Genomic DNA, 113,555 nt, shown 5'->3' on the forward strand with positions numbered 1-113,555 from the left:
CGCTTCGACGTCGGCTTCGCCGGCGTCGACGACGAGTGGCTCCATTGCGTGGCGGTACCAGCGCCATCGGTTTATACTGTCGGGCACTCGCACCTGAGTTGTCAACTCCTTTATAGGAGCGTGTGTCACACGGGCGCACGACCGGCGAACAGTTATGGTCGCCGGTCGCTCCACCTATCTAACCGTTCCCCGTCGGTGTGTCGGTGCCACGCTGGCGAGGTACCGCTATTTCCCAGAGTTGGGTAGCCCGGCATACGATGCACGACAGACGCACGGTCCTCGCGGGGACGTTCGGGACGCTGGCGGCGCTCGCCGGCTGTCAGGGCCTCGGCGGGACGGAGACGACGCCTACGGACGCGGCGACGGACGCCTCGACGCGAACGCCCACCGGGACATCGACCGAGACCAGTAGCGGTAGCGACGTCGACTACGGCGGTTGGTTCTCCGACACCGACAACTTCGACGGGACGACCGACCTGCGCGGCGAGTCGTCGGTGACCGTCGCCGTCGGCGCGGAGGGCAACGGCGGGGACTTCGCGTTCGACCCGCCGGCCATCCACGTCGACCCCGGAACGACGGTCGTCTGGGAGTGGACCGGCAACGGCGGGAGCCACAACGTCGTCGCCGAGGACGGGTCCTTCGAGAGCGGCGACCCGGTCGGGGAGGCCGGTGCGGCGTACGAGCGCTCGTTCGACAGCGAGGGCATCCACCTGTACTTCTGTACTCCCCACCGCTCGCTCGGGATGAAAGGCGCCGTCGTCGTCGGCGACCCCTCGGGCGGTGGCGGTGGCCAGACCGCGGCCTACGACTTCGCGGCGGCGACGTTCGACGCCTACTGGTACTCGCTGTACAACATGAGCACGAACATCGCGATGAGCGCCAACGGCGTCCCCTTCCCGCTGAACGAGCAGATGGAACAGATGCGGGACCAGCGCCTTCCTGCGATGCTCGAACGGGCCGCAGTCGAGCGCCCGCCGATTACGGATCCCAATCTCTCGTTTGCGGCGTTTACCGAGGGCGACCCACACTTCACGCAGCGGCCGGTACTGGAGGACGATACCGGCCGACCGGACGCGAAGACGCTCGCGTGGGACAAGAGCGAGTCCTCCGGCGTCGTCAGCCCATCGTCGCTGGCGTGGACACACCTCAAGGGCGTCACCTGGGCGAAGAACTTCCAGAAGCACTTCGATCTGCTGCCGACGGAGATGGCCCCACGGTTCCGGGCCCAGTTGCTCTCGACGCTGGGACAGATAGGTATCAACGCCGCGATTCTCGTCGGCGGGTCCCGCGGGAACGGGGCGTTGACCCACGGCGATAGCTGGGAGTTCCTCTCGGAGTACCGGCCGGCAGAGGGCCGTATCGAGGACGAGACGCGCCGACCCCATCACCACGCCGCGATGACGTGGTTCCTCTCGGACATGAGTAGCCTCGCACAGAACGGCTGGTTCGGGTACGTCAACCCCCGGCCGCTGCTCCCCAGCGAGGCCGGTGCGGACGCCGTCTTCGAGACGGACGTCGGTATACAGGAGATTACCGACGGGGTCGCCCGGACGACGATGGACCTGTTCAGCCCCGAGGACGTGGCCCAACAGGAGTCGACCCGCTCGGTCGGACTGATGCTCGGTGCGGTCGGGTACTACGGGCCGCAGGCTGGCACCGAGGACGACCTGAATGCCGCCGCCGACTACGCGAATGGCCTCGCGAGCGTCGTCCAGTCGAACCTCGCGGGCAACGGGAAAGTCGAGAACGGCGCGGCCAATCAAGCGGCCACGCAGGGCATGGTGGCACAGGGCCTGCTGTGGGCCTCCCAGATGGACGGCGTCGACCACACCGACACCGCGGGCGACGTGGTCGGCTACATGGTCGACGAACTGTGGGACGACGACGCCGGCACCTTCGCCTCCGGGACGGGCGATTCGACGTACGCCATCACCGCGCGGGACGCCGGGGACATCACCGGCGGTCTCAACGCCGCCGACGCCGTGTTGGGGAACTCGGACGTGCGACCGCTGTTCGCGCGCTTCTTCGACAGCACGTTCAACACCGGCCGACTCCAGCGTGCCCAGCGCCCGCCGTCGGTGAGCCAGTCGAAGGGGAACGAACCGCCGCTCCCGCCGAAGGCCGGCGGCGAGTTCGGGCAGGCCAGCGTCTACAACGGGGAAGTCGCGTACGACACCGAGGCCGGCGAGTGGTCGGTCACCGACGACCGGTTCTACACCGCCGACGCCCTCTATCTCGCCAATCAGGACATCTGGGTCGGTAACTGGGGCGGCGAGTTCTATCAGGGCCGTGGTGTGCCCGGACAGAGCGACGACCCGCCGAACTGACGGTTCGGGTGCTAACTGTTCCCAAACGTATCGAAAAGGGTACCGTTTCGACTGGAACCGGACGATTCAGGTACGACCGAAACTGTGCCGACAGGTCACGAACGTATCGAAAAGGGCACCGTTTCGACTGGAACCGGGCGATTCAGGCACGGCCGAAACTGTGTCAACAGGTCACGAACGTATCGAAAAGGGTAGCGTTTCGGGTGGAGCCAAGCAGTCTATCGGCGACGACGTGGGCGTCACCGTCGTCAACCCGACGGAAATCCGCTCGACGTTCGGCAGCGAGGGGGACAAACTGTTCGTCCACTTATGCAACCCATAACAGTACATATGTGGTATTTTCCCCAATTAGCCAAAAAATCTAGCCACAGTTTACCACAGAATGTTTAATACCTAGTTCTGCTAGTCAGCAGACGTTGGAGAATGTCATCCAAGTCCTTCACGACGGCGCTGACACTGTACCGTAGCAGGACGTACACGCTGGAGCAGGCGGCCGGGTTCAGCGGGCTTTCGACCGGCGAGATGGCGTCCGCACTCCGGTCGCGCGGCATCGACGTACGTGAAGCCGACGAGCAGTCGCTCCCGGAGAGCGTCGGCAGATAGACACAGTCGGGCCGCGTCACCCTCTCGTTCAGACTGATGGCGCGAAAAACGCGGGAACGAGGCCGCTCACACCCGCTGGTCGGTCACGGGATCTAGTCAGTCACTCCGACAGTCCGATTTGGGTATGAAGACAGTGCCGGGGAGGAAAATAGCATTATGCGGCAATATTTGTTAGTCTATGATCAGGATACACAGGACTGAAATGAAATATATGAAAGATCTTAGATTCATTCCATTATAGTTGGCTATTGGTAATATCCCAACTAATTGAGACATGATTGCGACAAAGACAGCTGAGAAGACGAAGAGTGATGAAAGACCGGATAAAAGCATGCCCATTGCGAAAATCGTCAGCGAGAACAATATGAGTACGTCACTTCTCGATATAGAATACCGGCTTAAGACTGATCGGTAGATGGGGAGACCTGTCTTCATCGTCGGCATTGATTCTACATTTCTCTCGAATGGGCATGTTACTTTTGCTCTGTGTATTATATAAACATCAAATGTATAGGTCGTGAATAGATCGTGCCGATTTTTCGAGGCTACGCCGTCTCGGCCAGCCACGCAAGCAGCCCTTTCTGAGCGTGCAGGCGGTTCTCCGCCTGGTCCCAGACGACGGCGTTGTCCGACTCGATGACCTCGTCGGTGACCTCCTCGCCGCGGTGGGCGGGCAGGCAGTGCATGAGCGTGCGGTCGCCCAGCAGATCCGTGGTAATCTGGAAGCCGTCGAAGTCGTCCAGTTTCTCGTGGCGGCGGTCTTCCTGTCCCATACTGACGAAGACGTCCGTGTAGACGACGTCGGCCCCGTCGACGGCCGCCTCGGGGTCGTTCGTGGTCTCGGGGACGTTCCCGAACTCGGCGGCCCGGTCCAGTACCTCGTCGGACACCTCGTAGCCCGCAGGCGTGGCGACGGTGAGGTCGAGACCCGTCATCGCCGCGCCCAGCACGAACGACTGGCAGACGTTGTTGCCGTCGCCGACCCACGCCACGTCCACGTCGAAGCCGCCGAACTCCTCACGAATCGTGAGCAGATCGGCGAGCGTCTGGCAGGGGTGGGCGTCGTCGGTCAACGCGTTGATGACCGGTACGTCGCTGTATGCGGCCAGTTCCTCGGCGTCCTCGTGGTCGAAGACGCGGGCCATCACGAAGTCGACGTAACGGGCCAGCGCTCGCGACGTGTCCTTGACCGGTTCGCCGTGGCCCAGATGGATGTCGTCGGGGCCGAGAAAGAGGGCGTGGCCGCCCAGTTGGGTCATCCCCGTCTCGAAGGACACGCGGGTTCGCGTCGAGGGCTTCTCGAATATCATCCCCAGCGTCTGCTGGTCCAGCAGGTCCTCGTAGTCGCCGGGGTCGGCTTTGATTTCGGCCGCGCGAGCGAGCACGGCGGACAGTTCGTCGGTCGTGAGGTCGTCGACGTCGAGCAGGTGCATAGTTACAGGAGGCGTTCGGTGACGTCCGTGAGGACGCCGACCGCGCGGTCGTACTCCGCGAGGTGGATGTGTTCGTTCGGCGCGTGGTCGAGGTCGGAGTCGCCGGGGCCGTAGGTCGCCATCGGGCAGTCCCACGCCTTCGCGAAGACGTTCATGTCGCTGGTGCCGGTCTTGCGGAGCAGCGTCGGGTCGCCGCCGTGCTGGCGGATGGCGGCCCGGAACGCCCGCGCGACCGGGGTCCGCGGACTCTGCATGACGGGTTCGACCTTGTCGTCCCAGTGGACCGTGCCGTTGGTGAGGTGACCGTCGGCGATTTCGCGAATCTCGTCGGTGGTGTACTCCGGAGGGACCCGTAGCTGTACGTCCATCGTCGCCTCGACTGAGAGGCCGTCCTCGGAGATGCCGCCGTCGATGTCGACGGGCTTACAGGTGACCCGCTCGAAGACGGGCACCCACTCGTCGGGGTCGAACTCGTCCTCGACGGCGGCCCACCAGTCGATGGCGTCCTGGATGGCGTTGTTCTCCGGGCGCGAGGAGTGGCCGGACTCGCTGGTGGCGACGTAGGTCCCACCGAGCAGTCCTCGGTACCCCAGCGTGATGCCCTCCCAGCCGGAGGGCTCGCCGTTGACGACGGCGTCCGGTTCGGCGTCGCGGTCAGAGACGAGGTACCGAGCGCCGCGGGAGTCGACCTCCTCGCCGACGACGCCGACGAAGGAGGCCCCGGTGCGGACGGCGGCGACGGCCATCGAACACAGCGGTCCCTTGGCGTCGACGCTGCCGCGGCCCCACAGTACGTCGCCCTCGTCGGTCTCCTCGATACGGACCGGAATGTCCCCCGGCACGGTGTCGACGTGGGAGGTCAGGAGGACGCCGTCGTCGGCCGGCGCGCGCACGTTGCCGATGTCGTCTATCCACACCTCGCGGTCGTGGGCCTCGAAGAACTCGACGAGACGTTCGGCGGCCTCGCGTTCCTCGGGGGTGACCGAGGGGATGCGCACGACGTCTTCGAGCAGTTCGCGGGCCTCGGTGTCGGCCTCCTCGACGGCCGCTTCGCTCATCCCACCACCTCTGCCATGGCCTCGACCACCTCGTCGGCGTGGGCCTCGTCGATGGTCAGCGGCGGGAGCAGACGCACGACGGTTCGACCCGCCGGCAGCGCGAGGATGCCGTGGTTCAGCGCGAGTTGCTTCAATGCCTTGTTCGCGCCGCGGCCGACTTCGACGCCGATCATCAGTCCTTCGCCGCGGATGTCCCGCACCTCGTCGCCGATGGCCGCCGCCAGTTCCGTCTGGAGGTACTCGCCCATGGCGGCGGCGTTCTCGGGGACGTCGTCCTCGGCGATGGTCGAGACTGTCGCCCCGGCGGCCGCCGAGATGACCGGGCCACCGGAGAACGTCGAGGCGTGTGAGCCGTAGTTCTCGGCGATCCAGTCGCGACACAGCGTCGCACCGACGGGGAAGCCGTTGCCCAACCCCTTCGCCGACGTGATCATGTCGGGCGTGACGTTCGCCCGCTGAGAGTTCCACAGCGCGCCGGTTCGGCCCATGCCGGTCTGGACCTCGTCGAAGACGAGCGCCGCGCCAGCGTCCTCGGTAATCTCTCGGGCCGCGTCGAGGTACCCCGCCGACGCGGGGTTGATACCGCCCTCGCCCTGTACGGGTTCGACGATGAACGCGGCGGTGTCCTCGTCGACCGCTTCGTCCAGCGCTTCGGCGTCGTCGTAGGGGACGAACTCCACGTCGCCGATGAGCGGTTCGTAGGGCTTCTTGTACTTGTTCTTCCACGTGGTCGCGAGCGCCCCCATCGTGCGGCCGTGAAAGCCCTGCATCGTCGCGACGATTTTGGAGTTCCCGGTCGCAGAGCGCGCGAACTTCAGCGCCGCCTCGTTGGCCTCTGTCCCGGAGTTACAGAGCCACGTCTTGTCGATGGGGTCCGGTGCGGTGTCGGCGAGCAGTTCGTACAGGGCCGTCCGCTGGGCGTTGGGGTAGGAAGCCTGTACGTAGGTCAGTTTCTCGAACTGCTCGGTGACCGCGTCCTGTACCGCGGGGTGGCCGTGTCCGAGGGGGACGCAGGCGTAGGACGCACCCATGTCGAGGTACTCCGTACCGTTGTCGCCGTAGACGTAGGCACCGTCGCCGCGTTCTATCTGGATGGGTTTCTCGTTGAAGACGAAGCCGCTCATTGGTCTGCCTCCTGAACTGCGCTCGCTTGCACGTGCGTCCCGTCGCCGTCAAGCGCCGACAGGATGGGGGTATCGGCGTTGGCGTCCGCGACTACCACTTCGGGCGCGCCGCCGGAGAGTGCCTCCTCGGCGGCCATTATCTTCCGGCCCATGAACCCCTCGGCGGCGGCTTCGAGGGCGGCCCACTCCTCGCTCGTCTCGACCGACTCGATGAGCGTCGCGGGGTCGTCTGGGTCCTCGTAGACGCCCTCGACGTCGGTCAGGAGGACGAGCGTCGCGTCGAGTTCGCCGGCGATAGCCGCCGCCGAGCGGTCGGCGTCGGTGTTGACAGGGATGACCTGTTCTCGCGGCTCGTCGCCGCTCGAACCTTCCGAGGCGCTTCGCGCCTCGCTACCCGCCATAGGCGGGGCCGCAACAGGCGTGTACCCGTCTGAAAGCAGCGACTCCAGCAGGTCACCGTTGACCTGCTTGATGGTGCCGGAGTGGTCGCCGCGCTTGATCTTCTTCTTGCCGTCCTCGACGACGCGGACGGCGGACTTGCGGGGGCCGTAGAGCAACTTGCCGTCCACGCCGTTCAGGCCGACGGCGTCGACGCCCTCGCTCTGGAGGCCGGCGACCAGTCGGGTGTTGAGGTGGCCGAAGGCCATCTCGAACACTTCCATCGTCGTCTCGTCGGTGAAGCGGCCGACGACGCCACTCGGCGTCTCGACGTACTCCGGGTCGATGCCGAGTCGTTCGAGCGTCTCGTCGACTTTGGTCGAGCCGCCGTGAACCACGACGACCTGTTCGCCCTGTTCGACGAGTGATGCCACATCCGCGAGCGCCCCCGCTGGGTCAACAGCACGAGCGCCACCGACTTTGATAACTACTGTCATAGAAAGCTTCGTCAGGGATTACGGTGCGCCGACGGGGTGGAGTCCCTGGAACTCCAGACCCGCCGTCTCCTCGAGGCCGAGGGCGACGTTGGCGGCGTGGACCGCCTGCCCGGCCGACCCCTTCATCATGTTGTCGATGGCCGAGAACACGACCAGCCGCTTGTTGGCGGGGTCGAGTTCGAAGCCGACTTCCGCCTTGTTCGTCCCCGCGACGGCCTTCGGTTCGGGGTAGCGGTAGACGCCGCCACCGCCGGCGACCAGCTCGACGAACGGTTCGTCCTCGTACTGGCCGCGGTAGGCTCCCCAGAGGTCGCCCTTCGAGACGGGACCGTCGGGGAAGACGTGACAGGTCGCGCTGGCGCCACGGACCATGTCCACCGCGTGGACGGTAAAGGAGACGTCGACGCCGAGGAACTGCTGAATCTCGGCCTCGTGACGGTGGCCCGTCGGGGCGTAGGGGCGGACGACGCCCGAGCGCTCGGGGTGGCTGGACGCCTCGCCGCCGCCGGCCCCGCCCTCGCTGGATCCGACCTTCACGTCGACGACGATCTGCTCGTCGCCGCCGAGAACGCCGTGTTCGAACAGCGGGAGCAGGCCCAGAATCGTCGCCGTGGCGTTACAGCCGCCGGAAGCGATGAGGTCCGCGCCCGCGAGGTTGTCGCGGTTGAGTTCCGGCAGTGCGTACTCGCTCTGTTCGAGCAGTTCGGGACGCGTGTGCCCGTCGTACCACTCGTCGTACTGTGCTTCGGTGTCCAGACGGAAGTCAGCCGAGAGGTCGACGACCGTACCAGCGGCGTCCTGAAACTGGTCTATCTGCTCCATGGAGACGCCGTGGGGCGTCGCGGCGAACAGCACGTCAACCGATTCGAGGTCCTCGGGCGAGGAAAAGCGCAGGTCCGAGTGCCGGAGGTTCGGGTGCTGGTGGCCGACGGTCTTGTTCTCCTTCGACCGACTCGTGGCCTGTGCGAGTTCGAACTCGGGGTGGCCGTCGAGGATGCGGAGGAGTTCCCCGCCGGTGAACCCGGAGCCACCGACGACGCTGGCGGAGTACGTCATGCGGTGACCTCCGCGTCGCTCTCGCTTGCCGCCTTCGATTCGAGCCAGTCGACGACCGCTGCGGGCACGTCCACGTCGGTGACCTCGTTGAGCGCCTTGAACTCGACGGTGTGGTTGACCTCGTGGACCGTGTAGTCCTCCGCTCGCGGCTCGTCGCCGCTCGCGTTCCGGGTGTCGCTTTGCGACACCCCGACCTCCATCAAGTCGATACCCAACAGGCCGCCGCCGACGGCGGCCGACGCCTTCTCGACCAGTTCGAGCGCACGGTCGTCCAGTTCGAACTCGTTCGTCTCGGCACCCTTCGCGGCGTTGGTGAGCCAGTGGTCCGAGGAGCGGACCATCGCCGCGATGGGGTCGCCGTCGACGGCCAGCACGCGGATGTCCCGACCGGGTTTGTCGACGAACTCCTGGACGTAGAATATCTTGTGCTCGTAGTGGCCCAGCGTCTCCTTGTGTTCGAGGATGGCCTCGGCGGCCGAGCGGGAGTCGATTTTGGCCATCAGGCGACCCCACGACCCGACGACGGGCTTCAGCACGCACGGGTAGCCGAAGTCCTCGATGGATTCCAGCGCGGCGTCTTTCGTGAACGCCACGTCGGTGTTAGGCGTCGGGACGCCCGCCTCGACCAGCGCGAGGCTGTTTTTGACCTTGTCCGAACAGACCTCCGCGACGTCGGGGCCGTTGACGACCGGCACGTCGTAGGCCGCGGCGAACTTCGTCGCGTAGACGCTACGAGACGTCGCCAGACAGCGGTCGACGACGACGTCGAGACCCTCGAACTTCGCGGGAGGCTCGCTGATGTTGAACTGCTGTTTGCGGACGTCTATCTTCTCTATCTCGTGGTCACGGTCGCGCAGTTCCGAGAGCAGGAGCTTCTCGTCCCGGCGGATGCGCGAGTAGAGCATTCCGACTTTCATGCTGTGTCCTCCGTGTGTTCGCGGGTCGCGGCGTCACGGGTCACAGTCGTATGCGACGCAACGCGCCGCGCCACCGCGAACACCTCACTCACCCCAGTCCTCTTCGAGCTCGGGTGCGGTGTCGAGCTCGACGGGGTCAGTGCCGACGACTTCGAGTTCGGCACCACAGGTCGCACAGTCGACGATCTCTCCGACTTCGAGGTTGTCGTGCAGGGAGACTTCCGCCCCGCACTCGATGCAGTCTGCCATTGTACCGTTCTCTCGCGCCCGCACCCACTTAAAATCTTCGAACCTATCAGTACCGATTAGTAACCCATACTGCCATCTAATGGCGTCTAAAAGCAAATTACCGCGTGTTCCCGAACACTGTATCAGATTTATGGTACAATCACCCCTCGCGGGGCTCGTCGCTCACACATAGCGGTCGACCTCCGATAGACGGCGGTCGTGTGCGCGCTCTACGGCGTCGGCGGCCGTCTGGACAGTTTCCCGGTGGCCAGCGAGCACTTCTTCGGCGACCGACAGTTGGTCGGCCACGGCCTCGGGTGCGGGGCCGCCGCGGGAGTCGCGCATGGCGACGCTCTCGGTGGGGTCGAGGGCGGCCTCGACGGCCTCCCGGTCGACGAACTGCGAGAGCGGGTCGCCGAGGACGTCCTCCGCGACGGCCGAGATAGCCTCGTAGTCCGGGGCGTCCTCCTCTGGGCCGAGGCCCGCGGCGACCTCGGCCACCACTTCGTGGGCCGTGCGGAACGGGACGCCGGCCATCGCCAGCAAGTCCGCCACGCCCGTCGCGGTGGCGAACCCCTCGGTGGCCGCGGCCGCCAGCGTCTCGGCGGGCCACTCGGCCGTCGCGACCGCACCGGCCGCGACCTCGACGCTCTCGGTGACGCTGTCGATGGCGTCCCACGCGTGCCGGCCCGCGCGTTGCAGGTCGCGGTTGTACGCGCGCGGTTGCCCCTTCAGGTTCGTCAGCAGGCCGTTCAGCCCCGCCGTCGCGTCGCCGGTGCGACCACGGACGAGTTCCAGCGTGTCGGGGTTCTTCTTCTGGGGCATGATGGAACTCGTGGAGGCGTAGTCGTCGTCGAGTTCGACGTGGCCCTTGCTGGCCATCACGACGACATCCTCGGCCAGACCGGAGAGCGTCGTCGCGAGCGTCGCGACGGCGCTCGTGACCTCCACGAGGAAGTCCCGCGTCGCCGAGGCGTCCATCGAGTTCTCGACCACCGAGTCGAACCCGAGCAGTTCGGCGGTGCGCTCGCGGTCCACGTCGAAGGGCGTGCCGGCGAAGGCGGCCGACCCGAGCGGGTTCTGGTTGACGCGCTCGTAGGCGTCGAGCAGGCGCGCGGTGTCGCGCTGGAGCGCCTGTTCGTAGGACAGCACCCAGTGGGCCACCGTCGTCGGTTGTGCTGGCTGAAGGTGGGTGTAGCCGGGCATCACCGTCTCCGCTTCCTCACGGGCCACGTCCAGCAACCGCTCGCGGGCGCCGACGACCGTCTCGACCAGTTCGAGGATATCTTCACGCAGGCGGTAGCGGATGCAGGCGGCCACCTCGTCGTTGCGCGAGCGGGCGGTGTGCATCTTCCCGCCCTCCGGGCCGACGCGGTCGATGACCGCGCTCTCGATGGCCTCGTGGACGTCCTCGCCGTCGGGCAGTTCGCCGTGCCCGGCCTCCTCGACGTCGTCCAGCGCCGCCAGTATCTCGCCGACCGTCTCGCGGTCGACGACGTCCTGCTCTTCGAGCATGACGACGTGGGCGCGGTCGACGGCGAGGTCGGCCGCGAAGATGCGCTCGTCGTCGGCGAGCGAGGAGAGGAACGAGCGTGCCGGCCCGCCCGCGAAGCGGTCGCGGCGGACCACCGTCTCGTCGTCCGGTTCGTGTCCGGCGTCGTCCTCTCCGTCGCCCATGGGATTACTCCTCCGAGGACTCGCCGCTCACGGCGTTGCCGTTCGCGTGGTCCGAGGCCTCCCCGTGGTCGTCCTCGCCACCGTCGGGAACGGCCGTGCCCTTCTTCGCGTTCTCTAAGATGCCGTTGGCGAGACGGGACTGGAAGCCGTGGTACTTCGCGACGCCGGTGGCGTCCTGCTGGGTGATGCCGCCGGTGACGTCCTCCTCGTCGAAGGAGGCCGCAGACTCGCTGTAGACGGCGTAGTCGGACTCGCGGGAGACCGGGCGGCAGTGCCCGCCTTCGAGCTTCACGGTGACGGACCCGGTGACGCGCTCGTTCGTGTCGTCGATGAACGCTTCGAGTGCGGAGACGAGCGGCGCGTCCACGAGGCCCTCGTAGGCCTTCTGGGACCACTGCTGGTCGACCTGCTGTTTGAACGCGCGCTCTTCCTGCGTGAGGACGAGGCCTTCGAGCGCCTCGTGCGCGGTGAGCAGTACCGTCGCCGCGGGGTGCTCGTAGTTCTCGCGGACCTTCAGACCGAGCATGCGGTCCTCCATCATGTCCGTGCGGCCGATGCCGTGGGCGCCGGCCTGCTCGTTGAGTTGCTCGATGAGTTCGACCGTCCCCAGTTCCTCGCCGTCGACGGCGACGGCCTCGCCGTCTTCGAACTCGATATCGACGAGTTCGGCGTCCTTGCCGGAGGGGTTCTCGGTCCACTTGTAGATGTCGTCCTCGGGAATCGTCGAGGGGTCTTCGAGTTCAGAGCCCTCGATGGACCGGCTCCAGAGGTTCGTGTCGATGGAGTAGCGGCCGCCGTCGCCGCCCTCGACGGGGAGGCCCTTCTCTTGGGCGTACTCGTTCTCCCACTCGCGGGTGAGGCCGAGTTCGCGCACGGGGGCGATGACCTCCATGTCGGAGTCGCGCCAGATGGCCTCGAAACGCAGTTGGTCGTTGCCCTTGCCGGTACAGCCGTGGGCGATGCCGTTACACCCCTCCTCTTCGGCCACCGAGAGGATGGCCTTCGCGATGACCGGGCGGGCGAGCGCGGTGCCCAGCGGGTAGCCCTGATAGTCGGCGTTGGCCTTCACGGCCTTGAGACAGAGGTCGGCGAACTCCTCTTTCGCGTCGACGACGTACTGCTCGACGCCGAGTGCTTCGGCCGTCTCCTCGGCCTCCTCGAACTCGTAGTCGGGCTGGCCGACGTCGACGGTGACGCCGATGACCTCGTCGTAGCCGTACTCCTCTTTCAGCAGCGATACGCAGACTGTCGTGTCGAGCCCACCGGAGAAGGCGAGCGCGACGGTTCCGTTTCCGTCTGACATAGTTGTGTACTCTGTGGGTTCCGTGGTGTGACTGTCGGTTTGGACTGACACGCCGGACAGCCGACCGGCGGTACTCGGAGTCGAAACGAACCGTGAAACGAAGTGAGGAGAGTAGTGGGCCTAGCAGAGGGCCCGTCGTCGTCGTCGGCTCGGGGAGAAGCGGACGGACCGCTCGTCGGCGGCGGCGAGCGCGTCGGCGACGGTGGTCCGCGTCATGTACTTGCGACTACCGTAGGTCCCGTACTAATAGCTTCCGTGTTCGAGAAGGCGTGGTTATCAGTCACACGGGGACTGCTGACAGAGTGTCGTCAGTACCCGCCGTCGGGGGCCGGGACTGTCTCGTTGGTGGTCGTGTTCGCGTCGGGCAGGTCGCCGGTCTCGGCCTCGACGGTCGTGTCGGCCGTCGTGTTCACGGTCGTGTCGGTGTCGTTCGTCTCCGCATCCACCGTCACGGTCGCCTCGGCGTCGGCACCCGTCTCGTTGCGCTCGCCGCGGTTCTCTCGTGCCTCGGAGCCGCGGTCGGCTGCCGGGCCGACGCCTTCGCCGACGTCGTTACCGGCGATACTGCGTGCGATTTCGGCCACTTCGGGGCCGGTCAGTTCCTCGGAGCGGTCGGCCAGCGAGCGGACCGCCGCCATATCGACGCCCTCTGCTTCGAGCGCCTCGGCGGGCAGCGTACTCGCCGTCTCGTTGGTCTGGGTGGCCAGTCGCTCGACGGTTCGGGTCTCGGCGTGGAGTTGGGCCGTCCGGGCGCGGTACTCGCCCTCGCTCATCGACCCGTTCTCGCGGGCCTGCTGGAGGGCCGCCTTGCGCTGTCGGAGTGCTTCGAGGCGCACCTCTAGCTCGCCGGTCTCCTCGGCGACGACGGCCGCGCGGGCGTTGTCGGTGTTGGCCTTCGCGACGCTGATACCGTACGCGCGGGCCTCGACCTCACCGCCGAGTTCGGCGCCCTGCACGCCGACCGCGCCGGCGAGCTGTGCCCCGGGGGCGACGGTCGCGTTCTCACTGCGCTGTTCGGTCTGGGTCGACGTCTCCTGTGCCATCGTGGCCGCTGGCACCGCGGCCAGTGCGCTCGTCACGAGCAGGAGGGCCAGCAGTGCCGGAGTGGCTCGTCTCATCGTGTCCACTGCTTGGCCCCCTATCCACGTATAAACCCCTCACCGTCAGCCCGGTTCGTCGCCGATTAAACCGGATTAAACCGCAGGACAGCGACCGCACGCGGGGAAACGGAGTGATGAAACGCCGGAACAGTTATAGGAACAATTGAAACGATTCACACACCGACCGCACCGCCGTCGTGCGGTCGGGTGTGCATTGATTTTCAATGGCTACGATATTACTCGCCGTTCTCGTCGTCGGTCGTCTCGGTCACGTCCGTATCGGGGAGGGTGACGACGTTCTCGCGACCGATCCGGAACGTCTCCAGTTCGTCGTCCTCGCGGAGGCCGCCGATGACCTGACTCGTCTTCGCGTCGGTCCAGTCGAGTCGGCTCGCGACCTCCTGCTGTTTGATACGGCCGCCGTTCTCGTTCAGCAGTTTCAGCACCTGTTCCTCGTTGCTGAGCAGCTCCGCCGGGGGTGCGGACGCGCCGTTGCCGGCTGCCCCGGCGGCCGCCGCGCTGTCGGTGTCTGTCGTCGTGTCCCCGTCCCCGCCTTCGGACGCCGCCGTCGGTTGCTGGACTGGCTCGTCGCCCTCGTCGCCGCCACCGAACAGGCCCGACCGGCGCGCCCAGTATGCGCCCCCCACGAGAGCGAGGACCACCAGTACCGCCCCGCCGACGAGCGCCGTGTCGAGGCCGCCGTCACCGCCCCCGCCGCCCGTCTGCGCGAGGACGACCCGTGGCTCGTCGGTGCCGAACTGCTGTTGGCCACGCCACGTCGCCGACGTGTTCGAGCGGTCGTCGGGGGCGGGCGCGACCGTCTGGGCGCTGTAGCCCGCGGGCCACGACATCGTCAACGACGTCTCGCTATCGAGGAACAGCCCCGATAGCGCGTCGCCGGCCGTGAGACGGCCGTCCTCGGTGGCGGCGAAGTTCGTCCACCGGAAGCGGTAGGTGACGACGCCGTACGTCTGCCCGAACGACTCCTGTCTGGCCGTGACGCTGACGTTCTCGATGGCCATCTCCCGGCCGGTCGCGTTCTCGGCGGCGCGGGCCGTGCCGGCCATCCGGTCGCCGAACCGGTCGGTGTAGGCCGTCTCGTTGGCGCGGATGTCGGCCTGTAACTCCTCGAAGGCCTGCGTGTCGTTGTCGGTCGCCAGTCGAATCCGGTAGGCGACGGCCCACTGCGCGTCGCCGTCGGCCTGTACGTCGGCGGTCATCACGACAACGTCGGGGTCCACCGACTGCTGGGAGAGGCCGCCGAACGCGGCGCCTGCCGCCGTCGCGGGCAGCAGCGCGGTCACGAGCAACAGAGCCACCAGTAAGCTACCGATTCGTCGCATTCTGTAGGCAGTTTACGCTCGGCGACAATATGGTTTGTTGCCAACGGCTGGCCACAACTGGTTTGAGCCGTCGAGCGGAACCGACACCTATGGATCGCGGGAAAGTCGACGTAGACACGCTGCTGAAAGTACTGCTCCTCCTCGCCGTCGTCTGGATAGCGCTGGAAGTGGTCGAAGGCGTCCTCGGTATCCTCGGGTGGCTCCTCGGCCCGCTCCAGCCACTCCTCGGCATCGCGCTCATCGCGCTCATCGTCCTCTACCTGACCGACCGCCTGTAACCGGCGGACCGCGTCCCTTTTGCCGCCTGCCCGACTCAGTAGCGGCGTGTACAGCCTCAACGTGTCCCTCCCGTCGTCGGTGACCGCGCTGGCGGGACGCCTCGCCCGTGACCTCCCGCGAGCGCAGGCCCGCCCCCGCGGCGAGCACACGATGGTCGCCAAACGACTGGGGAGCGGCGACCACGCCGCCTACGCCCGCATCGAAGCGCGCGCCCGGGACGCCCTCCGCGGGACGGCCCCCTTCACCGTCCGAATCGCCGGGGTCGAACAGTTCGAGACGGCCGTGACCGGGCCCTCCCCCGTCGTCTACCTCGCCGTCGAGAGCCCCGGCCTGCGGGCGCTGCACGAACGCCTCTGTGCCGAGTTCGACCCCGTCGACGGGATGGAAGGCGACGCCTACGTCCCGCACGTCACCGTCGCACGGGGCGGAAACCCCGCGGCGGCCGAGCGACTGGTCGACCGGGAGATAGACCCCGTGGAGTGGACCGTCGAGGACCTCGTCTTTCACGACGCCGAGCGCGGCCAGCACGCCTCCCGGGTGTCGCTGCCGGCGTAGGGCGTCGCGGGTCAGGGCGGTACGTTTTTGCCGTCGCCTACCGTCCAGTGTCAGTATGGATTATCGGGAGGTCGACACCGCCTCGGAGTACGTCTGCCGACTGGACCACGGCGCCGACTGGCGAGCGCAGATAGAGTCGTTCGCCGCCGACGAGGACGTCGACGCGGCCTTCTTCTACGGGCTCGGCGCGGTGCAGGACGCCGAGATATGGTTCTACGACCAAGAGCGCACCGAGTACGACGCCGTCACCTTCGACGAGCCCCTGGAGGTAGCCGCGTGTATGGGCAACGTCTCGTGGTTAGAGGGGGAGCGCTTTGCCCACACCCACGCCGTCCTCTCGCGACCGGACGGCGAGGCCATCGCCGGCCACCTGAACGCCGGCACCGTCTGGGCGGGGGAACTGTACGTCCGTGAATTCGACACGACACTCGAACGCGAACACGACGAACCGACGGACCTCGACCTCTGGGACCTCTGAGATGCGCGAGGCCGACGAACAGTACTTCGAAACGCTCGAGACGGAACTCGAATCGGCGATGGACGTCGCCCAGCGGGCCCGCCAGCGCGGCGGCGACCCCAAACCCGAGGTCGAGATCCCGACCGCGCGGGACATGGCAGACAGGGTCGAGAACATCCTCGGCATCGACGGCGTCGCCGAGCGAGTCCGAGAACTGGAGGGGCAGATGTCCCGCGAGGAAGCCGCCCTCGAACTCGTCGACGACTTCGTGGAGGGCACCGTCGGTGACTACGACACCCGCGAGGGGAAAGTCGAAGGCGCGGTTCGGACGGCCGTCGCCCTGCTGACCGAAGGCGTGGTCGCCGCGCCCATCGAGGGCATCGACCGCGTGGAACTGTTGGAAAACGACGACGGGACCGAATTCATCAACGTCTACTACGCCGGCCCGATTCGCTCCGCCGGCGGGACCGCACAGGCCCTCTCCGTCCTCGTCGCCGACTACGCCCGGGCGCTGCTGGGCATCGACCAGTACAAGGCCCGCGAGGAGGAGATCGGTCGCTACGCCGAGGAGATAGACCTCTACGACAAGGACACCGGCCTCCAGTACTCGCCGAAGGAGAAGGAGACGAAGTTCATCGCCGAACACATGCCCATCATGCTCGACGGCGAGGCCACCGGCGACGAGGAGGTGTCGGGCTATCGGGACCTCGAACGGGTTGACTCGAACTCCGCCCGCGGCGGGATGTGTCTCGTCCTCGCGGAGGGCATCGCGCTGAAGGCCCCGAAGATCCAGCGTTACACCCGGAATCTGGACGAGGTCGACTGGCCCTGGTTGCAGGACCTCATCGACGGTACCATCGGGAAAGACGGCGAGGCCGATTCGAAAGACGACGGAGACCAGAGCGACGACGCGAGCGAGGACGCCGACGGTGACGACGGCGGCGACGAGGACAGCGCGGAACAGGCCGGCCCGCCCCGCGTCGACCCCGCGAAGAAGTACCTGCGGGACCTCATCGCCGGCCGCCCCGTCTTCTCACACCCCTCCAAATCGGGCGGTTTCCGCCTGCGCTACGGCCGGGCGCGCAACCACGGGTTCGCGACGGCGGGGGTCCACCCGGCGACGATGCATCTGGTCGACGACTTCCTCGCGACCGGGACCCAGATAAAGACCGAACGGCCCGGGAAGGCGGCGGGCGTCGTCCCCGTCGACACCATCGAGGGGCCGACGGTCCGACTCGCCAACGGCGACGTCCGGCGTATCGACGACGCCGAGGAGGCGCTCGAGGTCAGGAACGGCGTCGAGAAGATACTCGATTTGGGCGAGTACCTCGTCAACTACGGCGAGTTCGTCGAGAACAACCACCCGCTGGCCCCGGCCTCCTACACCGTCGAGTGGTGGGAGCAGGACTTCGCGGCCGCGGGCGCGGACGTGCAGGCGATGCGGGACAGTCCGACCGTCGACCTCGCGGACCCCAGCGCCGAGGAAGCGCTGGAGTGGGCCAGCGAGTACGACGCGCCGCTCCACCCGAAGTACACCTACCTCTGGCACGACGTGACCGTCGACCAGATGGGGGCGCTGGCCGACGCCATCGACGAGGGGCAGGTCGCACAGACCGACGGTGCCCGCGAGACGCGTCCGCCGGACGCGTCTCGGAACGGCGAGCGGGGAGCGAGCGGGGCGTCTCGCCGCGGAAGCGACCCGCGAGCGGCCGACGGCGACCTCGTCCTCCCGCGGACCGACGACGCACAGGCCGCCCTCGAACGCCTGCTGGTCGAACACGTACAGGACGAGGACCGCCTCGTCGTCCCCGACTGGCTACCGCTGGTCCGGACGCTCGGCTTCGACCGCTCGCTGGAGCGAGAGTGGACCATCGAGGACCTCTCCGACCGCGCGAAGACCTACGGCGAACAGGAGGCGGCCGACGCCATCGGCTACGTCGACGACGAACTGGGCGACGAGGCGGGTCGGAACGCCGTCCTCGCGGTCAACGAGGTGTCGCCCTTCGAAATCCGCGAGCGCGCTCCGACCCGCATCGGCAACCGGATGGGCCGGCCCGAGAAGTCAGAACGCCGGGACCTCTCGCCGGCCGTCCACACGCTCTTTCCCATCGGCGAGGCCGGCGGGGCACAGCGCAGCGTCGCCGACGCGACCAAACACGCCGACTCGATGAGCGAGACGCCGGGCCGCGTCGACGTGGAGGTCGCTCGCCGGCGCTGTCCCGACTGCGGCACGGAGACCCACGAGGCCCGCTGTCCGGAGTGTGACGCCGTCGCCGAGACGGTGTACGTCTGTCCCGACTGCGAGATGGAGGTCGAACCCGACGAGTCCGGCCGCGCGGAGTGTGGCCGCTGTGAGACGCTGGCCTCTCCCACCCAGTACACGGAACTGGACGTCCGGGAGATATACCGCGACGCCCTCCAGAGCGTGGGCGAACGCGAGACGGCGTTCGACACGCTGAAAGCAGTCAAGGGGCTCACCTCCGAGGAGAAACTGCCCGAACCGATGGAGAAGGGGATTCTCCGGGCGAAACACGACGTCTCGGCGTTCAAGGACGGCACCGTCCGCTACGACATGACCGACCTGCCGGTGACGGCGGTCCGACCGGCCGAACTCGACGTCGACCCCGATCGCCTGCGCCATCTGGGCTACGAGACGGACATCCACGGCGACCCGCTGACCCACGCCGACCAACTGGTCGAACTGAAAGTGCAGGACATCGTCCTCTCGGACGGCGCGGCCGAACACATGCTCCAGACCGCGGCGTTCGTCGACGACCTCCTAGAGCAGTACTACGGCCTCGAACCGTACTACGAGTTCGACGACCGCGAGGAACTCGTGGGCGAACTCGTCTTCGGGATGGCCCCACACACCTCCGCCGCGACGGTCGGCCGGGTCGTCGGCTTTACCTCGGCGGCCGTCGGCTACGCCCACCCGTACTTCCACGCGGCGAAACGGCGGAACTGCTTCCACCCGGAGACGAAAGTGTGGTACGAGGACGAAGCCGACGACTGGCACTACGGGACCATCGAAGAACTGGTGGAGTCGCGACTCGACGACCCCGAGACGGACGACTTCGGGACGCTCGTCGAGGAACTGGACGGCGACCTCGCGGTGCCGTCGCTGGGTGACGACGGCCCCTGCCGCAGACCAGTCGAGGCCGTCTCGAGACACCGCGCGCCGGACCACCTCGTCCGCATCGAGGTCGGCGACCGGACGCTGCGGGTCACCCCGGACCACACGATGCTCCGGGCGGGCGAGAGCGGCGTCAAGGAAGTCCGCGCCAGCGAAATCGAGCGTGGCGACGCCCTCCCGGCCTACGACGGCGGCGAGACGACGATGACCGGCGCGGGTGCGACGGTGCCGGTGGCCGACGGCGCTGGCGTCCCGACGGACGCCGTGACCGCCGTCGAGTACGTCGAGAGCGACGTGGAGTTCGTCTACTGTCTCACCGTCGCCGACACTCATCGGGTCGCCGTCGAGGGAACCTACGTCGGCCAGTGCGACGGCGACGAGGACTGCGTGATGCTCCTGATGGACGGCCTGCTCAACTTCTCGAAGTCCTACCTCCCGAACAAGCGCGGCGGACAGATGGACGCCCCACTCGTCATGTCCTCGCGCATCGACCCGAGCGAGATCGACGACGAGGCCCACAACATGGACATCATGGACCGCTACCCGCGGGAATTCTACGAGGCCACGCGGGAGTTGGCTGACCCCGCGGAGGTCGAGGACATCATGACGATAGCGGAGGAGACGCTGGGCACCGACCGCGAGTACACCGACTTCCGGCACACCCACGACACCACCGACCTCGCGGCCGGGCCGGACCTCTCGGCGTACAAGACGCTCGGGTCGATGGAGGAGAAGATGGACGCCCAGTTGTCGCTCTCGCGGAAACTCCGGGCCGTCGTCGAGTCCGACGTGGCCGAGCGCATCATCGAGTACCACTTCCTGCCGGACCTCATCGGCAACCTCCGGGCGTTCTCCAGACAGGAGGTGCGGTGTCTGGACTGCGGGGAGTCGTTCCGCCGGATGCCGCTGACCGGCGACTGCCGGGAGTGTGGCGGCCGCGTGAACCTCACCGTCCACGAGGGATCGGTGACGAAGTACATCGACACGGCCATCCGCGTCGCCGACGAGTTCGGCGCTCGCGACTACACGAAACAGCGGCTGAAGATTCTCGAAACCAAAATCGAGTCGGTGTTCGAGAACGACCACAACAAGCAGTCCGGCATCGCGGACTTCATGTAGGTCGGCCTGCGCTCTCAGGCCGCCGACGGCCGCATGACGGGCGTGTGACGGCCGTCCGATGGGTGCTTTTGCCGCTCGACGCCAATCGTGGTATGTGACCACACGACCCACCCAAGTGGCGACGCCCGAGTCCGGGTCGGACGTCGACCGCACTTCCACCGGTGCCACCCCGACGAGCATCGCGCAGTTCGAACTGACCGTCCTGCACTGTCGCATCGCCGCGCTGGAGACGGCGCTCGAATGCGAACGCGAACGCCGGAAGGCGGTCGTCGAGCGGTACGAGCGACTGCTCGACGAGCGCTAATCAGCGGACGGTACCGTCGCTGACCTCGAACCGAGCGCCGCCGGCGTCGCTCTCGGTGACCGCCACCGACCACCCGTGTGCCTCCGCGATGGTTTTCACGATGTAGAGCCCGTATCCCGTGCCGTCTTCGCTGTCGGTGTACCCCATCTCGAACACCTTCTCGCGTTCGCTTTCGGCGATACCGGGGCCGTCGTCGGCGACGTAGAATCCCTCGCCGTCCGGGAGCATCCCGACCGTGACGGTGACTGCCTCGTCGTCTGCGGTCCCGTGTTCGGCGTCGTCGTCGGACGCTGGTCGACCGTGGGAGGAGCCATGCTCCACGGCGTTCCGGAAGAGGTTCTCCAGCAGTTCGACCAGTCTGGAGGTGTCGGCCTCGACGGTCCCGCAGTCGGCGGTCCGAACCGTGAGACGGTCGGCGCCGACGGAGGCGCGGGCCTCGTCGACCGCGTCCTGCAACCGGACGGCCGTCGTCTCGCCGACGGCCTGTCCTTTCTTCGCGAGGGTCAGCAGTTCCTCGGTCAACTGCGCCATCCGGTCTAAGGCGCCCTCGATTTTGTCGAAGTGTCTCGGTTGTGGGTCCTCTCTGGCGAGTTCGGCGTAGGCGTCGGCGACGGTAAGTGGGTTCCGCAGGTCGTGGCTGACGATGCTGGCGAACTCCTCTAACCGTTCGTTCTGGCGTTCGAGTTCGCGTTCGCGTTCGGCCCGGTCGAGTGCGGCCTCGACGTTGGCCGCGAGGATGTTCGCGAGGTCAAGCGTGAACTCGTCGACGGTCCCCTCGCCGGTGGTGACGCCGAAGACGCCGTGGTCGCCGACTGGGATGAGGGCGGCGGCGGGTTCGTCGGCGGCCGTCCACTCGGCCACCGCGTCGGCCCCGTCGGCGGTGACAAACAGCGTCTCGCCGCGGTCGAACGCGCGGTCGTACCACTCGGCGTACCGGTCGTAGACGCGCCGTTGGTCGTCGGGGTCGACCGGTCGAAGGGTCCCGCCGTCAGCGTCGACGAGTGCGACCTGCACTCGGGGAAGCGCCGGGATGTCCTTCGCGATGGCGACGGTCACCTCGCCGATTTCGGTCCGGTCGCCCGCCCGCACGAGGTCACGGCTGGCCTCGTGGACCGCCCGGACCATGTGTTCCTGTCGCTTCTCGTCGGTGACGTCGCGGGTGCTCCCGACGATGCCGATGGGGTCGCCGTCGGCGTCGAACCGGGGCGCTTTCGCCGTGTTGACCCAGCGACTGCGGCCCTCGATGTCGACGTAGTGTTCGACCTTGTTCAGCATCGGTTCGCCGGCGGCCATGATGCGCTGTTCCTCTTCGTAGAGTTCGTCGGCGAGGTCGTGTGGGAGGAGTTCGTAGTCGGTCAATCCGACCAGTTCGTCCCGGTCGAAGTCGTACTCGCTGGCCGTGTGCGCGCTGGTTTCGACGAACCGGCCGACGTCGTCCTTGACGAACAGCTGGTGGGGAAACGAGTCCAGCAGCGAGTCCAGCAGTTCGGAGTCGGACTGGAAGTGCGTCTCGCGACCGGCGGCCTGCTTGACCCGGCGGACGATGAGTTCGGGTCGGTTGCCGCCCATCGTTATCGCGGCGTCGACGCCCTCGTCCACCGCCCGGTGGGTGAACGCCCGCGTCGTGGTCGTCATCGACCCGATGTCGTGGCCGTAGAGTGCGACCGACATTTCGGGGTGGGCGTCGGTGAGCGCGTCCAGTTGGGCGAATCCGTCGACTGCCGAGTGCGACACGGTCTCCGGGGCGTGCAACAGGACACAGCACGCCGCCGTCGCGGAGACGTCGTCGACGGTCTCGACGACCGCCACCGCCACGTCGTCGGCCGTCCGGAGTGCAGTGACGACAGGGCCGAGTCGACCGTCCGGGTCGACGCAGGTGACGGGAAGCGGATCGGCCTCGCTCATCGGCACCCACCACCCGGCGTCGGTGTCATCGTGCCTCCAGTCCGGTAATCTCGAACCGGACGTGATCGTCGTCGGTGTCGGCCGGTCTCACGTCCCAGTCGTACGCTTCCGCGATGGCGGAGACGTTGGACCGGCCGTACTGCGTCCAATCGGCCGTGTCGAGCGGGCGCGTCGACAGAGGGGCTGCGTCGCCGGCCGCCGCCGTCCAGTTCGGGGGTCGTCGTCTCGTCGTGTGCGACGACGAGGTCGTAGACGCCAGTCTCGCCGCGTTCGAGGGCGGTGAACAGGGTCCGGACCTGTCGGCTGTCGGCTGTCTCCATCCCACTAGCTCGTTACTCGACAAGACTAGCGCGACAGATAACGGTTCCCCCGGAGACTCGGCTCGGAAAAACGCGGCGTGGCTTACTCGTCGCCGAGTGCGACGTAGGTCGTCTCGATGATGCGGCTGTCCTCGGCCAGTCGGTCGAAGACCTCGGCCGTCGGCGATTCGTCGAGGTTGTAGACGGACATGGCCTCCCCGCCGATGGTCTCGCGGCCGTTGAACATCCCCGCGATGTTGATGTTCGCTTCGCCCAGCACGGTCCCGATGAAGCCGATGGTGCCGGGTTCGTCCTTGTTGCGCACCACGAGCATGTGACCGTGCGGGACGGCCTCGATGCGGTGGTCGTCGATGCGGACGATGCGGGACTCCTCGCCGCCGAACTGGGTTCCACAGACCGAGACGGACTCCGCACCGTCGGAGACGGTGACGGTGATGAGGCTCTGGTAGTCCTCGGCGGAACTCGTCTTCGACTCGGTCACGTCGATGCCACGTTCTTCGGCGATCTGCGGAGCGTTGACGGCGTTGACCTGAATGTCCGAGGGTGCGAAGACGCCTTCCAGCGCGCTGGCGGTGACGTACTCGACGTCCTCGTCGGCGATGTCGCCCGCGTAGGTGACCGACACGGAACTCATGTGGCCGTCGAACAGCTGGACGGCGATGCGGCCGGCGGTGCTCGCGAGTTCGAGGTACGGTTCGACCTGCTCGAAAGTGGCGCGGTCGAGAGACGGCGCGTTCAGGGCGTTCGCCACGGGTTCCTGATTGAACGCGGCGATAATCTGGTCGGCCGTCGAGGTGGCGACGTTCTCTTGGGCGGCCTCCGTCGACGCGCCCAGATGCGGTGTGACGATGATGTCCTCGACGTCGAGCAGCGGGCTGTCCTCGGGGAGCGGTTCCTCGCCGAAGACGTCGAGCGCCGCGCCCTTGAGGACGCCGTCCTCGACGGCCTCCGCGAGGGCGGGTTCGTCGATGATGCCGCCGCGGGCGCAGTTGACGACGTACCCGCCTTCGAGTTGGGCGAGTTCCTCCTCGCCGATCATGTTCTCGGTCTCGGGGGTCAGCGGCGTGTGGATAGTGACGAAGTCGGCCTTCTCGAGACACTCGTCGAGTTCGTCGACGAGTTCGGCGCCGAACTGTTTGGCGCGTTCCTCGCTGATGTAGGGGTCGAACGTGACGATGTCCATGCCGAGGTTGCCCAGTCGTTTCGCGACCTCTTGGCCGACGCGGCCGAAGCCGACCACACCGAGGGTCTTCTTGTTGACCTCGGTGCCGAGGAACGCCCCTTTCGCCCACTCGCCGCCCTTCAGACGGTCGTGGGCCTGCGGGATGGAGCGGGCGGTGGCGAACGCCATCGCGACGCTGTGTTCGGCGGCGGCCCGGACGTTGCCTTCGGGGGCGTTGGCGACGATGACGCCGTGTTCGGTGGCGGCGTCGATGTCGATGTTGTCGACGCCGATGCCGGCGCGCCCGACGATGACCAGTTCGGGCGCGGCCGAGAGTACCTCGTCGGTGACTTCGGTGCCCGAGCGGACGATGAGCGCGTTCGCATCGGATACTGCATCGAGCAGCGCGTCGCCCTCGACGTCGTAGGCTGTCTCCACCTCGTGGCCCGCCTCGCGGAGCCGGGCGAGGCCGGCGTCGGCGATGGGGTCCGTGACGAGTACCTTCATACCGGACCGAACTTACCGGGACGGCATAACGCTTGTTTTCTCAACGCGTGCGTGCGGTGCCGGCGAGCCGTGACCGACGGCTCGGAACCCACGGCCACGGACGGTGGGGCGTCCGGCGACACCGGTCCTGCCGCCGCTGACGCACCGCAGGCCGCCGACGGCGAACTGGCGCCGATACCGCTGCTCGATTTCGAGCGCGGTACCTGATCGGTTCGAGGACGGCCGAACGCCGCGACGGCGTCGGCAGTCGCTACGAGTCCCGAGCGTCGAAAATGTAAAACCACGGGTCGAGCCGCAGTGACCCGGACCGCGCGTTACCGCCATTCCGGCAGCGAGGCGGCGTCTACCAGCGGGAGTGTCATATACGCCTCGTCGGTCGAGACGTCTGCGATGACGAGCGTATCAGTCGTACCTTCCTCGACGGAAGCCATAACCTCCGCGTCCTCAGCAACCTCCGCTGGGGCAACCGTGTCCGGCTCCATGCATGACAATATGTAACACCCACATATAAACGTAGCGAAATCCCCGGACGGAGTCGGACCAGTGTCAGACATCTGTCTGACCGGGGGTGCGCTACTTCCACGACGGGACGACCGAGACTCCCCGCGGCATCCGCGCGCAGTGTCGCGGTTCGTCCGAGATTCAGTCGAGCGGCGAGTGGTACGGCCGGCCTACTCTCGGTGTTAGGTAACGGATGTGAACGTACCCGTTCGCGAGGATTTCGAGCGGGGTTTTCGGCGTCGTCGCGGCCTGCACAGCACGGTTTCGGCTGTCAGTTCGGACGGGCGTGGACCCACGCGGCTCGGACCGAGCGCCGAGAGAAAACGGTGGATGTTAAGGACTTAGTAGGTGCAGGCAGGAAGTTTTGGCAGTATGAACGTCGCAGACGCCATGACGCCGCGCTCGGAGGTAGTCACGGTCGAGATTCCGGGCACCCGTGACGACGTGCTGGAGTACCTCCAAGAGCGGGCGTTCTCGTCCGTCCCCGTCATCAAAGACACCGACGACGGCGAGGAGTTCCGCGGACTCATCTCACGGGACGCCCTCATCGACCGACCCGACGAGGACCAGCTCGCGCTGCTCGTCGAGGAAGTCCCGACCATCACCGCCGAGGCCAGCATCCAGGAGGCCGCACGCCTGATGGTCGCGGAGAACGAGCGCCGCATCCCCGTCGTCGACGGGCGCCTCGAAGGCATCATCACCGTCACCGACGTCGTCCACGCTATCGCGAACGGCGACGTCGACGGCGACACCGAAGTCGGGAATCTCGCCCGCAGGGATATCAACTGCATCTACGTCGAGACGCCACTGACCGTCGCCGAGCGGGAACTGTCCCACGCCGAAGTTCCCTACGGCGTCGTCCTCGACGCCGAGGGCGAGATGACCGGGATGCTCACCGAAGTCGACATCATCGAAGTGGCCCGGGTCGTCGAGGGCGAAGACGACACCGGCGAGTCCATCGCCAACGAGGACGACGAGTGGGCCTGGGAGGGCATCAAGGCCGTCGGCGGCCGCTACATGCCCACCCGAAACGTCGAGATTCCGGCCGAACCCGTAAGCGAGTTCATGACCGCCGACGTCGTGACCGTGAGCAAACGCCTCACCGCCGGGGAGGCGGCCCGATTGATGATCGAACACGACATCGAACAGATTCCACTCGTCGCGGGCGACGAACTCGACGGTATCGTCCGCGACGTCGACCTACTGGAGGGCCTATGAGCGAGGGCGAGCGACTGACCGAACTGGCCAAGCGCCGGGGCTTTTATTTCCCCGCCGCCGGCGCCTACGGCGGCGCGGCCGGGTTCTGGACCTACGGCCCGCAGGGCGCGGCCCTGAAGTCGAACGTCGAAGACGCGTGGCGTGACCGCTTCGTCCTGCAAGAGGGCCATCAGGAGATTTCGGCCCCCGACGTGATGCCCGAAGCCGTCTTCGAGGCGTCGGGCCACCTCGATGGCTTCGACGACATGATCATCGAGTGCGGCGAGTGCGGCGCGACCCACCGCGCCGACCATATCGTCGAGGACAACACCGACATCGAGGAGGCCGAGTCCCTGCCCAACGAGGACGTCATGGACATCATCGCCGACCACGACATCGCCTGTCCGTCCTGCAACGCCTCGCTGGCCGGCGAACCCGTCGACAACTTCAACCTGATGTTCGCGACGAACATCGGCCCGGGCACCTCCTCGCCGGGCTACCTTCGGCCGGAGACGGCACAGGGCATCTTCGTCGAGTTCCCGCAGCTCTCGGAGTACGCGCGTAACCAGCTCCCCTTCGGCGTCGCACAGATCGGGAAGGCCTACCGCAACGAGATCTCCCCCCGGAAGTCCCTCGTGCGCGTGCGTGAGTTCACGCAGGCCGAACTCGAACACTTCGTCGACCCCGAGGAGGACGAACCGCCGCTCGCCGACGTAGAGGACGTGACGCTCCCGCTGTACTCCGGCGAGAGCCAGCAGGCAGCGGACGGCGGCGTCGAACAGCTGACCGTCGGCGAAGCCGTCGACGAGGGCGTCGTCACCAGCGACTGGGTGGCGTACTATCTGGGCGTCGCCCGCGACTGGTACGAGCGCATCGGTATCGACATGGACCGGTTCCGGTTCCGCCAGCACCTCCCGGGCGAACTCGCCCACTACGCCGCTGACTGCTGGGACGCCGAAGCCGAAATCGACGGCGACTGGATAGAGATTACGGGCTTTGCCTATCGGGGCGACTACGACCTGCAGAAGCACGCCGAACACTCCGGCGAGGACTACACCGTCTTCAAGCAGTACGACGAACCCGTCACCGTCGAACGACCGACCGTCGACCCGGACATGAGCTACCTCGGGCCCGAGTTCGGCGGCGACGCCCAGTCGGTGGCCGACGCACTCGAAGCGCTGGCCGAACGGGACCCCGAGGCCTTCGAGGGTGAGGACGTGACCGTCGAGGTAGACGGCGAGGCCTACACCGTCCCCGTCGAGGAGACGGACTTCAGCGTCGAGACGGTCACGGAGAACGGCGAACACGTCCGCCCGCACGTCGTCGAACCCTCCTTCGGGGTCGGTCGCCTCATCTACACGATGCTGGCCCACGCCTACACCGAGGACGAGGTAGACGGTGAGGAACGCACCTACCTCGACCTCCCGCCAGAACAGGCCCCGACCACCGTCGGCGTCTTCCCGCTGATGGACAAGGACGGCATGGCCGAGTACGCCCGCGAGATAGCGAGCGCCCTCCGCGAGGCCGGGCACTCGGTCACCTACGACGACTCCGGTGCCATCGGCCGGCGCTACCGCCGACAGGACGAGATCGGGACGCCCTACTGCGTTACCGTCGACTACGAGTCCGTAGAGGAGGACACGGTCACCGTTCGGGAACGGGACAGCACAGAGCAGAAACGCGTCTCCATCGACGGCCTCGCGGAGACGATAGCGCGCCTCACCGAGGGCGAGACGACCTTCGACGACCTGTAAGATGGCTGACGAGGTCGCCCGTCGACTCGTCCACGCCACCGGGTCGGCGGTCCCGCTCTCGTACCTCCTCGCCCCGGACCTCGTCACCTGGCGGGTCGTCCAGACGTTTCTGGCAGTGTGTCTGGTTACCGTCGTCTTTCTGGAGTTCGTTCGTCTCTCGATCGGTCTCGACTGGGCCATCTACGACCGTCTCACCCGCGAGTACGAACAGGACAATCCGGCGGGCTACGCGCTGTACATCGTCGGGATGGCCGTCGTCGCCGGGGCCGTCGCCGTCGGACTACCCACCACCGTGGCCGTACCGGCGATGTTCATGCTGGCCATCGGCGATCCGATAAGCGGCCTGCTGGGCTCTGCAGAGGCCAGCAACGTCAAGCAGGCGTGGGTGTTGCTCGTGATGTTCGGCGTGTGTACGCTGCTCGCGTCCCCGTTCGTCTCGCCGGCCGCGGCAGTGCTGGGCGGCGTCGCCGCGACGTTCGCCGACGGGGTCAAACCCACCATCGCGGGTTACGTCGTCGACGACAACTTCGCCATCCCGGTACTCGCGGCCGCCGCGATGTGGACCGGACTGGTCTTGGTCCCGTTCTAGACGGCGAGGGCGACCAGTCCGAGCAGGAGGTACTCGCCGTCTTTGGCCAGACAGAGCGTATCCATCGCGTTCGTCCGGTCCAGAACCCACGTGAGCGAGAGCGAATAGCTCACGACCGGGAGGGCAAACACCGCGGGCAGGGCCGCGTGCGCGACGGGCGTGAGCGCGACCAGCACCGCGAGCGAACAGCCATCGAGCAGCGCGAGTACCTGCCGCGTCCGACCGACACCGAGGACGACGGGGAGCGTCTCGACGCCCGTGGCCCTGTCACCGACGACGTCTCGGACGTTGAACACCTCGACCGAGACGAACGACCGCAGGAAGAAGAACAGACAGACCGCCACCGCGACCGGGCCGATGGGACGACCCGCTACGGCAAGTGGGAGCAGGGTCACGGTCGACGCCCACGCCAGTGCCACCAGCCCCGTGTTCACGACGAACACGTCCTTCAGTCGCCGCCACCCGGGTGCGAGCGGGACGCTGTAGAGGACGCACGCGACGACCGGAATCAGGGCGACGACGAGTGCGTCCGGCCCGCCCGCCCACAGCGCGATGCCCGCCCCCAGTAGCAGGCCACCGACGGCGAGGCCGGCGACCACCACCGGGTGGTCTGTGACGAATGACGACCGCTCGGGGCAGTTGATTGCGTCCTCCTCGATGTCGGCGAGGTCGTTGGCCGTGTAGACGGCAAAGGAGACGAGGCCGACGACGACCGGTGCGGCCGGCGCCGTGACTCCGAGTAACACCGCCGCGAACGCCGCCTTTGCGGCCGCGACCACCCCTTGCAAGACGCTGAGTTGCTGTGCCCACCAGAGCGAGTGGGTCAGTGTCTGCCAGACCTGTGCGGGAGTCGAGCGGCTGTGGTACGCCATGGTAGTTCAAGCTACACATCGGAGTGAATTGATGGCTTTCCCCGTCTACAGCGACCAGCGCGGTCACTCGTCTATCGTGACAATTGAAACGATTCACACACCGACCGCACCGCCGTCGTGCGGTCGGGTGTGCATTGATCTTCAATGGCTACGATAGCTCGGGCAGAGCCCGGTCCAGCGAGAAGGACACTTCGCTCCCGCCCTCCGGGCGCAACTCGAACGTGAGGTCGTGTCCCGACTGCTCGACGAAACAGTAGACGAGCCACAGGCCGACGCCGGAACTGTGCTGGAGCGGCGTCTCACCTTCTTCGAGGATACGACGCTCCGTGTCGGGGATGCCCGGGCCCTCGTCGGTGACGGTGACGTGGACCGTGTCCGCATCGACGGTGACGGTGATAGTCACCGACGGCGATGGATCCGGGTCGTGTTCGATGCCGTTCTCGACGAGGTTCTCGAGGGCGGCCTGTAGCCCGACGGTCGATCGGACGAACACCTCGTCGGGACACGACGCCGTCACCGTCGCCGCCGGGTATTTCGCCGAGTACCGGGCGACGATGGCCTCGACAGTGGTCGAGATGTTGGTTCGCTCTCTGGCTCGCTCGCTCGTGACGATACGCTGTATCGTCCGGAGTTTCGCGCTCGTCTCCATGATGGAACCGGCGCTGTCGTCGATAGCCTGCAGATGGGGCCGACCACGTTCGTCGACGTACTCCTCTAACACCTCCGCGTGACCCATGATGGTGTTGATGCGGTTGGCCATGTTGTGTCGCAGGACGCGCGAGACGAGGTGGAGGTGACGCTGTCGTCGCTGTTGGTCGGTGATGTCCGAGAGGACGACGGTCCAGCCGAGGTGGTGCGGGCCGTCGGTTATCGCGGACGTCTGGACCGAGAGATACCGGTCCTCGTCGGTCTGGGGAGCGAACTCGGTACGGCCGCCGTCGCCGTCCTCGAACCACTCGTCGGCGTTCTCGACGATTCGTTCGATGGACTCGTTCTGGTGGCTCGCAAGCGACGGGAGGAGCTCTGATGCCGTGGGGTTGAAATCGCGGATGCGGCGCTCGGCGTCGAGGATGACCATGCCTTCGCTGCTCTGCTCGACGGCCGTATCGCGAGCCAGTGGGACGATGTCGAAAAAATCTAGCTGGATGGACCACGTCGTCGCGATGCCGAACAGGGCGAGGCCGATCGGCGTGTAATCCAGCCCCGGAATCGGGGCACTGTCCAGTACAGAGACGACGTTGATAAACAGCGGCAGCGCGCTCCCGAAGGCGACGAGCAACACCGACTCGGTGCTGTACCGACTCCGGAGGTGGATGCCCAGCAACGCGTACACCGCCACACAGTACAGCCCGTACGAGAGGAAGACATAGAGGAAGTACAGCGGTCCCAGTCCCCTGTGAACCAGATGGGGAAACACCGCCGTCGACAGGTCGATACCCTCCCAGAACAGGTGATGGAGCGGGTTCGTGAGGATACCCAGCACGAGCCCCATCAGCACGACCACCACGTACGCGATAAAGAGGGGGCGGCGGTGCCAGTCTCGGCCCGTGTACTGGGCCGCGAACACGAAGAAGACGAGTACGAACAGCACCCCAAGCGGGAGTTCGAGCGCGACCAGTACGCGTTCGACCGCGGTCGGCAGGACGATTTTCGCGGCGGCGGCGAACGACCACACCGCCGTCAGCGCCAACAGCGCGGTAAACGAGCGGACGCCGCGAATCCCGTGGGGATACGTCCGGAGATACACCGTGAGCGCAACGAGTGACAGCCCCGAAACCGTGAAGAACACCACGAGTACGAGTTCGACCGGACTGGTCACCGTCATGAGTTATGATTATCAGAAGATGAAATAATACCTTCGTCCACCCCGTTTCACTTCCACCACGCTACCTGAACCCTTAACCGCCGGCGGGGCCAACGCCTCGCCAATGGCGACCACCGACGCCGAGTCCGGTGGCGAGTACGTCACCGAGCCACTGGTTACCGACGGGCTGCTGGAGAACCGCCGGTATCAGGTCGAACTCGCCGACACCGCCGACGATCGCCACGCCCTCGTCTGTCTCCCCACCGGCCTCGGCAAGACGACCGTCTCCCTGCTCGTGACCGCCCGCCGCCTCCACGGCGTCGGCGGCACCGCCCTCCTGCTGGCCCCGACGAAACCGCTGGTCCAGCAACACGCCGAGTTCTACCGTGAGGCGCTGACCGTTCCCGACGACGAGATAGTCGTTTTCACGGGTGAGGTCCGACCGGACGACCGAGCGGAGTTGTTCGAGCGTGCGCGAGTGGTCATCGCGACGCCGCAGGTCGTCGAGAACGACCTCGTGGGCAACCGTATCGACCTCTCGTCGGTGACCCACTGCACCTTCGACGAGTGTCACCGCGCGACCGGCGACTACGCCTACAACTACATCGCCGACCGCTACCACGCCGACGCCGACGATCCCCTCGTCACCGCGATGAGCGCCTCCCCCGGCGACGACGAGGAGGCCATCCTCGAAGTGTGTGAGAATCTCGGCCTCTCGGAGGTCACCGTGATGACCGAGGACGACGCCGACGTCGCCGAGTACACCCACGATACGAGCGTCGAGTGGAAACGTATCGAACTCCCCGACGTAGTGATAGAGATACGCGACGCCATCAACGAAGTCGTCGCCGACCGACTGGCGCAGTTAAAGGACCTCGGCGTCACCAACAAGTCCTCGCCGGACCTCTCCGAACGAGAGATTCAGGGGATGCAGGCCGAGTTGCGGAAACTCATGGACAACGACCAGAGCGAGGGGTATCAGGGGATGAGCCTGCTCGCGGAGATTCGGAAGTTACGGACGGCCGTCACCTACGTCGAGACCCAGAGCGTCGAGTCCCTGCGGCGGTACTTCGAGCGCCTGAAGGAGGCCGCCCGCTCGTCCGGCGCGTCGAAAGCCGACCAGCGACTCGTCAGCGAACCCAAGATCCGCGAGGCGATGCGCAAGGCCGCCGCGTACGACGACCTCCACCCGAAGTTCCGCCAGACGCGGATGTTGCTGGCCGAGACGCTCGGCATCGAGAACGGCGAGCGAGTCATCGTCTTCACCGAGTCCCGGGACACCGCCGAAACCCTCGTCAACTTCCTCTCGGACCACTTCTCGACCCAGAAGTTCGTCGGCCAGTCGGACACCGACGGCAGCGAGGGGATGACTCAGACCGAGCAACAGGAGACGCTGGACCGCTTCCGGAACGGCGAGTTCGAGGTCCTCGTATCGACCTCCGTCGCCGAGGAGGGACTGGACGTGCCGGAGGTCGACCTCGTGATGTTCTACGAACCCGTCCCGACGGCCATCCGCGCCATCCAGCGCAAGGGACGAACCGGCCGACAGGCCGAGGGCCGCGTCGTCGTCTTGCTGGCCGAGGACACCCGCGACGAGGCGTACTTCTGGAAGGCCAGAAACGACCAGAAACGGATGAAACGGGAGTTACAGAACTTAAAGAGCGTCGCCGGCGACTTGGAGGCCGAACTCGACCAGACCGGGCTGGACGAGTACGAGAACCCAGACGGGGACGACGCCGGATCGGAAACCGGGCCCGAGAGCGAGGGGTCGCCCGCTCCAGTCGAAACCGAGGACGACGGCGCACAGAGCGCGCCCGACGACGACGGACAGGCCGGCCTCGACGCGTTCGCCGGCGAAGATGTCGCCGAGGAGGCAGGGACCGACGCCGACGAACTGGAGGGAGCCGTCGCGACGGCCGACGGCGACGAGGAGACCATAGAGATAGTCGCCGACCAGCGCGAACTCGACTCGACCATCGCCCGGGACCTCTCGACACGCGACGGCGTCGAGACGCGACTGGAGACGCTGGCGGTCGGCGACTACGTCCTCTCGGACCGCGTGGTCGTCGAGCGAAAGACCGTCGCCGACTTCATGGACACACTGACCGGCGGGGACCGGTCGATGTTCGAGCAAGTCGGCGACGCCACCCGCCACTACGCCCGCCCGGTCGTCGTCGTCGAGGGCGAGGACCTCTATGGCGCCCGAAACGTCCACCACAAGGCCATCAACGGGGCGCTGGCCTCGCTCGCGGTCGACTTCGGCGCCAGCGTGATGCGCACCGCCGACGAGGCCGAGACGGCCGACCTGCTGGAGGTCATCGCCGGCCGCGAACAGGACGAGGGCGACCGAGAGGTGAGCGTCCACGGCGAGAAACAGTCGAAGACGCTGGCCGAGCAACAGGAGTACGTCGTCACCTCGGTCGCGGAAGTCGGACCAGTGACGGCCCGGAACCTGCTGGCCCACTTCGGGAGCGTCGAAGCGGTGATGACCGCCGGCCACGACGACTTGCTCGACGTGGCGGGCATCGGCGAGGTGACCGCGACGCGTATCCGCGACGTCGTTAGCGGCGAGTACGATCCCTGAGACGCCGATTCGATTTCACCGATCTGTTCGTGCAGAGAAAGTTTGAAGCAGTTGTATAGCGTGGTTCCGGTAAGGGGGTCCTCAGGTGACAGATACGACGACCGGTAGTGACCGTTACTTCGACTTCGAACTCGACAACGTCGGTGCAGGGAGCGCGACGCTGACGTCCGAGCGTCTCGCTGCCGACCACGACTACGTCCTCGCCGTCTTGCTCCGGAACCACTACTGCCCGCTGTGTCGGGACCTCGTCAGTCGACTCGCCGACCACTACGGGGAGTTCGCCACGCGAGGGACCGCCGTCGTCCCGGTGTTGCCCGACATCCGCGAACGGGCGCTGGTGTGGCACCGCCGCTACGAACTCCCGTTCCCGATGCTCGCAGACCCCACGGACGACGGCGTCGACGACGACCGTCGAGACGTCCCACCCGACGAGTTCGATGCGTTCGCACCGTTCCAGCGCACGATCCCTAGCCTTCCCGGCGTCGTGCTCTTCGAGTGCGTCGAGGACCGACTCCGCATCGTCTCCAGACACGGCGGGCCAAAGCCACAGGACGTCCCGACTATCGACGCCCTCGTCGACCGAATCGACGTCCACCGCGACGACGGGACCGTCGACGTCGGGGACGGCGTCCGCGCCGACGGCTGACAGCGGTCAGCGCTTTGCCGCGTCGAGCGCCTCCGCCGCCTCGCGGGCGGCAGCGAGGTGTTCGCGCGCTTCTCTCGGGTCGTCGGCCGCCGCGGCCCGTTCCGCAAATCGCCGAACCGTCTCCGCAAGCAGCGACGCCGCAGCGTCGAGGTCCGCACGTACGTCACCGGTAGCGCGCTCAGTTCGAGTCGAAACGTCCGGGTTCGCCCGTCGCCCCGCCCGCCCGTCGCGTCCCACAGACCGGCGACCGGCGGTGTGTGACTGCCGGTCAGCGGGTCGACGGTCGTCCGTCTCTCGGTTACCCCCCGCTTCGTCTGGAGTCCGTTCGGGGTCTGCCGACGGCACTTCCCGGGGTGGCGCAGTCTGGGCGTCCGTCCCCCGGTCGGGTTCGTTCCGGCCGACGTGGTTCGTCTCCGAGACCGCTTTGGAGTTGGTGTCCTGTTCGTCCGTCCGGGCTTCCTCGGCCTCGCTGTCGTCCGCTTCGTCGGCGCCGAACTGGACGCGGGCCTCGTCGCTCGGGTTCGCCACCTCGATGTGGTCCCCGTCGGCGGACTGACCGGCCTCGTCGTCGGTCCCGTCCGCCGACGCTCCCTGCTCGCGTGTGATGGGCTTCTGGCAGGTGGGACAGAACTCCTGCCCGTCGTAGCGGAAGATGGGGTCGCCACAGTCCGAACAGTGGGCGTTCGTCATCGTCGCACCCTTCAACAGGAGTTCGCTCATCTGTTCGGTGGCCGCACGCTGTTCTTCCTCCTTCTCGAATTTCTCCCGGAGTTTCTCGCGTTCGGCTTCCTTATCGAAGTCGCTCATACACGTATCAACGCCGTGGCGCTGAAAACCGTTTTCGGGTCCGATCAGTGACCCGTGGAGGGGGGTTTCGACACGTTTAACGTTCGCGCCGAAGGCGTTTCGAATGGTATGACAAAGGTAAGCGTAGTCGGTGCGGCCGGAACGGTCGGCGCCGCGGCAGGGTACAACATCGCGCTCCGAGACATCGCCGACGAAGTCGTCTTCGTCGACATCCCGGACAAGGAAGAAGACACCATCGGGCAGGCCGCCGACACCAACCACGGCATCGCATACGATTCGAACACGACGGTCCGACAGGGCGGCTACGAGGACACCGCTGGGTCGGACGTCGTCGTCATCACGGCCGGCATCCCGCGCCAACCGGGCCAGACCCGAATCGACCTCGCGGGCGACAACGCCCCCATCATGGAGGACATCCAGTCCTCGCTCGACGAGCACAACGACGACTACATCTCGCTGACTACCTCCAACCCCGTCGACCTGCTCAACCGCCACCTCTACGAGGCCGGCGACCGCTCGCGCGAACAGGTCATCGGCTTCGGCGGTCGACTGGACTCCGCGCGGTTCCGCTACGTCCTCTCCGAGCGCTTCGACGCCCCGACCCAGAACGTCGAGGCGACCATCCTCGGCGAGCACGGCGACGCACAGGTCCCCGTCTTCTCGAAGGTCCGCGTCGACGGCACCGACCCCGAGTTCGACGGCGACGAGAGAGAAGAGATTCTCGGCGACCTACAGGAGTCGGCCATGGACGTCATCGAGCGCAAGGGCGCGACCGAGTGGGGCCCCGCCCGCGGCGTCGCCCACATGGTCGAGGCCATCGTCCGCGACACCGGCGAGGTCCTGCCCGCTTCGGTCAAACTGCAGGGCGAGTTCGGCCACGAGGACACCGCCTTCGGCGTCCCCGTCCGACTCGGCTCGAACGGCGTCGAGGAAGTCGTCGAGTGGGACTTAGACGACTACGAACAGGACCTGATGGCCGAGGCGGCCGAGAAGCTCTCAGAGCAGTACGCCAAAATCGAGTAACGCCGTCAGGACTTTCGCCGTCTTTCTCTCTGTCTTCGGACGCCGTCTGATTAGTCCGGCCAGTCGCCGTTCTCGGTCCGCTCCCGTGATTCCTCGGCGATGTCTGTCCCGAGGAGCGACGCCCACTCTTCGAGGTGTGACTCCGTCGGCGAACAGTTCCGGTGTGCCATGGTTCGTACGCGATTCATCTACGCGGCGTTATATAACGATTGTGCCGGATCGCACCCGAAAATAAGGGGATTACTCGCGGAACGTCTCGGGGACCTGAATCGAGTACCGGCCGTCCTCCTGTAACGCGACGATGTACTCCTCGCGGTCGTACAGTTCCATCAGGTTCAGTTCGTACTGCCCCGGTTCGAGCACCTTGATGGACTCGAACTGGTCGTTGAGTTCCTCGCGCAGTTCCTTGAGGTCCGGCCGCTCCGTCTCATCGGGTTCCTCCGGCGGGTCCGGGTCGGCGCCGACGGGTTGGAAGTGATGTTCGCTCTCGGAGTCGGTCTGGGGCTCCTGGGGGAGTTCGTCCGGCGTCACCACGTCCGCGCGGGCGCTCGCCTGTGCAGCGTCCTCGGTGTCTGCCGTCTGGGTGTCGACCTCCCGGCGGGTCGCGGCCTCGCTCCGGTCGACGCCGGGCGAGGCGTCGTCGGAACCGCTCGCTCCAGTCGAACTGGCGGCCCCGGCGTCGGCGCCGACGGTCGGGTCGTCGTTCCCGCCGCCGACGATGTCCCGGACCGTCGCTGCCGTCTTGCCGACGGTGCGTGCCACGGTACTGTCGGCACCCGGCGGCTCCGGGGGTTCTGGCGGTTCCGCATCCGGATCCGGCGGCGCCTGACTATCGATGCCGTCGGGCCGGAACTGGAACTTGTTACCGCCACAGTCCGGACAGCCAGACAGCATCTCCTTCGAGCCGTCGTCGAACGCGCGGCCGCAGTTCGTACACTGGTGAGGCATTATTTCCGGGAGACGAGCGCGCTGATGAGAGTTTCGTCTTTGTGGAGTGTCTCGATCTGGTTGGCCGGGCCGATGACGGTCAGTTTCTTCGTCGACTCCTTGCCCATGATGCGGTCCAGGATGCTCTGGTCTGCCGTCTCCGATTTGGGGTAGGTCTCTATCTCGATGCCGTTGAACTCGTCGGGGCTTATCTCGGTCATCGTCACCTCGATGAGACGGGACTCCTCGTCGGGGGAGAGTCCCTCTTCGAGGATGACGATGTTGCCGTCGCGCACCCCGTCTAAGATGATGCGTATCTTCTCCATCGAGGCGAGGCCGTCCATCCGTTCGCCGCTGATGAGGTCTATCTGCACGCCGTCGTCGGGGCCTTTTATCTCTGCCATGGTATCACCCGAAGTACTCCGCTATCTTGTCGTAGACCTCGTCCATGTTGTCGCCCTCCAGCGCGGAGAGCGGGATGGTCTCGTGTTGTGGGTAGGCGTTGCGAATCCGCTGGACCGACGACTCCTCTAGGTCGATCTTGTTCGCGAGAATCAGCACCGGGAGGTCCTGACTCTCGATGATGCCGATGAGCATCGTGTTGACCTGCGTGAACGGGTCGGTCGCCGAATCGAGCACGTAGATGACGCCGTCGACGTCCTCGCGAAGCCAGTGCATCGCTTCCGCGACCCCTTCCGTGGCTTCCCGAGATCGACGCACAGCGTCGTCTTTCTCCATGTCGTGTTCCAGAAATTCGGTGTAGTCGACTTTCGTCGTCACGCCGGGCGTGTCGACGATATCGATTGTCACCTTCTTCCCGTCCCGTTCTATCTCGACGTTCTCCTTCCGGCGCGCGCGGCGCGTCTCGTGTGGCACGTGGCTCTCCGGGCCGACGGCGTCGCCGGTCCAGTCGCGTGCGATACGGTTCGCGAGCGTCGTTTTCCCGGCGTTCGGCGGGCCGTATATCCCGATACGCTTTGGGTCTTCTTCGGAGAACAGCGTCGATGCTGCCCGTGAAATGCTATCTCTGAGGTTTGTTAACAGTCCCATCCTATCCTCCCGCCGCCCGGACTCGCCGGTTTGGCGGCTTCTGCCCGTAGAAGAAAGGCGAATTCACTTAAGGCTACGTCAGACAAGTGTGAGTTTAATTATGTGTTTGGAGAGGCCCGCCACCGTCGAGACGAAACACGGGAGAGCGGCCTGGGAACGGACGAATTGAGCAAATTCACAGGTTCCTTCGGTGTCTCACCCGCGCTTTCGGACGCACGCGAAACGAGGGTCATAGAGCGGTGAACGATAGGAACCGAGATCCCGAGACACACCGACGGACGTTTCGACCGAAGCCGGGGATACCATGACGAAGGGTACGGAGGGGAAACAGAGGGGGAGGTGTGTGCCCCCCACCCCTTCGTTTCAGGTGGAACGGCGAACGGACCCGGGGTGGACGCCGCTGAGACGGCACTCGACAGGCGGAACTGAAGAGTGCGCTACGAGCTAGACTAGCAGATTCATAGAGCAGAGGCGTCGAAACACTAGTCTAGAACAGCTGTAATCCTCTAGTTGTTTTCTTCTCTAGGGTGCGGATTTGGTTTTTCTGTATATGTATTAAGTCTTTCCTAGTCTAGAGAGCAACCCCTCGTTCGTTCACCCCCACCCCTCTCTCGAAGGCCGTTCCACCCGAAACGAAGGGGTGGGGGGGGGGGTCCACCGGAACTGTGGGGTTCTAGTCACTCTCGCGAACTGTAGCGCCGGTATGACTCTCCTACTCGTCCCCGCTCTTCGGTCCTCGTCGCCCCACGGTCAGTCGCCCCTCCCCCCCTAGTTCCCGTGCAGCCACTCCGCTACCCCACTCCTCACCGAGAGTATCTCCGGTATCGAGGGCGTATCCCTCGACTACTTCGGCAGTAGCGCAGCGACGAACTCCCGTAACTCGGTCGTCATCGTCCGTACCGGGGGACTCTTTCCGGTGGATCTGCCGCCACGATTCGACCGAAATATTTAATATCGAATCACCCACGGGTTCATGTGGTTCAACTGGACGCACCCGAGAGCGTCGACACTCGTCAGTGGTGGCACAGACGCAGTCCTCACGTCCGCTCTTCGGGCATCTCCGTTGCTCTCCACTCGAAACAAAGGGGTTGCGCTCTCGACAATGACCGATTCACTCGACGACTCGGACGCCGGGCCCGACACATCGGAGGACCCGGAGTACTCACTCTCGTCCGACGACGACACGACCGACGCCCAGTCCTCACAGACACCGGACCTGGACGACGTCGTTTTCGACAACCTCGATACGGGAAGCACCGGGGACTCCGACGAGGCTTCCCGCGGCCTGTTCGACGACTTGCTCGAAGGCGAACCCATCTTCGAGAACAAGGAGGTACTGCGACCGTCCTACACGCCGCACAAACTCCCGCACCGAGAAGAGCAGATAAACAACATGGCGACCATTCTGGTTACCGCTCTCCGTGGGGACACACCGTCGAACATTCTCATCTACGGGAAAACGGGGACCGGGAAGACGGCCAGCGCGAAGTTCGTCAGCGAGGAATTGGAGACGACCTCACAGAAGTACGAGGTCCCCTGTGAAGTCGAGTACATCAACTGCGAGGTGACCGACACCCAGTACCGCGTCCTCGCACAGCTCGCGAACAAGTTCATCAACAAGAACGCCGACGTCATCGACGACCGCATCGAGACGCTCGAAGACGTGTTGTCTCGCGCACGCGAGGACGCCACCGAACTCGAAGCGACGGAGTTCGAAAGCGTCGACGCGCTCGAAAGCGAAATCGACGCCCTCGAAGCCGACAAAGACGACTTCGAGGAAGTGCCGATGACCGGGTGGCCGACCGACCGGGTGTATTCGTCCTTTTTCGACGCCGTCGACTACCACGAGCGCGTGGTCGTCATCATGCTGGACGAAATCGACAAGCTCGTCGAGAAGTCCGGCGACGACACGCTGTACAACCTCTCGCGGATGAACTCCGAACTGGAGAACTCCCGCGTGTCCATCATGGGCATCTCGAACGACCTGAAGTTCACCGACTTTCTCGACCCCCGCGTCAAGTCCAGCCTCGGCGAAGAGGAGATCGTCTTCCCGCCGTACGACGCCAACCAACTGCGGGACATCCTGCAGGCGCGGGCTGACGTGGCGTTCAAGGGGAGTGCGCTCTCCGACGACGTCATCCCGCTGTGTGCGGCCTTCGCCGCACAGGAACACGGGGACGCCCGCCGCGCACTGGACCTCCTCCGGACCGCCGGGGAACTCGCCGAACGCGACCAGACCGATCAGGTCGAGGAAGACCACGTCCGACAGGCCCAAGAGAAGATCGAACTCGACCGGGTCGTCGAGGTCGTCAGGACGCTCCCGACCCAGTCGAAGATCGTCCTCTTTGCCATCATCCTGTTAGAGAAAAACGGCGTCCGCAACATCAACACCGGCGAGGTGTTCAACATCTACAAGAACCTCTGCGAGGAGATCGACGCCGACGTGTTGACCCAGCGCCGTGTCACGGACCTCATCTCCGAACTGGACATGCTGGGCATCGTCAACGCCGTCGTCGTCTCGAAGGGCCGGTACGGCCGGACGAAGGAGATCTCCCTGTCGGTACCGACCGAAGAGACCGAAGCAGTCCTCCTCTCTGACTCGCGACTCGGCGACATCGACGACGTCCAGCCGTTCGTCCAAGCGCGGTTCGACAACTGAGTGTGCGCCCGCGTGACTACGCGACGGCGACAGTAGTGTTCTCCGCGTCGACCGACGTTTCGGCTGCCGAGACGCGTGCGGCCTGGTTCCAGCCGAGTCGAATCTCGCCGAGCAACGGTACGCGCCACTCGGCCGTGCCGACGACCCAGGCGGGCCTGACCGGGTCGCTGATTGGACTCGACCCCACCTGGTCGTAGCGGGCGTTGTTGTCGCCCTTCGTGATGAAGCCGTCGTGGGGCGCCGGGCAGTTGGTGAGTTGGCGGCAGTTATCCGCGACCCCGACGGCCGCCGAGTCCGCGCGGTCGTACCAGTTCTCCCCCTCCTCGACGTGCAGCATCGCCCGGTGGATGATGGGCGTCGTCTGATTGTTCCCGTCGGGTGCGTAGACGATGACGTCGCCCGGTCGGCTGAATCGGACGTAGTCCTCGCCGCGGTCGGCGGTGACGACGCCGTCCTGTGCGTTCGCCCCGGCGAATCGCTCCTCTTCCATGACAAAGACGAGGTCGCCCTTCTCGATGTGTGGGTCCATGCTCGGGCTCTCGATGGCGACCAGCGGGGGCCAGACGCCGCTGACGGCGAACAGCAACAGGCCGACCAGCAAGACTGCACCGGCGCTCCCGACTATGTCGGTCACGTACACCAGTACACCAGGCCCGTCCTCGTCACCGTCGTCGCTCGCCGACGGACGGTCGTCACCGGACATTCTACCGGGACTACCGGGAGACGCACAATCAACGTTCCGTTGTCCGGGCTATCCCAGCGGGCGATCAACCGGCGAGCCGGGTCCCCGTCTGGAGCCGGACCCATCCGAGACCCGGGATTCGGAGTTCGGCGGTGCCGACGACCCACTCGTCGCGGACGACCGTGCTGGTCCCGGTCACTTGATCGTAGGCGTCGTTGAAATCGCCCTTCGTCACGAACCCGTCGTGCGGGGCGGGGCAGTTCCGGAGGTCGGCACAGCTACCGGCGGTCCCGACGTCGTCGGGGTCGGCGCGGTCGTACCAGTTCTCTCCTTTCTCTACGTAGAACATCGCCCGGTGGATGACCGGCGTCCGCTGTTCGTTGCCGTTGGGTTCGAAGACGATGACGTCGCCGGGTTCGCGGAACATCACGTAGTTCGACTCGGCTCCGGTCTCGGCGGTAACGACACCGTGTCGGGCGTCGGGTCCGGGGAACCGGTCTTCCTCCATGATGAGCACCATGTCTCCGGTGTCGATGTTCGGTGTCATACTGCCACTTTCGATGGCGACCAACGGGGGCCAGACGCCGCTGACGGCGAACAGCAACAGGCCCACCAACACGACGGCGCCGACACTCGTAGCGATGTCGCGAACGTACACCGAGACCGGCACGTCCTCGTCGTCTACGTCGCCGTCCGAACCGACGGCGGCACTGCGGTCGTCGTCCTCTGCCGACACGTCGGGTTCCATCCGTACCTCGGCTTGTCAGCACCACGGTATCAACTTTGTGTCACCACGTCCTCTGCCGGTCCGCTACGTTTTTGCCCGCCGACGCGGAGTAGAGAACGTGCCGCTCTCGACGCCGGCCCGTATCGTCAGCGAACTCGCCAGCCGCGGCTACAATGCCGAACGCGAGGCCGTGACGAAACTGGCCGACGCACCGGACCCGGAACGCGCACTCGACCGCGCAGTCGAAACGATGCCCGACGACGCGCTGAAGCTCACAGCCGGGCACGTCGAAGCCGTGCTCGACCGGGCAGAATCGAGAGCCGACGCGACCGCCGGCAGTCAGCGGGCCGCCGAACAGGAGAACGGGGAGACCGCGACCCGAGACCCCTCTGTTTCGACTGGAACAGACTCCGGGGTGTCGCCCGACGCGGGTGGGGACGTTCCACACGAAACGAAGGGGTCTCGCGACGTCGACCTCTCGAAACGGGCCATCGAGGTCGCAAACGACATGACCGGTAACTCCACCGGGACCGGCGAGTACAGCGACTTCGTGTCGGTGTTCCGTGACCGCTACGAGAAACTCGCGAGCAAACTCCGTGGTCGCGTGAACCACCGACCGACCGACGCCATCGAGAACATGGCCGGTGGTAGCGAGGCCGCACTCATCGGGATGGTCTCGGACATCCGCTCGACGGCCAGCGGCCACTGGCTGGTCGAACTCGAAGACACGAACGGGACCTTCCCCTGTCTCGTGATGAAGGACCGCCCCATCGCCGATTTGGTCCAGCAACTCCTCTTAGACGAGGTCATCGCCGTCGACGGAACGCTCGCCGACGACTCGGGCATCCTCTTCGTCGACTCCCTGCACTTCCCCGACGTGCCACGGACCCACTCGCCGTCGACGGCCGACCGCCACGTGCAGGCGGCGCTCATCTCCGACGTCCACGTCGGCAGTCAGGAGTTCATGGCCGACGCCTGGCATCGCTTTACCGACTGGCTCCATACCGCTGAAGCGGAACACGTCGAGTACCTCCTCATCGCCGGCGACATGGTCGAGGGCGTCGGCATCTACCCCGATCAGGACGAGGAACTGGACATCATCGACATCTACGAGCAGTACGAGCAGTTCTCGGAGTATCTCAAGGAGGTGCCCGGCGACATGGAGATTCGGATGATTCCCGGCAACCACGACGCCGTCCGCCTCGCGGAGCCACAACCGGGCTTCGACGAGGAACTGCGGGACATCATGACCGCCCACGACGCCACCGTCCACTCGAACCCCGCCCTCGTCACGGTGGAGGGCGTCACAGTGCTGATGTATCACGGCGTCTCGCTGGACGAGGTCATCGCCGAACTCCCCGACGAGGAGGCCAGTTACGACGACCCCCACAAGGCGATGTACCAACTGCTGAAAAAGCGCCACGTCGCCCCGCAGTACGGCGGCCACACCCGACTGGCGCCGGAGGACCGCGACTACCTCGTCATCGAAGAGGTGCCCGACGTGTTCCACACCGGCCACGTCCACAAACTCGGCTGGGGGAAGTACCACAACGTCCTCGCGCTGAACTCGGGGTGCTGGCAGGCACAGACCGACTTCCAGAAGTCCGTCAACATCGACCCCGACGCCGGCTTCGCCCCCATTCTGGACCTCGATACGCTGGACATGACGGTGCGGAAGTTCGCCTAACCACCTTCGTCACCCGGGTCACGCGTCCGCAGCAGTCGAAGACTTCCGATGGGCGGTTCGAGAGACGGCGTCGCCGTCTCTCCCGACCATGGGGCGAACACGCTACGAATCGCTGACTCACGGCCTCGCCGTTCGTCTTCGCGGTCGCACGTGACCGCGCTACCCGCGATTCGCGTGAAACCGGTCGCCGAGGGGGGCCGGGATGCTCCGTCGCGGGCCTGCCCTTCCCCGGGTCGCTCGGGCGCGACAGGTGTCGCGCCTCACTCCCGGCCGACCGCCACGCACTATCCAGATACGTACCAGCTAGCCCTCGGTTTCCACTCCAACCTATTTCCCGCAGGCGGTGGACACGCCGCTATGGACATCGTCGAGAACACCCTCGACGCCTCGCTGGGCGAGTTCCTCGTTCGGCCCCTGTTCTGTTTCCTCGCCCAATCCTCGGAGTCGGGCCCCCGGGTCTCGCCCCTGTGGTTCCACTGGGACGGCGAGCAGGTGTGGCTCATCGCCATGGAGGACGGGCGGTCCTATCCCGACCGTCTCCGACAGTTCCCCGAGTCCGCCCTCGCCGTCGTGGACTTCGACCCGAAGTCGGGGCGCGTCGAACACGTCGGGATGCGCGGGACGGCGACGCTCGAACCGTTCGACGCCGACCGCGCCGACCGACTCCTGACGAAGTACCTCGGCCCGGACCGGGGGGCGTGGGACGAGCGGTTCCGCGGACTCGACGGCGACGGCTACGGCCTCGTCCGGTTCGACCCGGCGACGGTCGTCGCCCGCGACCAGTCGTACGCGGGGTCACTGCAACAGTGAGCGTCGGCGGCCTCACTCGCTCCCGACGCCGGTGAACTCGAAACGGGCGCCCTCGGCCTCGCTCGCGGTCACGTCCATGTCCCACCCGTGGGCCGTCGCGATGGCCCGGACGATGCCGAGGCCGAACCCGCCGTCCTCACCCGGCAGCAGGTCCCCCTCGCCGTCGTCCGGGATGCCCGACCCGTCGTCGGCGACGTAGAACCCGTCCGGAAGCGACCCGACGGTGACGGTAACATCCGTCCCGCCGTGTTCGACGCTGTTGCGGTAGAGGTTCTCGAACAGCTGGCGGAGACGGGTCTCGTCGGCCTCGGTGGTCCCCACCTCGGGTGCGATCTCGACCGTCGCCGCCCGCGTCTCGGTCGTCAACCAAGCGGCCCTGGCGACCTGGCTCAGGTCCACCTCGGTCAGCTCCCCGAGCACGCGGCCCTCCCGGGCCAGCGTCAACATGTTCTCGACGAGCGCGTCGATGCGGTCGAGGGCGGTCTGGGCGGCGGTGAGGTCGCTGTCCGTGCCCAGACGGTCCTGAGCCAGTTCGAGCCGGCCGGTGGCGACCGACAGCGGGTTCCGCAGGTCGTGGCTCAGCACGCTGGCGAACTCGGTGAGCCGCTCGTTGCGCCGCTCTAGTTCGGCCTCGTACTCCTTTCGCTCGGTCACCTCGCGGAACGCGGCGACGGTGCCGGCAAACTCCCCGTCGTCGAGCGGGAGCAGGGACAGATGCACGTCGAACAGCCGCGTCTCGCCGTCGGCGTCGGTGACCGGCACCGCGTCCCGGCGGGCCGTCTCCACGTCCGTCTTCGAGGAGAGGAGCCGCCGGACCGACTCGTCGTACCACGGCCCGATGTCCGGTGGAATCGTTCCCTCCTCGACGAGCCGGAGGTACTCCGTGCCCACGATGGCCTCGGCGTCCCGTCCGACGACGTCGGCGAAGGCGTCGTTGACCCACAGAAAGACCCCCTCTTCGTCGAGGACGTGGAGGCCGATAGGTGCCACCTCGATGATGGACTCCCGGAGTTCGAGTTCGGCTTTGCGCTCCTCGCGTTCGGTCACGTCACGGGAGTTGATGACGATGGCCTCCAGTGCGGGGTCGTCGAACCGGTTGCGGCCGATGGACTCTAGGGTCCGGTAGCTCCCGTCGGCGGTCTCGAACCGGTAGGTCGCCCGCCGGGTCTCGTTCGGTTGCTCCTGTAACCTCCCGAAAAAGTCCACGATGCGCCCGCGGTCGTCGGGATGGACCTTCTCGAGTGGGTTTGCGCCCAGCATCTCCTCGGGTTCGTACCCCAGGGTGTCGGCGACGGATTCGCTGACGTAGCTCAGCCGGCCGTCCCGGTCGTAGGTGGCGATGACGTCGGTGGAGTACTCGACGAGCTTCTCGTGGTGGCCCGCCGGTCCGGTCGCGTCGAGGAGGGCGTCGACGGCACTGGCCGCCTCCGCGCTCGCGGTCTCGGGGTCGTCGGCCGGGACGTAGCGGTCGGCACCGGCGGCGACGGCGTCGGCGGCCAGCCCCTCGCTTCCGTCGAGGGCCACGAGGACGAACGGCGTCTCCTCGACCGACGCCAGCAGGTCCTGCCACCCTCCACCGGGTAGGTCCGCGGTGCAGACGACGCAGTCGACCACGTCGCCGTGGGTCGTCAGGGCCGCCTCGACGCTGTCGACGTCGCTGACCGTCACCGACGGGTCCCCGTCGAACGCTGTGACGAGACCCGGCCACGACGGCGGCGAGACCAGAAGGACCGTCGTCTCCCGGGTCCGCGTCATAGCGGACGAACGGCCTACTGACTCATAACTCTTTGATCAGGCAGGGTCGTTCGGCGGGCGAACCGGTTCGTGACGGTCGCCCAAAATCGCCGCTATCTCGGATTCGGGGGCTCTCTCGCCGCGGTAGACGGGAATTAAGGGGGTCGCCCGTGACTACTCCGATGTATGAGTGACGACGACCGCGGATTCGAGACGGACGCGCTCCACGTCGGACAGGAACAACCGGACGCCGAGGCCCGGGCTCGCGCACCGCCCATCTACCAGACCACCTCCTACGTCTTCGAGGACGCCGAGGACGCCGCCGCCCAGTTCGCACTGGAGAAACCGGGACACATCTACTCCCGACTGATGAACCCCACCGTCGGGATGTTACAGGAGCGGCTGGCCGCACTCGAAGGCGGGGTCGGGGCCGTCGCCACCGCCTCGGGGATGGCGTCGCTGAACCTCGCCACCTTCCTACTGGCCGACGTGGGCGACAACGTCGTCACCGCCTCTTCCCTGTACGGCGGGACCTACACTTACTACACCCACACCGCGCCGCGAAACGGCGTCGAGACCCGCTTCGTCGACACGCTGGACTACGACGCCTACGAGGAGGCCATCGACGAGAACACGGCCTACGTCCACTGTGAGACCATCGGCAACCCCGCGCTGGTCACCCCGGACTTCGAGCGACTCGCCGAGATCGCCCACGACAACGGTGTCCCCCTCTTCGTCGACAACACCTTCGCGACGCCGTACCTGTGCAACCCGCTCGAACACGGCGCGGACCTCGTCTGGAACTCCACGACGAAGTGGATTCACGGCCACGGCACCACCGTCGGCGGCGTCCTCGTCGACGGGGGCTCGTTCCCGTGGGACGAGTACGAGGAGAAGTATCCCGAAATCGCCGGCGACAACCCCGCGTACCACGGCGTCAACTTCCGCGAGCGGTTCGGCGACGCCGCCTTCACCTACGCCGCTATCGCCCGCGGGCTGCGCGATTTGGGCTGCCAGCAGTCCCCCTTCGACGCGTGGCAGACCATGCAGGGCCTCGAAACGCTCCCGACCCGGATGGACCGCCACTGCGAGAACGCGATGGCCGTCGCGGAGTTCTTAGACGACCACCCCGAGGTGTCGTGGGTCACCTACCCTGGACTGGAGGACCACGAGACGCACGAGACGGCGACGAAGTACCTCGACGGCGGCTACGGCGGCATGATTACGTTCGGGCTGGCGGAGGGGTACGACGCCGCCCGCACCACCGTCGAGTCCACCGAGATAGCCAGCCTGCTGGCCAACGTCGGCGACGCGAAGACGCTGGTCATCCACCCGGCATCGACCACCCACCAGCAACTCACCGACGACGAGAAGGCCGCCGCCGGCGTCACCGACGACATGGTGCGGCTCTCGGTCGGGACCGAGTCGGTCGACGACATCATTGCCGACCTCGACCAGGCCATCGCGCAGGCGACCGAGTAGCCCGACTACAGCATCTCTTTCTGTTCGAAGAGATCGTACAGTTCGTCCATCGTCGAGACGGTCACGTCACACGACGGCGCGACGGCCGGTTTCGGCTCGAAGCCGACGGCCAGCCCTGCCACCTCCAGCATCGGCAGGTCGTTGGCGCCGTCGCCGACGGCGACCGTCTCCGCGCGGTCCTCGCCGGTGATGGCCGTCGCGACCTCCAGCGCGTCGTCTTTCGTCCCCTCGATGAGCGGGCCCTCGACGGTGCCGGTGAGCACTCGCGGGCGCTGCCCGCTCGTGTCTTCCGAGGCGGTTCCCGCCTCGCTCTTCCCGTCAGCGACGGGGAGGCGGTTGGCGACGATGGCGTCGACCTCGACGCCCGCCTTTGCGAGTGCGGCCTCGACGCCGCGCTCGAATCCGCCAGTGAGGATGACGACGTAGTGGCCCGCTTCTCGAAGTGCTTCGATGACCTCGGCTGCACCGGGCCGCAGTTCCACCTCGTCGAAGGCCGCCTGTGCCTGTTCGTCGGGCAGGTCTTCGAGCAGGGCACAGCGCTGGCGCAGGCTCTCGGCGTACTCGATTTCGTCGTTCATCGCTCGTTCGGTGATCGACGCCATGTCCTCGGCGGTACCGTTCTGATTGCCCAGCAGGACCGTCATCTCGGAGTCCGAAAGCGTCCCGTCGAAGTCGAAGGCGACTAGCATTGGCCGGGGATAGCACAGCGGGGGTTTCAAACTATCCGGTTTGGACCCGGACGGGTGTTTCGCAGGGGTCCGCCGACGCCGCTCGTCAGGCTTGCTCGGTCGGTCGGGACGGGCCGGCGGTGTCGGTGAGAACGACCCCGACGCGGCGGAGTCCGGCACCGAGGAGGAAGCCACAGAGCGCGATGGGGACGCCGAACGCGACGCCGACGTACGCGGCATACGCGACGGCCTCGGGCAGCGAGACGACGGTCGTTCCGCCGCCGTACGTCGGGACGCTGGTGCCGTAGCGCGTCAGCGCCGCGCCGAAGATTGGCGCGATGACCAGTCCGCTCGTCGGGAGGAGCCCGGAGTTCAGCCCCGCGCTGACGGCACCGAGACCGACGAGTACGGCGGCGGCGAGGAAGACGCCGAGTTCGGGGCTCGTCCCGTCCCACGTCCCCGACACCAGTTCGACGAGCGCATCGTAGCCGACGTTCGCGTCGACCCACCACACCGACCCGAGAGCCAGCGGGACCGTGAGCAGGCCTATCAGCAGTGAGATGTCCAACCGACGACCGAGTAGTGCGTCTCGAACCGGGCCAGTGACCGCCCGCCGGAGTGGGCCGGCGAGGACGCGATGACTCTCGCGGAGCCCGGTTCGTGCGCTCGACTGCAGTCGTGCTGTTGCCCCGCGGAGTATCGTCCACGCCAACGACGTCGCTGTGCGGGCCGTCGCCGCGGCCCAGGAGACGGCCGCGATAGCGAGGGCGACGGCGGTTGTAAGGCTACTGCGGAGGGAGGACTGTGGAGGGCGCATCACGTAGATACCGTCTCGGCATCGACATATTAACTTTTCTGACCGTTCTCTCTGAGGACGTTCGCGCCTCTCGCTATTGCTCCGCGGTTCGCTCCGCTCACCGCGTCGCTTCGAGGTTCCTCCCTTCGTTCGGAACCTCGCTATGGCTTCGGCGGCGGCCCGTCGTAGGCGCCCAAGTCCTGATAGAAGTTCAACAGCGCGAACTTCAGTTTCTCCGGGCCGATGTCGACCATCTCCCGGCGTTCCTCGGGTGGAAACGTCCCCCGAACCGCGTAGTCGCGCATGTCCATCTCGGCGTGTTCCGTGTAGCGCTTATCGAGCAAGACTCGCGCGCCGAAGTCCTCGGGCGAGCGGACCACCCGACCGAGCGCCTGTCTGGTCTTGCGGACCGTCGGGATCTCGACGGCGTAGCGCCACCCGGCCTCCTCGGTGTCCTCGTCGCCGAACGCCGTCGCGTAGGCGTCCTGCACAGCCTCCATCCGGTCGTCCAGATGGGGGTACGGAACCCCGAGGACGACGACGGTGCGGGCGTCGTCGCCGTCGTAGCTCACGCCCTCCGCGAGGGTACCCCACAGCGAGGTGAAGAGGACGGCACCGTCGTCGTCGGTGAACGCCTCGCGGAGGTCACGCGCCTGCGTGCCGGGTTCGTCCAGATAGCGGGTGCCGCTGACGGCGACCATGTCGTGGTAGCGCTGGGCCTCGCTATAGGACGGACAGAACACGAGGGTGTTCCCCGGCGTGAACCGGATGACGTCCTCCAGCGTCCGGGCGATGGTCTGCTGGGTCTCGGGGTTGTCCCGCTCGCTAGAGAACAGGGCGGGCCCGTCGACGGCGTAGGTCCGCCGGCGCTCCTCGGGGAACTGCGCGCCGTAGGCCATCGTCACCGGGTCCGAGAGGCCGACGACGTCTTCGGTGACGTCGAACGGGCGCAGCGTCGCGCTCATCAACACGGCCGCGTGCAGGTCGTCGAACAGGTCCCGGGTCACCTGTTCGGGGATGCAGGTGTACAGTTCCGCCCGGCCGTACACCTCGTCGGTACTCTCGTCCCGGCGGACGCTCACGACGGGGTACTGGCCGGCCTCGTCGGATTCGGCCAGCCAGGCCGAGAGGAAGGCGGCCGCCTGCAAGGTCTGACACTCCTTGCGGGTGTCGAGTTCGCCCTCCTTGAACTGCTCCTCGTAGGTAGCGTCGAGTTCGCGCCCGAGGTCCAGCGCTTGGTCGACCTCCTCGTGGAAGCCGGGCCCGGTGTACCCCCGGAAGAACGAGAGGGTGAGGTCGTCTTTCTTGTCGTCGTTGGCGACGGTGACGTCGTCCCAGTGCTCGTCGACGGCCTCCCGGTCGCCGAAGCCGAAGGCGTCCTCGTAGGTCTCGACCAGTGCGTCGCGGAACGTTTCGAGTACGTTCGCGGCACCGTCGGCCCGGGCGTCTTCGGACTCGGCCAGTTCGTCCAGCGCTTGGTCGAGCGTGTTCTCGGTGAGGGTACGCCGGGCGTGGTCGCGGGCCGCCGACTCGACGTTGTGGGCCTCGTCGAAGACGGCGACGACGTCTTCTGGCTCCCGTCCGAGCCACCGGAAGAACTGCTCGCGGATGGTGGGGTCTAGCAGGTGGTGGTAGTTACACACCACCAAATCGACGCCGTCCATCCCCTCTTTCAGTAGTTCGTAGCCGCACAGCCCCTGCTGTTCGGCGTACTCGTACACGTCGTCGGGCGTGCGCACGTCGTCGTAGAGCCACGCGTAGAAGTCGGTGGTGTCGACGGTCAGGTTCCGGTAGTAGTGATCACAGGTCGACCGTTCGGACTCCAGTTCGTCGCGCTGCTCCTGCAGGTCGCGTAACTCCTCGACGACGGCGCTTCTGGCCTCCATGGCCTCGCCGTCGCCGGACTGGCCCGCTTCGAGCAGTTCCCCCTCGCGCCGTTCGAGGTCGGCGATATCGCCCTCGACGTCGACCAGTTCGCGGGTGGTGTCCCGCAGCGCCTGACACTCCTCGTAGTCGACGTCGATGTGACACATCGACCCCTTGCCGCGGAAGACGACCGCGCGAAGGTCCTCGTGGTCGGTGATGGCGCGGGCGTCCTCGACGAACTGGCGCATCTGCTGGTGGACGTTCGTCGTGATGACCACCGTCTTGTTCGTCTCGCGGGCGTGTTCCAGCGCCGGGACGAGCGAGGCCAGCGTCTTGCCGGTGCCACAGGCCCCCTCGAAGAGGACGTCTCGACCGTCGTCTAAGGCGTCGTAGATGGTGGCCATCGCCTCGCGCTGGTGGTCGTACGGCTCCTCGTAGGGAAAAAAGCGGAGGTAGCCGTCGTCTGTCGTCGCCACGGGGGTCCGTTGGCCGTTCTCGGGCAAAAGGGTTCGCCCCAGCAGCTATCCCGCTCGCACTCCTGTCTCTACCCATGTGGCGCCCGGTGCTCGTCGTCGCGGTGGTCGCGCTCGCGGGCTGTTCGGGCCTGTTCGCGAGTGCCGACACGTCCTCCTCGGAGCGTCCGCTGACGCCCGCGCCGGTGCCCGAGACGACCACAGGCACCGTGGCGCTCCCGCGCGAAAACGGGAGCGTCGACCTCGACCGGATTCTGGACCGGCACGAGGCCGCACTCGCCGATCGGAGCTTCCACCGCCACGTCGAACGCGAGGGGCCACAGAACACGCGAGACGTGTGGGTCGACCGCGAGCGCGGGATAACCCGCGTCCGGCGGACGTTCGGCCCGCTGACCGACGACGCCGTCGTCGCGAACGGGACGCTGTATCGCAGCGTCCGCGACGACCCGGACACGGACTACGTCACCGAACCCAGCGACGGCCAGATTCCGTACGTCTCCTCGGCGTCGGGTGCGGCCCGTCTCCGCCTGATCCTCGACGCCGAGGAGTACCACCGTCTCGGGACGGTCCAGCGCGACGGTCGGGCGCTCGCCGTCGTCGGATCCAACGACACGGCGGTGCCCGTACCTGGTGCCGACCCGGACCAGACGGTCGCGGTCCGGTCACGCATCTACGTCGACCGGGCGGGCGTCGTCCGCTACGTCGACTACCGGGAACGCCGCACCGTCGGGGCGGCAGTCGTGATCCGGATGCGGGTCACGACCGGTATAGACCGGATTTCCGTGCCGTGGTGGGCAGACGAACTCGGACTGTACGGCTGACTCAGGCCGTCTCGGGTTCGATGTACACTTTCCGGATGTCGCCGTTGATCGCCTTCAGCGAGTCTTCGATGGCGGTGATGGCGTCGTCTATCTCCGCTGTCTCCAGCCCATCCGTAAAGATTAGGTCGGCCGAGACGACGACCTCGTTCGGTCCGAAGTACACCGTCCGAAAGTCGACGATGTCGGTGACGTGTTCGTGGTCGGCGACGGCCGCTCGGAGCTCTCGGCCCACGTCCGCCGGCAGGCTCTCGCCGAGGATGAGGCGTTTGTTCTCCCACGCCAGCGCCAGCGCGAATCCCATCAGCATGATGCCGATGAGCACCGCCGAAATCTGGTCGTACACGGCGTTACCGGTCATCTGTTCGAGGAACAGGCCAGTCAGTGCGATGACGATGCCGGCGAGAGCGATAGTGTCCTCGGTCAGCGCCGTCAACGTCGTCACGTCGCTGGTCTTGCGGAACGCTTCCCGATAGCTCGACCAGTCGTTGCGCTTCATCTGCCGTCGCATCTCGGCGCGGGCCTTGTACAGCGCCCACGTCTCGAAGGCGAAGGCACCCAGCAGGACGCTGTAGTTGACCCAGAGGGGGTCGAGCCACGTCGGCGGCGTGAAACTGATGAACAGGAACTCGACGGCACCGCCAGCGGCCTCCCCACCGTGACCGCCAGCGGCGGTGAGTTCGCTGTACCCGTGTTTCAGGCTCTCCCAGCCCGCGATGCCGAATAGGAACACCGAGACTAGAAAGCTGTAGAAGAACTGTGCCTTGCCGTAGCCGAAGGGATGCTGTCGGTCGGCCTCGCGTCCGGAAAACCGGATGCCGATGAGGAGGAACACCTGATTGCCGGTGTCGGAGATGCTGTGGTACGTCTCCGACAGCATCGCGGCGCTCCCGGTCAGGAGGAACCCGAAGAACTTCAGGATCGCGATGGCGCCGTTGGCGACGAGGGCGGCGAGGACGACTGATTTACTGCCTGCCATGCCCGGGCAGTCACGAGGCTGGGGGAAAGTGGTTCTGGATTTACGGCTGGAGACGCTATCCGGGATATGCTCACTGTCGTCTCCGATACGCACGGCACCGACGGCCACCGACTGGAGGGGCACACGCTCGACGCGGTCAGGGCCGCGGACCACGTCGTCCACGCGGGCGATTTCACCACGGAAGCCGTCCTCGATGCCGTCGCGGCCGAGGCGTCGGCGCTCACGGCCGTCTCCGGGAACAACGACACGATGGGGGTCCGGGACCGGCTCTCGGACGTGGCGACGCTCTCGTGGGCGGGGCTGACGGTACTCGTCGTCCACGGTCACGAACACTCGGAGACGGCACTGGGGATGCTCGCGCGACAGGAGGACGCCGACGTTGTCGTCGTGGGTCACTCACACCGGCCCGAGATCGGGGAACTCGGCGGTCGGTTACTCGTCAATCCGGGGAGTTACGCCGACCCGCGCCGCTATCGGCCAGCCCACGCCGAACTGGTGGCAGACGACGGACGCGTCCGTGTCCGCCTCCGGTCGCCAGATGGAGCGGTGTTCTCGACGGCGGCCCGAGACCGGTGAGAGGGAACCGGCCGCGCCGCCGGGGAATGCCAGCTGAGAGTGCCAACTGCGGACCGTCTCGCGCCGAGCAGTTCGGCGCGTGTGATACGTTGACACTCGAAAACAAAGGGCCTATTGGAGAGTGAAAGACTGGTTTGACACTTACTGGCGGACGTACCAGGCGGCACCGACCATCGCGAGGACGAACGCCCCGCCGGCGAAGAAAGCGAGTCCGGGCGGGAGGCCACCGAGCAGTTCCGCGCCGCCCTGTGTCGCCGCATCCGCCGTCTGCGTGGCTACGCCGCCGTCGGCGATGGTCCCGTTCTCGATGTAGTAACTCGGGTCTGGGTCGCCCGTGTCCGCACTGCCACTCCGGACCGTCGGCCCGAACAGTGTCCCGAGTCCGCGCCCGAACACCTGTTGGACCAGTACGCTCGCCAGTCCGACGACTGCGAGGGCACCCAGCAGGTTCGACAGCGCGGCCCGCAGTCCCGACGTCTCCTGTTCGTCGCCCGCACAGATGACCAGCGGTTGGTTCGCGGGCGCGAACACGTCCATCTCGCGGCCCTTCTCGGAGTAGGCCGTATCGACGACTTCGACGGCACCGGCGTTCTTCAGTTTCTTGAGATGGTATTGGGTGTTCTGGAGCGACGTCCCCACTCGGTCGGCGAGTTCCGCGGGCGGCGCTGGTTCACGGTTGAGTGCCGCCAGCAACTCGCGGGCAGTCTCCGAGGAGAGTGCCGAGAGGACGTCGTCTGCGTCCTCGCTGTCGACCCCGATGACCCGGGGTTCCGCGTCGGGAATCGCCGGGTCCCGAGAGGGCAGCAACGACATGGGATACGATATGTACTATGGCGTTATGAGTCTTTGCCAAGGTACGACGGTCGTTACACATATCGCTCAAAGACGGATTTGACTCTTCGAAATCGGCGGTTTCCGGGCTGCTATCGAACGGTGGCGAAACCTCTTTGTCTGGTGACTGTCAACGGCCGGGTATGCAGGATGTGCTCATCTACGGACTGCTGGCCGCGGTGCTCGGTTTCTTCTTCTTCATGTACCTGATGCTCCGCCGGACCTTCCAGGGGTTCAGAGAGGGGTTCCAACAGAGCAAGGACAAGTAGCCGGCGGCGAAAGTGGTTTGGGCCCGTCGCCGGACCCTCCTGTATGGACCCGCGTATCCGCGAACACGCAGAAGTCATCGTCGACCACTCAATCGACCTGAGCGAGGGCGACGACATCGTCATCGACGCACATCCCGTCGCAGAGGACCTCGTCGTCGCGCTCCACGAACTGGCCGCCGACCGCGGCGCGAACCCGCTTGTCGTACAGGAGCGCCTCGGCGAACGGTTCCAGCGCGCGTTCCTCCGCAATCGCGACGAGTTCGAGACACCGGGCCACCTCGAAGCCCTCTACGAGGCGATGGACGCCTACATCGCCATCCGCGGGAACGAAAACGTCACCGAAGCCAGCGACGTCGACCCGGAGACCACCGCCGCCTACCAACAGGCCCAGCAACCCCTCCTCGAAGAGCGCCTCTCGAAGACGTGGTGTCTCACCCAGTACCCCGCCTCGGCCAACGCCCAACTGGCCCAGATGTCCACCGAGGGCTACGAGAACTTCGTCTGGGACGCCGTGAACAAGGACTGGGACGCCGTGCGAGAACACCAGTCCCAGATGGTCGACGTCCTCGACCCGGCCGACGAGGTGCGCATCGTCTCCGGCGACACCACCGACCTCACGATGTCTATCGCCGGTAACGTGACGCTCAACGACTACGGCGAGAAGAACCTCCCGGGTGGCGAGGTGTTCACCGCGCCCGTCCCCGACAGCGTCGAGGGCGAGGTACTGTTCGACAAGCCGCTGTACCACCAAGGTCGGGAGGTCACCGGCGTCTTCCTCCGGTTCGAGAACGGCGAGGTGGTCGACCACAGCGCCGAGAAGAACGAAGACCTGCTGACGGAGGTGCTAGAGACCGACGCGGGCGCGAGTCGCCTCGGCGAACTCGGCATCGGCATGAACCGCGACATCGACCAGTTCACCTACAACATGCTGTTCGACGAGAAGATGGGCGACACCGTCCACATGGCCGTCGGCCGCGCCTACGACGAGACGGTCGGTGAGGGCAACGAGCAGAACGACTCGGCCGTCCACGTCGACATGATCGTCGACATGAGCGAGGACTCCTACATCGAGGTGGACGGGGACGTCGTCCAGCGGGACGGAACGTTCCGGTTCGAGGACGGCTTCGAAGCGTAAACCGGCCGATCAGCGTCTCACTCCCCGGCCCCGTCGCTGGCGAGGGGGAGATCCCGGGAGTCGTCGGTACCGAGATGCGGTTGGTCCGCCGCCGTCTCGGCGTCCCCGGGGACGGTCGCTGCGACGGTCGGGTCGAACACGTCCGTCTCGCCGACGCTGTCCACGTCGAACGTCGCGAGCAGGTCTCGGAGTTCGCTCGCCCGTTCAGAGAGGTGAGTCACGTCGGCCTCGACGTCTCCGACGGCATCGACCTGTTCGCCCGTCGCGTCGGCGACGGTCGCGGCCTCCTCGGCGGTCCGGTCGCTGATGTCGCCGACCGTCTCGACCATCGCCACGACTTCCTGTGCGGACTCGGCCTGTTCGCCGGTCGCACGGTCTATCTCACGCATCCCGCTGGTGGCGGCCTCGACGTCGTCGACGATGCCGTCGAACGCGACCAGTGCGTCTTCGACCGTCTCGGTTCCGGTGTCGACTTTCGACTGGGTCGCGTGAATCTCCTCGACGGTCCGCTCGACCTGTCCGCGCATGCGCTGGATGGACGACTCGATGTCGGCCGTCGCGTCGACGGTACGGTCGGCGAGCGTCTTGACCTCGTCGGCGACGACGGCGAACCCGTCGCCGTCGATGTCGGCCCGCGCCGCCTCGATGTTGGCGTTGAGCGCGAGCATCGTCGTCTGGTCGGCGATGTCGGCGATGAGGTCGGTGACGGTCTCGACGTCGGTCATCAGCGACTCCAGTTCCTCGACCTCCGCGACGGCCCGGTCGGTGGATGTTGCTATCTCCTCGAGGGCGTCGGCCGCGCCGGTGGCGGCGGCCCGACCGTCTCGACTCCGGTCGAGTGCGTCGTCGGCGCGCTCTCGGACCGAGTCCGCGGCGGCGGACATCTCTTCGACGGTGGCCGAGAGGTCGTCCAGTTCCTCCCAGACGGTCTGGAGTTCGTCGGACTGCCGTTCGGCGCCGTCGGCCATCTCGACGACGGCCTCGCGCACGTCGTCGCTGTGGTCGCGGACGGCGGCGACGTTCTCGGAGACGTCCGCGCTCGCAGCCTCCACCGCGTCGCTGAAGGCGCGTACTTCCCGAATCGTCGCCTCCCACTCGTCCATGACGTCGTTGTAGGCGGTCGCAATCGCCCGCATCGCGTCGTTCTCGGCGTCGGTCGACATCCGCTGGCTCAGGTCGCCCTCGGCACAGGCGTCCATCACCGCACCGTAAGCCGCGGCGTGCGCTTCGAGTTGCTCGTTTAGTTCGACCGCCCGCTCCCGGGTCCTATCGGCCTCTTCCCGGGCGGATTCGGCCCGTTCCTTTGCGGCCTCGGCCTCGGAAATCTGCTCGCGCAGGGAGTCGCGCATCTCGTCGAACGCGCCGTACAACTGGCCGATTTCGTCCCGCCGGTCGGAGTCCAGCGAGACGTCGAGGTCACCACGTTTCATCGCCGTGGCTTTCTCGGTGAGTTCGCTCAAAGCGCTCGCTGACCGCTTGCTGACGACGAGGGTGACGCCGCCGAGGACGAGGAGTGCGGAGAACAGCGTCAACAGGAGGCTCGATCCGATCTGGTTGCGCAGGCCGTACGCGCTGGCGGCCGGCACCTGCGTCACGACGGTCCAGTCCAGCGTCGAGAGCGCCGCGTACCCGGCGACGGTGTCCCCGTCCCGGGCGAACCCGCTCGCGTTCGCACCCGTGCCGGTGACGGCGGCGCTCTCTGCCGTGAGTGCCGTCCCCAGCACGGTTCGCCCCTCGGTGTCGACGACGGCCGTCTCGCCGCCGGACGTTCCCTGATAGAACCGGTCCGCACGCGCCGCCAGATTCGCCTCGACGACGACGACGTGTTCGGTGTTCTGTGGCGCGGAACTGACAAACGCGAGGACGGTGTCGTTGGTCACCGACGACTCGTAGGGCTGTTCCGGGACGAGGACGGTGCCCGATTGGTCCGTCTGATTGTCGATGGGGGCCATGTTCTCGCCCCACGGGACGCCCAACTCGCCGAGCGTCTTCCCGCTGAGGCCGTGGGCGGTGCTGGCCTCGATTGTCCCGTCGGAGGCCTGTACGTAGTGGACAGCGACGAAGGCGTCGGTCAGGTCCGTGGCCTCAAGGAGGAGGTAGTCCTTGATGACCTCGGGTTGTCCGTTCTGGAACTCACGTACGGACGAGAGGGTACGTGTCTGTCGGCGGAACCCGTTCACCCAGCTATCGAGGCCGTCGGCCTGTAACTCGGCCGTCGATACGACGCGGGACTCGACGCGCTGGTCGAGGGTCTGTGTGGCGTCGGCGTACAGGAACGCCCCGATACCACCAGCGACCAGCATAGCCACCAGCAGGGCGGCGGCGAACTTTCGGACGAACCGTCTTCTGACGAGGTCTGGAACCAGCCGCGACGACCTGACGGCTTCCAGACGTGTATCTCGACTGGCCATTCGTGTGGTCGTCCCCGGGTACCACACAAAAAGCTGTAAGATATATAGCGTACTTGCTGAAATGTACTCCTGGTTTTATTTTCGCCACAAATATCAGAAATTGTAATGGTATCAACTCACGCCGGCCGGAGCTTCGCCACGTAGTGCGGTCCCTGCTGTTCGACGTCGACGACGGTCCACGGCGTGTCGTCGACCAGTTCGCGCATCGTATCGGGGGCGACGTGGAGGTAATCGTGCCACTCGCCGACATAGCGACGGTAGCGGGTGCGGATGCGGACCCGACCCGGGAGCCGACCGTTCGCGCGGTTGCGCTCGTGGTAGTCCAGATGCACCTGTTCGTCGGTCATCGTCGGGTCCATGCTCGATGCGACGAGCGCGGCGTCGCTCGTCGTCGCGTCGGCCAGCGCACCGAGTATCTCGGGCGCTCGCTCGGCACTCCCGACTAGCCCGAAGTTATTGCCCAGCATGAGGGCGGTGTCGAACTGCTCGTCGAGGCCGCCGGCGTCGACGACGTCGCACTCGCGGACGTCCTCGACCCCCCGGTCGCGTGCGACCGCCATCGCGCCCGGAGACAGGTCGATGCCCGTCACGTCGTGGCCGCGCTGCTGGAGTTCCAGTGCGTGCCGGCCGGGGCCACACCCGACGTCGAGGACGTGCCCCTCGGCCCACTCCACGGCGGTGTGGTCGAGGTCGTCCCACTCCTCGGGTGTGGTGAAGTACACCTCCGGGCCGCCGGGGAGGTTCAGAAACCCGTCGTCGCGCTCGACCACTTCGAACGCCTCGCCGTGTTCGTGGTAGTCACGACACATCGCACCGAACGCGTCGGACTCTGGGAGGACTGCCATGATTCCCGGCTCACTCGGCCCGTAGAAAAGCGTTGCTCAGGGGTGTGTGAGCGTCCCGTGCCGTCTCGAATTCTGTCCTCGGTACTCGGACAGGAAACTTATGTCCCGCGGCGGGCTAGTGCCGGCTATGAGTGACCAACGCTCCCTGCCGGTGCGAGCGGTGTGGTTCGTGCTGGTCGGGTGGTGGCTGACCGGCGTGTGGCTCTCGATAGCGTGGCTGCTCAACGTCACGATAATCGGCATCCCGCTTGGCATCAAGATGATAAACAGGGTGCCGCTGGTACTCTCGCTGAAACGGCGGGAGACGCTGGTCGAGGAGCGCGACGGCGGCAGCCAACACTCCCTGCTGGTGCGAGCGGTGTGGTTCCTGCTGGTCGGGTGGTGGGCCAGCGGCATCTGGACGGGCGTCGCCTACACGCTGACGCTGACCATCGTGGGCATCCCGCTCGCCGTCTGGATGTACAACCAACTCCCCTACGTCGTCTCGCTGTACGACTACTGAGCGCCGAAGGCTTCTCGTCGCTCCAGCACCATGTGGGTGTATGGCAATCGGCCAGCTAGAGCTGGCGCTCCGGGTGGTCTCGGGGCTGTTCGTCATCCTCGCCCCGACGGTGATGTTCCTGGCCCTGTGGCGCGGGCTGGAGGCGATGCGGGACGACGAACTCATCGAACGCGCACAGCAGCGCGCCGAGGCGATGGAACAGTCGGGGTCGGAGTGGGACGTCGACGCTGCGGCAGTCGCGGCGACGGTGACCGGCGGCGACCCGGTGCCCGACGAGATGGTCGCCTGTCCCAGTTGCGGGAGGGAGAACCGAGCGGGCGTGACCTACTGCCGGCAGTGTCTGTGCGAACTCGACGACTGATACCGGTCGTCGTAACTGGGCACCGGGACGACCGCGTCTCGGCACGCGGTCGTGCTGACACGACAGTCCGTCTGACTCATACTGGTGGCTGTACCAAACTGAAGTAATTCGCCACCCCGGGGTGGCGAATATCTGTACGAACTTACAGCCACCAGTATCAGTCCCACCGCAGGTCTTCCTCGCCGACGTTCACGACGAGCGTCGGCGACGAGCGGTCGACGGTACAGTCGCTCCCTCGTTCGATGGTGTAGGTCGTCGACTCGGTCTGGTTCACGTCGACCGGGATGTCGGCCTCGACGCTGAACTGCCGCGTGACCCCGCCCGCGATGGTGTCGTCGCGGTTGTAGTCGCTGCCCTGATACGATACCCACACGTCTCGACGCGGCACGTCCTCGACGCCGGCCAGACACCCCTGTAGCCGCGGGAGCGACATCGCCCGGGTGAACACGAACTCGTTGGTGACGGTCATCGTCCCGATGCGCTCTCGGGTCTCGACGTAGCGGGCCTCCGGATGGGCCGGCGGCGTGTCGACGGTGACCGACTGATTCGTCTGTAACTCGTAGGTGACGCCGCCGCCGACGGCGTCGACGCCCACGAGGACGGTACTCACGAGAACCAGTGCGACCACGACGCCGGCGGCGGTCCGGACCGGGAGCCCCAGCCCTCTCTCTCGGAGCGCGTATCCGAGCGCGACGAACAGGGCCGCCGAGAGCGCGAGCAACAGGAATATCCCGGTCTCGCCGGGGTCGTACCGCAGGGCGACGTAGCCCACGAAGACGACGTACGAGAGCCCCGAGAGGGCAAACGCCACGACGTCGAGGACGTCGCGCTGGACGGTGACGCCGGCGACGAAGAAGGCGACGAACGCAGCGAACAGCAGGGCGGCTTTCACCGTAATCGAGAGGCCGAACACCACGTCTCGGACGAAGTACACGAACGCCGCCGCGGCGAACACGACGCCGAGCGCGTACAGCAGTTTGCCGCTGTCGATGTCGAAGTTCATGGAGGGCAACAGGGAGACACACTCGACTCTCCGATATGAATCTTGTTCGGAGTCGATAACCACCCCCTGTGCGGACGTCGGCACCGCTTACACGCAGTTTCACTCCTCGCCGACGACGACCCGACCGGGTTCGGCCATGTACGGGTGGCCGTACCCGCAATAGACCGTACACGCGAAGCCGAACGACCCGGTCGTGTCGACGACGAAGCCCAACTCCGCGGGCACCGTCGAGTGGTGCCAGAGGTACGTCGTCGGGGCGAGCGTCCCGCCGAACGCCGGCCCCCAACACCCGCCCGGCCCCATCGGGCCCTGTCCACCGCCGGGACCGTATCCACCGCCCGGGCCTTGCCCACCACCGGGACCGTATCCACCGCCCGGGCCTTGCCCACCACCGGGACCGTATCCGCCACCCGGGCCTTGCCCACCACCGGGGCCGTGTGGCCCGTGATGGCCGCCCCACGGACCGTCGCCGGGGCCGTACGGACCGCCACCCGGGCCCTGTGGCGGTTCTCCCTGTCCCCGGCCGCTGGGCCGGAGGAACGCGTCACCGACGAGCGCGAGGCTGTGGTCGGGATACGCCGCTTCGGCGGCCTCGTGCAGCGCGTCGAGTGAGGTTCCTCGCGGAATGGGGATGGTCTGTTCGTTCCGCCGGGCGCGGTCCTCGGCCCCCGGGATACCCGCTCGGACTGCCTGTGGCAGGCGTTCGATGGCGCTGTCGGCTTCGACGTTGAACAGCGTCAGGCGGAGTTCGTCGCCGGGCGATAGCGTTAGCCGGTCCCGCTCCGTGCCGTCGGCGTCCAGCAGGAAGTACCCCCAGTGGTACGACCCGACGAAGGCCCGGACCGTCTCGCCCGTGCGTTCCTGCTGCGCGCCGTCCGTACTGGTCGCCGTCCCCTGTCGATTCACCGGTTGCGCGGTGCCCTCCTGACCGGCCGGTAGCAAGCCGGAACAGCCGGCGAGCGACGTACCAACCGCGAGCGCTACCATCTCCCGGCGCGTAACCGCTGGATACTGGTTACTCATACCGCCCCGGTCGACCGGCCCCCCGATTGCTATACGCTCCATTCACTATTCGGTCGGTTACCCGCTCGGGGTGCCGTGCTGTCCGGACGCCTCTCGCTTCGTCAGACGACCGCAACCCGACCGGTCGTCGTCCGCTCAGTCGTCTGCAGTGGCTCGTTCGCCGCTCGACCCGCCCGACAGCGGCGTCCGCTCGACGACCGTCCCGTCGTAGGTCGGGTACTGTTCGACGAGTTCGCCCTTCGGGACGTCGCCCTCCTCGACCATCTCTTCTAAGAGCCACCACGCCAGCTCGACGTGTTCGGACTTGACGGCGTAGAACTCCTCGGGGACGCCCAGTTCCTCCAGTCGGGCCTCGCTGACCCACGCCTTCCCGTAGACGAGGGTGCCGTCCTCGGTGACGTCGTCGAACTCACGGCGGATGTTGCGGGCCATCCGCTTGAGCCGGGAGCGGTGCTGGGCGGCGTCCTTGAAGACGCTCGTACAGAAGTACACCTTCTCGTGGTCGCCCATCGTCTCTAAGATGTCGTGGCTCCCCTCGACGGCGCTCATGTGGTCCTCTTTGAGTTCGAAGCCCTCCTCCTGCATCCGGCGGTAGTTCCCGTCGGACATCTCGAACTCGTTGATGTTACAGAAGTCGGCGGCGCCCTCGTCTAAGAATTCGAGGAACTCCTCTTCGGCACGGATGCCCGGGATCTCGAACGCAGGGGTGAGACCTTCCTCGCGGGCGATGTACAGAATCTCCTCCCACTCGGTGCCGTGGAGGTCGCCCCACAGCTCCAGCGGCGGGTGGAAGCGAATCTCGTCTAAGCCCGCTTCGGCCAGCCGGCGCATGTTCTCGCGGCCGCCCGTGATTCCGGTGTAGAGGTGCGTGTGGTGGTCCTCGCCGAACTCGTCTTTCAGCAGCGAGAGGTAGTGACAGGTCCGGTCGAGGGCCTCCTGCGGTTCGCCGCCCGTGATGGAGGTACCCAGCGCGCTCATGCGCTTTGCCTCCTCGATGACGTCTTCGTCGTCCTCGACGGGACGCTCGTTGGCGTACATCTGGGTGACGTTCTTGCGGTTCTCCCCGAGGGGACAGTAGAAGCAGTCTCGCTGGTCGCAGTAGCCGTAGACGAACAGCACCATCTTCCCGCCTTTGGCGCACTGCTCGCAGCCCTCGGAGATCATCGTGTACGGCTAGCACCGCGCCCAGCGGGAAAAAGCGTGCGCATCGTCGTCGGCGTGGTGTGGGTCGGCATGGGCCGGCTGGCGTCGACACCGCCCCCGGGCTTATCCCCTCGCCCGACCCACTCCCTGCCATGTCCGACGCCGGCCGCCGCCGCGGCCTCGCAATCGTCTTCGCCGTCGTCTTCCTCGACTTGCTGGGCTTTGGCATCGTCATCCCCATCCTCCCTTTTTACACCCGGTCGTTCCCCGGCGGCACCGAATTCGTCATCGGCCTGCTGGCCGCGTCGTACTCGGCGATGCAGTTCGGGTTCGCGCCGTTGCTCGGGTCGCTCTCGGACCGAGTCGGCCGTCGGCCGGTCCTCGTCCTCTCGCTGTGTGGCTCCGTACTGGCGTGGACGGTGTTCGGCCTCGCGGACGCGCTGTGGCTGCTCTTTGCCTCGCGGATGCTCGCCGGCGCGATGGGTGGGAACATCTCGACGGCACAGGCCTACGTCGCGGACGTGACGCCGCCGGAGCGCCGGGCCGCCGCGCTGGGGTTCATCGGCGCGGCGTTCGGGCTGGGGTTCATCTTCGGGCCGGGTATCGGCGCCGTCCTCTCTTTCGACGCCACCGTCGCCGCCGTCGACGCGGCGTTGCCGGCAGCGGTCCCCATCAACCGCTTCTCCCTGCCCAGTTTCGCCGCCGCGTTCGCCAGTCTCTGTGGCGTCGTCGTCGCCCTCCTGTTCCTCCCGGAGTCACGGACGCCGAACGCTGGCGACGACGCGACCGAACGCACCTCCTCGCTTGCCCAACTGCGCGCCGCCGTCGCCACGCCGGGACTGCGGGAACTGCTGAGCGCGTTCTTCCTCGTCTCCTTTGCCTTCTCCGGCGTCCAGATAATGTTCATCCCCTACGTCGCCGATATCTACGGCTACACGGCGGCCCAGAGCGCTCTCTTGCTGACCTACATCGGCCTGCTCGCCGTCGTGACGCAGGGCGTCCTCGTCGGTCGACTCACGGCTCGATACAGCCCGATCACCCTCTCGCTGGCCGGGACGGGACTGCTCGTCGTCAGCGTGGGGGCGCTCCCCTTCTCCCGGTCGCTCGGCGTCGTCTTCCCGGACCTTACCGCGCTGGCCCCGTTTCTCACCGCCGAACTGCTCGGTCTGCTGGCCGTCCTGACGCTGTTGCCCGTCGGCAACGGCATCCTCTCGGTGACGCTGACGGCGCTGGTCTCACAGCGGGCCAGCGCGGACGTCCAGGGCAGCGCCTTCGGCGTCACGCAGGGCGCGGGCAGCCTCGCACGCACCGTCGGCCCGCCGGTGATGGGTGGTCTCTATGCCGCCGTCGGCTTCTGGTCGCCGTTCGTCGTCGGTAGCCTCCTCTTACTCCCGGTGGGGCTGCTCGTGGCCAGACTCGGCACGCCGGAGGAGTCACCCGAACCACGGCCCGCAGACCCCGGTCACGTCAGATAGGGCCGAGTTTGATGTAACTCGAGGTACAGTTTCACGCATGGCCGAGGACGGCGACGACCCGGTCGGTGGCTCACTCACGCCGGCGGACACGCTCGACGAACGGGTGCTGGCCCGCAGCGAGGACCTGATGCGCTACGTCGAGGTGGTCGCGGCACTCGTCCTCGTCGTCCTTTGCCATCGGCGTCTTCGACCTCGGCCTCCAGATCGTCCAACGCGCGCTCAGCGGCGACATCACGGACCCGCTGGTCGTCGTCGGATTCATCGACACGGCGCTCTTGCTGTTCATCATCGTCGAGGTGTACCAGACTGTCGTCGCGTACACACAGGAGAGCGAGACCCGGCGTATCGTCCGACTGGTCATCTACACCGGCGTCATCGCGATGGTCCGGAAAGCGATCATCTTCCGAACCGGCGAGTACGCCAGCGAGCGGTCCGCGTTGTTCGCGGCGGCGGCGTACACCCTCATCATCCTCGGACTGGCGGCACTGCTCGTCGTCGAGCGACGCACTCGCGAGGCGGCCACAGACGCCATCTAACCACAGGCCCGAAGACAGATAAACGCGGCTGGCGTACCCTCTCACGATGCTGCTGGTGTTGTGTGTGGACTTAGACGACGACCTCGGCCGCAAGACGGACGTCGAGACGCCGGTCGTCGGGCGGGACAACGTCGTCGACGCCGCCGTCGCCCTCGCGCAGGCCGACCCCGAAGACTCGGACGTGAACGTCCTCTTCGAGGGGGTCCACATCGCGGACGGTATCGACGACGAACCCGTCGAGGTAGCCGCGGTGACCGGCGTCGACGCCGGCGACGTGGCCGCCAACCGCGCCGTCGGCGAGGAGGTCGACACCGTCCTCGCGTCGCTGGCCGCCAGCGAAGACGTCCGCGCCCTCGTCGTCACCGACGGCGCACAGGACGAGTCCGTCGTCCCCGTCATCCGTTCACGCATCCGCATCGACGGGGTCCGCCGCGTCGTCGTCCGGCAGGCCCAAGACCTCGAATCGATGTACTACACTATCAAGCAGGTGCTCGACGACCCGGAGACCCGGGGCACGATTCTGGTACCGCTCGGCATCCTGTTGCTCATCTATCCGCTGACGATTGCCGTCGACTCGCTTGGCCTTCCCGGGTCCGCACTCGGCATCATCTCCGGGTTGCTGGGCCTGTACGTCCTCGCCCGCGGACTGGGCGCCGAGCGACTGCTCGACGAGGCCGTCGACCGCGCCACCTCCGGGTTCTACGCCGGCCGAATAACCATCATCACGTACGTCGTCGCCGCCGCGCTGCTGACCATCGGCGGCGTCAGCGGCGTCAACACGCTCGAAGCCCAACCCGACCCGCTCTCGCCGGTCGAGGTACTGGCCGCGCTGGTCAACGGTGCCGTCCGGTGGTTCGCCGCCGCCGGCATCACCTCCAGTCTCGGTCGCGTCACCGACGAGTACCTCCACGACTCGTTCAAGTGGCGCTACCTCAACGCGCCCTTCTACGTGCTTGCCATCGGCGCGGTCCTCCACGGCCTGAGCGCCTTCTTCCTCGGGATTCAGGACCTCGAATACCTCGCCGTCGTCCTCACCGGCGGCACCTTGCTGGGACTGGCGAGCACGCTCGCCTTCGCCGTCGCGGAGTCCCGACTCGAAACGGCCGAACGGCACAACCAAGGCCCCGGCGGCCCATCCTCCGAGTGATGTACGTCTCCCGCGCCGTCGAGAGTATCCGTGCTGACCCCATCGAGGGAGAGTCGGTCGCACTGGCGCTGACGACGACCGACGACGCCGACCCCGAGACCGTCGCCGCCGCCGTCGAGGACCGCGGCGGCACGGTCGAACGCCACCTCCAGTTCGACGACCTCGCGGTGTCGGTCCCTCACGACCGCGTCGACGCTATCTGTGACATCGACGGCCTCGCCGCCGTCGAGACGACCGACGCCATCGCCATCACGACGACCGAGGCCACCGACGAGGACGTGGAGTTCGACGGCTAATCCACACGGCTTTTGAGACTCGCCCACTACCTCCGGGTGAGGGCACGTAGCTCAGTCCGGATAGAGCGTCGGACTTCTAATCCGACGGTCGTGGGTTCGAATCCCACCGTGCCCGCTCTCTGCGAACGACAGTAAGCAGGAGCGGCTGCTGGGATTCGAACCACGGCAGACCGAACGTTGCGAGCGGCGGAACCGCGAGCAGTGAGGTCTGGCATCGGGTGAGAATCCCACCGTGCCCGTCGACCTTTTTCATCGTCGGGTGCGCTTCGCGCACCGCTCCTCGAAAAACGTCGATGAAAAAGGCCGGAATCGCCGACGGCGATTCCGGTGAACCGCGGCGCGTTGCGCCGCGGATGCTTACACCGTGGACCTGCCGAGAAGTAGCCGAACAGTACACGCCGCTGGCGAAGCGCTACGCGAAGATCGGCGTCGACGTGGCGGCCGTCGTTGTCCACACCGGGACGGACCTCTATCCTGAGCGCAAGCGATTGTCGACGCTGGCGATGTACAAGGTCGCGAAGAAGAGCGCCGAATTCTTCGAGTCGTGGCCTGCTGATGCTCCGACTGACTGGCTGTTCGGTGGCAGTCTCGAAGAGATCGAGAAGGCTGTCGGCTACGACCCCGACGACGCCGCTCCGTGGGCGTGGAATCTTCGAGCAGGGCTATTTGAGAAGGACGTTGGATGGCCTGTTCTCCTTAATTTGCTTCATGAGAAGGGGCCTGCTGACTAGGCCGCGTTCAATACTTTTGGCAGATTTGTTATCAGATTGAATCAGTCTCTTGTTCAGCTCATCTCGAAAAGTAATTGAGTCGTAATATATATTATATGAATACCAATTTAAGTATGAATGACGATGCCGGTGGCTCAATCAAGTCCGCAGTCACGTTTGTTGGGTATTATTTACTCCCACTCTCAGCTGTTGTAATCTTAGTTTCTGTTGTTGCTGACAAAGTACTACTTAATGGTTCATATATTGTCCAACCTTCGCTATCATTCGCTAAAACTAACGAATCTACACTAACAGTAATTCTATCTGGATTACTTCTGTTCGCATACCTCATGCAGTATCAGAACCAGCGGATACAAAGAGGTATCATGGACAGGCAGGTTAGGCTGATGAGAGCAGGGTACACTCCTATTTTAGGAGTTTCCAGCCGAGAATGGGGCGCTGAGAGAGCGGAAGCCGGTGACGATCCAGGTCAAGACAAGGCAAATCGTTTGTTTCTCGACCTATCCAATTCAGGAAATTCCACCGCCCGTGACCTCCGCCTATGGACCGGACTGTCCTATAAATCGACTAAAGACTTAGACTACGACTACTGTCCATACTCGTCACCACTACGACGAACAAGTGATGCGTCTTGGTGGCATTCTGATGAAGGCGGTGCGTTAGCACAAACGGAAGATAATTCAGTTGAGTTCAAAACAGATCCGAAAGTCCAGCGAGTGGAGAACGGTAGATTAAAGTTCAATCCTGCGCGGAAGGAAGTATTTCTCCATACTGCTCTGGAAAGTCTGGAAGAGGCTGGTGTGAAGAATATCGAAATAGCTCAAGTCCTCAAGTATACTGCTACTACTGGATCTGAAGAGGAAATCTATCTCGGAGCATACGAAGCGGACTTATCGAATTTAAAGAGTCACGATATGTGGCTGTACCGAGCACAAGAAAATAAAGAAGAGCGTGTTGAAAAAATACGAGAAAATACTGTGTAAACATCACTATGCTGGGTATTAGCATGGAAATTCATTTGTAGCCCCAGAGGAAACTTCACTTCATACCACCGACTCACATCTTACCAACAATGACTGACCCTTTCAAACAATTGGAAGACGCCTCGACGAAGGAGATTATTAACGTCTTCATTAATCACGTAACAAAGACGGATGAAGAGATCGCTGAAGAAGGACGAGAGAAAAAAAAGAAAACTACTGAACTAAAAATCTACATAGCAGAGAATCGGGGCTTTGATCCAGAGAAGCTCAATAGCCGAATTCTAACTCTTCTTGAGTCTGAAGACACGAACCACTATCCTACAAAATACTTCAACGAACATAATTTTGAGATAGATCAACTAAACGAAGATACGTACCATTTGGGCATCTCTACCCCGAAGTACGAACGATCTGACGATTTCGTTTTGGTCAATTCGGATGGCTATCTGAAGGCACTTACTGTAATTCGGAAGAAGTGGGCTGAAAACACAATAGAAAAACTAATTAAATATATCCCGGAGCTTGATCGGCTGTTCTTGAGTTCTAATGATCTTGAGTCGATGGTTCGTCCAATAGATAAGAGGGATTTAACTGGGTTTACAGCTAAGTTCCAGCCCTTCTACAGCGACGAACAAGTCAGCGTCCAAGTCCATGGAGGTAGTAAAAACCATCTGGAAAAAGTAGAAAGCCAATTTAAGGCAAGACCGAAGCGTATTGTTTTCAGTCAGAGAAACAGTCCTGCTGAGGCAGTTAAAGGAGCAGTTTCACAGGATGGTTATGCTTCAATCCCACGGGTCAGGAGAGGTTCAGAGGATGTAGGATTTGAGGCGATTGATGACTTAATTGACCGATACCAGAGGCGAGATCAGGAGAATTTCTCAGTACCATATCGGCCTGAGAGAATCACACCTGGAGACAGATACATTCTCAAACAACAGACGCTTGAAGATTCTCAGGACAATCAAGTCACAGATGGTGGTCTCTCTGAGGCTCTGAAGAGACTTGATCAGGGGAGTGTCTTGGAAGGGTTAACAATCTGTGAGCTTGAGGAAAAAATGCCTGATGATGGTTATCCTGATGATCAGGCTGTCGCTGAAAAATTAAAAGAAAATATATTAGAGTATAAACAGAGGTATGCTTACTCTGTCTGTGGAGATGGCAATTTTATGGTCTATGACAGGGAGTTGGGTGAATCATTTGAGATTATCATCTCAGATAAGAACATTCGTGTCTATACAAAATCGAATACAAGCTCCCGGAGTCTACGTGACTTCTATGAAGTCATTGATGCACAGTTTAATTCTACCTACGATGTCAATCATATCAGCAAGAAGGTGCGGGCTTGAAACATGGAGGCGTGGGATATCCAAGAATATCATCTGGAAACTCACAACCTGCTTTACTCGGTGATATTCGGTGAGCTTGAAACCGGATTCGTAGATATTGGGTATCAGGTTGTCGGAGAATTCACACGCTTGGAGGATCAGCGAAATAATACAGAGATTGAACCATGTTATACTATTTTTGACGGGAACTCTGTTGTTTTCTTTGATGTTCTAGAGCCGGGTGATATCACTAGCGAAGAAATTGATCGGATATCAAGCTATAACCAGATTGGTTTAGAGGCTGTAGAGAATCACATCGACAATGTAGAAGTCTCTGATCCAGATCTTGACCACAACGATATCGAAAACTTTGATCACTGTGTTATCTGCCGGGAAGAACAACTAACGCAACAAGGTAGTGGAACTGCCGAACAAAGACAGCGATTAGAACAACTTGAGCGAGAAGCCTGTATTGCGAGCGTGGAGAACGGCGAATCTCTGATAAAAAGTAGCGGTTCAATCCGTGCTGACAATCTCGATAATATTCTTCAAAGGGGTGTCTCCGTTCCAAATAATGTCTCGCATACAATCCATCTGCCGAGACGAGTTCAACCCGAGTCGCTGGCGGTGGCGATCTGCGAGGAAATCGTGCTGGGCTCAGATCTCCGAGATGGTGGCGTTGAGCTGGAATATGCCGATATTCGTAAGCACTTCGGCAGAAGTATATCATATGACAAATTGGATGACGTTTTCGCGTATCTTCGGAATAAAGGTGCCTGCCGAAAGCGAGACGAGTCTTTCGCCTTCACCAAGTACGACTTGGACGACATTATGGGCATCCGATCTGAAGTTGAAGACACCTCTGTACAGGATCACCTAGAGGGTAGAAACGAAACTGGTGAACAACGAACGTTGGACGAAGCTTATGGACAGGAGTAGTACTCTCTGCTGTACCTATCGTTTGATAATCTTAGTTTATACCTTTGGAAAATTATATTCTACCCACCCACCGGTGTCTCGTTTCATTTTCACCACACAAGACTCTGATTTTTATCCCACACTGATTTACTTTAGACCCCATGCCACTTGATGATTGGATACGTTGCCCTGCTGGATGCGATGCCAGCATCAACGCTGTAACCCTCCCGAATAGCCGGATAGGCTTCCACTGCGTACCTGAACGCGTCGAGGACGAGTACCGAACCGTCGACGGCTAGCTCACTCGCTCGCGATAAATTCCATCTCGTCGTGTGAGTAGCTGTAGGTCGACAACTCCTCTGCTTCACAGTGGTCCTTGAGATTAGCCGGTGATACCTCGTCACCACGCGGACCTTCGTAGACGACACTCACGTCCTCGCCGTCGACGTCGACCACGACCGCTGGATCCGGGTCGTCGTGCGACGACTTGATGACGTAGTCGCCGACTGTGAACGGGTTGTCTGCGAATTTCAGATTCGCGTGCTTGTAGGTGTAGAGACTCACGTCCTGGTCGTCACAGTACGAGGAGAACAGCGCCGGGTCGATGTCTCGCCAGTCTCCTGGTCCCTCGTCGAGTGAGCTGGGGAAAGTCACCCTGACTCCTTCACCGTCCAGTTCCTGTCCGTACAGTTCGATCTGCGTCTCCGGTGGGAGCACCTCGACGACGACGCCGACAGACGACTCCTCCTCGCCTCGTTTCTCGACACGATCTCCCGGCTGGAACGGGTTCTCGGGCTTCTGGTTCATGTTCGCCGTGTTCGGTCCGAGATCCCGAAGTTCGTTCATCGGGCGAGTCGCTAAGTGTTCGAGTTTGTCCGGAGAGTTGCCCGAGAACTGCTGTTCGGTCTCGACCTTCGATTTTAGCGTCTCGACTCGCTCCCATCCCAGCATGATCAGACTGTCCTCGTTGTCCCGATGCCACACCATCACCAAAATATCGTCATCTGAATCGTTCTCGACCAGCGTTTCGGGATGGAAGGCAGATACGTCACGCGAGGTCTTCACGTCGATCTCGTACCCGAAGACTTCGAAATCGTGTCCGGAGAAACTCTCGGGGTTGCATCTCCGAATCGCGTCCTCGTTCTTCCACTCCCACATCTCTGCTGGGAGATACTCTCGACAGAACTGCTCGAAAGCGATTTCACCCAGGTTCCCGATCCGTTTGGCGTCGACGTCGTCGGCACCCTGTTTGACGGCTTGGTGATTGGCACGCTTTCGGTCGATCTCGTCGGGCGTGAACTGATACACACCTCAGATCGCTGTCTCTACGAGTATGAATATTACTGCTAACTCACGCGAAAATAGGGCGCATTGGCTCTGTCGGAATCCTATTGGTTCGACACATTTCCCGCTGAATCAGCCGTTAGAGAGGATCGTGTCTCGAACAGAATCGTCTCTCCGCTACTCCGTCAACCGACTCACGGTCTGGCTCACGTCTTCGATGGTCGCGGCCTGTTGTTCGTTGGCGGCGGCGATCTGCTGGGCTTCGGCGGCGACGGTGTCGGCCCGGTCGACGAGGTCGTCGAGCATGCTGGCGACCTCCTCGGTAGTGGCGGCCTGTTCGTCCGTGGCGTCGGAGACCTCTCGGATGCCGCTTGCGGTCTCCTGGACGGCGTTGGCGATGTCGTCGAGCAGTTCCATGGCTTCGGAGACGCGCTCGAACCCGCGTTCTATCTGGGCCGTCGTCTCGTCGAGGCTGTCGACGGTGTCGTCGGTGTCGTCCTCGATGGCGGCGACGAGCGCCTCGATTTCGCTGGCGCGCTCCTGGGACTCGCCGGCCAGTGACTTCACCTCGTCGGCGACGACGGCGAACCCGGACCCGGCCTCGCCGGCGCGAGCGGCCTCGATCGAGGCGTTCAGCGCCAGCATGTTCGTCTGGTCGGCGATGTCGTTGATGACCTCGACGACGGCGTCGATCTCGCTGACGCGGTGCTGGAGGTCGTCGAGGTCGTCGGCCACGTCGTCGACGGCGTCGCCCACGTCGTCCATCACGCTCATGGCGTCGTCGGCGGCGTCCTGCCCGTCGTCGGCCAGTTGGCGAGCCTGTTCGCTGCTGGTCTCGGCCTCCGAGGCGCTCGCAGCGACCTCCTCGACGGTGGCGCTCATGTTCGACACCTCGGTCGCGATAGACTGGACGCGCTCGGACTGTTCTGTGGTCACGGCCGATATCTGCTGAGAGGAGTCGGCGACGTTGTCGGCCGAGCGCTGGAGGTCGTCTATCGGCGCTTCGAGGTCGCGTTCGACCTCGGCGGCCAACTGTTCGCGCCGCTCGACCTCCTCGGAGAGTCGCGAACTGTAGGAGTGGATGTAGGTGTCGGCCACGACCTGCATGTCGAGGTTGATGATTCGCAGGACGGCGCTGATGTCGGCCCGGAGGTCGGCTATCGCGTTCTCGACGACTGCGTCGACGCCGGCGAGGGTGTCGTCAGTCTCGGACGAGCTGTCGGCGCTCACTCCCCCGTCGGTCGCCGTATCACCGACCACCGACGTCAGTTCGTCGTGGATGCGGTCGGTCGTCCGTTCGGTCAGCAGCGGGAGGATGAGATCGTAGTACACGCCGTACTGGCCGATGTAGTGTTTCATCGGCATATCCAGCATGTCGTGGAGTTTGCCGATGCGGGCGCGGTTCCGGAAGTACTCGCGGCCGTACTCGCCATCGGTCAGCGTCGCGAAGTACGCCTCTTGTGTCTTTCTCAGGGCGTCGATACCCTTCGGTGAGCGACCGATAACGTCGACGGTGTCCTCGTACTGGGTGAGGTTGTCGTAGAACCGTTCGCCGATCTCGGGGGCGTGGGCCTCGAACAGCGGCCCGAGATCGGCCAGCCGAGCCACGTCGTCGTCGTCGAACCCGAGGAATTCCTTGCGCCGGTCGATTTCGGCCGAGTCGAGGCCGATATCTGTCACCAGCCTGTCCGCGTCGATTTGATCGTTGAGCCCTCCCTGACCAAACATCGATGCGTAGTCTGCCATGTCGGATCAGAAATTACTGCACCACTTATCTCTTCGCGCGCGAGTTTCACTGACGATATTGGTGCAGTGGTCCGTACTGACGCCGGCACGTGGTTATCGATGCCGTCGTCCGGGCAGCCTACCGGGACGGTCACGCCAGAGGAGGCCGGTCAGGACGAGCCAGACGGCGAGGACGGCGAGCCAGAGCGGCAGCGGCGCGTGTGGGCGCTCGGGGGTACCCCGGTCGGCACCGTCCCCCGAACCGTTGGCGACGCCGAGTCGGTCGGTCGCCGTCCGATCGTCCGATAGCTGTTCCTCGCTCTGCGGCCACGCTGTGCCGTCGATCCGGGCCGCTGTTCGGTCGTCGCTCCCGTCGCCCATCGTCGCCCGGTAGGGGTCGGTCCCGCGCTGTCGCTCCGCGTGCGTCGAGACGCCGTCACCGTCGGGGTCCGCTGGGACGGACGGTGCGGGGCCGGTGACGGCCTGCCGCACGAACGCGTCGAGGTCTTGGCCCGCGACGGCGGAGACCGTCTCGGCGAACACCGAGAGAGTGAGTCGCTCGTCGGACCGGGAGAGCCGTCGGAGGACGGTCGCGAAGGTGCGTTCGCCGTCCGTCGCCTGTCGGATGTGGACGTCGAGGGCGGCGACGACGCGGGTTCCCTTGTCGTACTGGACGTCGGGCGAGGACCACGTCGACGGACGGGTGAGGTCGGCGTCGCGGTACCGGTCGGTCGTCACACGCCGTCGGTAGCGGTCGTAGTCGATGCGGCCCTGCTGATACGTCATCCGGGCGGCGTAGTAGTCGGCGCTCCCCTCCTCGAGCCACGCCATCCCGGCGCTGGTGCGGTAGGTCTGGCGCGTGTGACGGTACTCGTGGACCCAGACGTTGGTCGGCACCCCGACGCGTTCGCCGGCGTTGACGAGGGCGACGGGCGCGCCGTTGGAGGGGGTGTACCCGCCGACGGCGAGACTGTTGGGCGTGACGAGTATCGTCACTGCGTCGTGGGCGTCCCCGATGGTGGTCGAGCGCTGTGCGTCCTCGATGGTATCGAGGACGGCGACCGGGTCGGGTTCGAGTGTCGCCGCGTCGGGGACGACCAATCGCACGGTGCCGTCCGGCGTCGTCCGGGTTATCGTCTCGTGGGGGCCGACGAAGACGGCCGTCTCCCCGCCGACGCCGCGCTGGCCGGCCGCGACCGCCATCGTCTCGTTCCAGCCGGGGTCGGGGCCGGCCTGCCAGCGCCAGCGAGCGTGGAGCGCGACCTCACGGCGGACGACCAGCGCCCACTCGGCGGTGTCCGCGGTTCGCTGGCCGTACGCCGTCCGCAGGCCGACCGGCACGGTGTAGGTCACGGAGACGGTGTTGCTGCTGCCGTCCCAGCGCCAGCGACTGCCGGTCGACGCGAGGCCGTCGGCGCTCAGAACCGTCGTGTTCGTCGGTGTGCGGACCGAGAGGTCGCTTACACGGTCCGGCACGTCGACGACGGCGGTGACCTGCACGCGGCCGACCTGCTCCGGGAGGCGGTCGACGACGTAACGGACGTCCATCGACTGGACGTCGTCGGCGGCGTTCGCCTGCGACTCGGTGGCCAACACGGACGGAGCGCTGACCAGAATCGAGAGACACAGCAGGACTGCCACGGCGTGGGACCGCATGTGTGTTTGCTCCTCGCTATCGTGTGACAAATTGTCGCTCCAGAATGAAAAAGCGTTCCCCGGGTGAACGCGCGTTCCCGCCGGTGAACTGCCGCCCTCTGGCAGGTCGCAAGCGTTTTGCCCGCGGCCCATCTACGCGATGCTATGCCCGACTGTCCGCTCGCAGACGAATGCCCCAGTTTTACCGAACGTATCGAGGGCATGGGCTGTACGCACTACGGCGACCGAGGTGGCGCCGAGTGGTGTAATCACTACAATCAGCCCATCTCGGACCTGAAGAGTCAACCCGTCAAGCCCGGACAGGAAGTCGTCGTCACCGTCGACGACATCCACGAGAGCGGTGCCGGCGTCGGCCGGACCGAAGACGGGTTCATCGTCATGGTCGACGGCGTCCTGCCGCCGGCGAAGTCCAAAGTCCAGATAACCAAGGTCCGCTCGAACCACGCACGAGCGGAGGAACTCGAACGCCTCGAACTCGACGAGGAAGACAGCGAGGACGACGATGAACGGGGCTATCAGGGCGACGATGACGACGAGGCGGACGAACGGCTCGGCAGCCGCGACAACTTCTGGGGCAGCTAGGGACAGTCACCACGGAACTTTTTGGGTCACTCGACCGTCGGGTCGGCTATGGACCTCGAACTCGACGGCAACGCCGCACTGTGTACCGCCGCGACGAGTGGACTCGGCCTCGCGAGCGCGGAGCGACTCGCGAGCGAAGGGGCCGACGTCGCCGTCTGTGGCACGACGCCCGAACACGTCGACCGGGCGCGCGAGCGGCTGACGGCGGCCGGTGACGGCGACGTACTGGCCGTACAGGCCGACATCACCGACCGCGACGAGATCGAAGCACTCGTAGAGGAGACTGTCGAGACGTTCGGCGGCCTCGACCACGTCGTCACGAGCGCCGGCGGTCCCGCGCCGGGGTCGTTCCTCGACACGACCGAACGGGAGTGGTACGGTGCCTACGACGTACTAGTGATGAGCGTCGTCTGGACCACGCGGTTCGCCTACCCGTACCTGCGCGACTCCGAGGCCGGCACCGTCGTCAACATCACCTCCCGGTCGGTGCGTGAGGTCATCGACGACCTCGTCCTCTCGAACTCGGTCCGGCGAGCGGTCATCGGGCTGATGAAGACCCAGTCTCGCGAGTTCGCGCCCGAGGTGCGGGTCAACGCCGTCCTCCCCGGCGCCCACGAGACGCCACGCATCGAGGAACTCGTCGAAGACGCCGTCGAACGCGGGGAGTACGACTCCTACGAGGCCGGCATCGAGTCGTGGTCGGACGCCCCGCTGGAACGGGTCGGCCAACCCGAAGAACTCGGCGACGTGGTGGCGTTTCTCTCCTCGCCCCGGTCCTCGTACGTCACCGGGACCGCCCTCCCGGTCGACGGCGGGTCGATGCGGAGCTAGCGACCGGGCCGCTCGAACCGGTCCCTGCTGGACCCGCCCCCGGCCGCGAGTTGCCAGACCAACAGCCCCAGCGAGAGGAGTGCGACGGCCGCCGTCGCGATGTAGCCGGTTCCTCCCACCTCGTACAGGTGTGCTGGAAAGAGAGCGGCCAGTACCAACAGCCCGACGGCCGAGAAGCCGGTCAGCAAGGGAAGGACCGTGAGCCAGAAGCGCCGCGCCATCCCGTCCATACTGCCTGCGTCACCGGCGACGGTAATGACACTTTCCCCGACAGTGGGTCCGCGCTGGCCGCCGACGATCCCGAAACCTCGTCCAGTTGAAACACACCTTTCCGTCGGTCCTCGGGGCGTCTCGCTCGAACGGGATCTCGATGAATGGCGAAATATGGGTGACACACCTGCTGGGAACGGGGCCTCTCGCCGACAACTGGTCTGTGTGACCGACGTGCAAACCCCCCCGTTTCCACTGCGGACCGGCGCGACCGGAATCGTTCGACCAACTGTTACTTCCGGGACCGTTCCTCGCCACCTCGGCGCGGGCCGAGGGCAGTCACCACGTCTCGACGGTGCCGTCGCGGATGTCTTCGACACAGCCCTGACAGTCGGGGTGGTCGGCGTCGAAACAGTCGGGGCGAGAGACGGGGTCCAGCGAGACGGCGCGGCGCTCGGCGTGACGTCGACAGACGATTCGCGCCCGCCCGTCCTCGTCGCGGGGGAGGCCGGCCAGCGCGGCGCGTTTTCCGTCGCTGTACGCGCGCTTCGCCTCGGAAAGTTGGTCCCCGACCGACCGGAGCGTCCCCTGGATGAACCGCCCGAGTCGGGCCTCGTCTCGTTCGTCGCCGTCGCCCATACCGCCACGTACCGACCGGCGGCAAATCAATCTTCTCGCGTGCCGGGGGCCGCGCGAGTCGCCTCGCGGGCCGTCGCCGACAGTCGCCCGAGGGGACCACACGAACGGACCGATAATCCGCGTTAACTCGGATTAAACGGGCGTGTAGAGCGGCCAAAACGGGCTAAATATCGTTAATCCGGCTTCTCCGCTTGCCCCCTTGAAGTGTGGCCGGTCCAGAGGGCCGAGCGGAGGCAAGACACGATGAAGCTCACGAAGATTGCCGGCGCGCTGCTGGCCGTGCTCGTGGTCACGGGCTCGGCGGCGGCGCTGCCCGCGGCCACAGGGGTACAGACCGACGACACCACCGACGCGGCGGCCGACGGCACCGTCGAGGTGGACGCCAGCGCCGATAGCGACGTGAACGCCAGCGCCGACGCGAACACCACCGTTGACGCGAACGCGAACACCAGTGTGAACGCGACGGCGAACGCGAGCGCCGCAGCGGCGGCCGACGCCGAGGAGACCAACGAGTCGAACTCGGCGAACGGGAGCGAGGCCGCCGAGCAGGAGCGGCAGGGCCAGCCGAATGACGTCGGCCCCGACGGCGAGCGCGGCCCGCCCGCGGACCTGCCCGAACAGGTGCCGGACTTCGTGGCCGAGATTCACGCGCTGATTCAACAGCACGTCGCCGGTGACCTCGGCGGGACCCTCGGCGAGCAGATTAGCGACGTGACGCCCGACGATGGAGCGGCGGGCAACGCGCCCACTGACGTCGGCGAGAACGTCGACACGAACGCCAACCCCGACGGCGAGGTGGACGCCGACGCCAGCGCCGAGGCGAACGCCAGCGTGAATGCGACTGCGGACGCCGGCAGCGACCAGTAACGCTCGCGTTTTGCGCCGACGGTCGGAGACCTTCGTTGCAGTTTTCCGGGCGCTCCGCTGACAGCGACAGCGAGTGCCGGTAGCGGGCGTTCTCGACTCGCGTCCCGATGTGGCTCACGATAGAGCCGCTGTCGACCGGTTTCACTTTCACCGTGCCGGGGGAGGGTTTATACATGAAGCCGACCAACCGTCGAATGTCTCCCATCGAAAACAAGGCGGAGACAGTGACAGCACATGACCGAATCAGATTTGCGTACCCAAGCGGAAGAGATACACGAGCAGTTTACCGACCAGCTAGACATAGACGTCGACGACGTCGAGGAACGTCTCGACACGCTGGTCAACGAGTACAAGGTCCCCCTCAACGAGGCACGCCGGAGCGTCACCAACACGTACCTCGACGAGGCCGGGATGGACCGCGACCAGCTCGGCGGCGGTGGCGGCGGCAACGAACAGGTCGAGGTGGCCGACGTCGACTCGCCCGAGGAGTGGGTCGACATGCGCGTCACCGTCGTGGAACTGTGGGACCCGCGCGCCGACGCCGTCGCACAGGTCGGCTTGCTCGGCGACGAGACGGGCACTATCAAGTTCACCAAGTGGTCGAAATCCGACCTTCCAGAACTGGAGGAAGGGAAGTCCTACAGCCTCCGGAACGTCGTCACCGACGAGTACCAGGGCCGCTTCTCGGTGAAACTCAACCGGACGACCACCATCGAGGAACTCGACGAGACCATCGAAGTCGGCGACGACAGCGTCGAAGTCGAGGGCGCACTCGTCGACATCCAGTCGGGGTCGGGGCTGATCAAGCGCTGCCCCGAGGAGGACTGCACCCGCGTCCTCCAGAACGGTCGCTGTAGCGAACACGGCGAGGTCGAAGGCGAGTTCGACCTCCGCATCAAGGGCGTCTTAGACGACGGCGAGGACGTCACCGAGGTCATCTTCGACGAGGAGGCCACGGAGAAGCTCACCGGCATCACCCTCGAAGAAGCCAAGGAGATGGCGATGGACGCACTCGACACCACCGTCGTCGCAGACGAGATGCGCGAGGACATCCTCGGGCGCTACTACCGGGTCACCGGACCGACGTTCGGCCGGTACGTCCTCGCGGACGACCAGGAGCGACTGGCCGGACCAGTGGATGCAGACGAAGTGCTGATCAAAGCGAGGTCGATCTAAATGGCGAGCACACCAACCCGCGAAGTCGCCCGACGCGTCTTCGCCCGCGAGTTCAACGACGCGAGTTACACGTTCAAGGAGTCCGACGACGACCGCGCCCCGGTGTACGTCCTCCTCCCGACGGGCCAGCGCGCCAACCGCGTGTTCCTCGTCGGAACCCTCACCGAGACGGAAGACGTCGGCGAGGACAGCGAGTACTGGCAGGGTCGTGTCGTCGACCCCAACGGCGACACGTTCTTCATGTACGCCGGGCAGTACCAGCCAGACGCCGCCTCGATGCTGCGGGAACTGGAACCGCCGGCGTACGTCGCCGTGGTCGGCAAGCCACGGACCTACGAGACCGACGAGGGCGACGTGAACGTCTCGGTCCGCCCCGAGTCCATCTCGCAGGTCGACGAGGCCACGCGCGACCGCTGGGTCGTCGAGACGGCCGAGCGAACGCTTGAGCGTATCCGTCGGTTCGGCGACGCCGACCCCGAGGCCCCCGACGTCGACGAGTACATCCAGATGGCCCACGAGGAGTACGGCGACGACGTCGAGCGGTACCGACAGTCCGTCGTCGGCGCTCTAGAGAGCATGCAGGACGAGCAAGCGGAAGCGAGCGCCGACTGAAGCCGGCGCCCGCGGTTCGGTCTGCTCGTCTCAGGTCTCAAGCAGTTCGACCAGCGTGCCCTCCGGGTCCCGCAAAAAGCAGATGCGCGTCCCGCTCTCGGTCGTCTGTGGTTCCGAGAGCGTCTCCACGCCGTCGGGCAGGCCGTCGTAGACCGCATCGAGGTCCTCGACTTCGAGGCCCAGGTGGGTCGCGCCGGGTCGGTTGAGGTCGCCGTCGGAGCGGGGCTCACCTGCAGGCGTGTACTGGACGAGTTCGACGCGGGCGCCGCCGGCGTCCAGATGGGCGAAGTCGGCGCTGGCGCCATCGACGCCGACGCCGGTCGCGAACGCCTCGCCGCCGACGGAGAACCGTGAGACGACCTCCAACCCGATGACGTCGCGGTAGAACTCGACGGCGCGTTCGAGGTCGCTGACGGTGACGGCGTAGTGGTGTGCGGTCGCGTCCATGTGCGAGGCGGGGAGCGGGCCGGGCTAAATTGCTTCGCTCTTCGGGCGAGTTTATTCCGCCCGTCGCCGCTGCGTGCCAGCGTCTGACAAACGATTAAATACGATGAGTGACGAGTAGGACACAACGATGGGGAACAAGAACAAGACCATCTCCTTTCGCGTGAGCGAGGACAAGTTCGAGACGCTCCGCGAAATCGCGGAGGAGCGAGACATCTCCCTCTCTGCGGTCTTTCGGGACTACGTCGACACGCTGGTGGCCCACGACGGGCAGGTGAAGGTCGCGCCGGAACACGAACTGGAAGACGCAGCCGAGGAGAGCAGTACCGAGAGCTTCCCGCCGAAAGTCGAGGTGCCAAAGAGCTTCGTCCGCGAACACGAGCGCCTCGAACTGGAGGCCGAACACCTACGTGAGCAACTCGAAGAGCACAAACGCTACGTGACGAAACTCCGCCAGCAACTCGACGAGATGGACCAGGACGAGGTCATCCACTTAGAAGACTTAGACGAGGGCGACGAGGAAGACGCCTCCTACCGCATCGGCAGTTTCGAGGACGTCTGAGACGCGGTTTGGGGCCGCCACCGACCGCTGTTTCTCCGCGCTTCTTCGTCGGCGGCTGTCATACGTCTGTACTCAGTGCGTCTCGGACGCCGTGTCGTTGGGGTTCCTGAGTTAGTCGTCCTGCGTGGGGGTCGGTTCCGGGCCACGCTGTCGGGTGGTGTCGGGGGCGTGTTCGACGAACTGTTCGACGGAGAAGTCCTGATAGACGGTGTCCGCGTCCTCGGGGTAGGCCTCGCGGCCGAGGAGTCGGTTGACGAACCGCGCGTTGCGGTGACAGCCGAGGCCGAGGTCGGGGACGCCGACGCCGTGGGTGTGCAGGTCGGCGTTCTGGAGGAAGACGTCGCCGGGCACGTCGATTTCGAGGCGGTGGTCCTCGGTCACCTCGAACCGGCCCTGCTCGTCCCACGAGATGGCGTCTTCGAGCGGTTCGAGGAACCCCGGCATGGGGCGCTCGTAGCCGGTCCCGAGGACGACGACCTCGCTCTCGTGGACGAACGACGTCTCGGCCTGCCACTGGTGACAGTCCAGCGCGTAAGCGTCGCCGGTCGACGCGATGTCCCGCACCTCCGTCATCGCGAACAGGCCGACGTCGGGGTCGCGGTCGCCGATGGACCGACGGTAGAGCAGGTCGTATATCTCGGCGCTCGTCCCGGGGTCGACGCCCTTGTACAGCAAGTCCTGATTCGGGACGAGGTCGTCTTTGGTCTCCTGCGGGAGGTCGTAGACGTACCGCTCGTACTCGGGCGTGAAGTGCTGGAGGCCGAGTTTCGAGTACTCCATCGGGAAGAATCCATCAGAGCGGGTGAGCCAGTCCAGCCGGTAGTCGTGGGCCGACTGGCGTTCGAGCAGGTCCCGAAACACCTCGGCGGCGCTCTGGCCCGATCCGACGACCGTGACGGAGTCCGCGTCCAGTACACGGTCGCGGTTGAAGCGGTACGTCGCCGTGTGGAAGACGTCCTCCTCGGGGTGGCCCTGCAGTTGCTCGGGAACCTGTGGCCGACTGCCGACGCCGAGCGCGAGGTGTTCGCCGCGATACTCGAAGCGCTCGTCGGTCTCGGGGTGGCGTGCGGTGACGACGTAGCACTCGTCGCGGTCGTCCCAGCGAACGTCGGTCACCTCGCGGCTGAACCGACACGAGTCGAGACGGTCGGCGACCCAGCGGAGGTAGTCGTCGTACTCCCGGCGGGGAATCTGGAACGTCTCGTAGAAGTAGAACTCGTAGATGCGGCCCGTCTCCCGCAGGTAGTTGAGGTAGCTGTGGGGGTTGGTGGGGTCCGCGAGGCTCACGAGGTCGGCGAGGAACGGCACTTCAAGCGTCGTCCCCTCCAGCAACATCCCCTCGTGCCAGTGGAACTCGGCGTCGCGTTCGAGGAACGCGGCGTCGACGGCTTCCTCGACGCCGTCGAGCATGGCCGCGAGGCCGAGGTTGAACGGGCCGACGCCGACGCCGACGACGTCGTGGACCGTCCCGCTCATCCCCACACTCCCGTGGTCGGGACGGCCGTGGCGTCTGCGAGAACCTCCGACTCGAAGTGGTCGCGCTCACAGACCAGCAACAGGGCGTCCTTCTCGGCGTCCTCGAAGTGGAACTCCCCGCGTGGCTCGAACCCGCACTGCTCGAAGACGTGGACGACGCGGTCGTTGCGCACGTCCGGTTCCGCGACGACGCGTTCGGTCTCGGAGTGGCGGAACTGCATGGCGACGACGGCCCGCAAGAGCGAGCGCGCGTAGCCGTTCCCGAGATACTCCTCGGGGCCGACGAGCAGGTGGACGCCCTGGTCGGCCGGGTCGGCGTCGTAGTGGGCCGCGACGTCGTCCTCGGCGGCCCAGTAACACTCCCAGTAGCTCATCGGGACGTGATCGAGACAGCCGACGTATGGCGTGAGGTGGTCGTCGTCGAGTTTCGCCGCGAGACGGTCGCGGAACGCCGGCAGCGGCAGGTCGAGTTGCCAGTACGGCTTCACGTGGTCGTTGGAGAGCCACGCGTGGAGTCGACCGAGGTCACGCTCCATCGTCGCCTGCCGGACCGATATCGTGCGGTCGATGCTCGGGTCGTAGGTCTGGTAGTCGTACGCTGTCGCGATAGTCGCGTCTGGTCCTGTCATGCGTCGAGTTCGGTGACGAGCGGGTTCGTGACGTCCGCGTAGACGGACTGGTTCTCGATGTCGTTCTCCAGTTCGTCCAGCCCCCGGAAGCGCGTCAGCAGGTTGGCCTTACAGGGGACCGTGGGCGATTCCAGTAGCGGGTCGAGGAACTCGGAGGTGGGGCGGTCGTACCGGTCGCGAGCGCGTTCGAGTTCATCGCGGAGAGACGACAGCAGACGCCGTTCGTCGACGAGGCCGGCGCTCCCGAACGCGTTGATGACGTCGAAGGCGTTGTTCAGAACGACGTAGTACCGCAGGCGTTCGTCGGCGACGGCGTCCGCACAGACGGTGTCCGCTCGCTCGCCGACGCCCGGCAGATAGTCCTCGACCCGGTCGTACTGCGATTCGGGGAAGTAAAAGCCCTGATTGTCCCGGTAGCGGAACTCGCTGGGGTAGCCCTCGGCGTCCAGCGTGAGTACCGAGTTCTGCTGGTGGGCCTCGACGCCGACGCCCTGTTCGAGGTAGAGCCACAGCACCGGCCGAATCGCGGTTTCGAGATACCGACGGAACCACTCCTCGCTGACGGCCGCCGCGGCGCGGTCCTCGCGGTCGGCGATGTCGGTGACGAGGCGACCGAGACGCGACTGCCCCACGACGGCGTCCTGACAGAGCGCCACGAGCGGGGTCGACCGCTCGGCGAGTTCGCCGCGGAAGGGGTTCGCCCGGAGGACGGTTTCCAGTCCGGACTCCCGCCTCTTTCCGACATCCAGCGCGAGATACGCGGGGTCCCGAACTACGTCGAAATTCGGGAACGCCGCGTCGAGTTCGTCGCCGAAGGCGGTATCGAACAGTTCCGCGAGGGCCACGCCCCGTTCGAGTTCGGGTCGCTTGTTCGTCCGGACGGAGTTGGTTATCTGGACGGAGAGCGAGGACTTCACCATGAACGGTGCGTCCGGGGCGTACAGCGTCCGGACCGACGTGGTCGGGTAGAACTCACGACCGACCGGTCCGAGGTGGGAGAGGCCGTCGCCGAGGTGTCGCCGGACGTGGGGTTGGTCGAGCAGGAAGTCCGCCTGCCACGGGTGGACCGGCAGCAGCACGTCTTCGCTCTCGACGTGGTTCTCGACGAACGAATCGGACACCGCTGGGTCCGCCCGGAGCGCGTCGTCCACCCACGTCGCCGCGTCCGTATCGAGGGCCGACTCGGCCGCGACGATGTCGGGCGACGCTCGGAAGTAGTGCAGCGGGAACGACCCCGCCAGTTCCGGCGCGTACGTCTCGCGGTTCCGCTCGGCGATGCCCTGCCGACTCTTCGGCGTCGGGTGTCGGTGGTGGCCGAACACCAGCGACTGCTCGGCCTCCCGGAACGTCTGGTCGATGGCGGCGTGCGGGTCGTCCGTCCGTGCAGTGACGAACGTCTCGACGTTTCGCTTGCTCCGGAGGACGCGCTCCAGTAACGCGTCCGGCACGGCCTCGCCGTCCCGTTCGAGCGAGAGGTCTTTCACCACGAGCGAGGCGAGCGTCGCCGCGTCCACCGGTTGGGTCGTTCCGTCGGGGAGACGGTACCGAACCGGTATCTCGAACAGGTGGCGCTCGGTCGGTGAACGGTGGACGAGCGGCGCGAGGAGGTCGACGCCCTGTTCCGGCAGGCGTTTCCGGAGGAGGCCGTCGGGACCCGGGTCGATGCCGGCCACGGGGTCTTCGTGTACCTCGTAGTCGCCGGTTTCCCGCAGATAGCAGTTGAGGAACGCGTGGACGGTGGCCGCGTCGGCCCGCTGTTCCGGGTCGACGGCGGCCGCCTCGTCCCGTTCGACGCCGAGGCTCATGCGCTCGCCCCCTGCTCCGTGAGCGTACCCCGTCCACAGTCCCGGAGTACGTCCAGCATCGCGGCGACGTCGTCGAGCGTGGCCGTCGGGTTCAGCAGCGTGACCTTCAGGCTCGTGACGCCGTCGACGTCGGTTCGGGCGACGACCGCTCGCCCGTCCGCCAGCAGTCGCCGCCTGAGGTCTGCGTTCAGCCGACTCACCGCCTCGTCGGTCATTCCGTCACGTGGCCGGTAGCGGAAGACGACGGTGCTCAGCGTCGGGTCCGAGAGCAGTTCGAAGTCCTCGGCGTCGTCGAGAAGCGCCGCCGCGTCGTCCGCCAGTTCGAGCGTCGACTCGACGAGCGCCCCGAACCGCTCGCGGCCGACGGCGCGAAACGCGACGTACGGCTTCAGCGCGTCGAAGCGGCGCGTCGTCTGGACCGACTTCGCGACGAGGTTCGGGACCCCGCCCTCGTCGTGGGTCTCCGGGTTGAGGTAGGCGGCGTTGCGCGCCATCCATCGGAAGTCCTCGCCGTCCCGGACCAGGAACGCCCCGCAACTGATGGGCTGGTAGAACAGTTTGTGGAAGTCCACGGCCAGCGAGTCCGCGCGTTCGATGCCCGAGAGCATGCCGGCGTGGTCGTCGGTCAGCGCCAGCGCGCCGCCGTAGGCCGCGTCGACGTGGAACCACAGGTCGTGCTCCGTGGCCCGGTCGGCGAGGTCGGCGAGGGGGTCGACGGCGCCGAAGTCGGTCGTGCCGGCCGTCCCGACGAGAGCGAAGGGCCGCCGGCCTCGGTCTGTGAGGTCGGCGAGCGTCCTATCGAGAGCGTCCACGTCCATCCGGCGCTCCTCGTCGGTCGGCACCGTGACGACGGCGTCCTCGCCGAGACCGAGGTGGTGGGCCGCCTGCTTCCCGGTGAAGTGGGCCGTCTCCGAACAGACGATGCGGAGCGAATCGGCCTCGGTCGGGAGTCCGTCGGCCTGTACGTCCCGACCGAACGCCCGGTGGCAGTACCGGTCGCGGGCGAGCAGGAGCGCCTGAAAGTTCGACTGCGTTCCGCCGCTGGTGAAGACGCCGTCCGCGCCGTTCGGGAGGTCGAACAGGTCACAGAGCGCGTCGACGACTCGCTGTTCGAGGACCGTCGCGGCCGGCGCCTGATCGAAGGAGTCGAGCGACTGATTCGCCGCGGTGAGCATCGCCTCGGCGGCCAGTCCCGGCACCATCGGCGGGCACTGGAGGTGGGCGCTACACCGCGAGTTCGACGTGGCGACCGAGCGTGCAAGCACCGTCTCGGCGACCTCGTCTATCGCGGCGTCGGGGCCGACGCCGTCCTCGGGGACGACCGGCGCGCCGAACTGTTCGGCGAGTGCCTGCGGCGAGTGACCCGTGTACGGCTCGTCGCGGTCTGCGACCGTCTCGACGACGGCGTCGATCGCCCGGGCCATCGCCTCGCGGTAGGCCGCATCGCCCGCCTCGGACCCGAGGAACAGGTCGGAAGCGCTCACGCCGCCACCTCCGCACGGGACTCCTCGTTCAGAACGGCGGTGACTGCCTCGTCGAAGATGGCTGCCACGTCGTCTATCTGCTCGCGCGAGACGACGAGGGGCGGGAGGAAGCGCGCGGTGGCGCTGTCGCGACCGCCGAGTTCGACGACGAGGCCACGGTCGAAACACTCGGCCTGGACGGCCGCTGCGAAGTCGCTGTCCGGCGCGTGCGGGCCGGCACCCTGCCAGTCGGCGCCCGGGTCGACGAACTCGACGCCGAGCATCAGGCCGCGGCCGCGAACGTCGCCGACGGCGTCGACGCCCTCGGCCGTGGTTTCGAGGTGGTCGCGCAACCGGGCGCCCATCTCGGCGGCGTGGTCGTCGAGGTCGTTTTCGAGGACGTAGTCGATGGTCGCCTCGCCGGCCGCCATCGCCAGTTGATTGCCGCGGAAGGTGCCGGCGTGGGCGCCCGGGTCCCAGACGTCCAGCGACTCGTCGTAGACGACGACGGCGAGCGGGAGGCCGCCGCCGATGGCCTTCGAGAGGGTGAGCACGTCCGGGACGATGTCGGCGTGTTCGAAGGCGTACGTCTCGCCGGTCCGACCCATCCCTGCCTGAATCTCGTCCAGAATCAGCGGGACGTCACGCTCGCGCGTGATGCGCCGTATCTCTCGAAGCCACGTGTCGGGCGCGGGAATCGCCCCGCCTTCGCCCTGCACTGGTTCGAGAATCATGCCCGCCGGGTCGGTGATGCCGCTCTCGCCGTCGTCCAGCAGGTTCTCGACGTACTCGCTGGCGATGCGAGCGCCCTCCTCGCCGCCGACGCCGAACGGACACCGGTAGTCGTAGGGGAACGGCAAATGGTGGACGTCGTTCATCAGCCCCGGTATCGGCTCCTTGGCGTCAGTGTCGCCCATCAGCGAGAGCGCACCGCTGGTCATCCCGTGATAGGCGCCCTGAAACCCGAGGACGCTTCGGTTTCCGGTGGCCGTCTTGACGAGTTTCAGCGCCGCCTCGACGGCGTCGGTCCCGGCCGGGCTACAGAACTGCACCTTCGCTCGCTCGCTGAACTCCTCTGGGAGGCTCTCGAACAGCGAGTCGACGAACCGCTCTTTCGCGGGCGTGGAGATGTCGAGCGTGTGAATCGGGTTCTCGGCGGCCAGTGCCTGCTCCATCGCCTCGACGACGCGTGGGTGGTTGTGACCGAGCGCGAGCGTCCCGGCCCCCGCGAGGCAGTCGTAGTACTCGTTGCCGTCCATGTCGGTCACGGTACACCCCTGCGCGTCGCGTATCGCCAGCGGCAGGTGTCGGGGGTAGGTCCGCGCGCTGGACTCCCGGCTGGCTTGCTGAGAGAGGATGGCGTCGTTGCCGCCGTCCATGTAGCTCATAGCATACTCCCTCCGAAACCGCTCGGTACGACCCTCTGATACCGCTCTCGTCGTGTCTTCGACTGTTGCATACAGTTTTAGGTCGGCCTAAAAGAACATAAAACCACTAGACTTTAGGCCGGCCTAAAGCAACACGCAGCGATTGTGTTTAGGGTGGCCTAAAAGGCACCGCTCCAAGTATTTAGGCGTGCCTAAAAACCTCGAACGTCACTGTTCGGAACAGTCAGACGTACAACTGGCTCACCAGTGGCGCGGACACCGCTCGACACTGACCGTAGCCGTCGCTCAGTGTCTCACTTCGGACGGGGCGGCGGCCAACTCGCTACACCAGCCGATTGCGCCGCCGTTGTACTTCTTCGGCGACCTCTCGCTCCCCGTCTACGTCCGCCAGCGTCTCCACCGCTTCGAGAGTTCGGACCGAGTCGTCGAGAAAGGAGAGCACGTCGCCGGGATAGGCGTACAGCATGTAGTCGTCGCTCATCACGTCGACGATGGCGTCGGGGCCGAGCCCCTGTTCGCGTAGTTCCAGCAGGTAGGCGACGAACTTCCGCTCGGGACAGCCACAGTGGGGCGCGGCCTGACAGTCACAGTCCATGAAGTCCTCCGCGAAGTCGAGCACTCGCTCGCGCGAGGCGTCGTCGAGTTTGGCCAGCCCCTCTCCCTGAAAGAGGATGTCGAGCGTCGCTCCCTTGAACGCGCCCTTCGGGAAACTCGTCTCTAACTGCGAGGCGAGTTGCTGGTGGTTCTTGACGTATATCTTGTCCGTGATGGCCACGCTTGGGGGCGTATAGTCACCGACCGTGTAAAAGCGTCTCGAAGCCACCCCAGAGTCGTAACGTATTTCTGTACTTCCGGATTACCTTGGATTGCTTCAGCACGCGCGTCCGGGCTGGGGTAGTGGCATCCTTTAGCCTTGTGGTGGCTAAGAGGCGGGTTCAATTCCCGCGCCCGGACCTCCCTTTCTTCGATGCGGTCCAGTCGGCCAGTCGAGTCGCTGTGTTCCAGTGCGCCGCCGGCCTCAGGGTTCCGGCCGCAGCGTCCGCGACTCGGACTCGCCGACGGAGCCGTACTCACTGCTGGACTTGATGATGGAGAGCGCGGTCATGATGTCCGAGCGGGTGAGTAGCCCGAGGAACTCGCCGTCCTCGTCGGTGACGACCAGTCGGCCGACGGAGTTCTGCTGGAGCTGCGTGAGGGCGTCCATCACGTCGGCGTCAGGCGAGACGGTGTAGAGGTCGGTGCTCATCACGTCGCCGACGGTGTACGCTTCGCGTTCGACCTCCCGTACGGCGCGGGCGTCCTCTAAGGTGACGAGGCCGACGACTTCGCCGTCCGTCTCGACGGGGTAGCCGGTGTGTCGTTCCTCGAACATCGTCTGGATGAGCTCTCGAACGGACATCCGCGGCGTCACGGACGTGACGTGGTCTGCGGGGGTCATCACGTCCTGCACCGTCACGCCTTCGAAGGCGGCGGCCATCGCCGTCTGGCGGGACTCGCCCTCGGCACCGATGTAGATGAAAAAGGCCAGCCCGGCCAGAAAGATGTTGCCGGCGACGAACAGGCCGAAGAGGCCGAGCATGATGGCGAATATCTTCCCCACCTCGGCGGCTATCTTCGTCGCTCGGGCGTACGGGCGGGTGCGGGCCAGTAACGCCCGGAGGACCCGTCCGCCGTCCATCGGGAACCCCGGCAGCATGTTGAACACCGCCAGCGCGAGGTTCATCACGGCGAGGTAGGCAAGCACGAACCGGGCCGCTTCCACGATGGTCGACTGCGTGCCCGGGAGTACGAAGAAGGCGAGGTAGGAGAGCACCCCCAGCGCGACGCTGACGAGGGGGCCGGCGACGGCGATGGCGAGTTCCTGCTTCCAGTCCTCGGGCGTCTCGGTCAACTGGGCGATGCCGCCGAACAGCCACAGCGTGATGGAGTCGATGGGGTAGCCATAGCGGATGGCGACCAGCGAGTGGCCCAGTTCGTGCAGGACGACGCCGGTGAAGAGGCCGACGGCGGCGACGACGCCGAGCACCCAGACGAGACTCCCGTCGGTCAGCACGGCGGGGTCGAGCCCCGCACCGAGCGAGTCGTTCAACAGCTCCGTCGTCTGTTCGACCTGCGTCCCGATGATCCACGCGAACAGGGGCAAGACCAGCAGGAACGTCAGGTCGAGCTGGATGGGGATGCCGAAGGCGCTCCCGATGCGGAACCGACGCATGTGATACTGTTGTCGGTCGACCGACTTAAACGCGCTGTGGCTAGCAATCGGTGGGGCTGGTGCTTCTGGGGGGACTCTCTCGACGCAACCACTGCAGAGAGCCAGAAAGCCCCCGTGGAACAGCCGACCGGATGGGACTGAAAGGGGCGGCCGGGGCTTTCTGGCTGTTCTGAATCGTCCTCGCTGGCACGTCTATCGGGCATTCCGTGTTCGGTTCTGTGTCGAGTGACTGAAGTAGGTGCCGCGTCGTACGTACAGGTGTGTCGCAGCAGGCCGCGAAGGTGGATACGCTGTTCCTCCACGAGCACGGCGAGGACGTCCGGGTGGTCGCCCAGCGAGACGGCGGACGCCTGTTCCACGGCGTCCTCGAACTGAAGGAGACGGACGCGGGGCCGCGACCCCGACGCCTCCGCATCAAGGACGGCTCCGGCGAGGACCTGCGCGCCCCCGACCAGTTCGTCGAACTGGCGCGCCGAGCCACGCGTATCCGCATCTCCGAGCAGACGTCGCCGCTGGCCCGCGAGCGCATCCGCGAGATGCTCGCCGGCTACCAGCTAGAGGCGAAGGTCGTCCGGACCTGTCGGTACTGCTCCTCGGCGGGCCGGTACTCGCCCATCACGAGCGAGACGGCCATCGAGGCCGACGGGGAGAGTATCTGTCCCGACTGCGCCCGCGAGGAACTCGACCGGGAGCTCGCCTTCGAGGGAGACATCACCGGCGACGCCCGCAAGCGCCTCGAAGAACTCCTGTTGGAGGTACAGGACCTAGACCGCATCACGAACCTCCTGTCGGGCCAACTGGACCCCGACCTGACGAAGTTCGACGAGATCTCGGCCACCGTCGACGACATCGACCTCGTCTCGACGGAGACGCTGAACCTCCATCCCGGCATCCAACAGCACGTCGAGTCCCGATTCGACACGCTGCTCCCGGTTCAGAGTCTGGCCGTCGACCACGGCGCGATGGACGGACAGGACCAACTGGTCGTCTCCGCGACGGCGACGGGCAAGACGCTGGTCGGCGAACTCGCTGGACTGGACCGCGTCCTCAACGGCAAGGGGACGATGCTGTTTCTGGTCCCGCTGGTCGCGCTGGCCAACCAGAAGTACGAGTCGTTCAAGGAGCGCTACGGGGACATGGTCGACGTCTCCCTGCGCGTGGGTGCGAGTCGCATCGCCGACGAGGGCGGCCGGTTCGACCCCGAGGCCGACGTCATCGTCGGTACCTACGAGGGTATCGATCACGCGATCCGGACGGGCAAGGACCTCGGCTCCGTGGGCACCGTCGTCATCGACGAGGTGCACACGCTCGGCGAGGACGAACGCGGCCACCGCCTCGACGGCCTCATCTCGCGGTTGAAGTACTACTGTGAGCGCGGGACGACCGAGGCCGCCCGACACGACCGCGGCGGCGGCGAGCAAGCCGACGGGGACACCCAGTGGATATACCTCTCGGCGACGGTGGGCAACCCCGGCCAACTGGCCGAGAAACTGCAGGCCAAACTCATCGAGTTCGAGGAGCGCCCGGTGCCCATCGAACGCCACGTCACGTTCGCCGACGGCCGCGAGAAGATAGACACGGAGAACAAACTGGTCAAGCGGGCGTTCGATACGAAATCGAGCAAGGGGTACCGCGGCCAGACCATCATCTTCACCAACTCGCGGCGGCGCTGTCACCAGATCTCGCGGAAACTGGAGTACAGTTCCGCGCCCTACCACGCCGGGCTGGACAACCGCAAGCGCCAGCGCGTCGAGAAGCAGTTCGCCGACCAGGACCTGGCGGCCGTCGTGACGACGGCCGCGCTGGCCGCCGGGGTGGACTTTCCGGCCTCGCAGGTCGTCTTCGACTCGCTGGCGATGGGTATCGAGTGGCTCACCGTCCAGGAGTTCGAGCAGATGCTCGGCCGGGCGGGTCGGCCCGACTACCACGACAAGGGGACGGTGTATCTGCTGGTCGAACCCGACTGCTCGTACCACAACAGCATGGAGATGACCGAAGACGAGGTGGCGTTCAAGTTACTGAAGGGGGAGATGGAACCGGTCATCACCCGGTACGACGAGGGCGCGGCCGTCGAGGAGACGCTGGCGAACGTCACCGTCGCGGGCACGCAGGCCAAACGCCTCAACGACCGGATGGTCGGCGAGGTACCGACGAAACACGCCCTCGGCAAACTGCTCGAGTACGAGTTCATCGACGGCCTCTCGCCGACGCCGCTCGGCCGGGCCGTCACTCGACACTTCCTCTCGCCCGACGAGTCGTTCCAGTTGCTCGATGGCATCCGGAAGGGGCTCGACCCCTACGACATCGTCGCCGAGATGGAACTGCGTGAAGAGCAGTAGGGGCGTACCTTCTTGTAGCCCGACCGTCTTGCGGTGGCCATGGGGCTGTTCGACAGCATCCGCCGTGCGGTCGGCCGGGGCGACGACGGGTCGGACGACACCGAGTCGCGACCGGACATGGTCGACGTCACCGCACTCGGTCCCGACGAGTTCCGCGACCGGGCCGAGAACGCCGCCAGCGACGGCGATCCGCTCGATTTTTCGATGACCTCACTCGAACGGCTCGACGAGGCCATCGCCGGCCGTGACGACTGGACGGAGGACACGCCGTCCGACGGGACGGCCTACTCCCCGAAGGCCGTCCAGTTCGGGAGCTACTTCGGCGAGGTGCTGGTCCGTACCTACGACGGCGAGTGGACGGCCGAGGACGGCTGGGCGGTCGTCGGCCCGGACGACGAGGTGACCGTCGACGTCTTCGAGGTGGCGGCACAGTCGGTCGCCGGCGACCCGGCGTTTGCGGTCGTCGCGGAGCGGGTAGCCGACGAACGTCGACTCGCTGCGACTGACTCGGCGGAGACAGTCGACGACGCCGACACGACACAGGACTCGGCCGAGACGGACGAGGGTGACGGGACAACGGACGCGCCGAGTGAGGACGTGGGCGAGGCGAGCGACGACACTGTGGCCGCGGACCCGGCGGCGTCAGAGGGTGCCGCTGGGACTGTGGCCGACGAGGTGTACCCGACGATGGACGCCGTCGAACCCGACGACGGTGACGGACCCGACGGCGACGAGACGACCCCCACGGCCAAGGACGGGGCCGAACGGGCAGCGGTGGCCGACGACGCGGCAGACGGACACGCCGACGACCCGACGACGACCGCCGAGGCAGTCTCGTCGGACATCAAAAGAGAGCGCGACGCGGAGACGCCACCCGACCCGCCGGCCGACAGCGACCCCACCGCAGATACGGCGCGAGCGACCAACGCGGCCGAGGCCGAGCAATCCGACGTCGACCTGCTCGGTTCGGACGCGGCCGAGTCCGCCGCCGACCAGTCCAGTGAGGGCGATACGGTGGCTACCCCCGAGGACGGCACTGCCCCCGACGACGCGGCGACCGACGGCGAGGTCGAGATGGGCCCGGTCACGGAGACGGACCCCACGACCGGCGACGGCCTCCGGGCCGAGTACGCCGCGACGGCGGCGGAGTTCACCGACTTCTGGGCCGAACGCGACCTCGATTTCACCCCGGCGTCGCTCGCCCGCCTCGACGACCTCGTCGGCGCCGAGTGGGACGACGACCGGTTCGAGGACGCCACCTTCGGGAGCGAGGCCACGTTCGACGACCGGGCCTTTACGAGCGTCACCACGGAACTCGGGAGCTACTTCGGCGAGGTACTGGTCCGGGAGCTAGACGGCGAGTGGTCCACGGACGCCGACCACGAGGCCGTCGTCGTGGTCAGCGGCACCGACGGCCCCCTCGCAGTCCCGGTGTTTCAGGTCGCGGCCAACTCCCTCCGGACGGTGCCGGTGTTCGCCCGGAGCTACGAGGCCCTGCTCGCCGACCTCGGGCGAGACGCCTGATGCAATCCGCAATCTTTTGCCGGACCCGGTCTACTCACCGGTGTGTCCTTGCCTCCGGTCACGCCCGCCATGGCGTTCGTCTTCGCGCTGATACTCGTCGCGCTCGTCCTGTTCGCGACGGAGGCTCTGCCGGTCGACGTGACCGCAATCACCCTGATGGTCGCGCTGATGCTGGTCGAACCGGTCACCACGACGCTCGTCGACGCCGGTCTGCTGGCTGAACCGCTGTACGTCCTCCACCAGCCCGGCGACGGCGTCTCGCCGCTGACACAGGGACTCTCGGGGTTCGCCTCGACGGCGACTATCACCGTCCTCGCGATGTTCATCCTCTCGGACGGCGTCCAGCGGACGGGTATCGTCCAGATGCTCGGGTCACGACTCGCTTCGCTGACTGGCGACAGCGAGACGCGGCAACTTGGTGCCACCGTCGGCCTCGTCGGCCCTATCTCCGGCTTTATCAACAACACCGCCGCGGTCGCCATCCTCCTGCCGATGGTGACAGAAATCGCCCACAAGGGCAAGACTTCGCCGTCGAAACTTCTCCTCCCGCTCTCCTATGCCTCGATGTTCGGTGGGATGCTCACGCTCATCGGCACCTCGACGAACATCCTCGCCTCGCAACTCTCCGCCGAGTTGCTCGGCCACCCCTTCGGGATGTTCGAGTTCACCCAGCTAGGCATCGTCGTCACCGTCGTCGGCACCGTCTATCTCATGACGGTGGGTCGCTGGCTCGTCCCCGGCCGCATCGAGGCCCGAGAGGACCTGACCGACGAGTTCGAGATGGGCGAGTACCTCACCGAAGTCGTCGTCCGCGAGGACTCTCCCATCGTCGGCCAGACGGTCCGTGGGGCCCTCTCGGAGACGGAGTTCGACGTCGACGTCGTCCAGTTGGTCCGTGGCGACCGAGTCTTCCTCGAACCGCTGGACCCGAAGACGATCCGGCCCGGCGACGTCTTCGCACTTCGGACCGACCGGGACACGCTGGTCGACCTCCTTGACGCCGAGGGGCTGGACCTCATCCCCGAAGTGGAGGTCGACGACGCGGAACTGGAGAGTGCGAGCGAACACCAGAACCTCGTCGAACTCGTCGTCGCCCCGGGCTCGTCGCTCGTCGGCGAGACGCTGACCTCGGCGAACTTCCGACAGCGCTACGACGCGACGGTGCTGGCCCTGCGCCGCGGTCGCGAACTGTTCCGCCAGCGGATGGACCGCATCACCCTGAAAGTCGGCGACACCCTGCTCGTCCAGGCCACCGCCGACAGCATCGACCGCCTCAACGTCAACCGGGACTTCATCGTCGCACAGGAGGTCGAACGCCCGGACTTCCGCCGGTCGAAGATCCCCGTCGCCGTCGGCATCGTCGCCGCCGTCGTCGGCATCGCCGCCCTCACTCCGATTCACATCGTCGTCTCGGCGCTGGCCGGTGCGGTGGCGATGGTCCTGACCGGGTGTCTGCGCCCGCAGGAACTGTACGACGCCGTCCAGTGGGACGTCATCTTCCTGCTCGCCGGTGTCATCCCGCTGGGTATCGCTTTACAGGCGACCGGCGGCGCGGACCTGCTCGCGGACCTGTTCGTCCTCGCGGCCCCGAACCTCTCCAGCATCGTCGTGCTGGGCCTGATGTACGTCGTCACCGCCGTGTTGACCAACGTCATCTCGAACAACGCCTCCGTCGTGCTGATGATTCCCGTCGCCGTCGAGGCGGCCCAGCAACTGAACGCCAACGCCTTCGCGTTCGTCCTCGCGGTGACCTTCGCCGCGTCGACGGCGTTCATGACGCCGGTGGGCTACCAGACCAACCTGCTCGTGTACGGCCCCGGTGGCTACCGCTTCACGGACTATCTGAAAGTCGGTGCACCGTTACAGGCCGTCTTCGCCGTCGTGACCACGCTCGGCATCGCCTTCTTCTGGGGCCTCGCGCCTGCGTGACACGGCCCGCCGCCCAACGAAACCCTTTACTCGGTGACGGGCAGAAGTGGTGGTACGGGATCGTGGGGTAGCTTGGTAACCTTCGGGCCTTGGGTGCCCGTGCCCCTAGTTCAAATCTGGGCGATCCCATCCAACTCCTTTATCTCCCCGAGTTACGTCTCCGCCCGAACCTTCTTGCCCCGTAGAACCGTCATCGTCTCTAGATGACGGACTACACCGACCCCGGCTGGCTTCGGGACCGGATGCGGGCGGTGCTGGAGTTCTACTATCCGACGTGCGTCGACGAGCGACACGGCGGGTTCGTCGCGCAACTAGACGCCGACACAGGCGAGGTGTACGACCCGGACAGCAAGCACCTCGTCGCGGCGGCGCGGTTCACCCGGAACTTCGCGCTGGCGAGCGAGGTGTTCGGCGACGTGTGGTGGCGCGAAGCGGCCGAGCGCGGCGTCGAGTTCCTGCAGGACCACTTCCGGGATGCCGACCGCGGCGGCTATCACTGGGTACTCGACGGCACGACGCCGACGGACTCCCGCCGGGTCTGCTACGGCCACGCCTTCGTCGTCCTCGCGTACGCTCGGGCGGCCGACGCGGGCGTCCAGAACGCCGGGAAGTATCTGGCCCAGACGTGGGACCTGCTGGACGAGCGCTTCTTCGAAGCGGAGCACGGCCTCTATCGTAGCGGGTGGGACGCCGACTGGAGCGAGGCCGACCCCTACCGGGGCCAGAACGCGAACATGCACGCCTGCGAGGCGGCGCTGGTCGCCTACGAAGTCACCGGCGAGCAACACTACCTCGACAGAGCGGCGACCGTCGCCAAGCGGCTCTGTGTCGACCTCTCGACGGACGACGGCCGTCTCTGGGAGCACTTCGAGACCGACTGGACGCCCGACTTCGACTACAACCGGGACGACCCGGCCCACCAGTTCCGGCCGTGGGGGTACCAACCGGGCCACCACATCGAGTGGGCGAAACTCCTCTCGATTCTCGACCGGCACCTCGACGTCCAGTGGCCCGGCCAGCGCGCGCCCGACCTGTTCGAGACGGCGCTCGACGGGTGGGACGACGAACGTGGCGGCTTCTACTACACGCTGGACGAGGACGACGACCCGGTCGTCGACGACAAGTATAGCTGGGAAGTCGCCGAGGCTATCGGCGCCGCAGCGGCGCTCGCAGAACGCACGGACGACGACTGGTACCGGGAGTGGTACGAGCGGTTCTGGGAGTACGCGCTCGACACCATGGTCGCGCCTACGGGTGGGTGGCACGAGCGGGCCGACGCCGACAACGAGGCGTACCCGGCCGGCGACGGTCCCGCGGTCGAACCCGGCTACCATCCCGTCGGCGCGTGTTACGAGAGTCTGCGGAGTCTCGGCGAGTGACCGACCCACCCCTTCGTTTCGGGACGAACCTATCGCAGTCACGCACATCGTAGCCGCCATCGATCACTTCCACTCAGGTTTGCGAACCTTCTTAGGCGAGTGGGCGTAACCTCTGTGCACTCAGATGGCGACCGCCGAGAACACCGAACTCATCGACCGCTTCGAGGAGTTCTACCGCAACTACTACCGAAACGAAATCGGTGAGCTCGCCCAGAAATACCCGAACGACCAGAAGTCGCTGTACGTCGACTGGCAGGACCTCTACCGGTTCGACCCCGACCTCGCCGACGACTACCGCACGAAACCGGAGCAACTGCAAGAGTACGCCGAGGAAGCCTTGCGCCTCTATGACCTCCCGGTGGACGTCTCGCTCGGGCAGGCCCACGTTCGCGTCCGGAACCTCCCCGAGTCCGAGGACATCAGGGAGATACGCCACGAACACCACGGCAACCTCATCGCCGTACAGGGCATCGTCCGCAAGGCGACGGACGTTCGGCCGAAGGTCCTCACTGCCGCCTTCGAGTGCCAGCGCTGTGGCACCCTCACCCGTATCCCACAGGCCGCCGGCGACTTTCAGGAACCCCACGAGTGTCAGGGCTGTGAACGACAGGGCCCGTTCCGCCTGAACACCGACCAGTCCGAGTTCATCGACGCCCAGAAGATCCGCGTTCAGGAGTCCCCGGAGGGCCTTCGCGGCGGGGAGACGCCCCAGTCCATCGACATCAACATCGAGGACGACATCACGGGGAAGGTCACTGCCGGCGACCACGTCCGCGCGACGGGAATCCTCAAACTCGACCAGCAGGGCTCGGACCAGGACAAGTCCCCGATGTTCGACATCTACATGGACGGTGTCAGCATCGTCATCGAGGACGAGCAGTTCGAGGACATGGAGATTACCGACGCCGACAAGACGGAGATCGTCGAACTCTCCAACGAACCCGACATCTACGACCAGATGGTCGGCGCCATCGCCCCCTCCATCTACGGCTACGAGAAGGAGAAGCTCGCGATGATGCTCCAGCTGTTCTCGGGGGTGACCAAGGACCTTCCTGACGGTTCGCGTATACGTGGCGACCTCCATATGTTGCTGATAGGAGACCCTGGGACCGGGAAATCCCAGATGTTATCATATATCCGAGAGATCGCGCCCCGGTCCGTCTACACCTCCGGCAAGGGGTCCAGTTCAGCAGGGCTGACCGCAGCAGCCGTCCGCGACGACTTCGGCGACGGCCAGCAGTGGACGCTCGAAGCGGGGGCGCTCGTCCTCGCGGACCAGGGCATCGCCGCGGTGGACGAACTCGACAAGATGAGTCCCGAGGACCGCTCGGCGATGCACGAGGCGCTCGAACAGCAGCGTATCAGCGTCTCGAAGGCCGGTATCAACGCGACGCTCAAATCGCGGTGTTCGTTGCTAGGTGCCGCGAACCCGAAGTACGGCCGCTTCGACCAGTACGAACCCATCGGCGAGCAGATCGACTTAGAACCCGCGCTCATCTCCCGATTCGACCTCATCTTCACCGTCACCGACAAGCCCGACGAGGAGGCCGACCGCAACCTCGCGGAACACATCATCCAGACGAACTACGCGGGCGAACTGCACACCCACCGCACGCAGAACCCGACCTCGAACTTCTCCGAGGAAGAAGTCGACACCGTCACCGACGAGGTGGCGCCGACCATCGAACCGGACCTCCTCCGGAAGTACGTCGCCTACGCGAAACGGAACTGCTTCCCGACGATGACCGAGGAGGCGAAGACGGTCATCGAGGACTTCTACGTCGACCTGCGCCTGAAGGGCCAGGACGACGACGCGCCGGTGCCGGTGACCGCCCGGAAACTCGAAGCGCTGGTCCGGCTGGCCGAGGCGTCGGCGCGCATCCGCCTCTCGGATACCGTCGAGGAGGCGGACGCCGACCGGGCGGTCGACATCGCCCACTACTGCCTGAAAGAGATCGGTGTCGACCCCGAGACCGGCGAGTTCGACGCCGACGTGGTCGAGACCGGCACCTCGAAGAGCCAGCGCGACCGCATCCAGAACATCCGGGGCATCATCGCCGACATCGAGGACGAGTACGACGAAGGCGCGCCGATCGACGTCGTCGTCGAACGCGCCGAGGAGGTCGGCATCGACGAGTCGAAGGCCGAACACGAGATAGAGAAACTCAAACAGAAAGGCGAGGTGTACGAACCTCGTACCGACCACCTTCGGACGACGTAGATGGACCGCATCTCAGCCCTCCGGAACGTCGAGGAAGCGCTCGCCGCCTTCGAGGCCGGCGAGTGCTCGCTCTCGGACCTCGAATCGGATGTCCGCGGCGTGTTACGGACCTACGCTGCCGACTTCGAGGGCGATCTACAGGCGTACCGGGCCAGCGGTGACGGGCCGGCGGACGGTCTCGTCGTCCTCGCCGCGTCGGAACCCGAAGCGCGAGAGCGGGTCGCCGAACTCGTCGCTGGCTCCGTGACGTTTTCAGTATCGGCCGTCGACTGAGCGGTCTGTGGACGACCAGCGGAACACTATGTGTGAAATACCCGACACCATCGCGAACGCCAGTACTACCCTGCTGTGTCACTCGCCGATGCCCGGAGAGAGTGGGTACGCTGGGAGCGAGACCTGTCTGGGCCTGTTGTCGTCGGCGGGGCTGGACGCCACGGTCGTGTTGGTGACGTTTACGTGCCCGCCGGCGGCGTGTCTCGAGGCGTATCCGCGTGCTGTCGGGACCGACGACGCCCCCTCGCTGACCGTCGTCGCCGTCGGTGAGGCGTCGACGGCGGCCGACCCCTCGATTGCGGACGTCGACGTCGACACCGTCTCGACGCCGAGCGACCTGACCTGTCTCGGTATCACGCTGAGTCAGGAATTATCGGCGGCCGACGACGTCGTCCTCTGTTTCGACTCGCTGACCGCACTGCTCCAGAACGTCCCCGTAGAGACGGTGTACGAGTTCCTCCACGCCGTCGTCGGGCAACTCGACGCGGCCGACGCTAGCGCACACGTCCACCTCGACCCGACCGCTCACGACCGACAGACGGTCGACACGCTGGCGCCGCTGTTCGACACCGTCGTCGAGGTGGACGACGGCGAGCGGACGGTTCGGACGAGACAATTTTCGAGAGAGACAACGTAAATTTTTATACTCGGGGGAAGGACCGTTCGGCAGTGCTGTTGGTCGTGGCCCATTCGCGTCCCGCCCGCCGTGACCTGCGCAACGTCTGCCGAGCGCACGATGACTGCGTCGTCAGGCGGTTCGGACGGGCGGCGCTGCTGTCGTGGACGGAGTTCGCCGCGTTTCAGGCCCTCCGCCTCCACGAGAAACACGGACTCGACGTCCAGCTAGAGCGTGTGGTCCCGTTCGAACCCGCCGACGTGCCCGACCACGTACAGGAAGCGGCCGACACCTACGAGGACCGCGACCATCCGTCGACGCCGTACGCGCGGTTCGCGTCGGGGCGGGACCTGCCGGCCCCCGACGAGATGCGGGGGGCCGACCTGTGAGGCTCACCGTCGGCGGCACGACGTACGAAGGCCGTGTCGTCGACCTCCGGGGGCGGGCGGTCGATGGCGCGACACTCGCGGCGGCCGTTCGCGGCGACCGCTGCCTCCCCGCTGTCGCTTCCGCCGACCCGCCGCCGGTGTACGACTACTGTGGCCACGTCCACGCTGCGATGGGTCTCCGAACGCGGACGGCTCTCGCCGCCGCCGGCCGCTCCCGTGGCTACGAGACCCCACACGACGACGCGATCGACGAGTTGCGCGAGCAACTGGCGTCGTCGGACCCCGACGCGCCGTCGTTGCCCTCGGTCCGTGACGACGTCTCCCGGTCGACGCTCGCGGACCAGCGGGAGGCGGCGGCCACCCAGCGCGGTCGGTTAGAGGCCCGACGGACACTCGGTGTCGACACCGATGCCGCCGAGCAGGCGGTCCGCGAGGCCACCCGGACGCTCAGCGAGCGCGAGACCGAGCGAGTCGCCGCCGAGGAGAGTCGGCGGCGTCGGCGCGAACTGGCACGGGCCTACCGAGACCGGCTGGCCGAGCGGCGTCAACTCGCCGATGCCCTCGCGAACCGGCAGCGCGACGCCCGCGAGTGTCTCGTAAACCGCCTCCACGATCGGTACGTCGCGGCGCTAGAGGCAGTCCCGGGATCGCGACCGACCGACCCGTTCGAGGCGTCACCGGTGACGGCCGCTCTGGCCGTCCTCCGCATCGCCCGGACCGAGGCTCCGGTCGTCGTCGGAACCGACTGCTTTGCCGACCCGACGGCGGCCGCAGACGTCCTCGACGCGCCGATTATCCGGTGCTGAGGTTTAAATCCGAACGGGCGGCCACCTCGGGCCATGGTTACGCTCGACTGCACAACCAGTCACCACGACGGGGTGACGCTGGTCGCGCTTTCCCTGCGGGACCTCGACGAATCGACTCGGGTGACCGTCCGCAACCGCCTCGACGGCCCCGTGTGGCCGCCACGTTGTGAGGGGCTCCCGGTCACTGGCTGGACCGAGACGGGCTTCGAGGGCGTCGTCGGCCCCGGAGACCACGCGCTCGGCTACGCCACGCCGGCGCCACCGGCCGACCCGCCTGCGGTTCTCGACGACGCGACGCCGGCACCGAACACCGACGGGGCCGGTGTGTCTCCCGAGAGCGCCGCCGACGTCGTCCGTGAACTCGGTGATCCGTCGCCGCCCGCCGACGCCGTCCCGGCCGGCGTTGCAGCGACGACTGACGCGGACTCGTGTGATGGCGTCACCGAGCCAGACGCCGGACCGGCAGCGCGGTCTACCACGGCGACGCGACCACAGACGGACGGTCGGGTACCGGCGGCAGTCGAACCGTGGCTAGAGACGATGGCCGCCCGGGTCGAAGCGGCCGAGACGCTGGCCGACGCCGAGACGCTCCCGGCGGCGACCGCGGCGGTCCGCGAGGCCGGCGGACTGGCCGAGGTACGCACGATCGCCGAGTCGGGAGCGACCGACGAACGACGACTCAGGCGACTCGCTCTACGTGCGGCGGCGCTCGCCGACCGCCGTGGCGCCGCCACCGTCCCGGTCGAGACGCTGGCCCGCATCGCATGATTCTGGCCGTCACCGGCGGCAAGGGCGGGGTCGGCAAGTCGACGGTCGCGTACAATCTCGCGGCCGAACTAGACGGCGTCGTCGTCGACGGTGACCTCGCGATGGCGGACCTACCCGCCGGCCACGGTCCGGACCTCCACGACGTTCTCGCGGGCCGAGCGACCGTCCACGAGGCGGTTCGCGTCGACGGCCCAGTGACGACGGTCCCCTGCGGACGGACGCTTGCCGGGGCACGAGCGGCCGACCCGACGGCGCTGACCGACGCCTTAGAGACGCTGGACCGGACGTATCGCTGGGTCGTCGTGGACTCTCCGGCGGGGCTGCGCGCCGACGTTGGACTCCCCCTCGCCGTCGCCGACGCGACGGTACTGGTGACGACGCCGGCGACGGCGGCCATCGCCGACGCACTTCGGGTGCGAGAGCTCGCCCGCGAACTGGACGCCGGTCTCTGTCGTGTCGTTCTCAACCGAACCGGGTCGGACCCGGTGACGAGGCCGACCGCGGATCGCTTTGGCGCGCCGGTCGTCACGGTGCCAGACAGCGACGCGCTGGCGACGGCCCAGCGTCACGGGACGCCGGTCCGCCAGACCGCGCCCGACTCGCCTGCGAGCGACGCCTTCGAGAAACTCGCCGCCGCCGTCTACTCTTGCAGTTCGGTGTAAGTCCCCCGGAGCGTCACCGGGGTCACGTCACCGACCTCGGCCGCTTCGGCCTGTGTGAGCCCGATACCGTGCTCCTGTGCCGCGGTGTAGAGACACGCCGTGGCGACGCCAGCGGGGTTGCGCCCGCCGACGATACCGCTATCGCGTGCCTCGTCGACCAACTGCTCCGCGCGGTTACGAACGCTCTCCGAGAGGCCCAGTTCCGTCGCGAACCGCGGGACGTACTCGCGGGGGTCGATGGGTCCCGTCGGTAGGCCGAGGTCCCGGTTGAGGGCATCGTAGGCCGCCCGGAGTTCGTCCGGGTCGGCACGGGCCGCCCGGCACAACTCTTCGACGGTCCGGGCGACGCCCTCCGTCCGGCAGGTAGCGTACACCGCCGCCGCCGCGAACCCTTCCAGCGACCGCCCTTGAAGGAGGGATTCGTTCTGTGCCGACTCGAACAGCACGCAGGCTCGGTCCCGGATGGCGTTCGAGAGGCCGAGCGACCCGACGATGCGCCGAATCTCGGTGAACGCGTAAATCTGGTTGCGCTCGCGTTTGGAACTGACCTGCGCGCGGCGGTGTTCTCGGCGGAGGCGTGCCATCTGGCGACGCTTCCGGCCCTTGAGCCGCGTCGAGCGGCCGATGTCGGTCGAGAGGCCGCGGTCGTGGCGTGACCGCGTCAGCGGCGCGCCGGTCCGGGCCCGACGGGTGTCGTCGTCCTCGAAACTCCGCCACTCCGGCCCCCGATCGATGGCGTCCTCGCCGACGACGAGGCCGCAGTGGTTACACACCGTCTCTGTGCCGTCCTGCTGGAGTGCCCCGTCACACTCGGGACACCCCGTCGTTGTCGTACTCATCGTACTTCGAGCTACGGCCGGGTGGTGGGTTAAAAAACCGATGGAAGAGCCAATCTGCGGGCGGTTTCGGGCGAAACTACCAACCGGTCACCGGTAGGTATACCGTCTGGCGCTGGTACCGACCGAGCGCGGAGCCACCACTGTTAAATTACGCGACTGTTATTGTGGTACCAATGGGGTTGGCAGACATCGCTGCCGGCATCGAGGTGACCGAGCGACAGCGCGAGTGTGGGGTGGCCGCCGTCGACGACACCGACGCGACGCTGGCTGAGCGACTCGAACCGTTCGCCGAGGACCTGCCGTGTTCGGCCGGGGCGGCGGCGACGGTCGTCGATTCGTACGCCGCCGGTAACGCCGTCGACGACTGCGGGCACGCCGCGGGGATACCGCCGGTGACCGCGGCGAAGACGCTCCACCGCCTCGGCGAGCAGGTCTCGCCGCTCGGACCGCGCGGCCGCGATATCGTCCGGGACTGGCTCTCGGGAACGCTCTCACGCGGCGACGCGCGGACGCTTGCCGGTGTCGGCGAACGGACGTTCGCACTGGCGGCCTACGTCGAGAGTCACGACCCGCTCCCCGGGGCGAGAGATGCCGTCGAGGGGGCGCTGTCGACGTCCGACGCGGACCCGCTGGCGGAGACCCACAGCGACGTCGAGGACCTGCTGTGACGTGGGCCGAACCGCGAGACACAGCGCTCTCGTCGCGACTGGACCACACTTAACACGCCCCGACGTGAACCCGCGCCCATGTCGGCATCGGAACTGGCTGCGGCGGTCACACGGGCGCTGGACGTAGACCCCGAGGAGTTCCACACGAACGCACGCGAGGAGGCCGAACAGCTCAAAACGGAGGTCAGGTCGGGGACGTTCGACAACACCGAGGCCATCGTCGGGATGGAACTGGAACTGTACGCCGTCGACGACCAGACCGACGCCCTGCGGCGGGTCCCCCGACAGTTGCTCGAACTCATCGGCTTCGAGAAGGAACTGGGCCTCCACAACGCGGAGATGCAGACCAGCCCCCAGCCACTGAACTCCCACGGACTGGCGGCCCAGCGAAACGAACTGAAGGCGTCGCTGATGCCGGCCCAGCAGCGACTCGGCACCGAGGGGATTCGACTCGTCTCCGACGGCATGTGGACGGTGCCGCCGAACGGCGAGACGGCCGAGAGCTACCTCTGTGACGCCGTCTCCGAGGACGGGATTCGCATCGGGACCAACATGTCCGACGCGGTGCGGTACCACACGATGGCCAACACCGACTACCCGTCGGCGTTCGAACTCGACGCGCCACACGTTTCCCTGCAAGCGAAGACGGTGATGCCCGAGGCGCTCATCACCTCCATCCAACCGCACTACCAGATTCCCCACGCGCCGGACCTCCCCGAGTACTTCAGCTACGCCCTCCGCGTCGCCGCGCCACTCCTCGCACTCGGCGTCAACGCACCCTTCTTCCCGCCGGACCTCTACGACGACGCGCCGGCCGAGGAGATACTCGAAGACGCACACATGGAGCACCGCATCGGCGTCTTCGAGTCCGTCCTCAACCCGCCCGAGGACGATCCGACGCCGCCGAAGGTGTGTTTCCCGCCCGACTTCGACACCGTCGAGGACGCCATCGACGACATCGTCGCCGACGACACCATCGTCCCGATGGACGTCCAGTCGGGCACCCGCTTCGACGACGCGTTCGTCCATCTCCGGCACAAACACGGCTCGTACTGGCGGTGGGTGCGGCCGGTGTTCGAGGGCCAGACCCGCTCTGCGGCCAACGCCCGCATCGAGTTCCGCCCGTTGCCGGCCCAACCGACCGTCGACGACGCAATCGCCTTCGAAGCGCTGTTCGCGGGCCTGATGGAGAGTCTGCCGCGACTCGAACACCCCATCCAGTCGCTGGACTGGGAGACGGCCAAAGAGAACTTCTATGCGGCCACGCGCGAGGGACTGCGGGCCGACATCGAGTGGATAACGGCCGACGGCGCGACGACCACCTCGACGGACGAACTGTACGGCGAACTGTTCGAACACGCCCGCGAAGGACTCGAACAGCGCGGTCTCTCGGCCGAGGAGGCCCACGAGTACATCCGGCCGCTGCGCGAGCGAGTGGACCGTCGGCTCACCCCGGCCCGCTGGAAACACGACTCCGTCCGCCGTCGCATCGAGGAACACGTCCCGCTCCCCGAGGCCATCTGGGGGATGCAGTCTACCTACATCAGGCGGCAGAAGGCGACGCTGCTCGACGGGAGCTTCGTCGACTGGTTCGAGTGACGGGGCAGCCGGCTACACCGCCTTCTCGACGTACTCAACGGCTTCGGCGGCCGTCTCGACGTGTTCGATGCCGTCGACGCCCTCGACCGCGTGCGTTCCCAGTCCTGCGACCGGTCGGCCCATGTCGAGCGCGTGGCCTATCTCGGAGAGCGTCCCGGCCCCACCGTCGACGGCGACGACCGCCGCGCCGTTCAGCACGACGAGGACGTTGCGGGCGTTCCCCATCCCGGTCGCGATGACCGTATCGACGTAGTCGTTTGCCGCCGCCCGATGTTCGCCCGGGAGGATACCGATAGTGTGGCCGCCGGTCTCGCCGGCACCCTTACAGACGGCTTCCATGACGCCGGTCAGGCCGCCACAGACGACGTCGTGCCCCTGCTCGCCGAGCAACCGGCCGACCGTCCGTGCCTGTCGGTACTGCTCGTCTGTCACGCTGGACCCGCCGATGACTGAGACGCGCATACGTACGCCTTCGACGGGCAGTGAGAAAAGGTATCGCCGGTCTATAGCTGGTCGAGCCAGTCTTGTGCGCGGGACTCGGTCGTCTCTGCGAGTTCGGCGAGCTCTGTGGCGTCGTACTCGGCGAGGTCGCCGACGGTCTCGACGCCGGCGGCACGCAGCCGGTCTGCGTAGGTCGGGCCGATGCCGGAGACGGTCTCGACGTCGGCGCCCGCCTCGGAGCCGAACGCCTCGGTTTCGACGGCCGCCTCGGCTGTGTCGTCGTCGGCCTCGGTCGCATCGACGGCGTCGTCGGCGACGTCTTCGACGGCTTCCTCGGGGGACTCGACCTCGATGTCGACTTCCTCGGACGGGTTGCGCTCGCTGTACCACTCGGCGACTTCGGGCCAGAGGTCCGCGTGGGTCGACGAGGACACCGACAGGCCGATGTGGCCGGTCGAGAACTCGATGGTCTTCGTGTCCTCGCTCGGGATGACCTCGTTGAACGGCTTGGAGGCCTCCGGTGGGATGAGGTGGTCGTACTCGCCCATCAACTGGATGACGGGCATGTCGATGTTCTCCAGGTCGACGTGTTCGCCGCCGATCTCCAGTTCGTTCTTGTAGAGCTTGTTGTCCTGATAGACGTCCTCGAGGAACTGGACGTAAGTGTCGCCGGCGACGTCGATGCCGTCGCCGAGCCACTTCTCCATCCGGCCGAAGTTCTCGACGAAGGACTCGTTCTCTAGGTTCTCGGCGAGGCGGATATACTTCGAGACGTAGTTGTCGACGGGGTCCATCAGCGCGAAGCCGATGTCGAGCATCTCCGCCGGGACGTTGCCGAACGTCTCGGTCACGTCTCGCGGGGAGTAGTACTCGTCTGAACCCCACTCTTCGAGGACACCGCCGGTCTGGTCGAAACAGAGGCCGGCGGCCATCAGGCCGAGCGTGTTGACTTTCTCCTTGTGGAGGGCGGTGTACATCACCGACATGGTGCCACCCATGCAGTACCCGAGGATGTTGATGGCGTCCTGCCCGGAGCGCTCGCGGACGACGTCCACGCAGTTGTCCATGTAGCGGTTGACGTAGTCGTCGAGCGTCAGGTGCTGGTCGAGCCGCGAGGGCTCGTTCCAGTCGATGAGGTAGACGTCGTGACCCGCTTCGAGCAGGCGACGCACCACGGACCGCTCCTCCTGTAAGTCGAGGATGTACGGTCGGTTGATGAGCGCGTAAACGATGAGGATGGGGACCGCTTCCTTGTCCTCCTCGTCGACCTCGATGCCGGCGGCCTCGGCGTCGTAGTGGAGGAGTTCGAGCTTGTTCTCCTCGTAGACGACCTCCGAGGGCGTCTGACCCACTTCGACGGACTCCATCAGTTCGAGCCGCTCGTCGGCGACCTGACTCGTCTCGGCGGTTTCGGACATGGCCTCGAGCGTCTTGGCCTGCCAGTCGAGCGCGGCCGCGAAGGGGTTGAAGGGATTACTGGACATGGCTTACTCCTCGAGGTGTTCGAGGACCCGGTCGAGCTTCTCCTCGACAGCGTGTTGCCGGCGCTCGACTTCGACGAGGCGCTCTGCGACTTCGTCTATGTCGTCGCGGGTCGGAAAGCCCATCTGGGCGATGGCGTCCTGATTGAGTTCGTCGGCCTCCTGTTGCATCTCCATCATGGACTCGACGAGTTGACCGTTGGCGGCCGCAAACGCCGAGGTGCCCATCACGTGCTTGAACGCTTCGTTGGCCGACTGGAGCCAGATGTCGCGGAACTCGGCGGGGTCGACGTCCTCGCCCTGTGCGGCGTCGGTCGAGCGCTCGACCATCTGCTCGGCCGCGTCGATCCACTCCTCGTAGGCCGCGTTGTAGCCCTGTAGTCCCTCGGAGAGTTCGTCTTCCTCCGGGATGGAGTCCTCGACGGCGTCGGCCCACGACTCGACGAAGGCCGCCTGGGCTTTCATGTTCTGTTCCATCGAATCGGCGACGGCGTCGTTCATCTGTTCGACCATCTCCGCCCACTCGTCTTGCATCTGGTTTGTATCGCTCATAGTATCTCTAGTAACTCGCGCTGTCGCGCACAAAAAACGGCTGGTTCGTTACGCTTCGACGGCGTCAGTAGCCTGTGCCTGCACTTCTTCGACCTGTGCCTGCATCTCCTCGACCTGCTCTTGGACCTCTTCGAGCTGGTCACCGAACTGCTCTGCGACCTGAACCGACTGCGATTCGAGTTCCTCGTGGGCCTCGACGAGTAGCTTGACCTGCTCGTCGACGGCGTCGACGTAGTCGGCGGTCAGATCGTCGTAGGACTCGACGCCTTCGACCATCTCGCTCTCGATGTTGTCGAAGACTTCGGCGTGATTCTCGAGCAGGAAGTCGTACTGCTCGTCGACGGCCTGCCGGACCTCGTCCACGGTGCCGGCGGCGCCGGGGACCGTACTCTCGACGGCGTCGAGGTAGCTGTGGAAGACGGTCTTCGAGAGCTCGACACCGCGGCGCTGGGCCGACTCCTGCGTGTCGAGACTGCCGATGACTGCCTCGTTGATGTTCTGCTGGAACGAGACGGTCTGTTCGAGGGCCTTCTGGCTCTGTTCGATGGACGCGCGCTGCATTTCGAAAGCGGTCGTGACGGGGGTTGTGTAGTCTACCATTGTTGTATTACTCGCTGTTGTTGCTGACCGGGAGGACGACTGTCTGGACGATATCGCCTTCTTCGATTCCGAGCGCCTCGCGCTCGGCGTCGGGGATGCTGATTCGTCCGCCACTCTGGACGCGGGTCTTGAACGTCGCCATCTGGCTCATCGCACCGAGCTGATTCATATCGAAGCTCGGCATACCACCGCTCGCGAACAACTGCTTCATGAGCTGCTGCTGCTGTTCCATCGCGTTCTCGCTCGCCTGCTGCATCCCCTTGAACATCGGGGGCCACATCAGACCATCGTCCTCATCGGCCATCTGTACTCTCACGTACACTGTTCAATGACTTAAAACTTCCCCCGATTTACCATCTGCTACCATCTGATACCATTGAATGGTTCGAGGTGCTGAGAGATGGTGAGCGAGGCGCTCGCCGCCGCTGGAGTCGTCATCGAGATGCTATAACGCCGCTGTCGGTCGGTAGAAGCCGTCTCGTGGCCGTAGAGTACAAAATAACACCAAGATTTAATAGTCGGACCTCTAAATACGACCCATCGATGAGTTCTGAATCACATCGGAATCCGCTGCTCGATACGTGGACCGAAACCTCCTCCCACATGTTCAACAGCGTCGTTGCAGCCAATCGGGCAGCATTTGCGGCTTTCGGCGTCCAACAAGACGAGGACGCCGCCGCCCCTCCTGCCGAGCGTATCGAACCGAACGAGGACCTCCCGGAGTGGCACGTAACGATCTCCGAGGACCATCCGGACAACCTCGGCGTCGGTGACCGAATCGAGTTCACGAAGACGATCTCCGATGGTGACGTCAAGCAGTTCGCCGCCGCGAGCGGGGATACGAACCCGCTGCACCTAGACGAGGAGTTCGCCGAGAAGACACGGTTCCGCGGCCGCATCGCCCACGGGACGCTCGTCGGTAGCCTCATCAGCGCGGCGTTGGCCCGCTTGCCCGGACTGACGATCTACCTCTCGCAGGACCTCGAGTTCCACAATCCCGTACGCATCGACGACCGCCTCACGGCCGAATGCGAGATCGTCGAGGACCTCGGCGACGACCAGTACCGGCTGACGACACGGGTCAAGAGCGAGGAGGACGTCGTCATCGACGGCGAGGCCGTCGTCCTCATCGACGACCTGCCGAACTAACAGAACGAGCGCAGCACCCGGTTGAACCGTTCCGGTCGCTCACGGGGAGGGCAGTGTCCGCAGTTTTCTACTATCTCTAATTCGCTATCTGCAAGCGTCGCGGCCGCCCGCTTCGACCACGACTGGGGGAGGAGCGGGTCGGCCTCGCCGTGGACGAGTAGCGTCGGCGCCGACACTTCCTCGAGTCGGTCGGAGTAGTCCGTCCGGAATCCGTTCCGTCGGAACTCGCTGCGCTGCCAGCGCCGCATCGCCCGGACCGTCCGTCGGTCGACGACCGAGTCCACGTCGTCGACGAGGTCCTGGGGGGGTTCGGTCGCACCCATGCTCCGCAGTCCCGTCCTGATGGCGGGTTTCGAGGCACTGACGCCCTGCCAGAGCATATTTCCGAGTACCGGCGTCTGCAACACGCCGCTGGCGGCCGTCCGCCAGTAGGCGTCGGCGCCCAGTCCGTAGCTATCTACGAGGGCGAGACGTTCGACGTCGCCACCGCCGAGTGCGTGGCCCAGCGCCAGCGCACCACCCATCGAGAGGCCGGCCATCGCCGGCGCGTCGATGTCGAGTGCGTCGATGAACGCCTCGACGGTCTCCAGATAGTACGCCGTCGTGTACGCGCGGTCGGGCTTGTCGCTCTCGCCGTGGCCCGGCAGGTCGGGCGCGTAGACGGTCCGCTCCTCGGCCAGTTCCGGGAGCGCGTGTCGCCACGAGACGGTGGCGGCGTCCAGTCCGATGCCGTGTAAGAACACCATCGGCGGTCCCTCGCCGCCGGTGCGGTAGTGCAAGTCGATGTCGTCGCCGTCGACGGTGAGGTCGAGGCGCTCCGACGTAATCTCTGCCGTCATCGCGCGCCAGTCAGTGTTCGATGGGGATGAGACTTTCTCTCAGGACGCCCGGCCACAGAACAAATTATAGACTGAGTGACGCTTCGGGCGGGCGGGACGCGACGCCGAGTACGAGTCGACAGCTAGCGACTCACGTCTCCCGATCGTTACCCTCGTAGGCACCTTCCTTCGAGAGCCGTGCTTGTGCCCGTACGACCGAGGGGGTACGACACCGACCCGGTTCGCCTGTCACCTGCGGGATAGTGCAGTTGTTGCAACTCGCACACAGGGCGTCGTGGCCGTCTAACAACCGGGCGCCGAGGCGCGGTTCGGCGTAGAACGGGCGAGCCATTCCGACCATGTCGGCCGCCGGTTTGCCTCCGCCAGCACCCAGATACGCGTCACAGGCTGCCCGCGTCCGCAGACCACCTTCCAGCAACACTGGCACGTCGACGCGTTCTCGGACCCGACGGCAGAAGTCGGCGTTCCAGCCCGGTTCGTGGTCGAAGCGGCGCGCTTGCAGTCGGTTCAGGAGTTCTACCACCCGCGCGCGAACCGGACCACCGAACGCCGCCGCGTAGTCGTCCTGTAGGTCGCTGGCGGCCCACGCCCGGTCCGGGAACGCGCCGCGGACGATGCTCATGTCCCAGAACGTCGACACCTCGACGGGCACTAGCGCGTCGTAGCCGATGGCGGCCAGTCGTTCGGCGACGTCGATACCGTCCGACAGCGTCAAATGCCTACGAACGAAACTCGGGGCGACGGTCTCTGCGGGGACCTTCGTCACCAGCGGTACGTCCCCGGCGTGGTCCCGGACCGCGTCGTGAATCGCTTCGAGAAAGCGCACGCCGTCGGCGAACTCGTCGGTCCGGTGGTTGTAAAACGGCGAGAGGAACTGCTGAATCAGGCTCATGTTCGCCGCCGAGAGGTGGATGCCGTCGTAGCCGGCGTCGACGGCGTAGCCCGCACACCGCCCGAACTGCGCTGCGAGGTCGTACACCTCCTCCGTCGAGAGCACGGCCGGGTCGAGCGAAACCAGTCCCAGTCGGTCGAGCGCACGCAACTGCCACGGCGGCCGGGAGACGGCCAGTTGTCGCTCCTCGGGGTGGCGCTCCCGGTAGCCGGCGTGCCACGTCGCCATGCTCCGAAGCCCGCCGTGAGCGAGTTGCAGGAATATCTTGCCCTCGTGTGCATGAATCGCGTCGGTCAGCCGTTCGAGTCGCTCGACGAAGGCTGGATCGTGGACGCGCGTCATGTTCGGCGCCGCACACCCGCCCTCCGCCGTGACGATGCTCGCACCCTGAAAGACGAGGCCGACGCCGGAGGCGGCGGTCGGTTCGAGTTCGTCGGCGAGGGTGTCGACCGCACCGTCGCCGTTCCCCGCACACTCCAGTACTGGGGCGCGGTACAGGCGGTTCGGCAGCGTGAGACCGCCGACGGTCACGGGGTCGGTGAGGTCGCTCACGACTGTCCCCGTCTGCCCTGCTGGAGATCCATGCGTTGGAGTAGCA

General features: G+C 65.8%; 108 protein-coding genes, 2 tRNA genes and 1 pseudogene (1 of these 111 cut by a window edge). 55 read left to right on the forward strand and 56 right to left on the reverse strand.

Annotation, left to right across the window (positions count from 1 at the left end; translation table 11 throughout):
• Positions 1–45: the 5' portion of a DUF8001 family protein gene (locus IEY28_RS19260; RefSeq protein ID WP_166967213.1), read on the reverse strand. Its footprint begins 186 nt before the window's first position; only the first 45 of its 231 coding nucleotides appear in the window; the start codon lies at positions 43–45; its stop codon lies beyond the left edge, outside the window.
• A 212-nt stretch (positions 46–257) separates the two neighbouring features.
• Between IEY28_RS19260 and IEY28_RS19265 the strand changes: the two genes are divergently transcribed.
• The 3 genes from IEY28_RS19265 to IEY28_RS19275 all read left to right on the forward strand — a co-directional run bounded on the left by IEY28_RS19265 (position 258) and on the right by IEY28_RS19275 (position 2,930).
• Entirely contained in the window at positions 258–2,327 is a 2,070-nt protein-coding gene (locus IEY28_RS19265; protein WP_189001704.1) for a halocyanin domain-containing protein, read from the forward strand.
• Between the two features lie 160 nt (positions 2,328–2,487).
• On the forward strand, positions 2,488–2,649 hold the full coding sequence (locus IEY28_RS19270; protein WP_189001706.1) for a hypothetical protein: 162 nt from the start codon (positions 2,488–2,490) through the stop codon (positions 2,647–2,649).
• A gap of 101 nt (positions 2,650–2,750) precedes the next feature.
• On the forward strand, positions 2,751–2,930 hold the full coding sequence (locus tag IEY28_RS19275; RefSeq protein ID WP_166967219.1) for a DUF7317 family protein: 180 nt from the start codon (positions 2,751–2,753) through the stop codon (positions 2,928–2,930).
• A 545-nt stretch (positions 2,931–3,475) separates the two neighbouring features.
• Here the strand turns inward: IEY28_RS19275 and argF are convergent.
• The 11 genes from argF to IEY28_RS19330 all read right to left on the reverse strand — a co-directional run bounded on the left by argF (position 3,476) and on the right by IEY28_RS19330 (position 15,044).
• The gene (gene argF, locus IEY28_RS19280; RefSeq protein WP_189001708.1) at positions 3,476–4,363 is read right to left on the reverse strand and encodes an ornithine carbamoyltransferase; all 888 of its coding nucleotides are present in this window, start codon (positions 4,361–4,363) and stop codon (positions 3,476–3,478) included.
• A gap of 2 nt (positions 4,364–4,365) precedes the next feature.
• Complete coding sequence (locus tag IEY28_RS19285) at positions 4,366–5,421, reverse strand: [LysW]-lysine hydrolase (RefSeq protein WP_189001710.1); 1,056 nt, start codon at positions 5,419–5,421, stop codon at positions 4,366–4,368.
• Entirely contained in the window at positions 5,418–6,545 is a 1,128-nt protein-coding gene (locus IEY28_RS19290; RefSeq protein WP_189001712.1) for an aspartate aminotransferase family protein, read from the reverse strand. Before IEY28_RS19290 ends, IEY28_RS19285 begins: the two co-directional genes overlap by 4 nt.
• Positions 6,542–7,420: an acetylglutamate/acetylaminoadipate kinase gene (locus IEY28_RS19295; RefSeq protein WP_189001714.1), complete on the reverse strand. Its 879-nt coding sequence runs from the start codon at positions 7,418–7,420 to the stop codon at positions 6,542–6,544. The genes IEY28_RS19290 and IEY28_RS19295 overlap by 4 nt, the downstream gene beginning before the upstream one ends.
• Before the next feature lie 18 nt (positions 7,421–7,438).
• Positions 7,439–8,476, reverse strand: coding sequence for an N-acetyl-gamma-glutamyl-phosphate reductase (argC, locus tag IEY28_RS19300; protein WP_189001716.1), 1,038 nt, complete (start codon positions 8,474–8,476; stop codon positions 7,439–7,441).
• Positions 8,473–9,393 carry a RimK family alpha-L-glutamate ligase gene (locus IEY28_RS19305; RefSeq protein WP_189001718.1) on the reverse strand — a complete coding sequence of 307 codons (921 nt, stop codon included), beginning with the start codon at positions 9,391–9,393 and terminating at the stop codon, positions 8,473–8,475. Before IEY28_RS19305 ends, argC begins: the two co-directional genes overlap by 4 nt.
• 84 nt (positions 9,394–9,477) lie before the next feature.
• Positions 9,478–9,642, reverse strand: a complete 165-nt coding sequence (gene lysW / locus IEY28_RS19310) for a lysine biosynthesis protein LysW (RefSeq protein WP_166967234.1) — start codon at positions 9,640–9,642, stop codon at positions 9,478–9,480.
• A gap of 162 nt (positions 9,643–9,804) precedes the next feature.
• Positions 9,805–11,298, reverse strand: coding sequence for an argininosuccinate lyase (argH, locus tag IEY28_RS19315; protein WP_189001720.1), 1,494 nt, complete (start codon positions 11,296–11,298; stop codon positions 9,805–9,807).
• Between the two features lie 4 nt (positions 11,299–11,302).
• Positions 11,303–12,601: an argininosuccinate synthase gene (locus tag IEY28_RS19320; RefSeq protein ID WP_189001722.1), complete on the reverse strand. Its 1,299-nt coding sequence runs from the start codon at positions 12,599–12,601 to the stop codon at positions 11,303–11,305.
• A gap of 308 nt (positions 12,602–12,909) precedes the next feature.
• Complete coding sequence (locus IEY28_RS19325) at positions 12,910–13,719, reverse strand: hypothetical protein (protein WP_189001724.1); 810 nt, start codon at positions 13,717–13,719, stop codon at positions 12,910–12,912.
• Positions 13,720–13,937: 218 nt separating this feature from the next.
• On the reverse strand, positions 13,938–15,044 hold the full coding sequence (locus tag IEY28_RS19330) for a helix-turn-helix transcriptional regulator (RefSeq protein WP_189001726.1): 1,107 nt from the start codon (positions 15,042–15,044) through the stop codon (positions 13,938–13,940).
• A gap of 89 nt (positions 15,045–15,133) precedes the next feature.
• Here IEY28_RS19330 and IEY28_RS19335 point away from each other — a divergent pair, with 89 nt between their 5' ends.
• From IEY28_RS19335 to IEY28_RS19355, 5 genes are all read left to right on the forward strand, one after another.
• Positions 15,134–15,322, forward strand: coding sequence for a DUF7554 family protein (locus IEY28_RS19335; protein ID WP_189001728.1), 189 nt, complete (start codon positions 15,134–15,136; stop codon positions 15,320–15,322).
• 46 nt (positions 15,323–15,368) lie between these two features.
• The gene (locus tag IEY28_RS19340; RefSeq protein ID WP_189001730.1) at positions 15,369–15,878 is read left to right on the forward strand and encodes a 2'-5' RNA ligase family protein; all 510 of its coding nucleotides are present in this window, start codon (positions 15,369–15,371) and stop codon (positions 15,876–15,878) included.
• 55 nt (positions 15,879–15,933) lie between these two features.
• A complete protein-coding gene (locus tag IEY28_RS19345; RefSeq protein WP_189001731.1) occupies positions 15,934–16,356 on the forward strand; it encodes a PPC domain-containing DNA-binding protein in 423 nt (140 codons plus the stop codon).
• Between the two features lies 1 nt (position 16,357).
• Positions 16,358–20,587 (forward strand): DNA-directed DNA polymerase II large subunit, encoded by a 4,230-nt coding sequence (locus tag IEY28_RS19350; RefSeq protein WP_189001732.1) that lies wholly within the window; start codon positions 16,358–16,360, stop codon positions 20,585–20,587.
• A gap of 94 nt (positions 20,588–20,681) precedes the next feature.
• The gene (locus IEY28_RS19355; protein ID WP_166967263.1) at positions 20,682–20,891 is read left to right on the forward strand and encodes a hypothetical protein; all 210 of its coding nucleotides are present in this window, start codon (positions 20,682–20,684) and stop codon (positions 20,889–20,891) included.
• Here IEY28_RS19355 and IEY28_RS19360 read toward each other — a convergent pair whose 3' ends face one another.
• From IEY28_RS19360 to serA, 3 genes are all read right to left on the reverse strand, one after another.
• Positions 20,892–22,796, reverse strand: a complete 1,905-nt coding sequence (locus IEY28_RS19360; protein ID WP_189001733.1) for a PAS domain-containing sensor histidine kinase — start codon at positions 22,794–22,796, stop codon at positions 20,892–20,894. It abuts the gene before it with no gap.
• On the reverse strand, positions 22,793–23,116 hold the full coding sequence (locus IEY28_RS19365) for a hypothetical protein (RefSeq protein ID WP_189001734.1): 324 nt from the start codon (positions 23,114–23,116) through the stop codon (positions 22,793–22,795). Before IEY28_RS19365 ends, IEY28_RS19360 begins: the two co-directional genes overlap by 4 nt.
• A gap of 82 nt (positions 23,117–23,198) precedes the next feature.
• A complete protein-coding gene (gene serA, locus IEY28_RS19370; protein ID WP_189001735.1) occupies positions 23,199–24,785 on the reverse strand; it encodes a phosphoglycerate dehydrogenase in 1,587 nt (528 codons plus the stop codon).
• Between the two features lie 69 nt (positions 24,786–24,854).
• Between serA and IEY28_RS19375 the strand changes: the two genes are divergently transcribed.
• Positions 24,855–24,992, forward strand: coding sequence for a hypothetical protein (locus IEY28_RS19375; protein ID WP_189001736.1), 138 nt, complete (start codon positions 24,855–24,857; stop codon positions 24,990–24,992).
• Positions 24,993–25,099: 107 nt separating this feature from the next.
• On the opposite strand, the gene IEY28_RS19380 is transcribed toward IEY28_RS19375, so the two are convergent.
• Entirely contained in the window at positions 25,100–25,267 is a 168-nt protein-coding gene (locus IEY28_RS19380) for a DUF7556 family protein (RefSeq protein ID WP_166967271.1), read from the reverse strand.
• Positions 25,268–25,658: 391 nt separating this feature from the next.
• On the opposite strand from IEY28_RS19380, the gene IEY28_RS19385 reads away from it, so the two are divergent.
• The 3 genes from IEY28_RS19385 to IEY28_RS19395 are packed head-to-tail and all read left to right on the forward strand — an operon-like array spanning position 25,659 to position 28,826.
• Entirely contained in the window at positions 25,659–26,504 is an 846-nt protein-coding gene (locus IEY28_RS19385; protein WP_189001744.1) for a CBS domain-containing protein, read from the forward strand.
• On the forward strand, positions 26,501–28,237 hold the full coding sequence (glyS, locus tag IEY28_RS19390) for a glycine--tRNA ligase (RefSeq protein ID WP_189001746.1): 1,737 nt from the start codon (positions 26,501–26,503) through the stop codon (positions 28,235–28,237). The genes IEY28_RS19385 and glyS overlap by 4 nt, the downstream gene beginning before the upstream one ends.
• Position 28,238: 1 nt before the next feature.
• On the forward strand, positions 28,239–28,826 hold the full coding sequence (locus IEY28_RS19395; protein WP_189001748.1) for a dolichol kinase: 588 nt from the start codon (positions 28,239–28,241) through the stop codon (positions 28,824–28,826).
• On the opposite strand, the gene IEY28_RS19400 is transcribed toward IEY28_RS19395, so the two are convergent.
• Both IEY28_RS19400 and IEY28_RS19405 read right to left on the reverse strand, forming a co-directional pair.
• Complete coding sequence (locus tag IEY28_RS19400) at positions 28,823–29,698, reverse strand: UbiA family prenyltransferase (RefSeq protein ID WP_189001750.1); 876 nt, start codon at positions 29,696–29,698, stop codon at positions 28,823–28,825. The genes IEY28_RS19395 and IEY28_RS19400 overlap by 4 nt on opposite strands.
• A gap of 148 nt (positions 29,699–29,846) precedes the next feature.
• Positions 29,847–31,523, reverse strand: coding sequence for a histidine kinase N-terminal 7TM domain-containing protein (locus IEY28_RS19405; RefSeq protein ID WP_189001752.1), 1,677 nt, complete (start codon positions 31,521–31,523; stop codon positions 29,847–29,849).
• A gap of 103 nt (positions 31,524–31,626) precedes the next feature.
• On the opposite strand from IEY28_RS19405, the gene IEY28_RS19410 reads away from it, so the two are divergent.
• On the forward strand, positions 31,627–34,086 hold the full coding sequence (locus tag IEY28_RS19410; protein WP_189001754.1) for a DEAD/DEAH box helicase: 2,460 nt from the start codon (positions 31,627–31,629) through the stop codon (positions 34,084–34,086).
• 85 nt (positions 34,087–34,171) lie between these two features.
• Positions 34,172–34,732, forward strand: coding sequence for a redoxin domain-containing protein (locus IEY28_RS19415; protein WP_189001756.1), 561 nt, complete (start codon positions 34,172–34,174; stop codon positions 34,730–34,732).
• A gap of 6 nt (positions 34,733–34,738) precedes the next feature.
• On the opposite strand, the gene IEY28_RS19420 is transcribed toward IEY28_RS19415, so the two are convergent.
• A complete protein-coding gene (locus IEY28_RS19420; RefSeq protein ID WP_189001758.1) occupies positions 34,739–35,539 on the reverse strand; it encodes an Sjogren's syndrome/scleroderma autoantigen 1 family protein in 801 nt (266 codons plus the stop codon).
• A gap of 108 nt (positions 35,540–35,647) precedes the next feature.
• Here IEY28_RS19420 and mdh point away from each other — a divergent pair, with 108 nt between their 5' ends.
• A complete protein-coding gene (mdh, locus tag IEY28_RS19425; protein ID WP_189001760.1) occupies positions 35,648–36,562 on the forward strand; it encodes a malate dehydrogenase in 915 nt (304 codons plus the stop codon).
• A 240-nt stretch (positions 36,563–36,802) separates the two neighbouring features.
• On the opposite strand, the gene IEY28_RS19430 is transcribed toward mdh, so the two are convergent.
• From IEY28_RS19430 to IEY28_RS19440, 3 genes are read right to left on the reverse strand one after another with little or no spacing between them, the layout of a single operon-like run.
• Positions 36,803–37,510 (reverse strand): OapC/ArvC family zinc-ribbon domain-containing protein, encoded by a 708-nt coding sequence (locus IEY28_RS19430; protein ID WP_189001762.1) that lies wholly within the window; start codon positions 37,508–37,510, stop codon positions 36,803–36,805.
• Entirely contained in the window at positions 37,510–37,893 is a 384-nt protein-coding gene (locus tag IEY28_RS19435; RefSeq protein ID WP_166967293.1) for a DUF2073 domain-containing protein, read from the reverse strand. Before IEY28_RS19435 ends, IEY28_RS19430 begins: the two co-directional genes overlap by 1 nt.
• Positions 37,894–37,897: 4 nt before the next feature.
• Positions 37,898–38,539 carry an Era-like GTP-binding protein gene (locus tag IEY28_RS19440; protein WP_166967295.1) on the reverse strand — a complete coding sequence of 214 codons (642 nt, stop codon included), beginning with the start codon at positions 38,537–38,539 and terminating at the stop codon, positions 37,898–37,900.
• Between the two features lie 1,102 nt (positions 38,540–39,641).
• On the opposite strand from IEY28_RS19440, the gene IEY28_RS19445 reads away from it, so the two are divergent.
• Positions 39,642–41,198 (forward strand): Cdc6/Cdc18 family protein, encoded by a 1,557-nt coding sequence (locus tag IEY28_RS19445; protein WP_189001764.1) that lies wholly within the window; start codon positions 39,642–39,644, stop codon positions 41,196–41,198.
• A 16-nt stretch (positions 41,199–41,214) separates the two neighbouring features.
• Here the strand turns inward: IEY28_RS19445 and IEY28_RS19450 are convergent, their stop codons facing one another.
• Entirely contained in the window at positions 41,215–41,901 is a 687-nt protein-coding gene (locus IEY28_RS19450; protein WP_189001766.1) for a S24/S26 family peptidase, read from the reverse strand.
• Between the two features lie 64 nt (positions 41,902–41,965).
• Complete coding sequence (locus IEY28_RS19455) at positions 41,966–42,628, reverse strand: S26 family signal peptidase (RefSeq protein ID WP_189001768.1); 663 nt, start codon at positions 42,626–42,628, stop codon at positions 41,966–41,968.
• A 97-nt stretch (positions 42,629–42,725) separates the two neighbouring features.
• Between IEY28_RS19455 and IEY28_RS19460 the strand changes: the two genes are divergently transcribed.
• Entirely contained in the window at positions 42,726–44,294 is a 1,569-nt protein-coding gene (locus tag IEY28_RS19460; RefSeq protein ID WP_189001770.1) for a DNA-directed DNA polymerase II small subunit, read from the forward strand.
• Positions 44,295–44,651: 357 nt separating this feature from the next.
• Positions 44,652–45,104: a pyridoxamine 5'-phosphate oxidase family protein gene (locus IEY28_RS19465; RefSeq protein WP_189001772.1), complete on the forward strand. Its 453-nt coding sequence runs from the start codon at positions 44,652–44,654 to the stop codon at positions 45,102–45,104.
• Between the two features lie 12 nt (positions 45,105–45,116).
• Here the strand turns inward: IEY28_RS19465 and IEY28_RS19470 are convergent, their stop codons facing one another.
• Positions 45,117–46,859, reverse strand: coding sequence for a sensor histidine kinase (locus IEY28_RS19470; RefSeq protein ID WP_189001774.1), 1,743 nt, complete (start codon positions 46,857–46,859; stop codon positions 45,117–45,119).
• 165 nt (positions 46,860–47,024) lie between these two features.
• Here IEY28_RS19470 and IEY28_RS19475 point away from each other — a divergent pair, with 165 nt between their 5' ends.
• A complete protein-coding gene (locus tag IEY28_RS19475; RefSeq protein WP_189001776.1) occupies positions 47,025–48,320 on the forward strand; it encodes an O-acetylhomoserine aminocarboxypropyltransferase/cysteine synthase family protein in 1,296 nt (431 codons plus the stop codon).
• 5 nt (positions 48,321–48,325) lie between these two features.
• Here IEY28_RS19475 and IEY28_RS19480 read toward each other — a convergent pair whose 3' ends face one another.
• The 3 genes from IEY28_RS19480 to IEY28_RS19490 form a co-directional block, all read right to left on the reverse strand.
• Positions 48,326–49,009, reverse strand: coding sequence for an HAD family hydrolase (locus IEY28_RS19480; protein WP_189001778.1), 684 nt, complete (start codon positions 49,007–49,009; stop codon positions 48,326–48,328).
• A gap of 85 nt (positions 49,010–49,094) precedes the next feature.
• A complete protein-coding gene (locus IEY28_RS19485; RefSeq protein WP_189001779.1) occupies positions 49,095–49,805 on the reverse strand; it encodes a DUF8071 domain-containing protein in 711 nt (236 codons plus the stop codon).
• A 140-nt stretch (positions 49,806–49,945) separates the two neighbouring features.
• A complete protein-coding gene (locus tag IEY28_RS19490; protein WP_189001781.1) occupies positions 49,946–52,126 on the reverse strand; it encodes an ATP-dependent DNA helicase in 2,181 nt (726 codons plus the stop codon).
• A 74-nt stretch (positions 52,127–52,200) separates the two neighbouring features.
• Here IEY28_RS19490 and IEY28_RS19495 point away from each other — a divergent pair, with 74 nt between their 5' ends.
• Positions 52,201–52,944 (forward strand): hypothetical protein, encoded by a 744-nt coding sequence (locus IEY28_RS19495; RefSeq protein WP_189001783.1) that lies wholly within the window; start codon positions 52,201–52,203, stop codon positions 52,942–52,944.
• Between the two features lies 1 nt (position 52,945).
• On the opposite strand, the gene IEY28_RS19500 is transcribed toward IEY28_RS19495, so the two are convergent.
• A complete protein-coding gene (locus tag IEY28_RS19500; protein WP_189001785.1) occupies positions 52,946–53,920 on the reverse strand; it encodes a cation diffusion facilitator family transporter in 975 nt (324 codons plus the stop codon).
• 66 nt (positions 53,921–53,986) lie between these two features.
• On the opposite strand from IEY28_RS19500, the gene IEY28_RS19505 reads away from it, so the two are divergent.
• On the forward strand, positions 53,987–54,496 hold the full coding sequence (locus IEY28_RS19505) for a metallophosphoesterase (protein WP_189001787.1): 510 nt from the start codon (positions 53,987–53,989) through the stop codon (positions 54,494–54,496).
• A gap of 141 nt (positions 54,497–54,637) precedes the next feature.
• Here the strand turns inward: IEY28_RS19505 and IEY28_RS19510 are convergent, their stop codons facing one another.
• Positions 54,638–55,309 (reverse strand): ArsR/SmtB family transcription factor, encoded by a 672-nt coding sequence (locus IEY28_RS19510; protein ID WP_189001789.1) that lies wholly within the window; start codon positions 55,307–55,309, stop codon positions 54,638–54,640.
• Positions 55,310–55,470: 161 nt separating this feature from the next.
• On the opposite strand from IEY28_RS19510, the gene IEY28_RS20815 reads away from it, so the two are divergent.
• Positions 55,471–55,596, forward strand: a complete 126-nt coding sequence (locus tag IEY28_RS20815) for a DUF7859 family protein (protein ID WP_268239460.1) — start codon at positions 55,471–55,473, stop codon at positions 55,594–55,596.
• A gap of 43 nt (positions 55,597–55,639) precedes the next feature.
• Positions 55,640–56,731 carry an aminopeptidase gene (locus IEY28_RS19515; RefSeq protein WP_189001791.1) on the forward strand — a complete coding sequence of 364 codons (1,092 nt, stop codon included), beginning with the start codon at positions 55,640–55,642 and terminating at the stop codon, positions 56,729–56,731.
• 17 nt (positions 56,732–56,748) lie between these two features.
• Here the strand turns inward: IEY28_RS19515 and IEY28_RS19520 are convergent, their stop codons facing one another.
• Together IEY28_RS19520 and IEY28_RS19525 are read right to left on the reverse strand one after the other, a co-directional pair.
• Positions 56,749–59,142, reverse strand: coding sequence for a methyl-accepting chemotaxis protein (locus IEY28_RS19520; RefSeq protein WP_189001793.1), 2,394 nt, complete (start codon positions 59,140–59,142; stop codon positions 56,749–56,751).
• A gap of 116 nt (positions 59,143–59,258) precedes the next feature.
• The gene (locus tag IEY28_RS19525) at positions 59,259–59,987 is read right to left on the reverse strand and encodes a class I SAM-dependent methyltransferase (protein WP_189001795.1); all 729 of its coding nucleotides are present in this window, start codon (positions 59,985–59,987) and stop codon (positions 59,259–59,261) included.
• A 127-nt stretch (positions 59,988–60,114) separates the two neighbouring features.
• Here IEY28_RS19525 and IEY28_RS19530 point away from each other — a divergent pair, with 127 nt between their 5' ends.
• Together IEY28_RS19530 and IEY28_RS19535 are read left to right on the forward strand one after the other, a co-directional pair.
• Positions 60,115–60,489 carry a YccF domain-containing protein gene (locus IEY28_RS19530; protein ID WP_189001796.1) on the forward strand — a complete coding sequence of 125 codons (375 nt, stop codon included), beginning with the start codon at positions 60,115–60,117 and terminating at the stop codon, positions 60,487–60,489.
• 40 nt (positions 60,490–60,529) lie between these two features.
• Positions 60,530–60,850 carry a DUF7577 domain-containing protein gene (locus IEY28_RS19535; RefSeq protein ID WP_189001798.1) on the forward strand — a complete coding sequence of 107 codons (321 nt, stop codon included), beginning with the start codon at positions 60,530–60,532 and terminating at the stop codon, positions 60,848–60,850.
• Positions 60,851–61,007: 157 nt separating this feature from the next.
• Here IEY28_RS19535 and IEY28_RS19540 read toward each other — a convergent pair whose 3' ends face one another.
• From IEY28_RS19540 to IEY28_RS19550, 3 genes are all read right to left on the reverse strand, one after another.
• Complete coding sequence (locus IEY28_RS19540) at positions 61,008–61,853, reverse strand: DUF1109 domain-containing protein (protein WP_189001984.1); 846 nt, start codon at positions 61,851–61,853, stop codon at positions 61,008–61,010.
• Positions 61,854–61,952: 99 nt separating this feature from the next.
• The gene (locus IEY28_RS19545; RefSeq protein ID WP_189001800.1) at positions 61,953–62,876 is read right to left on the reverse strand and encodes a cupredoxin domain-containing protein; all 924 of its coding nucleotides are present in this window, start codon (positions 62,874–62,876) and stop codon (positions 61,953–61,955) included.
• 135 nt (positions 62,877–63,011) lie between these two features.
• On the reverse strand, positions 63,012–64,040 hold the full coding sequence (locus tag IEY28_RS19550) for a radical SAM protein (protein WP_189001802.1): 1,029 nt from the start codon (positions 64,038–64,040) through the stop codon (positions 63,012–63,014).
• A 131-nt stretch (positions 64,041–64,171) separates the two neighbouring features.
• Here IEY28_RS19550 and IEY28_RS19555 point away from each other — a divergent pair, with 131 nt between their 5' ends.
• The 9 genes and pseudogenes from IEY28_RS19555 to IEY28_RS19595 all read left to right on the forward strand — a co-directional run bounded on the left by IEY28_RS19555 (position 64,172) and on the right by IEY28_RS19595 (position 71,451).
• The gene (locus IEY28_RS19555; RefSeq protein ID WP_189001804.1) at positions 64,172–65,494 is read left to right on the forward strand and encodes an MFS transporter; all 1,323 of its coding nucleotides are present in this window, start codon (positions 64,172–64,174) and stop codon (positions 65,492–65,494) included.
• Between the two features lie 37 nt (positions 65,495–65,531).
• Positions 65,532–66,030 (forward strand): annotated as a pseudogene (locus IEY28_RS20865) (phosphate-starvation-inducible PsiE family protein).
• Between the two features lie 46 nt (positions 66,031–66,076).
• Complete coding sequence (locus IEY28_RS19565) at positions 66,077–67,177, forward strand: DUF373 family protein (protein ID WP_189001806.1); 1,101 nt, start codon at positions 66,077–66,079, stop codon at positions 67,175–67,177.
• The gene (locus IEY28_RS19570) at positions 67,177–67,473 is read left to right on the forward strand and encodes a hypothetical protein (RefSeq protein WP_166967339.1); all 297 of its coding nucleotides are present in this window, start codon (positions 67,177–67,179) and stop codon (positions 67,471–67,473) included. Before IEY28_RS19565 ends, IEY28_RS19570 begins: the two co-directional genes overlap by 1 nt.
• A gap of 40 nt (positions 67,474–67,513) precedes the next feature.
• Positions 67,514–67,588: transfer RNA gene (locus IEY28_RS19575), tRNA-Arg, on the forward strand.
• A 178-nt stretch (positions 67,589–67,766) separates the two neighbouring features.
• A complete protein-coding gene (locus IEY28_RS19580; RefSeq protein ID WP_189001808.1) occupies positions 67,767–68,204 on the forward strand; it encodes a hypothetical protein in 438 nt (145 codons plus the stop codon).
• Between the two features lie 113 nt (positions 68,205–68,317).
• Positions 68,318–69,187: a hypothetical protein gene (locus IEY28_RS19585; protein ID WP_189001810.1), complete on the forward strand. Its 870-nt coding sequence runs from the start codon at positions 68,318–68,320 to the stop codon at positions 69,185–69,187.
• Positions 69,188–69,276: 89 nt separating this feature from the next.
• The gene (locus IEY28_RS19590; protein ID WP_189001811.1) at positions 69,277–70,533 is read left to right on the forward strand and encodes a hypothetical protein; all 1,257 of its coding nucleotides are present in this window, start codon (positions 69,277–69,279) and stop codon (positions 70,531–70,533) included.
• Between the two features lie 3 nt (positions 70,534–70,536).
• Positions 70,537–71,451, forward strand: coding sequence for a hypothetical protein (locus tag IEY28_RS19595; protein ID WP_189001813.1), 915 nt, complete (start codon positions 70,537–70,539; stop codon positions 71,449–71,451).
• A 279-nt stretch (positions 71,452–71,730) separates the two neighbouring features.
• On the opposite strand, the gene IEY28_RS19600 is transcribed toward IEY28_RS19595, so the two are convergent.
• The 3 genes from IEY28_RS19600 to IEY28_RS19610 all read right to left on the reverse strand — a co-directional run bounded on the left by IEY28_RS19600 (position 71,731) and on the right by IEY28_RS19610 (position 76,095).
• A complete protein-coding gene (locus tag IEY28_RS19600) occupies positions 71,731–72,738 on the reverse strand; it encodes a DUF7961 domain-containing protein (protein ID WP_189001814.1) in 1,008 nt (335 codons plus the stop codon).
• 153 nt (positions 72,739–72,891) lie between these two features.
• Positions 72,892–74,460 (reverse strand): globin-coupled sensor protein, encoded by a 1,569-nt coding sequence (locus IEY28_RS19605; RefSeq protein WP_189001816.1) that lies wholly within the window; start codon positions 74,458–74,460, stop codon positions 72,892–72,894.
• Between the two features lie 93 nt (positions 74,461–74,553).
• Positions 74,554–76,095 (reverse strand): hypothetical protein, encoded by a 1,542-nt coding sequence (locus IEY28_RS19610; RefSeq protein WP_189001818.1) that lies wholly within the window; start codon positions 76,093–76,095, stop codon positions 74,554–74,556.
• A 144-nt stretch (positions 76,096–76,239) separates the two neighbouring features.
• Between IEY28_RS19610 and IEY28_RS19615 the strand changes: the two genes are divergently transcribed.
• Positions 76,240–76,677: a TRAM domain-containing protein gene (locus IEY28_RS19615; protein ID WP_166967364.1), complete on the forward strand. Its 438-nt coding sequence runs from the start codon at positions 76,240–76,242 to the stop codon at positions 76,675–76,677.
• 48 nt (positions 76,678–76,725) lie between these two features.
• The gene (locus tag IEY28_RS19620) at positions 76,726–77,508 is read left to right on the forward strand and encodes an SDR family oxidoreductase (RefSeq protein WP_189001820.1); all 783 of its coding nucleotides are present in this window, start codon (positions 76,726–76,728) and stop codon (positions 77,506–77,508) included.
• Here IEY28_RS19620 and IEY28_RS19625 read toward each other — a convergent pair.
• Positions 77,505–77,738 (reverse strand): hypothetical protein, encoded by a 234-nt coding sequence (locus IEY28_RS19625; RefSeq protein ID WP_189001822.1) that lies wholly within the window; start codon positions 77,736–77,738, stop codon positions 77,505–77,507. The genes IEY28_RS19620 and IEY28_RS19625 overlap by 4 nt on opposite strands.
• Positions 77,739–78,057: 319 nt before the next feature.
• Positions 78,058–78,357, reverse strand: coding sequence for a DUF7091 family protein (locus tag IEY28_RS19630; RefSeq protein ID WP_189001824.1), 300 nt, complete (start codon positions 78,355–78,357; stop codon positions 78,058–78,060).
• Positions 78,358–78,600: 243 nt separating this feature from the next.
• Here IEY28_RS19630 and IEY28_RS19635 point away from each other — a divergent pair, with 243 nt between their 5' ends.
• The 3 genes from IEY28_RS19635 to IEY28_RS19645 all read left to right on the forward strand — a co-directional run bounded on the left by IEY28_RS19635 (position 78,601) and on the right by IEY28_RS19645 (position 81,012).
• The gene (locus tag IEY28_RS19635) at positions 78,601–79,224 is read left to right on the forward strand and encodes a hypothetical protein (RefSeq protein WP_189001826.1); all 624 of its coding nucleotides are present in this window, start codon (positions 78,601–78,603) and stop codon (positions 79,222–79,224) included.
• A gap of 234 nt (positions 79,225–79,458) precedes the next feature.
• Positions 79,459–80,400 (forward strand): replication factor A, encoded by a 942-nt coding sequence (locus tag IEY28_RS19640; protein ID WP_189001833.1) that lies wholly within the window; start codon positions 79,459–79,461, stop codon positions 80,398–80,400.
• Entirely contained in the window at positions 80,401–81,012 is a 612-nt protein-coding gene (locus IEY28_RS19645) for an RPA family protein (RefSeq protein ID WP_166967376.1), read from the forward strand.
• Between the two features lie 30 nt (positions 81,013–81,042).
• On the opposite strand, the gene IEY28_RS19650 is transcribed toward IEY28_RS19645, so the two are convergent.
• Positions 81,043–81,459, reverse strand: coding sequence for a VOC family protein (locus IEY28_RS19650; protein WP_189001835.1), 417 nt, complete (start codon positions 81,457–81,459; stop codon positions 81,043–81,045).
• A gap of 127 nt (positions 81,460–81,586) precedes the next feature.
• Between IEY28_RS19650 and IEY28_RS19655 the strand changes: the two genes are divergently transcribed.
• Entirely contained in the window at positions 81,587–82,018 is a 432-nt protein-coding gene (locus IEY28_RS19655; protein WP_166967380.1) for a DUF8146 domain-containing protein, read from the forward strand.
• A 111-nt stretch (positions 82,019–82,129) separates the two neighbouring features.
• Here IEY28_RS19655 and IEY28_RS19660 read toward each other — a convergent pair whose 3' ends face one another.
• From IEY28_RS19660 to IEY28_RS19690, 7 genes are all read right to left on the reverse strand, one after another.
• Positions 82,130–83,494, reverse strand: coding sequence for a lysine N(6)-hydroxylase/L-ornithine N(5)-oxygenase family protein (locus IEY28_RS19660; RefSeq protein WP_189001837.1), 1,365 nt, complete (start codon positions 83,492–83,494; stop codon positions 82,130–82,132).
• The gene (locus IEY28_RS19665) at positions 83,491–84,123 is read right to left on the reverse strand and encodes a GNAT family N-acetyltransferase (protein ID WP_189001839.1); all 633 of its coding nucleotides are present in this window, start codon (positions 84,121–84,123) and stop codon (positions 83,491–83,493) included. Before IEY28_RS19665 ends, IEY28_RS19660 begins: the two co-directional genes overlap by 4 nt.
• A complete protein-coding gene (locus IEY28_RS19670; RefSeq protein ID WP_189001841.1) occupies positions 84,120–85,928 on the reverse strand; it encodes an IucA/IucC family protein in 1,809 nt (602 codons plus the stop codon). Before IEY28_RS19670 ends, IEY28_RS19665 begins: the two co-directional genes overlap by 4 nt.
• Positions 85,925–87,412: a pyridoxal phosphate-dependent decarboxylase family protein gene (locus tag IEY28_RS19675; RefSeq protein WP_189001843.1), complete on the reverse strand. Its 1,488-nt coding sequence runs from the start codon at positions 87,410–87,412 to the stop codon at positions 85,925–85,927. Before IEY28_RS19675 ends, IEY28_RS19670 begins: the two co-directional genes overlap by 4 nt.
• The gene (locus IEY28_RS19680; RefSeq protein WP_396275541.1) at positions 87,409–88,854 is read right to left on the reverse strand and encodes a diaminobutyrate--2-oxoglutarate transaminase; all 1,446 of its coding nucleotides are present in this window, start codon (positions 88,852–88,854) and stop codon (positions 87,409–87,411) included. The genes IEY28_RS19675 and IEY28_RS19680 overlap by 4 nt, the downstream gene beginning before the upstream one ends.
• A gap of 247 nt (positions 88,855–89,101) precedes the next feature.
• Entirely contained in the window at positions 89,102–89,554 is a 453-nt protein-coding gene (locus IEY28_RS19685) for a DUF5814 domain-containing protein (protein WP_166972867.1), read from the reverse strand.
• A gap of 243 nt (positions 89,555–89,797) precedes the next feature.
• Positions 89,798–90,991, reverse strand: coding sequence for a CBS domain-containing protein (locus IEY28_RS19690; protein WP_189001852.1), 1,194 nt, complete (start codon positions 90,989–90,991; stop codon positions 89,798–89,800).
• Between the two features lie 260 nt (positions 90,992–91,251).
• Between IEY28_RS19690 and IEY28_RS19695 the strand changes: the two genes are divergently transcribed.
• The 12 genes from IEY28_RS19695 (at position 91,252) to IEY28_RS19750 (ending at position 103,897) form a co-directional block, all read left to right on the forward strand.
• Positions 91,252–93,330: a DEAD/DEAH box helicase gene (locus IEY28_RS19695; RefSeq protein WP_189001854.1), complete on the forward strand. Its 2,079-nt coding sequence runs from the start codon at positions 91,252–91,254 to the stop codon at positions 93,328–93,330.
• A gap of 39 nt (positions 93,331–93,369) precedes the next feature.
• Entirely contained in the window at positions 93,370–94,854 is a 1,485-nt protein-coding gene (locus IEY28_RS19700) for a hypothetical protein (RefSeq protein WP_189001856.1), read from the forward strand.
• Between the two features lie 69 nt (positions 94,855–94,923).
• On the forward strand, positions 94,924–96,783 hold the full coding sequence (locus IEY28_RS19705; RefSeq protein WP_189001986.1) for an SLC13 family permease: 1,860 nt from the start codon (positions 94,924–94,926) through the stop codon (positions 96,781–96,783).
• Between the two features lie 56 nt (positions 96,784–96,839).
• Positions 96,840–96,912 (forward strand) — tRNA-Pro (locus tag IEY28_RS19710).
• Between the two features lie 74 nt (positions 96,913–96,986).
• The gene (locus tag IEY28_RS19715) at positions 96,987–98,162 is read left to right on the forward strand and encodes an AGE family epimerase/isomerase (protein ID WP_189001857.1); all 1,176 of its coding nucleotides are present in this window, start codon (positions 96,987–96,989) and stop codon (positions 98,160–98,162) included.
• Positions 98,163–98,286: 124 nt separating this feature from the next.
• Positions 98,287–100,383, forward strand: coding sequence for a minichromosome maintenance protein MCM (locus IEY28_RS19720; protein ID WP_189001859.1), 2,097 nt, complete (start codon positions 98,287–98,289; stop codon positions 100,381–100,383).
• Complete coding sequence (locus tag IEY28_RS19725; protein ID WP_189001861.1) at positions 100,384–100,656, forward strand: DUF7854 family protein; 273 nt, start codon at positions 100,384–100,386, stop codon at positions 100,654–100,656. It abuts the gene before it with no gap.
• A 28-nt stretch (positions 100,657–100,684) separates the two neighbouring features.
• Complete coding sequence (locus IEY28_RS19730; protein ID WP_189001863.1) at positions 100,685–101,293, forward strand: DUF7504 family protein; 609 nt, start codon at positions 100,685–100,687, stop codon at positions 101,291–101,293.
• Between the two features lie 32 nt (positions 101,294–101,325).
• Entirely contained in the window at positions 101,326–101,661 is a 336-nt protein-coding gene (locus tag IEY28_RS19735) for a DUF7855 family protein (RefSeq protein ID WP_189001865.1), read from the forward strand.
• Positions 101,658–102,467, forward strand: a complete 810-nt coding sequence (locus IEY28_RS19740) for a DUF7856 family protein (RefSeq protein ID WP_189001866.1) — start codon at positions 101,658–101,660, stop codon at positions 102,465–102,467. Before IEY28_RS19735 ends, IEY28_RS19740 begins: the two co-directional genes overlap by 4 nt.
• Before the next feature lie 33 nt (positions 102,468–102,500).
• The gene (locus IEY28_RS19745) at positions 102,501–103,235 is read left to right on the forward strand and encodes a DUF7857 domain-containing protein (protein WP_189001868.1); all 735 of its coding nucleotides are present in this window, start codon (positions 102,501–102,503) and stop codon (positions 103,233–103,235) included.
• A complete protein-coding gene (locus tag IEY28_RS19750; RefSeq protein ID WP_189001870.1) occupies positions 103,232–103,897 on the forward strand; it encodes a MinD/ParA family ATP-binding protein in 666 nt (221 codons plus the stop codon). Before IEY28_RS19745 ends, IEY28_RS19750 begins: the two co-directional genes overlap by 4 nt.
• Here IEY28_RS19750 and IEY28_RS19755 read toward each other — a convergent pair.
• Positions 103,876–104,736, reverse strand: coding sequence for a transcription initiation factor IIB (locus IEY28_RS19755; protein ID WP_189001872.1), 861 nt, complete (start codon positions 104,734–104,736; stop codon positions 103,876–103,878). The genes IEY28_RS19750 and IEY28_RS19755 overlap by 22 nt on opposite strands.
• A gap of 173 nt (positions 104,737–104,909) precedes the next feature.
• On the opposite strand from IEY28_RS19755, the gene IEY28_RS19760 reads away from it, so the two are divergent.
• Positions 104,910–105,404, forward strand: coding sequence for a DUF7858 family protein (locus tag IEY28_RS19760; protein ID WP_189001874.1), 495 nt, complete (start codon positions 104,910–104,912; stop codon positions 105,402–105,404).
• 78 nt (positions 105,405–105,482) lie between these two features.
• Positions 105,483–107,003, forward strand: a complete 1,521-nt coding sequence (locus tag IEY28_RS19765) for a glutamate-cysteine ligase family protein (protein WP_189001876.1) — start codon at positions 105,483–105,485, stop codon at positions 107,001–107,003.
• Between the two features lie 12 nt (positions 107,004–107,015).
• Here the strand turns inward: IEY28_RS19765 and IEY28_RS19770 are convergent, their stop codons facing one another.
• The 5 genes from IEY28_RS19770 to IEY28_RS19790 are packed head-to-tail and all read right to left on the reverse strand — an operon-like array spanning position 107,016 to position 110,381.
• Complete coding sequence (locus IEY28_RS19770) at positions 107,016–107,465, reverse strand: TIGR00725 family protein (protein WP_189001879.1); 450 nt, start codon at positions 107,463–107,465, stop codon at positions 107,016–107,018.
• Between the two features lie 41 nt (positions 107,466–107,506).
• The gene (phaC, locus tag IEY28_RS19775) at positions 107,507–108,928 is read right to left on the reverse strand and encodes a poly(3-hydroxyalkanoate) polymerase subunit PhaC (RefSeq protein ID WP_189001881.1); all 1,422 of its coding nucleotides are present in this window, start codon (positions 108,926–108,928) and stop codon (positions 107,507–107,509) included.
• 3 nt (positions 108,929–108,931) lie between these two features.
• On the reverse strand, positions 108,932–109,477 hold the full coding sequence (locus IEY28_RS19780; RefSeq protein WP_189001883.1) for a poly(R)-hydroxyalkanoic acid synthase subunit PhaE: 546 nt from the start codon (positions 109,475–109,477) through the stop codon (positions 108,932–108,934).
• Positions 109,478–109,525: 48 nt separating this feature from the next.
• Positions 109,526–110,077 carry a hypothetical protein gene (locus IEY28_RS19785; protein ID WP_189001885.1) on the reverse strand — a complete coding sequence of 184 codons (552 nt, stop codon included), beginning with the start codon at positions 110,075–110,077 and terminating at the stop codon, positions 109,526–109,528.
• Positions 110,078–110,084: 7 nt separating this feature from the next.
• The gene (locus IEY28_RS19790; protein WP_189001887.1) at positions 110,085–110,381 is read right to left on the reverse strand and encodes an AbrB/MazE/SpoVT family DNA-binding domain-containing protein; all 297 of its coding nucleotides are present in this window, start codon (positions 110,379–110,381) and stop codon (positions 110,085–110,087) included.
• Positions 110,382–110,680: 299 nt separating this feature from the next.
• Between IEY28_RS19790 and IEY28_RS19795 the strand changes: the two genes are divergently transcribed.
• Positions 110,681–111,226, forward strand: a complete 546-nt coding sequence (locus tag IEY28_RS19795) for a MaoC family dehydratase (protein ID WP_189001988.1) — start codon at positions 110,681–110,683, stop codon at positions 111,224–111,226.
• Here IEY28_RS19795 and IEY28_RS19800 read toward each other — a convergent pair.
• Both IEY28_RS19800 and IEY28_RS19805 read right to left on the reverse strand, forming a co-directional pair.
• The gene (locus IEY28_RS19800; RefSeq protein WP_189001889.1) at positions 111,223–112,065 is read right to left on the reverse strand and encodes an alpha/beta fold hydrolase; all 843 of its coding nucleotides are present in this window, start codon (positions 112,063–112,065) and stop codon (positions 111,223–111,225) included. The two genes, IEY28_RS19795 and IEY28_RS19800, sit on opposite strands and share 4 nt — an antisense overlap.
• Positions 112,066–112,195: 130 nt before the next feature.
• Positions 112,196–113,509, reverse strand: coding sequence for an oxidoreductase (locus IEY28_RS19805; protein WP_189001891.1), 1,314 nt, complete (start codon positions 113,507–113,509; stop codon positions 112,196–112,198).
• Positions 113,510–113,555 lie beyond the last annotated feature (46 nt).

The organism is Haloarcula pellucida, assembly GCF_014647235.1.
In the GTDB taxonomy this organism is placed as follows: domain Archaea; phylum Halobacteriota; class Halobacteria; order Halobacteriales; family Haloarculaceae; genus Haloarcula; species Haloarcula pellucida.

Bases quoted from the DNA above. Each gene is read 5' to 3' on its own strand.
- IEY28_RS19265 (WP_189001704.1), top strand. From the start codon at position 258: ATGCACGACAGACGCACGGTCCTCGCGGGGACGTTCGGGACGCTGGCG.
- IEY28_RS19275 (WP_166967219.1), top strand. From the start codon at position 2,751: ATGTCATCCAAGTCCTTCACGACGGCGCTGACACTGTACCGTAGCAGG.
- argF (WP_189001708.1), bottom strand. From the start codon at position 4,363: ATGCACCTGCTCGACGTCGACGACCTCACGACCGACGAACTGTCCGCC.
- IEY28_RS19285 (WP_189001710.1), bottom strand. From the start codon at position 5,421: ATGAGCGAAGCGGCCGTCGAGGAGGCCGACACCGAGGCCCGCGAACTG.
- IEY28_RS19290 (WP_189001712.1), bottom strand. From the start codon at position 6,545: ATGAGCGGCTTCGTCTTCAACGAGAAACCCATCCAGATAGAACGCGGC.
- IEY28_RS19295 (WP_189001714.1), bottom strand. From the start codon at position 7,420: ATGACAGTAGTTATCAAAGTCGGTGGCGCTCGTGCTGTTGACCCAGCG.
- argC (WP_189001716.1), bottom strand. From the start codon at position 8,476: ATGACGTACTCCGCCAGCGTCGTCGGTGGCTCCGGGTTCACCGGCGGG.
- IEY28_RS19305 (WP_189001718.1), bottom strand. From the start codon at position 9,393: ATGAAAGTCGGAATGCTCTACTCGCGCATCCGCCGGGACGAGAAGCTC.
- lysW (WP_166967234.1), bottom strand. From the start codon at position 9,642: ATGGCAGACTGCATCGAGTGCGGGGCGGAAGTCTCCCTGCACGACAAC.
- argH (WP_189001720.1), bottom strand. From the start codon at position 11,298: ATGGGCGACGGAGAGGACGACGCCGGACACGAACCGGACGACGAGACG.
- IEY28_RS19320 (WP_189001722.1), bottom strand. From the start codon at position 12,601: ATGTCAGACGGAAACGGAACCGTCGCGCTCGCCTTCTCCGGTGGGCTC.
- IEY28_RS19325 (WP_189001724.1), bottom strand. From the start codon at position 13,719: ATGAGACGAGCCACTCCGGCACTGCTGGCCCTCCTGCTCGTGACGAGC.
- IEY28_RS19330 (WP_189001726.1), bottom strand. From the start codon at position 15,044: ATGCGACGAATCGGTAGCTTACTGGTGGCTCTGTTGCTCGTGACCGCG.
- IEY28_RS19335 (WP_189001728.1), top strand. From the start codon at position 15,134: ATGGATCGCGGGAAAGTCGACGTAGACACGCTGCTGAAAGTACTGCTC.
- IEY28_RS19345 (WP_189001731.1), top strand. From the start codon at position 15,934: ATGGATTATCGGGAGGTCGACACCGCCTCGGAGTACGTCTGCCGACTG.
- IEY28_RS19350 (WP_189001732.1), top strand. From the start codon at position 16,358: ATGCGCGAGGCCGACGAACAGTACTTCGAAACGCTCGAGACGGAACTC.
- IEY28_RS19360 (WP_189001733.1), bottom strand. From the start codon at position 22,796: ATGAGCGAGGCCGATCCGCTTCCCGTCACCTGCGTCGACCCGGACGGT.
- IEY28_RS19365 (WP_189001734.1), bottom strand. From the start codon at position 23,116: ATGGAGACAGCCGACAGCCGACAGGTCCGGACCCTGTTCACCGCCCTC.
- serA (WP_189001735.1), bottom strand. From the start codon at position 24,785: ATGAAGGTACTCGTCACGGACCCCATCGCCGACGCCGGCCTCGCCCGG.
- IEY28_RS19380 (WP_166967271.1), bottom strand. From the start codon at position 25,267: ATGGAGCCGGACACGGTTGCCCCAGCGGAGGTTGCTGAGGACGCGGAG.
- IEY28_RS19385 (WP_189001744.1), top strand. From the start codon at position 25,659: ATGAACGTCGCAGACGCCATGACGCCGCGCTCGGAGGTAGTCACGGTC.
- glyS (WP_189001746.1), top strand. From the start codon at position 26,501: ATGAGCGAGGGCGAGCGACTGACCGAACTGGCCAAGCGCCGGGGCTTT.
- IEY28_RS19395 (WP_189001748.1), top strand. From the start codon at position 28,239: ATGGCTGACGAGGTCGCCCGTCGACTCGTCCACGCCACCGGGTCGGCG.
- IEY28_RS19400 (WP_189001750.1), bottom strand. From the start codon at position 29,698: ATGGCGTACCACAGCCGCTCGACTCCCGCACAGGTCTGGCAGACACTG.
- IEY28_RS19405 (WP_189001752.1), bottom strand. From the start codon at position 31,523: ATGACGGTGACCAGTCCGGTCGAACTCGTACTCGTGGTGTTCTTCACG.
- IEY28_RS19410 (WP_189001754.1), top strand. From the start codon at position 31,627: ATGGCGACCACCGACGCCGAGTCCGGTGGCGAGTACGTCACCGAGCCA.
- IEY28_RS19420 (WP_189001758.1), bottom strand. From the start codon at position 35,539: ATGAGCGACTTCGATAAGGAAGCCGAACGCGAGAAACTCCGGGAGAAA.
- mdh (WP_189001760.1), top strand. From the start codon at position 35,648: ATGACAAAGGTAAGCGTAGTCGGTGCGGCCGGAACGGTCGGCGCCGCG.
- IEY28_RS19430 (WP_189001762.1), bottom strand. From the start codon at position 37,510: ATGCCTCACCAGTGTACGAACTGCGGCCGCGCGTTCGACGACGGCTCG.
- IEY28_RS19435 (WP_166967293.1), bottom strand. From the start codon at position 37,893: ATGGCAGAGATAAAAGGCCCCGACGACGGCGTGCAGATAGACCTCATC.
- IEY28_RS19440 (WP_166967295.1), bottom strand. From the start codon at position 38,539: ATGGGACTGTTAACAAACCTCAGAGATAGCATTTCACGGGCAGCATCG.
- IEY28_RS19445 (WP_189001764.1), top strand. From the start codon at position 39,642: ATGACCGATTCACTCGACGACTCGGACGCCGGGCCCGACACATCGGAG.
- IEY28_RS19450 (WP_189001766.1), bottom strand. From the start codon at position 41,901: ATGTCCGGTGACGACCGTCCGTCGGCGAGCGACGACGGTGACGAGGAC.
- IEY28_RS19455 (WP_189001768.1), bottom strand. From the start codon at position 42,628: ATGGAACCCGACGTGTCGGCAGAGGACGACGACCGCAGTGCCGCCGTC.
- IEY28_RS19465 (WP_189001772.1), top strand. From the start codon at position 44,652: ATGGACATCGTCGAGAACACCCTCGACGCCTCGCTGGGCGAGTTCCTC.
- IEY28_RS19470 (WP_189001774.1), bottom strand. From the start codon at position 46,859: ATGACGCGGACCCGGGAGACGACGGTCCTTCTGGTCTCGCCGCCGTCG.
- IEY28_RS19475 (WP_189001776.1), top strand. From the start codon at position 47,025: ATGAGTGACGACGACCGCGGATTCGAGACGGACGCGCTCCACGTCGGA.
- IEY28_RS19480 (WP_189001778.1), bottom strand. From the start codon at position 49,009: ATGCTAGTCGCCTTCGACTTCGACGGGACGCTTTCGGACTCCGAGATG.
- IEY28_RS19485 (WP_189001779.1), bottom strand. From the start codon at position 49,805: ATGCGCCCTCCACAGTCCTCCCTCCGCAGTAGCCTTACAACCGCCGTC.
- IEY28_RS19495 (WP_189001783.1), top strand. From the start codon at position 52,201: ATGTGGCGCCCGGTGCTCGTCGTCGCGGTGGTCGCGCTCGCGGGCTGT.
- IEY28_RS19500 (WP_189001785.1), bottom strand. From the start codon at position 53,920: ATGGCAGGCAGTAAATCAGTCGTCCTCGCCGCCCTCGTCGCCAACGGC.
- IEY28_RS19505 (WP_189001787.1), top strand. From the start codon at position 53,987: ATGCTCACTGTCGTCTCCGATACGCACGGCACCGACGGCCACCGACTG.
- IEY28_RS19510 (WP_189001789.1), bottom strand. From the start codon at position 55,309: ATGTCGTTGCTGCCCTCTCGGGACCCGGCGATTCCCGACGCGGAACCC.
- IEY28_RS20815 (WP_268239460.1), top strand. From the start codon at position 55,471: ATGCAGGATGTGCTCATCTACGGACTGCTGGCCGCGGTGCTCGGTTTC.
- IEY28_RS19515 (WP_189001791.1), top strand. From the start codon at position 55,640: ATGGACCCGCGTATCCGCGAACACGCAGAAGTCATCGTCGACCACTCA.
- IEY28_RS19520 (WP_189001793.1), bottom strand. From the start codon at position 59,142: ATGGCCAGTCGAGATACACGTCTGGAAGCCGTCAGGTCGTCGCGGCTG.
- IEY28_RS19525 (WP_189001795.1), bottom strand. From the start codon at position 59,987: ATGGCAGTCCTCCCAGAGTCCGACGCGTTCGGTGCGATGTGTCGTGAC.
- IEY28_RS19530 (WP_189001796.1), top strand. From the start codon at position 60,115: ATGAGTGACCAACGCTCCCTGCCGGTGCGAGCGGTGTGGTTCGTGCTG.
- IEY28_RS19535 (WP_189001798.1), top strand. From the start codon at position 60,530: ATGGCAATCGGCCAGCTAGAGCTGGCGCTCCGGGTGGTCTCGGGGCTG.
- IEY28_RS19540 (WP_189001984.1), bottom strand. From the start codon at position 61,853: ATGAACTTCGACATCGACAGCGGCAAACTGCTGTACGCGCTCGGCGTC.
- IEY28_RS19545 (WP_189001800.1), bottom strand. From the start codon at position 62,876: ATGAGTAACCAGTATCCAGCGGTTACGCGCCGGGAGATGGTAGCGCTC.
- IEY28_RS19550 (WP_189001802.1), bottom strand. From the start codon at position 64,040: ATGATCTCCGAGGGCTGCGAGCAGTGCGCCAAAGGCGGGAAGATGGTG.
- IEY28_RS19555 (WP_189001804.1), top strand. From the start codon at position 64,172: ATGTCCGACGCCGGCCGCCGCCGCGGCCTCGCAATCGTCTTCGCCGTC.
- IEY28_RS19565 (WP_189001806.1), top strand. From the start codon at position 66,077: ATGCTGCTGGTGTTGTGTGTGGACTTAGACGACGACCTCGGCCGCAAG.
- IEY28_RS19570 (WP_166967339.1), top strand. From the start codon at position 67,177: ATGTACGTCTCCCGCGCCGTCGAGAGTATCCGTGCTGACCCCATCGAG.
- IEY28_RS19580 (WP_189001808.1), top strand. From the start codon at position 67,767: ATGAAAAAGGCCGGAATCGCCGACGGCGATTCCGGTGAACCGCGGCGC.
- IEY28_RS19585 (WP_189001810.1), top strand. From the start codon at position 68,318: ATGAATGACGATGCCGGTGGCTCAATCAAGTCCGCAGTCACGTTTGTT.
- IEY28_RS19590 (WP_189001811.1), top strand. From the start codon at position 69,277: ATGACTGACCCTTTCAAACAATTGGAAGACGCCTCGACGAAGGAGATT.
- IEY28_RS19595 (WP_189001813.1), top strand. From the start codon at position 70,537: ATGGAGGCGTGGGATATCCAAGAATATCATCTGGAAACTCACAACCTG.
- IEY28_RS19605 (WP_189001816.1), bottom strand. From the start codon at position 74,460: ATGGCAGACTACGCATCGATGTTTGGTCAGGGAGGGCTCAACGATCAA.
- IEY28_RS19610 (WP_189001818.1), bottom strand. From the start codon at position 76,095: ATGCGGTCCCACGCCGTGGCAGTCCTGCTGTGTCTCTCGATTCTGGTC.
- IEY28_RS19615 (WP_166967364.1), top strand. From the start codon at position 76,240: ATGCCCGACTGTCCGCTCGCAGACGAATGCCCCAGTTTTACCGAACGT.
- IEY28_RS19620 (WP_189001820.1), top strand. From the start codon at position 76,726: ATGGACCTCGAACTCGACGGCAACGCCGCACTGTGTACCGCCGCGACG.
- IEY28_RS19625 (WP_189001822.1), bottom strand. From the start codon at position 77,738: ATGGACGGGATGGCGCGGCGCTTCTGGCTCACGGTCCTTCCCTTGCTG.
- IEY28_RS19630 (WP_189001824.1), bottom strand. From the start codon at position 78,357: ATGGGCGACGGCGACGAACGAGACGAGGCCCGACTCGGGCGGTTCATC.
- IEY28_RS19635 (WP_189001826.1), top strand. From the start codon at position 78,601: ATGAAGCTCACGAAGATTGCCGGCGCGCTGCTGGCCGTGCTCGTGGTC.
- IEY28_RS19640 (WP_189001833.1), top strand. From the start codon at position 79,459: ATGACCGAATCAGATTTGCGTACCCAAGCGGAAGAGATACACGAGCAG.
- IEY28_RS19645 (WP_166967376.1), top strand. From the start codon at position 80,401: ATGGCGAGCACACCAACCCGCGAAGTCGCCCGACGCGTCTTCGCCCGC.
- IEY28_RS19650 (WP_189001835.1), bottom strand. From the start codon at position 81,459: ATGGACGCGACCGCACACCACTACGCCGTCACCGTCAGCGACCTCGAA.
- IEY28_RS19655 (WP_166967380.1), top strand. From the start codon at position 81,587: ATGGGGAACAAGAACAAGACCATCTCCTTTCGCGTGAGCGAGGACAAG.
- IEY28_RS19660 (WP_189001837.1), bottom strand. From the start codon at position 83,494: ATGAGCGGGACGGTCCACGACGTCGTCGGCGTCGGCGTCGGCCCGTTC.
- IEY28_RS19665 (WP_189001839.1), bottom strand. From the start codon at position 84,123: ATGACAGGACCAGACGCGACTATCGCGACAGCGTACGACTACCAGACC.
- IEY28_RS19670 (WP_189001841.1), bottom strand. From the start codon at position 85,928: ATGAGCCTCGGCGTCGAACGGGACGAGGCGGCCGCCGTCGACCCGGAA.
- IEY28_RS19690 (WP_189001852.1), bottom strand. From the start codon at position 90,991: ATGCGTCGGTTCCGCATCGGGAGCGCCTTCGGCATCCCCATCCAGCTC.
- IEY28_RS19700 (WP_189001856.1), top strand. From the start codon at position 93,370: ATGGGGCTGTTCGACAGCATCCGCCGTGCGGTCGGCCGGGGCGACGAC.
- IEY28_RS19705 (WP_189001986.1), top strand. From the start codon at position 94,924: ATGGCGTTCGTCTTCGCGCTGATACTCGTCGCGCTCGTCCTGTTCGCG.
- IEY28_RS19715 (WP_189001857.1), top strand. From the start codon at position 96,987: ATGACGGACTACACCGACCCCGGCTGGCTTCGGGACCGGATGCGGGCG.
- IEY28_RS19720 (WP_189001859.1), top strand. From the start codon at position 98,287: ATGGCGACCGCCGAGAACACCGAACTCATCGACCGCTTCGAGGAGTTC.
- IEY28_RS19725 (WP_189001861.1), top strand. From the start codon at position 100,384: ATGGACCGCATCTCAGCCCTCCGGAACGTCGAGGAAGCGCTCGCCGCC.
- IEY28_RS19730 (WP_189001863.1), top strand. From the start codon at position 100,685: ATGTGTGAAATACCCGACACCATCGCGAACGCCAGTACTACCCTGCTG.
- IEY28_RS19745 (WP_189001868.1), top strand. From the start codon at position 102,501: ATGGTTACGCTCGACTGCACAACCAGTCACCACGACGGGGTGACGCTG.
- IEY28_RS19750 (WP_189001870.1), top strand. From the start codon at position 103,232: ATGATTCTGGCCGTCACCGGCGGCAAGGGCGGGGTCGGCAAGTCGACG.
- IEY28_RS19755 (WP_189001872.1), bottom strand. From the start codon at position 104,736: ATGAGTACGACAACGACGGGGTGTCCCGAGTGTGACGGGGCACTCCAG.
- IEY28_RS19760 (WP_189001874.1), top strand. From the start codon at position 104,910: ATGGGGTTGGCAGACATCGCTGCCGGCATCGAGGTGACCGAGCGACAG.
- IEY28_RS19765 (WP_189001876.1), top strand. From the start codon at position 105,483: ATGTCGGCATCGGAACTGGCTGCGGCGGTCACACGGGCGCTGGACGTA.
- IEY28_RS19770 (WP_189001879.1), bottom strand. From the start codon at position 107,465: ATGCGCGTCTCAGTCATCGGCGGGTCCAGCGTGACAGACGAGCAGTAC.
- phaC (WP_189001881.1), bottom strand. From the start codon at position 108,928: ATGTCCAGTAATCCCTTCAACCCCTTCGCGGCCGCGCTCGACTGGCAG.
- IEY28_RS19780 (WP_189001883.1), bottom strand. From the start codon at position 109,477: ATGAGCGATACAAACCAGATGCAAGACGAGTGGGCGGAGATGGTCGAA.
- IEY28_RS19785 (WP_189001885.1), bottom strand. From the start codon at position 110,077: ATGGTAGACTACACAACCCCCGTCACGACCGCTTTCGAAATGCAGCGC.
- IEY28_RS19790 (WP_189001887.1), bottom strand. From the start codon at position 110,381: ATGGCCGATGAGGACGATGGTCTGATGTGGCCCCCGATGTTCAAGGGG.
- IEY28_RS19795 (WP_189001988.1), top strand. From the start codon at position 110,681: ATGTTCAACAGCGTCGTTGCAGCCAATCGGGCAGCATTTGCGGCTTTC.
- IEY28_RS19800 (WP_189001889.1), bottom strand. From the start codon at position 112,065: ATGACGGCAGAGATTACGTCGGAGCGCCTCGACCTCACCGTCGACGGC.